This window comes from Pigmentiphaga daeguensis (assembly GCF_039523035.1).
GTDB classification, from domain to species: Bacteria; Pseudomonadota; Gammaproteobacteria; order Burkholderiales; family Burkholderiaceae_B; genus Pigmentiphaga; species Pigmentiphaga daeguensis.
On sequence record NZ_BAAAEN010000017.1, the window covers coordinates 54,209 to 135,000 of the forward strand.

The 80,792-nt window shown below is 68.2% G+C and carries 80 protein-coding genes, 1 tRNA gene, 2 pseudogenes and 1 riboswitch; of the genes and pseudogenes, 32 read left to right on the forward strand and 51 right to left on the reverse strand.

Translation table 11 applies throughout. The features are described from left to right. Nucleotides 1–28 precede the first annotated feature (28 nt). Genes ccoS through ABD104_RS19895 form a run of 4 tightly spaced genes read right to left on the reverse strand, consistent with a single transcriptional unit; the run spans nucleotide 29 to nucleotide 3,585 of the window. Nucleotides 29–223: a cbb3-type cytochrome oxidase assembly protein CcoS gene (gene ccoS / locus ABD104_RS19880; RefSeq protein WP_176400611.1), complete on the reverse strand. Its 195-nt coding sequence runs from the start codon at nucleotides 221–223 to the stop codon at nucleotides 29–31. Further along, nucleotides 223–2,721, reverse strand: a complete 2,499-nt coding sequence (locus ABD104_RS19885) for a heavy metal translocating P-type ATPase (RefSeq protein ID WP_343928072.1) — start codon at nucleotides 2,719–2,721, stop codon at nucleotides 223–225. Before ABD104_RS19885 ends, ccoS begins: the two co-directional genes overlap by 1 nt. A 50-nt stretch (nucleotides 2,722–2,771) precedes the next feature. After that, entirely contained in the window at nucleotides 2,772–3,029 is a 258-nt protein-coding gene (locus ABD104_RS19890; protein WP_087836538.1) for a YkgJ family cysteine cluster protein, read from the reverse strand. Nucleotides 3,030–3,033: 4 nt separating this feature from the next. Then, nucleotides 3,034–3,585, reverse strand: coding sequence for a hypothetical protein (locus tag ABD104_RS19895; RefSeq protein ID WP_343928073.1), 552 nt, complete (start codon nucleotides 3,583–3,585; stop codon nucleotides 3,034–3,036). A gap of 162 nt (nucleotides 3,586–3,747) precedes the next feature. Here ABD104_RS19895 and ABD104_RS19900 point away from each other — a divergent pair, with 162 nt between their 5' ends. The 4 genes from ABD104_RS19900 to ABD104_RS19915 all read left to right on the forward strand — a co-directional run bounded on the left by ABD104_RS19900 (nucleotide 3,748) and on the right by ABD104_RS19915 (nucleotide 8,411). Next, the gene (locus ABD104_RS19900; RefSeq protein WP_087836547.1) at nucleotides 3,748–4,575 is read left to right on the forward strand and encodes an alpha/beta hydrolase; all 828 of its coding nucleotides are present in this window, start codon (nucleotides 3,748–3,750) and stop codon (nucleotides 4,573–4,575) included. 273 nt (nucleotides 4,576–4,848) lie between these two features. Then, complete coding sequence (gene rnk, locus ABD104_RS19905) at nucleotides 4,849–5,262, forward strand: nucleoside diphosphate kinase regulator (RefSeq protein ID WP_132980761.1); 414 nt, start codon at nucleotides 4,849–4,851, stop codon at nucleotides 5,260–5,262. A 70-nt stretch (nucleotides 5,263–5,332) separates the two neighbouring features. After that, a riboswitch (cobalamin riboswitch) is annotated at nucleotides 5,333–5,573 on the forward strand. 80 nt (nucleotides 5,574–5,653) lie between these two features. After that, the gene (locus tag ABD104_RS19910) at nucleotides 5,654–7,504 is read left to right on the forward strand and encodes a TonB-dependent receptor plug domain-containing protein (protein ID WP_087836535.1); all 1,851 of its coding nucleotides are present in this window, start codon (nucleotides 5,654–5,656) and stop codon (nucleotides 7,502–7,504) included. Nucleotides 7,505–7,532: 28 nt separating this feature from the next. Further along, nucleotides 7,533–8,411, forward strand: coding sequence for a helical backbone metal receptor (locus ABD104_RS19915; RefSeq protein WP_343928074.1), 879 nt, complete (start codon nucleotides 7,533–7,535; stop codon nucleotides 8,409–8,411). A 59-nt stretch (nucleotides 8,412–8,470) separates the two neighbouring features. On the opposite strand, the gene ABD104_RS19920 is transcribed toward ABD104_RS19915, so the two are convergent. Next, nucleotides 8,471–8,546, reverse strand: a tRNA-Arg gene (locus ABD104_RS19920). A 252-nt stretch (nucleotides 8,547–8,798) separates the two neighbouring features. Between ABD104_RS19920 and ABD104_RS19925 the strand changes: the two genes are divergently transcribed. From ABD104_RS19925 to ABD104_RS19935, 3 genes and pseudogenes are all read left to right on the forward strand, one after another. Continuing rightward, nucleotides 8,799–9,698, forward strand: a complete 900-nt coding sequence (locus ABD104_RS19925; protein WP_343928075.1) for a c-type cytochrome — start codon at nucleotides 8,799–8,801, stop codon at nucleotides 9,696–9,698. A 121-nt stretch (nucleotides 9,699–9,819) separates the two neighbouring features. After that, a pseudogene (locus tag ABD104_RS19930) lies at nucleotides 9,820–10,116 on the forward strand (type II toxin-antitoxin system RelE/ParE family toxin); the annotation flags it as partial. Continuing rightward, nucleotides 10,117–10,314 (forward strand): annotated as a pseudogene (locus ABD104_RS19935) (helix-turn-helix domain-containing protein); the annotation flags it as partial. Nucleotide 10,315: 1 nt separating this feature from the next. Here the strand turns inward: ABD104_RS19935 and ABD104_RS19940 are convergent. Continuing rightward, nucleotides 10,316–11,545: a CaiB/BaiF CoA transferase family protein gene (locus tag ABD104_RS19940; RefSeq protein WP_132980122.1), complete on the reverse strand. Its 1,230-nt coding sequence runs from the start codon at nucleotides 11,543–11,545 to the stop codon at nucleotides 10,316–10,318. Between the two features lie 262 nt (nucleotides 11,546–11,807). On the opposite strand from ABD104_RS19940, the gene ABD104_RS19945 reads away from it, so the two are divergent. Together ABD104_RS19945 and ABD104_RS19950 are read left to right on the forward strand one after the other, a co-directional pair. After that, nucleotides 11,808–12,785: a Bug family tripartite tricarboxylate transporter substrate binding protein gene (locus ABD104_RS19945; protein ID WP_087840307.1), complete on the forward strand. Its 978-nt coding sequence runs from the start codon at nucleotides 11,808–11,810 to the stop codon at nucleotides 12,783–12,785. A gap of 172 nt (nucleotides 12,786–12,957) precedes the next feature. Then, nucleotides 12,958–13,932 carry a Bug family tripartite tricarboxylate transporter substrate binding protein gene (locus ABD104_RS19950; RefSeq protein ID WP_343928076.1) on the forward strand — a complete coding sequence of 325 codons (975 nt, stop codon included), beginning with the start codon at nucleotides 12,958–12,960 and terminating at the stop codon, nucleotides 13,930–13,932. Nucleotides 13,933–13,967: 35 nt separating this feature from the next. Here ABD104_RS19950 and ABD104_RS19955 read toward each other — a convergent pair whose 3' ends face one another. Further along, nucleotides 13,968–14,741 carry a GntR family transcriptional regulator gene (locus tag ABD104_RS19955; protein WP_087840309.1) on the reverse strand — a complete coding sequence of 258 codons (774 nt, stop codon included), beginning with the start codon at nucleotides 14,739–14,741 and terminating at the stop codon, nucleotides 13,968–13,970. 116 nt (nucleotides 14,742–14,857) lie between these two features. Here ABD104_RS19955 and ABD104_RS19960 point away from each other — a divergent pair, with 116 nt between their 5' ends. Next, a complete protein-coding gene (locus ABD104_RS19960) occupies nucleotides 14,858–15,325 on the forward strand; it encodes a YbaK/EbsC family protein (protein ID WP_087840310.1) in 468 nt (155 codons plus the stop codon). Nucleotides 15,326–15,350: 25 nt separating this feature from the next. Here ABD104_RS19960 and ABD104_RS19965 read toward each other — a convergent pair whose 3' ends face one another. The 13 genes from ABD104_RS19965 to ABD104_RS20025 form a co-directional block, all read right to left on the reverse strand. Further along, entirely contained in the window at nucleotides 15,351–16,124 is a 774-nt protein-coding gene (locus tag ABD104_RS19965; RefSeq protein WP_165963235.1) for a GntR family transcriptional regulator, read from the reverse strand. Between the two features lie 98 nt (nucleotides 16,125–16,222). Continuing rightward, nucleotides 16,223–16,618 carry a RidA family protein gene (locus ABD104_RS19970; RefSeq protein WP_279816889.1) on the reverse strand — a complete coding sequence of 132 codons (396 nt, stop codon included), beginning with the start codon at nucleotides 16,616–16,618 and terminating at the stop codon, nucleotides 16,223–16,225. Further along, nucleotides 16,611–17,474 carry an alpha/beta fold hydrolase gene (locus tag ABD104_RS19975; protein WP_343928077.1) on the reverse strand — a complete coding sequence of 288 codons (864 nt, stop codon included), beginning with the start codon at nucleotides 17,472–17,474 and terminating at the stop codon, nucleotides 16,611–16,613. The genes ABD104_RS19970 and ABD104_RS19975 overlap by 8 nt, the downstream gene beginning before the upstream one ends. Nucleotides 17,475–17,528: 54 nt before the next feature. Further along, a complete protein-coding gene (locus ABD104_RS19980) occupies nucleotides 17,529–18,668 on the reverse strand; it encodes a DODA-type extradiol aromatic ring-opening family dioxygenase (RefSeq protein ID WP_343928078.1) in 1,140 nt (379 codons plus the stop codon). Next, nucleotides 18,668–19,429 (reverse strand): dienelactone hydrolase family protein, encoded by a 762-nt coding sequence (locus ABD104_RS19985; protein ID WP_279816895.1) that lies wholly within the window; start codon nucleotides 19,427–19,429, stop codon nucleotides 18,668–18,670. Before ABD104_RS19985 ends, ABD104_RS19980 begins: the two co-directional genes overlap by 1 nt. An 11-nt stretch (nucleotides 19,430–19,440) precedes the next feature. Beyond that, nucleotides 19,441–21,627, reverse strand: a complete 2,187-nt coding sequence (locus ABD104_RS19990) for a hydantoinase B/oxoprolinase family protein (RefSeq protein WP_343928079.1) — start codon at nucleotides 21,625–21,627, stop codon at nucleotides 19,441–19,443. Between the two features lie 16 nt (nucleotides 21,628–21,643). Continuing rightward, complete coding sequence (locus ABD104_RS19995; protein ID WP_343928080.1) at nucleotides 21,644–23,737, reverse strand: hydantoinase/oxoprolinase family protein; 2,094 nt, start codon at nucleotides 23,735–23,737, stop codon at nucleotides 21,644–21,646. Nucleotides 23,738–23,926: 189 nt separating this feature from the next. Further along, nucleotides 23,927–25,951 carry a UvrD-helicase domain-containing protein gene (locus tag ABD104_RS20000; protein WP_132980258.1) on the reverse strand — a complete coding sequence of 675 codons (2,025 nt, stop codon included), beginning with the start codon at nucleotides 25,949–25,951 and terminating at the stop codon, nucleotides 23,927–23,929. 199 nt (nucleotides 25,952–26,150) lie between these two features. Next, entirely contained in the window at nucleotides 26,151–28,361 is a 2,211-nt protein-coding gene (locus ABD104_RS20005) for a primosomal protein N' (RefSeq protein WP_243724605.1), read from the reverse strand. A gap of 404 nt (nucleotides 28,362–28,765) precedes the next feature. Then, nucleotides 28,766–29,839 carry a uroporphyrinogen decarboxylase gene (gene hemE / locus ABD104_RS20010; protein ID WP_087840320.1) on the reverse strand — a complete coding sequence of 358 codons (1,074 nt, stop codon included), beginning with the start codon at nucleotides 29,837–29,839 and terminating at the stop codon, nucleotides 28,766–28,768. Between the two features lie 53 nt (nucleotides 29,840–29,892). Beyond that, a complete protein-coding gene (gene mdtI / locus ABD104_RS20015; RefSeq protein ID WP_087840321.1) occupies nucleotides 29,893–30,225 on the reverse strand; it encodes a multidrug/spermidine efflux SMR transporter subunit MdtI in 333 nt (110 codons plus the stop codon). Nucleotides 30,226–30,234: 9 nt separating this feature from the next. Continuing rightward, entirely contained in the window at nucleotides 30,235–30,600 is a 366-nt protein-coding gene (locus ABD104_RS20020) for an SMR family transporter (RefSeq protein WP_343928081.1), read from the reverse strand. A gap of 36 nt (nucleotides 30,601–30,636) precedes the next feature. Continuing rightward, a complete protein-coding gene (locus tag ABD104_RS20025) occupies nucleotides 30,637–30,792 on the reverse strand; it encodes a hypothetical protein (protein WP_165963236.1) in 156 nt (51 codons plus the stop codon). A gap of 396 nt (nucleotides 30,793–31,188) precedes the next feature. Between ABD104_RS20025 and ABD104_RS20030 the strand changes: the two genes are divergently transcribed. Continuing rightward, entirely contained in the window at nucleotides 31,189–32,088 is a 900-nt protein-coding gene (locus tag ABD104_RS20030) for a LysR family transcriptional regulator (protein ID WP_279816910.1), read from the forward strand. 19 nt (nucleotides 32,089–32,107) lie between these two features. Here ABD104_RS20030 and ABD104_RS20035 read toward each other — a convergent pair whose 3' ends face one another. The 3 genes from ABD104_RS20035 to ABD104_RS20045 all read right to left on the reverse strand — a co-directional run bounded on the left by ABD104_RS20035 (nucleotide 32,108) and on the right by ABD104_RS20045 (nucleotide 35,000). Next, the gene (locus ABD104_RS20035; protein WP_087840325.1) at nucleotides 32,108–33,088 is read right to left on the reverse strand and encodes a Bug family tripartite tricarboxylate transporter substrate binding protein; all 981 of its coding nucleotides are present in this window, start codon (nucleotides 33,086–33,088) and stop codon (nucleotides 32,108–32,110) included. A 166-nt stretch (nucleotides 33,089–33,254) separates the two neighbouring features. Continuing rightward, entirely contained in the window at nucleotides 33,255–33,998 is a 744-nt protein-coding gene (locus tag ABD104_RS20040) for an IclR family transcriptional regulator (RefSeq protein WP_087840327.1), read from the reverse strand. 36 nt (nucleotides 33,999–34,034) lie between these two features. Continuing rightward, entirely contained in the window at nucleotides 34,035–35,000 is a 966-nt protein-coding gene (locus ABD104_RS20045; RefSeq protein ID WP_087840328.1) for a VOC family protein, read from the reverse strand. Nucleotides 35,001–35,124: 124 nt separating this feature from the next. Between ABD104_RS20045 and ABD104_RS20050 the strand changes: the two genes are divergently transcribed. Genes ABD104_RS20050 through ABD104_RS20085 form a run of 8 tightly spaced genes read left to right on the forward strand, consistent with a single transcriptional unit; the run spans nucleotide 35,125 to nucleotide 41,409 of the window. Continuing rightward, a complete protein-coding gene (locus tag ABD104_RS20050; protein WP_087840330.1) occupies nucleotides 35,125–35,970 on the forward strand; it encodes an alpha/beta fold hydrolase in 846 nt (281 codons plus the stop codon). 11 nt (nucleotides 35,971–35,981) lie between these two features. Then, nucleotides 35,982–36,422 (forward strand): lipocalin-like domain-containing protein, encoded by a 441-nt coding sequence (locus tag ABD104_RS20055; protein WP_087840331.1) that lies wholly within the window; start codon nucleotides 35,982–35,984, stop codon nucleotides 36,420–36,422. Between the two features lie 10 nt (nucleotides 36,423–36,432). Continuing rightward, complete coding sequence (locus ABD104_RS20060) at nucleotides 36,433–37,680, forward strand: aromatic ring-hydroxylating oxygenase subunit alpha (RefSeq protein ID WP_087840332.1); 1,248 nt, start codon at nucleotides 36,433–36,435, stop codon at nucleotides 37,678–37,680. Between the two features lie 11 nt (nucleotides 37,681–37,691). Beyond that, nucleotides 37,692–38,198: an aromatic-ring-hydroxylating dioxygenase subunit beta gene (locus ABD104_RS20065; RefSeq protein WP_087840334.1), complete on the forward strand. Its 507-nt coding sequence runs from the start codon at nucleotides 37,692–37,694 to the stop codon at nucleotides 38,196–38,198. A 2-nt stretch (nucleotides 38,199–38,200) separates the two neighbouring features. Beyond that, nucleotides 38,201–39,376, forward strand: coding sequence for a thiolase C-terminal domain-containing protein (locus ABD104_RS20070; RefSeq protein ID WP_279816916.1), 1,176 nt, complete (start codon nucleotides 38,201–38,203; stop codon nucleotides 39,374–39,376). 8 nt (nucleotides 39,377–39,384) lie between these two features. Then, nucleotides 39,385–39,768, forward strand: a complete 384-nt coding sequence (locus tag ABD104_RS20075) for a Zn-ribbon domain-containing OB-fold protein (RefSeq protein WP_279816919.1) — start codon at nucleotides 39,385–39,387, stop codon at nucleotides 39,766–39,768. 26 nt (nucleotides 39,769–39,794) lie between these two features. Further along, nucleotides 39,795–41,042 (forward strand): CaiB/BaiF CoA transferase family protein, encoded by a 1,248-nt coding sequence (locus ABD104_RS20080; protein WP_087840479.1) that lies wholly within the window; start codon nucleotides 39,795–39,797, stop codon nucleotides 41,040–41,042. A 22-nt stretch (nucleotides 41,043–41,064) separates the two neighbouring features. Continuing rightward, nucleotides 41,065–41,409, forward strand: a complete 345-nt coding sequence (locus ABD104_RS20085; RefSeq protein ID WP_165963237.1) for a non-heme iron oxygenase ferredoxin subunit — start codon at nucleotides 41,065–41,067, stop codon at nucleotides 41,407–41,409. A gap of 7 nt (nucleotides 41,410–41,416) precedes the next feature. Here the strand turns inward: ABD104_RS20085 and ABD104_RS20090 are convergent, their stop codons facing one another. From ABD104_RS20090 to ABD104_RS20105, 4 genes are all read right to left on the reverse strand, one after another. Then, nucleotides 41,417–42,145, reverse strand: coding sequence for a hypothetical protein (locus ABD104_RS20090; RefSeq protein WP_132980130.1), 729 nt, complete (start codon nucleotides 42,143–42,145; stop codon nucleotides 41,417–41,419). 128 nt (nucleotides 42,146–42,273) lie between these two features. Next, nucleotides 42,274–44,547, reverse strand: coding sequence for a penicillin acylase family protein (locus tag ABD104_RS20095; RefSeq protein WP_279816926.1), 2,274 nt, complete (start codon nucleotides 44,545–44,547; stop codon nucleotides 42,274–42,276). Beyond that, entirely contained in the window at nucleotides 44,544–44,924 is a 381-nt protein-coding gene (locus ABD104_RS20100) for a RidA family protein (RefSeq protein ID WP_087840344.1), read from the reverse strand. Before ABD104_RS20100 ends, ABD104_RS20095 begins: the two co-directional genes overlap by 4 nt. A 30-nt stretch (nucleotides 44,925–44,954) precedes the next feature. Then, a complete protein-coding gene (locus ABD104_RS20105; RefSeq protein WP_132980132.1) occupies nucleotides 44,955–45,938 on the reverse strand; it encodes a Bug family tripartite tricarboxylate transporter substrate binding protein in 984 nt (327 codons plus the stop codon). A gap of 56 nt (nucleotides 45,939–45,994) precedes the next feature. Between ABD104_RS20105 and ABD104_RS20110 the strand changes: the two genes are divergently transcribed. Together ABD104_RS20110 and ABD104_RS20115 are read left to right on the forward strand one after the other, a co-directional pair. Continuing rightward, entirely contained in the window at nucleotides 45,995–47,053 is a 1,059-nt protein-coding gene (locus tag ABD104_RS20110) for a helix-turn-helix transcriptional regulator (RefSeq protein ID WP_343928082.1), read from the forward strand. 106 nt (nucleotides 47,054–47,159) lie between these two features. Next, complete coding sequence (locus ABD104_RS20115; protein ID WP_132980134.1) at nucleotides 47,160–47,477, forward strand: hypothetical protein; 318 nt, start codon at nucleotides 47,160–47,162, stop codon at nucleotides 47,475–47,477. 22 nt (nucleotides 47,478–47,499) lie between these two features. Here ABD104_RS20115 and ABD104_RS20120 read toward each other — a convergent pair whose 3' ends face one another. The 3 genes from ABD104_RS20120 to ABD104_RS20130 all read right to left on the reverse strand — a co-directional run bounded on the left by ABD104_RS20120 (nucleotide 47,500) and on the right by ABD104_RS20130 (nucleotide 50,817). Further along, the gene (locus tag ABD104_RS20120; RefSeq protein WP_087840349.1) at nucleotides 47,500–48,480 is read right to left on the reverse strand and encodes a fumarylacetoacetate hydrolase family protein; all 981 of its coding nucleotides are present in this window, start codon (nucleotides 48,478–48,480) and stop codon (nucleotides 47,500–47,502) included. A gap of 61 nt (nucleotides 48,481–48,541) precedes the next feature. Next, nucleotides 48,542–49,846 carry a homogentisate 1,2-dioxygenase gene (gene hmgA / locus ABD104_RS20125; RefSeq protein ID WP_132980135.1) on the reverse strand — a complete coding sequence of 435 codons (1,305 nt, stop codon included), beginning with the start codon at nucleotides 49,844–49,846 and terminating at the stop codon, nucleotides 48,542–48,544. A 17-nt stretch (nucleotides 49,847–49,863) separates the two neighbouring features. Next, nucleotides 49,864–50,817, reverse strand: coding sequence for a tripartite tricarboxylate transporter substrate binding protein (locus tag ABD104_RS20130; protein WP_343928083.1), 954 nt, complete (start codon nucleotides 50,815–50,817; stop codon nucleotides 49,864–49,866). Nucleotides 50,818–50,944: 127 nt separating this feature from the next. Here ABD104_RS20130 and ABD104_RS20135 point away from each other — a divergent pair, with 127 nt between their 5' ends. After that, nucleotides 50,945–51,727 (forward strand): IclR family transcriptional regulator, encoded by a 783-nt coding sequence (locus ABD104_RS20135; RefSeq protein WP_087840353.1) that lies wholly within the window; start codon nucleotides 50,945–50,947, stop codon nucleotides 51,725–51,727. An 18-nt stretch (nucleotides 51,728–51,745) separates the two neighbouring features. On the opposite strand, the gene ABD104_RS20140 is transcribed toward ABD104_RS20135, so the two are convergent. Beyond that, entirely contained in the window at nucleotides 51,746–52,846 is a 1,101-nt protein-coding gene (locus ABD104_RS20140) for a mechanosensitive ion channel family protein (protein ID WP_087840354.1), read from the reverse strand. Between the two features lie 91 nt (nucleotides 52,847–52,937). After that, nucleotides 52,938–54,179: an MFS transporter gene (locus ABD104_RS20145; RefSeq protein WP_087840355.1), complete on the reverse strand. Its 1,242-nt coding sequence runs from the start codon at nucleotides 54,177–54,179 to the stop codon at nucleotides 52,938–52,940. 88 nt (nucleotides 54,180–54,267) lie between these two features. Between ABD104_RS20145 and ABD104_RS20150 the strand changes: the two genes are divergently transcribed. Further along, on the forward strand, nucleotides 54,268–54,864 hold the full coding sequence (locus ABD104_RS20150) for a TetR/AcrR family transcriptional regulator (protein WP_132980137.1): 597 nt from the start codon (nucleotides 54,268–54,270) through the stop codon (nucleotides 54,862–54,864). 144 nt (nucleotides 54,865–55,008) lie between these two features. On the opposite strand, the gene ABD104_RS20155 is transcribed toward ABD104_RS20150, so the two are convergent. The 13 genes from ABD104_RS20155 to ABD104_RS20215 all read right to left on the reverse strand — a co-directional run bounded on the left by ABD104_RS20155 (nucleotide 55,009) and on the right by ABD104_RS20215 (nucleotide 66,280). Continuing rightward, nucleotides 55,009–55,431 carry a F0F1 ATP synthase subunit epsilon gene (locus ABD104_RS20155; RefSeq protein WP_087840362.1) on the reverse strand — a complete coding sequence of 141 codons (423 nt, stop codon included), beginning with the start codon at nucleotides 55,429–55,431 and terminating at the stop codon, nucleotides 55,009–55,011. 142 nt (nucleotides 55,432–55,573) lie between these two features. Continuing rightward, complete coding sequence (gene atpD / locus ABD104_RS20160) at nucleotides 55,574–56,992, reverse strand: F0F1 ATP synthase subunit beta (RefSeq protein ID WP_087840363.1); 1,419 nt, start codon at nucleotides 56,990–56,992, stop codon at nucleotides 55,574–55,576. Between the two features lie 42 nt (nucleotides 56,993–57,034). Then, nucleotides 57,035–57,913 carry a F0F1 ATP synthase subunit gamma gene (atpG, locus tag ABD104_RS20165; RefSeq protein WP_087840365.1) on the reverse strand — a complete coding sequence of 293 codons (879 nt, stop codon included), beginning with the start codon at nucleotides 57,911–57,913 and terminating at the stop codon, nucleotides 57,035–57,037. Nucleotides 57,914–57,972: 59 nt separating this feature from the next. Continuing rightward, complete coding sequence (atpA, locus tag ABD104_RS20170) at nucleotides 57,973–59,514, reverse strand: F0F1 ATP synthase subunit alpha (protein ID WP_087840367.1); 1,542 nt, start codon at nucleotides 59,512–59,514, stop codon at nucleotides 57,973–57,975. 53 nt (nucleotides 59,515–59,567) lie between these two features. After that, nucleotides 59,568–60,107 carry a F0F1 ATP synthase subunit delta gene (locus ABD104_RS20175; protein WP_087840369.1) on the reverse strand — a complete coding sequence of 180 codons (540 nt, stop codon included), beginning with the start codon at nucleotides 60,105–60,107 and terminating at the stop codon, nucleotides 59,568–59,570. A 90-nt stretch (nucleotides 60,108–60,197) separates the two neighbouring features. Continuing rightward, the gene (locus ABD104_RS20180) at nucleotides 60,198–60,668 is read right to left on the reverse strand and encodes a F0F1 ATP synthase subunit B (protein WP_087840371.1); all 471 of its coding nucleotides are present in this window, start codon (nucleotides 60,666–60,668) and stop codon (nucleotides 60,198–60,200) included. Nucleotides 60,669–60,750: 82 nt separating this feature from the next. After that, nucleotides 60,751–60,993: a F0F1 ATP synthase subunit C gene (gene atpE / locus ABD104_RS20185; RefSeq protein ID WP_087782618.1), complete on the reverse strand. Its 243-nt coding sequence runs from the start codon at nucleotides 60,991–60,993 to the stop codon at nucleotides 60,751–60,753. 124 nt (nucleotides 60,994–61,117) lie between these two features. Continuing rightward, complete coding sequence (gene atpB / locus ABD104_RS20190) at nucleotides 61,118–61,984, reverse strand: F0F1 ATP synthase subunit A (RefSeq protein ID WP_087840373.1); 867 nt, start codon at nucleotides 61,982–61,984, stop codon at nucleotides 61,118–61,120. A gap of 78 nt (nucleotides 61,985–62,062) precedes the next feature. Continuing rightward, nucleotides 62,063–62,662: an ATP synthase subunit I gene (locus ABD104_RS20195; protein ID WP_087840375.1), complete on the reverse strand. Its 600-nt coding sequence runs from the start codon at nucleotides 62,660–62,662 to the stop codon at nucleotides 62,063–62,065. Between the two features lie 162 nt (nucleotides 62,663–62,824). Then, nucleotides 62,825–63,586, reverse strand: coding sequence for a class II aldolase/adducin family protein (locus tag ABD104_RS20200; protein WP_343928084.1), 762 nt, complete (start codon nucleotides 63,584–63,586; stop codon nucleotides 62,825–62,827). Between the two features lie 43 nt (nucleotides 63,587–63,629). Beyond that, nucleotides 63,630–64,604: a Bug family tripartite tricarboxylate transporter substrate binding protein gene (locus ABD104_RS20205; protein ID WP_165963238.1), complete on the reverse strand. Its 975-nt coding sequence runs from the start codon at nucleotides 64,602–64,604 to the stop codon at nucleotides 63,630–63,632. 43 nt (nucleotides 64,605–64,647) lie between these two features. Continuing rightward, complete coding sequence (locus ABD104_RS20210; protein ID WP_165963239.1) at nucleotides 64,648–65,211, reverse strand: cupin domain-containing protein; 564 nt, start codon at nucleotides 65,209–65,211, stop codon at nucleotides 64,648–64,650. Nucleotides 65,212–65,332: 121 nt separating this feature from the next. Continuing rightward, the gene (locus ABD104_RS20215; protein WP_130356200.1) at nucleotides 65,333–66,280 is read right to left on the reverse strand and encodes a LysR family transcriptional regulator; all 948 of its coding nucleotides are present in this window, start codon (nucleotides 66,278–66,280) and stop codon (nucleotides 65,333–65,335) included. On the opposite strand from ABD104_RS20215, the gene ABD104_RS20220 reads away from it, so the two are divergent. The 4 genes from ABD104_RS20220 to ABD104_RS20235 all read left to right on the forward strand — a co-directional run bounded on the left by ABD104_RS20220 (nucleotide 66,279) and on the right by ABD104_RS20235 (nucleotide 70,577). Beyond that, nucleotides 66,279–67,358: an alpha/beta hydrolase gene (locus tag ABD104_RS20220; RefSeq protein ID WP_176400807.1), complete on the forward strand. Its 1,080-nt coding sequence runs from the start codon at nucleotides 66,279–66,281 to the stop codon at nucleotides 67,356–67,358. The genes ABD104_RS20215 and ABD104_RS20220 overlap by 2 nt on opposite strands. 67 nt (nucleotides 67,359–67,425) lie before the next feature. After that, nucleotides 67,426–68,337 carry a LysR family transcriptional regulator gene (locus ABD104_RS20225; RefSeq protein ID WP_087840382.1) on the forward strand — a complete coding sequence of 304 codons (912 nt, stop codon included), beginning with the start codon at nucleotides 67,426–67,428 and terminating at the stop codon, nucleotides 68,335–68,337. Between the two features lie 241 nt (nucleotides 68,338–68,578). Then, a complete protein-coding gene (locus ABD104_RS20230; RefSeq protein WP_176400808.1) occupies nucleotides 68,579–69,553 on the forward strand; it encodes a tripartite tricarboxylate transporter substrate binding protein in 975 nt (324 codons plus the stop codon). Between the two features lie 31 nt (nucleotides 69,554–69,584). Beyond that, nucleotides 69,585–70,577 carry a 4,5-dihydroxyphthalate decarboxylase gene (locus tag ABD104_RS20235; protein WP_087840384.1) on the forward strand — a complete coding sequence of 331 codons (993 nt, stop codon included), beginning with the start codon at nucleotides 69,585–69,587 and terminating at the stop codon, nucleotides 70,575–70,577. A gap of 45 nt (nucleotides 70,578–70,622) precedes the next feature. Here ABD104_RS20235 and ABD104_RS20240 read toward each other — a convergent pair whose 3' ends face one another. Further along, nucleotides 70,623–71,672 carry an NADP(H)-dependent aldo-keto reductase gene (locus ABD104_RS20240; protein ID WP_087840386.1) on the reverse strand — a complete coding sequence of 350 codons (1,050 nt, stop codon included), beginning with the start codon at nucleotides 71,670–71,672 and terminating at the stop codon, nucleotides 70,623–70,625. A gap of 126 nt (nucleotides 71,673–71,798) precedes the next feature. On the opposite strand from ABD104_RS20240, the gene ABD104_RS20245 reads away from it, so the two are divergent. Together ABD104_RS20245 and ABD104_RS20250 are read left to right on the forward strand one after the other, a co-directional pair. Next, nucleotides 71,799–72,140: a YidH family protein gene (locus tag ABD104_RS20245; protein WP_087840387.1), complete on the forward strand. Its 342-nt coding sequence runs from the start codon at nucleotides 71,799–71,801 to the stop codon at nucleotides 72,138–72,140. Continuing rightward, a complete protein-coding gene (locus ABD104_RS20250) occupies nucleotides 72,137–72,445 on the forward strand; it encodes a DUF202 domain-containing protein (protein WP_087840388.1) in 309 nt (102 codons plus the stop codon). Before ABD104_RS20245 ends, ABD104_RS20250 begins: the two co-directional genes overlap by 4 nt. 1 nt (nucleotide 72,446) lies before the next feature. On the opposite strand, the gene ABD104_RS20255 is transcribed toward ABD104_RS20250, so the two are convergent. Then, complete coding sequence (locus tag ABD104_RS20255) at nucleotides 72,447–73,091, reverse strand: cysteine hydrolase family protein (RefSeq protein WP_087840389.1); 645 nt, start codon at nucleotides 73,089–73,091, stop codon at nucleotides 72,447–72,449. 99 nt (nucleotides 73,092–73,190) lie between these two features. Between ABD104_RS20255 and ABD104_RS20260 the strand changes: the two genes are divergently transcribed. Further along, nucleotides 73,191–73,685, forward strand: coding sequence for a MarR family winged helix-turn-helix transcriptional regulator (locus ABD104_RS20260; RefSeq protein ID WP_087840391.1), 495 nt, complete (start codon nucleotides 73,191–73,193; stop codon nucleotides 73,683–73,685). Nucleotides 73,686–73,697: 12 nt separating this feature from the next. Here the strand turns inward: ABD104_RS20260 and ABD104_RS20265 are convergent, their stop codons facing one another. The 4 genes from ABD104_RS20265 to ABD104_RS20280 form a co-directional block, all read right to left on the reverse strand. Continuing rightward, a complete protein-coding gene (locus ABD104_RS20265) occupies nucleotides 73,698–74,675 on the reverse strand; it encodes a Bug family tripartite tricarboxylate transporter substrate binding protein (RefSeq protein WP_176400809.1) in 978 nt (325 codons plus the stop codon). Between the two features lie 20 nt (nucleotides 74,676–74,695). Next, nucleotides 74,696–76,042 (reverse strand): Rieske 2Fe-2S domain-containing protein, encoded by a 1,347-nt coding sequence (locus ABD104_RS20270; RefSeq protein WP_140416892.1) that lies wholly within the window; start codon nucleotides 76,040–76,042, stop codon nucleotides 74,696–74,698. Between the two features lie 168 nt (nucleotides 76,043–76,210). Further along, a complete protein-coding gene (locus ABD104_RS20275) occupies nucleotides 76,211–77,320 on the reverse strand; it encodes a zinc-dependent alcohol dehydrogenase (RefSeq protein ID WP_087840397.1) in 1,110 nt (369 codons plus the stop codon). 5 nt (nucleotides 77,321–77,325) lie between these two features. After that, the gene (locus tag ABD104_RS20280) at nucleotides 77,326–78,624 is read right to left on the reverse strand and encodes an aromatic ring-hydroxylating dioxygenase subunit alpha (protein ID WP_087840399.1); all 1,299 of its coding nucleotides are present in this window, start codon (nucleotides 78,622–78,624) and stop codon (nucleotides 77,326–77,328) included. 143 nt (nucleotides 78,625–78,767) lie between these two features. Here ABD104_RS20280 and ABD104_RS20285 point away from each other — a divergent pair, with 143 nt between their 5' ends. Both ABD104_RS20285 and ABD104_RS20290 read left to right on the forward strand, forming a co-directional pair. Further along, nucleotides 78,768–79,745 carry a tripartite tricarboxylate transporter substrate binding protein gene (locus ABD104_RS20285; protein ID WP_087840401.1) on the forward strand — a complete coding sequence of 326 codons (978 nt, stop codon included), beginning with the start codon at nucleotides 78,768–78,770 and terminating at the stop codon, nucleotides 79,743–79,745. Between the two features lie 177 nt (nucleotides 79,746–79,922). Then, on the forward strand, nucleotides 79,923–80,792 hold an 870-nt coding region (locus tag ABD104_RS20290), incomplete at its 3' end, for an IclR family transcriptional regulator (RefSeq protein WP_425543351.1).

An 80,792-nucleotide genomic window follows, 5' to 3' on the forward strand; every position in this document is an offset into this window, starting at 1 on the left:
TGTACAGGGGAACCCGCCTTGATGCAGATCAAGCCTCGCGAGAGGAGCGCGCGGACGGCGGCATTTCATCCACACCGGACGGCCTGTCGTCGTCCATCAGGATGGCGTAGTCGGCGCCTTCCATGTCTTCGAACTGGCCGTCCTGCACCGCCCACCACAGCACGACGACCACCGCCAGCACCAGCATCAGGCTGAGCGGAACCAGGAGATAGAGCGTTTCCATCAGCGGCGCAGCCTCCATGCGTTGCCCACTACCAGCAGCGAGGACAGCGACATGCCCAGCGCCGCCATCCACGCGGTGATCCAGCCCGACGCGGCCAGCGGGATGAAAGACAGGTTGTAGGCCAGGGCCCAGCCCAGGTTCTGGCGCATCACGCGACGCGCACGGCGCGCGGTGCGCAAGGCGTGCGCCACGCCCAGAATGCCGTGGCCGTTCAGGATCACGTCGGCGCTGGCGCGGGCCAGCGGGGTGCCGGCCGCGACGGCCATGGACACCTGGGCCAGGCCGAGCTGCGGCGCATCGTTGATGCCGTCGCCCACCGCCAGCACCACCGCGCCACCGGCCTGCAGGCGGGCGACGTAGTCCTTCTTGCCCTCGGGGCTGACGCCGCCCGCGTGGCTGCCGATGCCGAACTCGGTGGCCCAGGCCGCGACCGTGCGCGCATCGTCCCCCGACACCAGATGCACGCGTTTGCCCATGGCTTGCAGCGCCCGCACCATCTCGTGGCTGCCCTCGCGCGGCGCATCCCGCAGCACGAAGCGCGCGAGCGGCCCGGCATTGCCGGCCAGCCAGACCTGCGTGGCGATGGCGCCGGGCGCCGCATCCCGGCCATCGGCCACCGGCGGCAACGGCGCCGTGTCGCGCGCACCCGCCGCGAAACATTGGCTGCCCAGGCGTATCGCAACCCCGCCGAAGCAGGCTTGCACACCCTGCCCCGGCACATGGCGGACGTCCTGGACGTCCGGCGCGGGCAGGCCCGCCTCGCACGCCGCCGCGATCAGCGCCAGGCCCGCCGGGTGCGTGCTGCCTTCCTCCATGGCCGCCGCCAGCGCCAGGCACTGTCCCGCGCCCAACGCGCCGAATATCTCCACGCTGGCCACCGTGAACCGGCCCTGGGTCAGCGTCCCGGTCTTGTCCAGCACCACGTCGGTGACCTGCGCCAGCGTTTCCAGCGCATGCCCCTTCACCACCAGCACGCCCTTGCGGGCCAGGGCCGCCGTGGCGGCCGCCAGCGCGGCCGGCGTCGCCAACGACAGCGCGCAGGGGCAGCTGACCACCAGCACCGCGATCATGACGGGCAGCGCACGCGAGGGATCGATCCACCACCAGACCGCGCCGGTGGCCAGCGCCAGCGCGATCAGGGCCAGCACGAACGCCACCGCGATGCGATCGGCCAGCACCGCGATGCGCGGCTTTTCCTCCAGCGCCCGGTCCAGGGCCTGGATGATCCGCGCCAGCCGGGTCTCGCCGCCGATCTGCTCGACCCGCATCCATACCGGACTGCCGTTGTTGTGGCTGCCGGCGACCAGCCCATCGCCCGCCGCCTTGGCGATGGGCCGGCTTTCCCCGGTCAGCATGGCTTCGTCGACCTGCGTGGCGCCTTCGAGTACCCGGCCGTCGGCCGGCACGGCCTCGCCCGGGCCGATGCGCAGCACGTCGCCCGGACGCACCTGTTGCAAAGCGATGACGTCGGCCTCGCGGCTGGCCGGATAGTCCCGCAGCCGCGCGCAGGTGGCGGGCAGTTGGGCCGCCAGCGCGCGGCCGCCGTCCTGCGCCTCGTGGCGCACCACCAGTTCCAGGTAGCGCGCCGCCAGCAGCAGGGCCACGAACATGGTGACCGAATCGAAATAGACCTCGCCCCGGTTGGCCACCGTGGCGGCCACGCTGGCGCCGAAGGCGGCCAGGATGCCGATCACCACCGGCAGGTCCATGCCCGGGCGGCCATGGCGCAGCCCGCGCCAGGCGCCCCGCATCAGCGGCCACGCGCTGTACGCCACCACCGGCAGGGTCAGCGCCAGGCTGGCCCAGCGCAGCAACTGCCACTGGTCGGGCGCGATCGAGGCTTCATGCCGGTACAGCGGCCACGCATACATCATGACCTGCATCATGCACAGCAGCGCCACCGCCATGCGCAGCAGCAGGCCGCGCTTCTCGCGGCGCAGGCCGTCATTCGCGGCGCCCGGCTGGAAAGGCACGGCGCGGTAGCCGATGGCGGCGAACGCGTCCAGGACGCGGCCCAGCCCGGTCTGCGCCGTCTTCCAGCGCACCCGCGCCCGGCCGGTGGCATGGTTGACGTGCGCCGCCACCACCCCGGGCTGACGCTCCAGGTGCTGCTCGCACAGCCAGACGCAGGCGGCGCAGCGCAACTCGCCTATCGTCAGCCAGGCCTCGGCCGTGCCGGCGTCCACGGCGCGCACGTAAAGCGATTCGATGTCGGCCTGCCCGAACGCCGCGCGCAGGTCCGCCTGCCCGTCGGCATCGTCCAGCGGCCGGCCCAGGCCGTTGCGGAAGCGGTAGAAGCTCTCCAGGCCCGCGTCGTGGATGGTCTGGGCGACCGCCAGGCAGCCGGCGCAGCAGAACCAGTGCAGGTCCCCCGCGACCGACGCGCGCAGGCCGCCGCCCGCGGGCTGGCCGCAGTGATAACAGTCCGCGGACGGGGCGCTGGCGGCCGGCGCGTCCAGGGTGGCGCAAGGCAGCGAGGTCGTGTTCACGCCACGCATTCTGGCGGCAAGGCCGGCTGCGCGCATTGATCCAGGTCAAGCCGAAGGGTTCAGGCGGGCCGCGTCAGGTCTTCCAGGCGGCCCAGCCAGCGCATGGCATGCTCCCGGCCGTCCCCGCACATGTCGGGCGCGGGCATGAGCGAGGCACAGACGGCGGGGCGCCCGGGCCGGCCGAACAGTCTGCAGCGCTCGTGTTCGTCCAGCTGGACGCAGCGCACGCCGGCCGGCTTGCCGCCGGGCATGCCCGGGATCGGCGTGGTGATGGACGGCGCCGTGCAACAGGCGCCGCAGCCGGGGCGGCACTCCATGCCGTCAATCCGCCCGTACCGACTGCACGAAGGTCTGGGCCGAATCGCGGTCCAGTTCGTCCTCCCGGCCCAGGGCCACGACCTCGATCAACTGGTTGCCCAGCAGGTAGACCCGCCCCAGCAGCCAGGACGGCGTGTTCGCCACCATGCCGTGCACCTCCAGCTCCACCGCCCGGCCGAGCTTGCGCGTGTCGGCCGGCGCCTGCCGCAGCGTGATGTCCTTGCGGTAGGTCAGCGTGCCGCGCAGATTGGCCAGCAACACCTGTTCGAAGGCGTCCGCGACCTTGGCCAGTTCAGCCGGATCGGCCAGGATGGCCTCCGGCAGCGTCACCCGGCCGACGGCGAAGATGGAGGTGTCCACCGGCGAGATGTCGAAGGCCAGCGGCAGCGTATGGCCGGCGATGTCGACGTCGCGCTGGTCCGGCTTGGGACGGGCGGGGAAGGTGACGCGTATCGCGCCGTCGGCCGCCGGCATCTCGCGCCAGTTGTACTTGGGCGAGCAGGCGGCCAGCAGGGCCAGGAGCAGGACGAGGCAGGCGCGGATGGGTGAAGACATGGGCATTCCAGCGGCAGTGTGCGGCATCGTCGCCCGCCAGTCCGCGACAAAACGGTACAAGCTGTTACACGAGCCAGCCGGCCCGCTGGAAGTGGCTGAGCGACAATCCGCCTTTGAATCCATACACGATCGATACGGGACAACGAATTGTCGCTGATTTCCATGACGACCGCTCCGGACGGCACGCAGCTCGCGGCGTACCGCTGGGACGTGCCGCCCCGCCCGGAAGGCTACCGGCCGGCCTACCTGCTGCACGGCCTGGGAGAGCACGCCGGTCGCTACGAAGGACTGGTGCGCTGGTTCGCCGCCCGCGGCTGGTCGCTGGCGGCGCACGATCACCGGGGCCACGGTCGTTCCAGCGGCAAGCGGGGCGCCCTGCGCACCAGCGACGACCTGGTGGTGGATGCCGAGCACCGGCTGTCCGAATACGCACGCGAGACGGGTGCGCCGCCGCTGCTGATCGGCCATAGCCTGGGCGGCCTGGTGGCCGCGCGCGTGGCGCTGCGCGGCAACGTGCCGCTGGCGGGCCTGGTGCTGTCATCGCCCGCCTTCAGCGTGGAATTGTCCGCCCGCCAGCGCTGGCTGCTGGACATGCTGGGCGGCATCGCCCCCGATCTGCGGGTAGGCAGCGGCCTGAAGATCTCCCGGCTCTCGCACGAACAATCCGTCATCGACGCCTATGCCAACGACCCGCTGGTGCACGACCGGATCAGCGCGCGGCTGATGCGCTTCATCGCCGATGCCGGCGCGCAGTCGATCGCCGAAGCTTCCACCCTGAAGCCGCGCACGCTGTTGATGGTGGCCGGGGACGACGCCATCGTCTCGCCCTCGGGCAGCCGGCGTTTCGCCGACTCGGGCGCGCCCGGCAAGCTGGCGCTGCGCTGGTACCACCAGGCCTATCACGAGATCCTGAACGAGACGCCGGCCCTGGCCGCCCCGGTCTACGCCGACATGGAGACCTGGCTGGCCACCCTGACCGCCCCGGTTTGAACCGGTCGCCCAGAATGGGCTATCCTAGTCCCATGGAAACCATACGGCGTGCCCTCTTGGCACCCGCCTCCTCGCTCCGATCCCGGTCGACGCGCGCCGTTGCGCGTCGCGCGTCGTCGCGCCCGTCCATCCTGTTTCCGCTCATCCCGGCCTTCCACTCCTGAGCCCGGCGATCCCCCTCCCCTCTACCGCTTTCTCGCAATCGATCGCCGGGCTTCCCGAACAAACGTCTTGAACGCCGTTTTCCCGGCACCGTTTCTTCAGGAGACAGGCATGCAAACCAGCAGCCCCCCTTACATTACCGTCAGCGAACTCGACTACGTTCGCCTTACCAACCTTCTCGGCGACCGCGAGCCCGCGGCCGGCACGGCGCAGGCAGTCCTGGCCGAGGCCCTGGACCAGGCGGATCAGGCCGAGCCGCGCGAGATCCCCGCCGACATCGTCACCATGCATACCCGCGTGGAAGTCGAGGACGAAAGCGGCGTGCGGCTGATCACCCTGTGCTATCCCAAGGAAGCCGATGCCGCCAAGGGCATGGTGTCGGTGTTCTCGCCCATGGGCGCGGCCCTGCTGGGCGCGCGGGTGCCCGGGAAGATCGGCTGGACCCCTCCCGACGGCGAACCGCGCCAGATGCGCGTCGTTCGCATCGACTACCAGCCCGAAGCCAACGGCGACTACACCGCCTGATCCCCTCCTGCCACGCGGCGGCCGGACAACATCCCCGCCCCGTTTCCCGACTTCCGCCACCAGGCCGTGCTAGAGTAGCCGCCGAGTCGGTGCTTCACAGTTAAACGGGAAACAGGAGGGCCCCTTCGGGACCTAACCTGTGCTGCCCCCGCAACGGTAAGCATCCCGTCCCGCGTGGCCACGCCGCGCGCGACACGCCGCATCGAACCCACTGTGCCACGTCCCGCCGCATCCTCCGGCGCCGGCGCGCATGGGAAGGGGATGCGGCCACGGATGCCAGCCCGGATACCGGCCGGCTCGAAGGTCCCCAGGACCGAAAGGGGGAAGCGCAACGCTTCCCGATTCGCAAGCCGACGTGCGGGGATGCGCGTCACCGAAACCGCAGGTATCCATGTCATCCAGTTCCACCTCCTGGCGCCTGGCCGGCGCCACCGGCGCGCTGCTTTGCGCCGCCAACGTGCAGGCCCAGGCTCCTGCCGCCACCACCCTAGATCCGGTCACCGTCACGGCCTCGCGCGTCGAGCAGCCCCTGTCGCGCGCGCTGGGCGATGTCACCGTCATCGACGCCGAGACCATCCAGCGCGCCGGGCAGACCAGCCTGGCCGAGCTGCTGCAGCGCGAACACGCCATCGACATCGGCACCAACGGCGGCCCGCAGACCACGACCAGCGTCTTCATCCGCGGCGCCAACAGCCGCCATACCCTGGTACTGATCGATGGCCTGCGCGTGGGATCGGCCACCTCCGGCACCATGAGCCTGAACGGCATCGACCCGGCCAGCGTCGAACGCATCGAGATCCTGCGCGGCGCGGCCAGCAGCATCTATGGCGCGGACGCCATCGGCGGCGTCATCAACATCATCACCAAGCGCCAGGCCGACCGGCCGCTGGCCATCAGCGGATCGGTGGGCGCGGGCAGCCACGACACCTACAAGGCCCAGGTCAACCTGGACGGCGCGCAGGGCATGTGGACCTACGGCCTGCAGTACGGCAAATCCAAAAGCCGCGGCTTCAACGCCACCCTGCCCGGCAGCTTCGCCTACTACGGCGACCGCGACGGCTACGAGCAGGAAAACGCCGCCGCCCGCCTGGGCCTGGCCTGGGCCGCCGGCCACCGCGTCGAGGCCAGCGTCTACAACTCCCGCGTCAACGGCCAGTACGACAACAACGGCATCGCCTACGACTCGCGCGCCGTCACGCGCGTGCAGGCCTACTCGCTGTCCAGCGTGGACCGCATCACCGACGCCTGGACCAGCACGCTGCGCTTCGGGCGCACCGTGGACGACTACCGCGACTACGCCAGCGCCACGGCCCCGCGGGCGCAGGCGCGCACGCGCCAGGACCTGTTCACCTGGCAGAACGACCTGGCGCTGGCCGCCGGGCAGAACCTGTCGCTGATCGCCGAGCACCTGCGCGAAGACGTGCTGAGCACCTCGCTGACCGGCAGCTTCCCGACCCGGCGCCGGACCAACTCGGTGGCCGCGATCTACCGCGGCGACTTCGATCGGCACCACGTCCAGCTGAACCTGCGCCACGACAATAACTCCCAGTACGGCGGCAACACCTCTGGCGCGGTGTCATACGCCTACGACTTCGCGCCCGGATGGCAGGCCACGGCCGGCGCCGGCACCGGCTTCCGCTCCCCCACCTACAGCGACCTGTACGGCTTCGGCGGCAACCCCGACCTGAAGGCCGAGAAGTCGCGCAACGTGGAAGCGGGCCTGCGCTATCGCCAGGGCGGCACCACGGCCTCGATCACGGCCTTCCGCAACCGCGTCTCGAACCTGATCGTCTGGGTCGACGACGGCACCGGCAACTGGACCGGCAGCAACGCCAACGTCGACAAGGCCATCCTGAAGGGCGTGAACGTCAGCGTCGCCCAGCAGCTGGGCGCGACCACGCTGCGCGCCAGCGCCGACTGGCAGGACCCGCGCGATGCCCGGACCGGCGAACAACTGGCCCGGCGCGCCCGCGGCAGCCTGAAGCTGGCGGCCGACCACCGCCTGGGCCCCTGGCTGCTGGGCGCCGAGTGGCTGGCGACCACCCCGCGCGTGGACTACGCTGGCGCAGTGGGACGCCTGGGCGGCTACAGCCTGATGAACCTGATGGCGTCCTACGACATCAATCGCAACACGCAGGTGCAGGTACGCTGGAACAATGCGTTCAACAAGCACTATGAGCTGGCGGGCGGCTATGCGACCCCGGGTTCGACGGTCTTCGTCAACCTCAGCTATCGCCCCTGAGCGACGCCGCCCATGGGCGGCCGTGGCCGTGGCGCTGGTCCTGGTCCCGGCGGCCGCGCTGGCCCAGGCCATCCACGCGCGCGACGACGCGGGCCGCGACATCACCCTGCCCGCGCCCGCGCGGCGGGTGGTGTCGCTGGCGCCCCATGCCACCGAACTGCTGTACGCGGCCGGCGCGGGCGCGGCCATCGTGGGCGTGGACCGCTACAGCAACTACCCGCCCGAGGCCGTGAAGCTGCCCCGCGTGGGCGACGGACTGCACCCGAACGCCGAGCGCATCGTGGCGCTGGCGCCCGACCTGGTCGTGCTGTGGGCCTACGGCGACGGGCCGGCGCACGCCGGGCTGCCCGAATCCCTGCTGGCGCGGCTGGGCATCCGGCTTTACTACAGCAATCCCCGCAAGCTGGCAGACATTCCCGACGCGATCGAACGATTGGGCGAACTGACGGGCACCCGGACCACGGCCCGGGCCCATGCGGCGGACCTGCGGCGGCGCCTGGCCGCCCTGGCCGCGCGCCATGCGGGCCAACGGCCCGTGCGCGTGTTCTATCAGGTGGGTTCCCAGCCCATGTACACCGTGAACGATCGCGGCATCATCGGCGATGCCCTGCGAACCTGCGGCGCCGTCAACGTCTTCGGCGGCCTGCCCGCCGCCGCGCCCATGGTGGGCACGGAAGGGGTCCTGAAGGAGAATCCGCAGGCCATCATCGTGGGTCAGGCCGGCCCGGGCGCCGATGCCGCGCTGGCGGCCTGGAAGGCCTTCGGGCCGGCGCTGGCCGCGGCGCCGGACAACCTGTGGGCCATCGACCCCGATGCCATGCACCGGCCCACGCCGCGCATGATCGACGCCACGGAGCGCCTGTGCGGGATGATCGATGCCGCACGGCGGCGGGCGGCCGGACGATAAGCAGTACGGGGAGGAATGACGTGGCAGCGGCTGGCGGCTGCACGGGGGAAGGCAGGAAATGGCGCGCCCGGCTGGGATCGAACCAGCAACCCCTGCCTTCGGAGAGCAGTACTCTATCCATTGAGCTACGGGCGCGTAGCCGCCAATTGTACCCTGCCTGGAAGATTTCGTCTTTTGCCCCGCGCGCGGCCCCCAAAAACACCGATTGAGCCGAGCGGCGGGCCTGCCGCTATAATCAGGCGTTTATGTGCGGGAAAGCAGCCGGCCGGGAGGAGAAAGGCGGCAGCCCATCCGGCGCAATACAAGTATCAAAGCAAGCAGTCAGCAAAATCCCATAAACCGTCACGTGTCGGGCGTGCCCGGCCCATAGACTTGCAGGACTTGGCAATGAGCAACGCGCAGCATAATCACGAAGAAGCCCATGAATCGCCGATCAGGACGCCCCGCCAGCTGATCACGGTGGTCATACTGGCTTTCCTCGTCCCCATCATCACCATCCTGCTGCTCGTGAACTTCGTCGCCAGCGGCAACAAGTCCAACGCGGGCTCCGACGCGCAGACGCCCGAGGCCATCGAGGCCCGCATCAAGCCGGTGGCCGGCTTCGAACTGCGCGACGCCAACGCCCCGCGCGTGTTCCAGACCGGCGAAGCAGTCTACAAGGCGGTCTGCGCCACCTGTCACGCCGCCGGCGTGGCCGGCGCGCCCAAGTTCGGCGACAGCGGCTCATGGGCCAAGCACGTCTCCACCGGCTTCGACGCCATGCTGCAGGTCGCCCTGCACGGCAAGGGCGCCATGCCGGCCAAGGGCGGCAACCCCGACCTGGACGATTTCGAGGTCGCGCGCGCGGTGGTCTACATGGCCAACAACAGCGGCGCCAACTTCAAGGAGCCGGCCGAACCCGCGCCCGCCGCCCCGGCTGCCACCGCGGAAGCTCCGGCTGCCGCACCCGCCGCGCCTGCTGCCCCTGCCGCCGCGGCGCCGGCCGCGCCCGCGCCCCACGCCGCCGCGCCGGCCCCGCAAGCCGCGGCACCCGCGGCCGCTTCCACCGCCGACGGCAAGAAGCTGTACGACTCCACCTGTTTCGCCTGCCACGGCGCCGGCATCGCCGGCGCGCCCAAGTTCGGCGACAAGGCCGCCTGGGCGAAGTACATCGCCACCGGCGTGGATACGATGGTATCGGTTGCCATGCAGGGCAAGGGCGCGATGCCCCCGAAGGGCGGCGCCGCGAATGCGACCGAGGCCGACATCCGCGCGGCGGTGCAATACATGGTCGACGCGGCCAAGTAAGCCACCTCGCCCGTTTCGATCTAAAAAAACCCGGCTCACCGAAAGGGGGCTGGGTTTTTTATTCAGGCCGCGCCGCCGCATAGCGGCGCATTTTTGTCCTACGTCCCTCCTCTCCAGCCCGATACCTTGCTGGCCTGCGCCCGGATCAAGCGAGAAGCTGCCTGACGCCAGCCTCTGCGGAGCAGTCAAGGAAATGGAAAGCGGCTTGATCGACGCAGACTTGGGTGGCTTTCTCTACAAGAAACGGGTGGCCCGCCTTGGCAGCGGCAAGAGCGGCGGCTACCGCACACTGTTGTCAGCTCGCCTGGGTAGACGCTATGTGTTCCTGCACGGCTTTCCCAAGAGCGACAAGGCGGACATCACGCAGGGCGAAAAAAAGGCGCTGCAATTCGTCGGCAAGGTGTTTCTGGAACTGTCCCCCGTGCGCGAGTTCGAAGCCGCCGACATCAAACACCTGCGGGAAGCCCTGAAGTTCAGTCAGCCAGTGTTCGCGCTCCACCTGCACACTACCGCCTCGACGGTGCGCAAGTGGGAGCAGGGAGAAACCCGACCTGCCGGTCCGGCGCTCAAGCTGCTCAACATCATCGCCGACAAGGGCTTGCAGGCGATCCTCTGATCTACGCGGCGGGCGGCACGAGGCGCTGGATGGCTTCGTCGCTCAGGCCCAGGTAGTCACGCAGCACAGCTTCCGTGTCCTGCCCCAGCAGCGGCGGCGCGTGGCGGTACTGCACCGGCGTGTCCGACAGGCGCAGCGGGCTGGCGACGGAAGGCGCCGTGCCCGCCAGCGGATGCGGCAGGTCCAGGCGCAGGCCGCGGGCCTGGACCTGGGGATCGTCGAAGGCCTGCTCGATGGTGTTGATGGGGCCGCAGGGCACGCCCACGGCCTCGAGCCGCTGCAGCCAGTAGTCGCGCGGCTTCTTTTCCATGATCTCGGCCAGGATGGGCACGAGCCGGTCGCGGTTGATGACGCGGTTGCTGTTGATGCTGTAGTCGGGATGATCGGCCAGTTGCGGCGCCTCGAGCACGCCGCAATAGGCGCGGAACTGACCGTCGTTGCCCACGGCGACGATCAGGTGGCCGTCGGACGCGGCGAACACCTGATAGGGCACGATGTTCTGGTGGGCGTTGCCGGCCCGCCGGGGCGCGACGCCCGAGGTCAGGTAGTTCAGGGCCTGGTTGCCCAGCATGGCCACCACGGTGTCCAGCAGCGCGACGTCCAGGTGCTGTCCCAGGCCGCTGCGCTGGCGTTCCTGCAGCGCGGCCAGGATGCCCACCGTGGCGTACATGCCGGTCAGGATGTCGGCCACGGCCACGCCGGCCTTCTGCGGGCCGGCTCCCGGCAGGCCGTCGCGCTCGCCGGTGATGCTCATGAAGCCGCCCAATCCCTGGATCATGAAGTCGTAGCCGGGGCGGCTGGCGTACGGGCCGGTCTGGCCGAACCCGGTGACCGAGCAATAGATCAGGCGCGGATTCACTTCCTTCATCGAGGCGTAGTCCAGTCCGTACTTCGCCAGCCCGCCGACCTTGAAGTTTTCGATCAGGATGTCGCTTTGCGCGGCCAGCTCGCGCACCAGCCGCGCGCCTTCGGGCGTGGCGATGTCCAGCGCGACCGAGCGCTTGTTGCGGTTGACGCTGAGATAGTAGGCGGCCTCGGCCGTGTCCCGGCCCTGGCTGTCCTTCAGGAACGGCGGCCCCCAGCTGCGCGTGTCGTCGCCCGATCCCGGCCGCTCGATCTTGATCACCTCGGCGCCCAGGTCGGCCAGGTTCTGGGTACACCAGGGTCCGGCCAGGACGCGAGTCAGGTCGAGAACACGGATGCCGGCCAGGGGAGAAGTGCGTGCTGTCATGCTTTGCTCGAATTCGCGTGAAGGAAGAACAAAACCGCGGGACCGGCCGATGCCGGGCAATCCGTAAGCTTACCCCACGGGCCCGGCGGCTCCCCGAGAATCACCGGCCCGGCCGTCGACGCCCCACGCCTGGCGCGCGCGTCCCGTCACAAGTCGTGAAGCCCCCATTCATGTCCGGTGATTACCGGCACCGGCGAGGTGCCCGTATGCTGGCCCGATGCCGGGGACGTCCGATTCCCCGGACAACCAGAACGGAGGAGCCATGCATCGCCACCCGCTCATGCCGGCCGCGTGGATCGCGGCCGCGTTCGCCTGTGTCCTGCCGCCGCTGGCCTCGGCCCAGGACATTCCAAGAAAGTCGATCACCATGGTCGTCGGCTTCGCACCCGGGGGCGGCGCCGACACCGCGGCCCGCCTGATTGCCAGGAAGCTGGCGGACAACCTGGGCCGTCCGGTCGTGGTCGAGAACAAGGCCGGCGCGGGCGGCAACATCGCCCACGACCTGGTCGCGCGGGCCGAACCCGACGGCTCCACCATCCTGCTCGGTTCGATCGGTCCGCTGGCCATCGCGCCCCACCTGATGAAGCTGCCCTACGACCCGGTCAAGGACCTGGCGCCCATCACCATGGGCGTCAACTTCCCGAACGTGCTGGTGGCCTACGCCGGCCTGGGCGTCAAGACGCTGAACGACTACATCGAGATGGCCAGGAAGCATCCCGAGAAGATGAGCTACGCCTCGACCGGCGCCGGCTCCGCCTCGCACCTGGCGGGCGAACTGCTCAACCAGCGCGCCGGCGTGAACGTCGTCCACGTGCCCTACAAGGGCGGGGCGCCGGCCATGGTGGACCTGCTGTCGGGACGAGTCGCCTCGTACTACTCCACGCCGTCTTCGGCCCAGCCCCATATCGAGACCGGCAAGGTGGTCGCCATCGCCACGACGGGCTTGAAGCGCCCGGCCTTCATGCCCGACGTGCCGACCATCGCCGAGTCCGGCATTCCCGGCTTCAATGCCACCAACTGGTACGCCTTCGTCGCGCCGGGCAGGACGCCCGCCGGCATACTCGACCGCTGGAACGAGGAAATCGTGAAGGTGCTGAAGGATCCCGACGTGTCGGCCCAGTTGATCAAGCACGGACTGACGCCCGATCCGATGAGCCGCGAAGAACTCGCCAGGTTCATCGCCGACGAGTCGGCCACCTGGGGCGCGATCATCAAAGAGCGCCACATCACCGCGCAGTAGTCTTTTCCTCCCGCGCCGGCGGCCCCTCGCCTGCGCGGCACTCCCCGCTTGCCGTCGGCCCGCGCTCGGCTCATAATAGCTAGTAGTATAGTTTACTATCACATTGAACCGAGCGACCGGGCAGGCACCCGGACGCCCGCGCGTCCAGCGACGACGCATCGAGGAGACAAGCTTGAAACCCAGTCTATCGTGTGGCCTGGTTGCGGCGAGCCTGGCGCTTGCCGGCATCCAGGCCGCTTATGCCGACGACTTCCCCACGCGCCCCATCCGCCTCGTCACGCCCTACCCGGCCGGCCTGACGCCGGACGTCGCCACCCGCATCATGGCCGAGAAACTGGGCAAGCTGTGGGGCAAGCCCATCGTCATCGAGGCCAAGCCGGGCGCCAACGGCTTCCAGGCGCTGGGCGCCGCCAAGCAGGCCGCGCCCGACGGCTACACCCTGCTGGTCGTGGGCGACGCGCACATGACCACCAATCCCAAGCTGCTGGCCTCGGTCCCCTACGACCCGCAGAAGGACTACACGCCGGTGTCGCTGTTCTTCCGTGCGCCCTTCCTGTTCTACACGTCCGCCTCGGCTCCCTATGCATCGATGCGCGACCTGATCGAGGCGGCCCGCAAGGATCCGAAGAAAATCACCTACGGTACGCCCTACGTCGGCAGTCCCGCCCATTTCGGCGGTGCCATCCTGGCCCAGGCCACGCGCACCGAGATGATGCCGGTCCACTACAAGGAAGGCGCGCAGATCTACACGGCGGTCGCCAACGGCGACATCAGCTTCAGCGTGGCCACCATCGGCTCGGGGCTGCCGCTGGTCAAGGCCGGCAAGCTGAAGATGCTGGCCACCGCCTCGCCGCAGCGCCTGGCCGACTATCCGCAGGTTCCCACCGTCAAGGAATCCGGCGGTCCCGACCTGGCCATCGAGACCTGGGTGGGCCTGGTGGCGCCGGCGGGCACGCCCCCGGCCGTGGTGCAGAAGCTCAACGCCGGCATCGCGCAGGTGCTGAAGGATCCGGAACTGATCGAGAAGTTCGCGGCGCTGGGGATCGAGCCCCAGGGCAGCACGCCGGCCGAGCTGTCCACGCGCGTGCGCGACGAACTGGCCGAGGTGGAGACACGCATCAAGCGGCTGGGCATCAGCATCGAATAGCCGGACGCGAGCGGCCGGCACGCCAGGCGCCGGCGCTATTTCAGCCGCATGTGCACCCGCACGAAGTCGCTGCGGAACAGGCCCTGGGATTCGTACACCAGGACTTCGTCCTTGTCGAACACCGAGCGGGTGACCACCATGATGGCGGTGTTCACCGGCACGTCCAGCAACTGGGCCACCTCGAAGTCGGCGTTGCTGGCCTGGATGGTCTGCTCGGCCCGGCCGATGCGGTCGCCCGCGTGATTCTGTATCAGCTGCATGGGCACGGGCGAGTTGAACGCCCGCTTGCCGATGGCGCGAAAGATCGTGCGCTCGACGTACGAATCGCCGACGAAGTACGGGATCTGGTTGTGCTTCTGCAGGCGGCGCAGGTGCTGGTAGCCGTCGGACGACAGCGAGCCGCCGTGGTGGTTGATCGATTGGGGCCGCATGACAGTGCTGCTCTCCAGCCATTCGATCTGGATGTCGGGCACGTGGTTGACCAGCGTATCCCAGCTGGTCGGGATATCGTAGAACACCCCGCTTTGCGGGCGGCGCAGGACGAAGGTGCCACGGCCGCGGTAACGGCCGATCAGACCTTCGGACTCCAGGAAGCCGATGGCATGGCGGATGGTGGCGCGCGCCACGCCTTCTTCGCGGGCCAGTTCGTCCAGCGACGGGATTTGCTGGTCCACCGCCCACTCGCCCGTCTCGATGCGCTTCCTGAAGGACATGACCAGCTTGACGTAGATGGGCGTCCCCACCTGGGCCAGGTTCGCGATGGCGGTCGACGGTGTCGTGCGGGTGGCGCGGGGCGGAGGCAAAGTCATGAGGCGCGATGTGCTGGTTGACTAGCCTTTCATTCTATCAGTGGCCTGTCCCGCCATCGGCGGCGCGGACGGTAGGCTATAGTCGGTGCTCTTTCCGCAACACGCGCCGTCTTCGCATGAGCCTCGAATCCGTCCGCCATTTCCTGGCCACCCACGCACCCGACATCGCCATCATCGAACTCGAGCACAGCACCGCCACCGTCGAACTGGCCGCGCAGCACCATGGCGTCGCGCCGGGCCAGATCGCCAAGACGCTGTCGCTGCGGGCGGGCGACCGCGAGGTGCTGGTCGTGACACGCGGCGACGCCAGGCTGGACAACAAGAAGGCCAAGGCCGTGTTCGGCGGCCGCGTGAAAATGCTGCCGGCCGACGAAGTGGTGGCCGTGACCGGACACCCGGTGGGAGGCGTCTGCCCGTTCGGCCTGGCCACGCCGCTGCCCGTGTATTGCGATGTCTCGCTGCGGGCCTACGACGAAGTGCTGCCCGCCGCCGGTTCCACGCACAGCGCGGTGCGCATCGCGCCCCGGCGCCTGGCCGAGCTGGTCGGCGCGCAATGGGTGGATGTCAGCCAGGAAGCGGCCTGAGGCGCGTCTACGGCCTGAGGCGCGTCTATTTCAGGTCGGTGTGGATCTCGACGAAATCGCCGCGGAAGATGCCCAGCGATTCATAGACCAGGACGCCGTCGCGATCCAGCACCGACCGCGTCACCTGGATGACCGGCGCGCCCGAAGTCAGGTCGAGCAGGCGGGCGGTGTCCAGGTCGGCCACGCTGGCGCGCACGGTCTGCTCGGCATGGCCGACGCCGCCCGGCAGGCGAGCGTCCAGGATCTTCAGCGGGATGGGCTTGGCCAGCACGTCGGCGCCGAAGGCGGCGTAGACGTTCTTTTCGATGTAGGTATGGCCGATGCCGTAGGGAATGTGGTGGCGCAGCAGGCGCCGCTTGAGGGCCTGATAAGACTCGCCCAGCGCGGCGCCGGCGTGCACCGAGGCGGGCGGCTGCGCGCATTCGTGGCTTTCCAGCCACTCGACCTCGATGTCGGGCTGCGGCCCGGTAAGCTCGTCCCAGTTCATCGGGATGCGATACCAGATGTTGGACTGGGGACGCGCCGTGACGAAGGTGCCGCGGCCGCGGAAGCGGCCGATCAGCCCCTCGGCCTCGAGCATGCCCAGCGCATGCCGCACCGTGACCCGGCCCACGTCGAATTCCTCCATCAGCTCGTCCAGCGACGGAATGCACTCGTTCAGCGGCCAGACGCCGTTCTCGATGCGCTGGCGGAACAGCGCGAAGAGCTGCGCGTACATCGGCAGCCCGCCGCGCGGGCCGGTGTTGCCGGCACGCGCGGAAGTATCGGAAGCGTCGGTCGTGCGTCGTGCGGATGCCATGGAGCGAATCACCTGCGGCGGATGGCCAGTCTCGCGCCCCGGGGCGCAAACGCATATTGTGCCGGGGCGCGGCGGGCGCTGGCAATCGAGCCGGCCGGTCACGGCGCCAGCGCGATCACGTCCAGCGCGTAGTGGGCGTTGCCGCCGGGCGCGCCGTTGGCATCCGCGATGCCCACGGCGATGCGGGCGGGCGGATCCTGCGGAAAGAACTCCATCCATGCCTGGTGGAAGGCCTTGCGCTTGTCCAGGTCGTGCAGATAGAGCGTGACCTTCACCACGTGCCTGAGCGTCGCGCCGGACGCCGCCAGCACCGCCTGGACGTTGCGCAGCGCCTGGCAGGCCTGTTCGTAGGGATCGTCGGGCATGCGGTCGGTGGCCGGGTCGCGGCCGCGTATGGCCGACAGGAACAGGAAGCCCCCGGCCCGCACGCCGGGCACCATGCCCGGCATGCGATCGGGCGCGTCCGGCGACTGCGGCATGCTCGCCCTATCCATGCAGGAACTCCCGGATGATGGCGGCGGCGCGGTCCGGCGCGTCGGTCTGCACCTGGTGGCCGGCCCCGGGCACCCATTCGATGCGCGCGTCGGGCAGCATCTCGGCCAGCGCGCGGCCGGTGGCGGGCACGGCGAAGGTATCTTCCTCGCCCCACAGGACCAGGGTGGGAATGCGGCGCGTCAGCGCGGGCAGCGCTTCCTGCCATTGGGTCTGCAGCTTGAGCACCGGGTCGTTGCGCACGAAGTCTATGCCCTGCGCCATGCGCTGGAAGGCCTCGAACGCGCCGGGCCGCGTGGCGGCGCGCTGGCGATCGTCGATGAGCGCGTCGGTGATGCGCGACTTGTCGATGATCAGGGCCTCCAGCAGGCGCTTCATGCCCGCGCGCGAACCGTCATAGCCCATCAGCGCATGCATGGCCTCGTTCGGCGCCTGCTTGATGCCCATGGAGCCGGCAATGGTGAGCGAAGACACGATGACGAGTTTTTCGACCCGGTCCGGATGCAGCATGGCGTAGTACACGCCCGACCACGCGCCCTGCGAATTGCCCAGCACCGAGAACTTGTCCAGGCACAGCGCGTCGACGAAATCGGCGGTATGGGCTGCGCGGCTGATCAGCCCGTAGGGCGTGGGCGCCTGGGTATCGGTCAATCCGAAGCCGCCGATGGAATCGGGCGCGACCACGCGAAAGTCCTTGCCCAGCAGCGGCAGCACGAGCCCCATGCCCGATGCGCCGGACGAACCCGCGCCGCCGCCGTGCAACGCCACCAGCGTGGGCCCCTGGTCGCCGGCTTCCGCGTAGTGCGTGCGCACGCCGTTGGCCAGTACCCAGCGTGAACGAATTGCCGTGTCATTCATGATCGATGTCTCCAGTCGAAGAGGTGGACCCCGCCGGTCGCGGGGTCCGCTTGCTCAGTTGCCGTGCCGCGGCAGCAGGCCGCGGTCATGGTAGGCCTGCACGTAGCGCAGTCCCAGGGTGCCGGCGAAATTGCGGATCAACAGCGGATGCACGCCCCACTCGTACAAGGTCGCGAGATCGCGTTCGCGCAGGGCGCGCCGTTCCTCGTCGTCCAGCGCATGGCCATCGAAGGCGTGCTCGGCACCGGCCTTGAGCGCTTCCTGCAGCGCCGGCTCCTTGTCGAAGCGGAACAGGTAGCGCTCCAGCGCGTGCCTGTCGCGGCGCGCCCCGGCGGCCTGCGCAGGCAGGGTTTCACCCGCCTGCCCCGGAGGCAGCAGCAGTTCGGTCACGCCTATCCCGGTCACCCAGGCCTGCACCGGCTCGTAGGCCGCCACGCGCGCGCCCGTGGCCCGGGCCGCGCCGGCGGCCAGCAGCCAGTTGCGGATCTCGGCCGCGCCGTTGCCGGCGCTGCGCACCACCTCGGCCGCGTTCCAGCCGGCGATCTCGTCGAACCGACCGGCGGCGAAGCCTTCCAGGAAGCGTCGGTCGAAGTCGCGGTTGATGTGTCCGGTCTCGGGCATGCCGACCCAGTGGCTCAGGCCGCCGGTGCCCAGCACCGCCACGCGCGGCGCCAGGTCCTGCACGCGCAGCGCGTCGCCCAGCGCGCGGCCGAAGGCCAGGCAGCGGTCCAGGCGCGGCAGCGGTTCGATGGTGCAGTTCACGTACACCGGCAGCACCGGCGCGTCCCAGCCGGCCAGCAGCAATTGCAGCGGACACGAGAAGCTGTGGTCCAGCGGCAGGCCGCGCGCGCCGGCCGCGTCGAAGCCGGCGGCCACCATGCCCGCGTGCACCGCTTCGCCCAGGCCCGCCACGCCGGTGTAGTCCCGCCTGGGTACGCCGAACTCCCCATGCCCCGGGAAGGCCGCGCCGGTACCGATGGCGAACACCGGCAGCGCTGCCTGGTCGAAGGTCAGGAAATGGTCGGTGGCGACGACCACGAGCACGTCCGGGCGCGCCTCCTTGAGCGAGGCGGACAGGGCCGAGAAGGCCTGGAACACCCGGTCGGCGCGCGCCAGGTCGTCCGGGTCGCCCTTGGGCGCGCGCATCATGGCGCCGGTGTGGGCCGTGGCGGCGGCCCAGACGATCTCGCCCATCAGCTATCCCCGGCGTCCAGATGACGATGCAGGAAGCCCACGAAGCGCTCGTAGGTCAGCGCGGCGGCCTCGGGCGAATAGCGCTCCAGCGTGCTGTCCATGTACGCATGGCGCGCGCCGGGATAGACATGGAAATCGATGGGCGCGGGCGCCCGCGCTTCCAGCGCTTCCTTCAACGCCAGGGTCTGGTCCATGGGAATGGCTTCGTCGGCCTCGCCGAAGTGCAATTGCATGGGCGCCTGGATGCGCGGCGCCAGGGCGATGCGCGAACGATCCCGGCCGTCGGGCGAATAGGCGGCCGGCACCACCGGCAGCGCGTACAGCACCACCGAGCAGGCCAGGTCGCGCGTGCCGGCCGCCCAGGCCAGCACCGTGCCGCCGCCCAGGCAGTAGCCCAGGGCGCCGACGCACCCCACCCGGGGCTGCGCGCGCAGCCACTCCAGCGCCGCCTGGCAATCGGGCACCACGACCTCGTCGCGCGCGGCGATGAAAGCCTTGCTGCGCCGCTCCTCGGCGGTGGTGTAGTCCTGCGGCGGGCGGCCGCCGATACGGCTGTACGGATCCACGGTCAGGACGATGAAGCCCTCGGCCGCCAGGCGCCGCGTTTCCTCCTGGCGATGCTCGGTCACCCCCAGGTTCTCGGGCGCGCAGACCACCGCGCCCAGCACGTCGTCGCCGTCGGGCTCGGCCAGGTAGCCCCGCACCTCGTCGGCGCCGCTGGGAAAGGCCACCCAGCGGCCATGGCTGGTTCGCTTGTTCATGGATGCCTCCTTCAGGCCGCGACCTGGATGTCGAACAGGGATGCCTCGCCCTTGCGGCGCACCTCGACGTCGAGCAGCGTGGCGCAATGCGGGCAGGCGTGCTGGACGACCTCGAGGTCGTGGTGGATGCGCACGCGCGGGCCCAGGTCCTCGGGGGTGGCGAGGTGGTGGCGCGCGTAGTCCTTCCAGTTCTCCGCCGCCGGCGCGATGGCCGTGTCGCAACTGTTGCAGACCAGGTAGGGCGTGCCGGACGCGCGCACGATGCGCGCCACGTCGCCGACGATGGCCACCGGCTCGGCCTGCTCCGTGCGCGGTGCGGCGGCCAACGCCTTGCCGGCCGGCCACGCCAGCCTGCGCTGGCGGATCGCCGCGCGCGCGGCGGCGGTGGCGGCTTCGTCCAGGGCGCCGCCCTTCGTCACCACGCCGAAGATGCGTTCGGCCACCTGGGCCGAGAAGGCCCCGGCCGCGACATCGGCGGCCACGCTGCCGGCCGGCCGCCCCAGCGGATCGCCCCAGCCGCCGCCGGCGGTGGGATTGCACTCGTACACGTCATCCTTGCCGAACTCGAACTCGGGCGGCTTGGCGTTGAACTCGACCTCCTCGCCCTGCAGCCCGTCCATGCGGTCGGGGAACACGCCGTCGGCCAGCAACTGGCGGATGTTGCTGTGGCGCAGGAAGCGGCGATGATTGCAGCCGCTGGGATAGCCGCCGAACAGGCCACGCGAGGTGGGCGACTGGTAGCCGTGGCAGGCCACCAGCGATTCGACCTCGTCCACGCCGTGCAGCACGAAGGCCGCCCCGGCGGCCTGGCCGCCCACGTTGCGGCCGGCCCCCGAGCTGTCGGTGATGATGCGGCGGTACATGTACAGCACCGGCAGCTTCAGCTCGGTGGTCTCGACGTTGGGCGCGCGGCCGGCGGTGATGTTGCGCTGGCCCGAGACGCTCACGCCATCGCGGTGCGCATAGGCGCCGCCGCCCGACAGCATCACTTCCAGGATGGGCGCGGTGGCCGGTTCGCCGTACTGGTTGCGGCCGTGGATGTGGAACAGGTCCGGTCCGCTGGCCGGCGACGACTGCGCCTCGGCCAGGTAGTCCGGATGCGTGGCCATCAGCTTGGAGATGACCTCGGTGGTGGTGACCTCGACCAGCCACATCGCGCCCAGCGGCCCCTGGCTGCACGGCGCGGGGAACTTGCACGAGACGATGGAACCTTCGGTGGACAGCACCTCCAGCGGCCGCAGGAGGCCCTCGTTCCACGGCAGGTCGTAGGCGATGACCGGCAGGATGCCGGCGTAGACCCCGGCCAGGAGGCCCGTGCGCGTCGCGTTGACGAAGCCCGGCGCCTGCGGGTCGGACCCGGTGTAGTCGAACACGATGCGGTCGCCCTGCTTGCGCAGTTCGACGTGGATCTTGTAGATCCTGTTGTCGAAACCGTCGTGGTCCAGGAAGGCCTGGGCGCGGAACACGCCGTCGGGCAGCTCCTTCAGGCGCTTGCGCATCTTGGTCTCGGACAGGCTCATCATGCCGTCCATGACCGTCAGCACCGTGTCCACGCCGTACTTGGCGATGGTGTCGAGCAGGCTCTTCACGCCGATGTTGTTGGCCGCCATCAGCCCCTTCAGGTCCAGGCTGATGTTGGTGGGCAGGCGCGACATGCCGGTGATGAAATTCAACACGTCGCTGCGCAGCTCGCCGCGGTCGATGATCTTGACCGGCGGGATCAGCATGCCTTCCTGGCGGATGTCCTTGGCCATGGAGGCGAAGCTGCCCGGCACCATGCCGCCCACGTCCAGCTGGTGGGCGCAGGCGCCGGTCCAGCCGATGCGCTTGCCGTCGACGAAGATGGGCGCCAGCACGCCCACGTCCGGGCAGTGCAGCGCGCCCTTGTGCGGGTGGTTGACGATGAACATGTCGCCCGGATTGATGCCGACGGTGTCCTCGCAATCCTCGATCACGTGCTTGACCATCAGCGACAGCGAGGCCGCGTGGAAGGTCACCGTCTTGCCCATGGTGACCACTTCGCCGAAGGCGCGGTAGAGGCCGGTGTTGAAATCGGTCGCCTCGTTCACCAGCGCCGATCCCGACACCGAGGCCAGCGTGGCCGCCTGTTCGTCGGTGATCGACAGCAGCCGGTGGCGGATCACCTCGAAGGTGATCGGGTCGACCTCCTTGGCCGTGTATTCGTAGACCTGATGCATGCTCGTCTCGATAGCGTTATTGGTTGCGCGCGATGGAAATCACGAAGTTGCCGTAGGGCTCCATTTCGACCGACTGGTCCGGGCCGACGACGATGGTGGTGTCGGGCCGCTCGATGATGCAGGGGCCCGCGATGGCATGGCCGGGGCCCACGTCCTCGCTGCGGTAGATGTCGGCGCGGATGAAGCCGTGGCCGTAGAAATAGACCTGCCGGTCGGACACCGGCCGGTTCGAACGGCCGGCGCCGTCGACCTGGCGCGCTGCCGGCTTGATGACCGGGGACGTGCCCTCGACCCGCACCACGGTGAACTCCACGCCCGAGCTGCGCAGCGCGGTGTTCTTGCCGTAGATGCGCTCGTACTGCGCCTCGAAGGCATCCACCAGCGCATCCACGTCGGCGGCCTGGAGCTGGCCGGCCGGCACCTCGACGCCGATCTCGTGTACCTGCTGGCGGAAACGCATGCCGATGTAGCGGTGGATAGTGACGTCGTCGCCCAGCGCCTCGCGCGCGCGGGCCTCGATCTGGCCGAAGCCCTCGTTCAGGGCCGCGATGTCGATGTGCTCGGATGCCCGCTTGAAACGCGCCGGCGCGTGCTGGCCCACCGCCAGCGAGAACGAGCGGTGGCGGTCGCCCGTGACCGTGCCGTAGGCCGAATGCGCCGGCCCGGTGTTGGGTACGACCACCTTGCCGATGCCGGCCACCTCGGCGTACTGGTGCGCATGCGTGGCGCCCGCGCCGCCGTAGGCCATCAGCACGAAGTCGCGCGGATCGTAGCCCGCGCGCAGCGTGACCCGGCGCAGCAGGTCCGCCATCTGGTTGTTGGCGACCTCGCGGATGCCCGCGGCGGCCTCTTCCACGCTCATGCCCAGCGGCTCGGCCACGTACTTGCGCACGGCCTGGCGCGCGGCCTCGACGTCCAGCGCCATGCGACCGCCCAGGAAGTAGCGCGGATCGATGATGCCCAGCACCACGTCGGCGTCGGTGATGGTCGGCTCGACCCCGCCGCGGCCGTAGCACGCCGGCCCCGGCGTGGAGCCCGCGCTTTCCGGGCCCACCGTCAGGTGGCCGTCGCGCACGCGGGCGATCGAGCCCCCGCCCGCACCGATGGCCGTGACCTTGATCGACGGCAGCGCCACGTGGAATCGGCCCACTTCGCGCACCGTTTCCAGCAACGGCTGGCCATCCACGATCAGGCCCACGTCGAAGCTGGTGCCGCCCATGTCGGCCGTCAGCACGTTGCGATAGCCCAGCAGGTCGCCCAGCTTCTGCGAGGCCAGCACGCCGCCGGCCGGGCCCGAGGTCAGCAGGTTGGCCGCCTGGAACGCCGCCTCGGCCGCGGGCAGCACGCCGCCACCCGACTCCATGATGGAGATCGGTCCCTGGAAGCCGAAGCGCCGGATCGCCCCTTCCAGCCCGTTGATGTAGCGATGGATGACCGGGCCGAGGTAGGCGTTGATCGACGTGGTCGACGTGCGCTCGTATTCGCCGATGATGGGCACCAGCAGCGAGGACGTCGTCACGAACAGCCCCGGCGCCTCTTCTTCCACCAGTTCGGCCAGGCGCCGCTCGTGCGCCGGATTGCGGAACGACCACAGCAGGCTGATGGCGATGGCCTCGACGCCCGCGTCGCGCAGCTCGCGTATGGCCTGGCGCGCCGCCGCCTCGTCCAGCGGCACGATGACCTCGCCCTTGTAGTCCACGCGCTCGACCACGCCCTTGATCAGGTCCTGCGGCACGATGGGCTCGGGCACGCGGCGCTTGGAAAAGTGCGAGATCTCGTGCGTGGGCATGCCGATCCAGCCGCCCATGGCGCGCTGGATGCGCAGCGTGTCCTCGAAGCCGCGGGTGGTCAGCAGCCCCGTCTTCGCGCCCTTGCGTTCGATGAACGCGTTGGTCGCGGCGGTGGTGCCGTGCGAGAAGTATTTCAGTTCGGCCACCAGCCGATCGGCCGGGATGCCCAGTTCCTCGGCCGCCAGTTTCATGGCGTCCAGCACGCCGCGCGTGCGGTCGTCGGGCGTCGTCAGCGCCTTGAAGATGCGCACGTCGCCGTCGTCGGACAGAAGAACGAGGTCGGTGAACGTCCCTCCGATATCCGTACCTATGTAAGACACGAGTCTTTCCTCCAGATGCCGCCCCAGCGGGCGATCGTTCCCCGGCACACGGCCGCCGCGCGGCCGCGTCCGAATCTGGCGCTATTAGAACCCGAAAAACATTCTATGTATAGAACTATAGAATGTTAAAAGACTAGGTAATTACCCTTTTAGGGCGGCAAGCTGGCGCCGCTCGACGCCCTCGCCGGCTCAGCCTTTCTTCAGCAGCGACTTCAGCCGGTCCAGCCTTTCCTTGGCGCTGAGCCCGGGCGTGGCATCGGCCACTTCGTCGGTCTCGAGCCCCATTTCCTTGATGAAGCGCGAAGGTTCGCGCGCGATGTCCTCGCGGCCGCGCTTGCGCTTCTTGCACCAGGTGACGGTCAGCGTGCGGCGCGCGCGCGTGATGCCGACATACATCAGCCGGCGCTCTTCCTGCACCCGCGCTTCCAGCGATTCGGCCGCCTTGGCGGGGTCGCCTTCCTCGTCGTCCTTGCCCAGGTGGGGCAGCAGCCCTTCCTCGGTGCCGACCAGGAACACATGTGGATACTCCAGGCCCTTGGAAGCATGCAGCGTGGACATGCGCACCAGGTCGGGGTCCTCGTCGTCGCTTTTCTCGAGCATGGTGATGAGCGCGATGTGCTGGACCAGGTCCATCAGGCTCATCTTGTCTTCCTCGGCCTTGCGCTTGAGCCAGCCCAGGAGGTCCAGCACCGTCTGCCAGCGGTTCTGTGCGCCGCGCTCGTCGAAGTGGTCGTACAGGTAACGCTCGTACTGGATGGCGCGCACCAGGTCGTCCAGGATCTCGGAGGCCGTCTCGCCCGACGGGGCGGCATCGCCCTTGGCGGCGCCGGCGCGCCACTGCATGCGGTTGATGAACTCGCAGAACTCGCGCAGCGGGCCGAGCTGGCGCGGTTGCAGGCGCTGCTCCAGGCCGGTCTCGAACACGGCGGCGAACAGCGGGATCTCGCGTTCGCCCGCGTAGGTGCCCAGCACTTCCAGGGTCGACTGGCCCACGCCGCGCTTGGGCGTGGTGATGGCGCGGATGAAGGCCGGATCGTCCTCGTCGTTGGCGATCAGGCGCAGGTAGGCCATGATGTCGCGCACCTCGGCCTTGTCGAAGAAGCTCTGCCCGCCCGAGACCATGTACGGGATCTTCAGGTTGCGCAGGGCCTGCTCGAATATGCGCGCCTGGTGGTTGCTGCGGTAGAGGATGGCGAAGTCGCGCCAGTCGGCCTTCAGCTCGAAACGCGCGGCGGAGATGCGCATGGCCACGGATTCGGCCTCGGCCTCTTCATCGTCCATGGGAATGACGCCGATCGGATCGCCCACGCCCAGGTCCGACCACAGCTTCTTGTCGAACAGCTTGGGGTTGTGCCCGATGACGTTGTTGGCCGCCGCCAGGATGCGCTGCATGGAACGGTAGTTCTGCTCGAGCTTGATGACGCGCAGGTTGGGATAGTCGGTGGTGAGCTTGGCCAGGTTCTCGATGGTCGCGCCCCGCCACGCATAAATGGCCTGGTCGTCGTCGCCCACCGCGGTCAGCATCGCGCGCGGTCCGGTCAGCAACTGCACCAGCCGGTACTGGCAGGCGTTGGTGTCCTGGTACTCGTCCACCAGCAGGTAGCGGATGCGCGACTGCCAGCGCTCGCGCGCCTCGGCGTCGGATTCCAGCAGCCGGGCCGGCAGGCGGATCAGGTCGTCGAAATCGACGGACTGGTAGGAACGCAGGGTGGCGTTGTAGCTGCGGTAGACGCGCGCGGCATCGCGCTCGCTCTCGGTGGTGGCCAGGCGCTCGGCCTGGTCGGGCTCGACCAGCGCGTTCTTCCAGAGCGAGATGGCGGTCTGCACGGCACGGATCAGGCCCTTGTCGGTGGTGGCGACCAGTTCCTGCACGATGCCCATGGCGTCGTCCGCCGCCAGGATGGAGAACTGCGGCTTGAGCCCCACCTGCTTGGCTTCCTCGCGCAGCATCTTCACGCCCAGCGAGTGGAAGGTACTGATGGTCAGGCCCTTGATGGCATTGGGCGGCGCGACCGACCCGACCCGCTCGGCCATCTCGCGCGCGGCCTTGTTGGTGAAGGTGAGCGCGGCCACGTTGCGCGCCGAATAGCCGCAGTCGCGCAGCAGGTAGGCGATCTTCTGCGTGATGACGCGGGTCTTGCCGCTGCCGGCCCCGGCCAGCACCAGGCAGGGGCCGTCCAGGTAGCGGACGGCCTCGCGCTGCGCCGGGTTCATGCCGGCGTCGAGCGGGGGCAGCGCGGCCGATGCGCGTCCGTCGGGCTTGTTCAGCCGCGAGTCGGCGCGGTCCATGGCACGGGTCGCGGCGGAAGAGGAAGAGGCAGTCATACGCTAGCTTGGAAATCGATGGCGCGCGGCGGACGGCCGCGCGGACGGTACTCGGGGGCGGACATGGACGGCGGCCAGGGATCGCGCATCAGATCTCCAGCGGATCGACCTCGAGGTGCCAGCGCACCCGGGCGGCCGCCGCCAGGCCGGGCAGCACGCCGGCCCACGCGCGCAGGAAACCCTGCAATGCGGGACGGCTGTCGCTTTCCACCAGCAACTGGGCGCGTTCGACATTGGCCACGCGAACCACGCGCAGCGGTACAGGATCATAGAGCGTAATGCGCGACATATCCGCGGCCTGGGACGAATCGGTCCCATCGCCCCCCTCCGTCCAGGCCCGGGCCTGCGCCAGGAAGGCCTGGGCTTGCGCCAGTTCGCGCGCCTCGGCGGTCAGCAGGGCCTGGTAGGCGAAGGGCGGCAATCCCGCCGATTCCCGTTCGCGCAGCGCGTAGCGCGCGAAGCCCGCGTAATCGTGGCGCACCAGGGCCTGGTACAGCGGCTGCTCGGGATAGCCGGTCTGGATGTAGACCTCGGCGGGCGTGCCGGCGCGGCCGGCGCGGCCCGCCACCTGCATCAGTTGCGCGAACAGGCGCTCGGGCGCGCGGAAGTCGTGCGAGAACAGCATGGCGTCGGCATTGAGCACGCCGACGAAGCCCAGGTTCTGGAAGTCGTGCCCCTTGGCCACCATCTGCGTGCCGACCAGAATGTCGATGTCGCCCGCATGCATGCGGGCGAACAGCTCCTGGGCGCTGCCCTTGCGGCGCGTGCTGTCGGCGTCGATGCGCGCGATGCGCGCGCCGGGGAACAGCTCGCCCAGGTGTTCCTCCAGCCGCTGCGTGCCGCGGCCCATGGGCTGCAGGTCCTGGTTGCCGCAATCCGGGCAGGCCATCGGCACCCGCTGCTGCCAGCCGCAATGATGGCAGCGCAGCTCGTGGCGTCCCGGACCGCCCGGCACGCGCGGCGGCTGGCGGTGCAGCACCATGTAGGCCGAACAGCGCGGGCAGCCGCTGACCCAGCCGCATGCGTCGCAATGCAGGACGGGCGCATAGCCGCGCCGGTTCAGGAAGATCAGCGATTGCTCGCCTTTCTCCAGCCGCTGCGCCACGGCTTGCAGCAACGGCGGCGCCAGGCCCTGCTGGAGTTTCACGTTGCGGGTGTCGAGCAGCCGGATGCGCGGCGGTTCGGCCGCCAGGGCCCGCTGCGGCAGGGACAGCAGCAGGTAGCGGCCCGTCTGGGCGTGGTGCCAGGTCTCCAGCGATGGCGTGGCCGACCCCAGGATCACCGGCACGCCGCGGTCGCGGGCGCGCCAGATCGCCAGGTCGCGGGCGGAATAGCGCAGCCCTTCCTGCTGCTTGTAGGAAGGGTCGTGTTCTTCGTCGACCACGATCAGGCCCAGATCGGGCAATGGCGTGAACAGCGACAGCCGCGTTCCCAGCAGCACGCGGGCCTGTCCCCGCACCGCCCGCAGCCAGGCCTCCAGCCGCTCGCCGTCGGCCAGCCCGCTGTGCAGCACGGCCACCCCGCCCGGCCCGGCGATGGCCTCCAGGCGCCGGCGGAAGACCTGTTCCAGCTGCGGCGTCAGGTTGATCTCGGGCACCAGCAGCATCACCTGCCTGCCTTCGCGCAGGACGCGTTCGGCCACGCGCAGGTAGACCTCGGTCTTGCCACTGCCGGTCACGCCATGCAGCAGGACGGGCTTGAAGCCCGACAGGCCCGACAAGGCGTCCACCGCCTCCTGTTGAGCGGCGTTCAGGGCAGGCGGGGAAACCGGCGGCGCGCTGGGCGTTGCTTCCGGGCTGTCAGTCGTAGAAACGCTAAGGTCGGAAGTAAGCGCCCGCTCTTCATCCTCTGCCTGGCTCTTCTTGCGCCGCGTCCGCTTGGGCTTGGCCGCCCGCGCAGCCTTGGCGTCCAGCCGCGCCACCGGCCCGCCACCGGCCCGCAGCCCCTGGTAGGCCGCCGGCTTGCGCAGCGGCCCGGGCAGCGCGGGCAACATGACCTCGCCTAGCGGCCGCTGGTAATAGTCGGCCGCAAAAGCCGCCAACTTCAGCCAATCTTCGGGAAATGGCGGCAGATCGTCCAGCATCTGCACCACGTCCTTGACCTGCTCGACCGCAATCGCCGGCGCCGCGGGGATCTCGATCACGATACCTACCATCTCGCGGCGGCCGAAGGAAACGATCACGCGCTGCCCCACGCGCGCACCGGCCGGCGCTCGGTAGTCGAACAGCCCCGCCAGCGGCACGTCCAGCGCCACGCGTACCCAGGTCGTCCCTTCCTGCCCGCATGACGGCGAGACCAGAGATAGAGGGACGGACGGGGATGTGGACAACTGGTGAACTCCGCTTGAAGACTGCGGCATCCTGGCCGCGGGAACTTAAAGTAAAACCTCTGAATCTTTGCTAACCCCGCCGCTCGACAGGGAATTTTTAATCGGGCCGGAAGCTGTGGATAACTTTGGGGACAACCGGCGCACAATTAAGGTAATAGGACGTAGACGGAAAGTGCTTGCTTTGGGATCTAATGATACAGATCCACAAAAATCCATAAAAATCAAATGCTTACAGCCTACAACCGTGGCCCCGTCGAGCTTGCAAGATACGTTCCCGACAAAAGCCCGAATGTGCATAAGTTGAATCCGGGCTCTGGGCAATACGGGTTAGCACTGCCATTCGCCCCGCTCGGGGACTCGTCCACAAGGAGCGTCTAGGCGCCGGCGCGCTGCCTGCGGCTGTGCTGATGAACGGCCTCCACCAGCACGTCGACCGCCTCGGGCGGCGTGAACTGCGAGATGCCATGTCCCAGGTTGAAGACATGGCCCGGTCCCGGGCCGTAGCTGTCCAGCGTGCGCGCCACTTCGGCCCGGATGCGGTCCGGTCCGCCGAACAAGGTCATCGGGTCCAGGTTCCCCTGCAAGGCGACGCGATCCCCTACCGCGGCCCGCGCCTTGCCCAGGTTGACGGTCCAGTCCAGGCCGACCGCATCGCAGCCGGACGCGGCGATCTCTTCCAGCCACAGCCCTCCGCCCTTGGTGAACACGATGGCCGGCACCTGCCGGCCTTCATGCTGGCGGACCAGCCCGGCCAGGACCTGCCTGGTATAGGCCAGCGAGAACTCCTGGAACAGCCCGTCGGCCAGTACGCCCCCCCAGCTGTCGAAGATCATGACCGCCTGCGCGCCCGCCTCGATCTGGGCGTTCAGATAAACCGCGACCGCCTGGGCGTTCACCGCCAGGATCCGATGCATGAGGTCGGGCCGGCTGTACATCATGGTCTTGACCGTGCGGTAATCGCTGGACCCGGCGCCTTCCACCATGTAACAGGCCAGGGTCCACGGACTGCCGGAAAAGCCGATCAACGGCACGCGGCCGTGCAAATCCCGCCGGATCTGCCTGACGGCGGCGAACACATAATCCAGCTCGGCCATGTCGGGTACGGCCAGGTTGGCCACGTCGGCCTCGGTGCGCAGCGGACGCGCGAAGCGCGGTCCCTCGCCCGCGGCGAAGTCCAGGCCCAGTCCCATGGCGTCGGGCACGGTCAGGATGTCGGAAAACAGGATGGCCGCGTCCAGCGGAAAGCGCGCCAGCGGCTGGAGCGTGACTTCGGTCGCGTAGTCGGGGTTCTTGGCCAGCCCCAGGAAGGAACCGGCGCGCGCCCGGGTGGCGTTGTACTCGGGCAGGTAGCGGCCGGCCTGCCGCATCAGCCAGACCGGCGTGTATTCGGTTTCCTGGCGCGCGAGAGCCCGCAAAAAGACGTCATTCTGGAGTTTGGGCTCGGACACGGCAGACCTCGGCAAAGAGAAGCCTGGGATTTTACCTGGGTGGCGCTCGGGGCCTAGGCGAACTTCATCAGCAGCAGCCCCGCCACCAGCAGCCCCATGCCGGCCCAGCCGGCGGGCCGGATGTGCTGGCCGAACAGGGCCCGCCCGGCCAGCGCGGTCGCCAGGATGCCCAGCGCCCCCCAGGCGGCGTAGGCCACCGACAGCTCGATGCCCTGCACCGCCACGTACAGGCAGGCGAAGGCGCCGAAGACCAGGGCGATGGACAGCGCCCCGTACCGCTTGCGGGTGAAGCCCCGCGACAGTTTCAGGAAGATGTTGGCCGCCACTTCCAGGGCAGCCGCGATCAGCAGCATGGCCCCGTGGAACCAGGTGAAGGAATCCAGCATGACGCCCCCTTACCGCGAGGCGGCAAGCGCGGGGACGGTGTCCTCGTCCGGGGCGGGCGTCATGCCACGCTTGATCAGAAGGATGCCGCCCAGCACGGCGACAATGCCGGCCGCCTTGGCGGGGCCGATGCTTTCACCGAACCAGGCCAGGCTGACCAGCGTGATCGCCACCAGCCCCACGCCTTCCCAGACCGCGTAGGCCAGGCCCACCGGCACACGTGTCACGGCCAGCGACAACGCGTAGTACGACGCGCCCAGCAGGACGAACATCGCCGCCAGGCCGCCCAGGTGTCCGTGGACGCTGCTCCATTTCATGAAGCTGGTGCCCGCCACCTCGGCAGCGATGGCGATGGCAAGAAAAAACCAATGTCGCATGATGCGCTCCTCGTTTTCATGGTTGTTGCGGAATTGTTACCTTGCGAGCAACAATATTCCGGCCATGATGACGAAGGGCAACAGCACCTTGGCGGCAGCCACCAGAACCTCGGCCGGGCGGAACGCGAACGCGGGGTCCGGCATCGCCGGCGGGATCGGGTGATGGATTCGGGTGGTAATGGGCGTATTCATGATGCGCTTCCTTTGAGTGACGAGCGCGAGCAGCCATGCGGCTGGCGCGGCAGTCGTGGTAATGGCGAGGTCGGGGTGCGGCCGCCGGAGGCAACGATGGAGTGCGCGGCGGCGCGGGCGTCCGGACGACGCTAACGATCCGGTGCGGGCAGGACCGAGGAAGCGCGGAAGACACGGGCAGGATGACTGCGGGATGCCGGCCGCACGCCATGCGCGGCGTGGGCGGGAATTCCGGAATATCCTGCGGCGAACGTGGCAGGGCGCCTTGCGATCGGTCCGCGAAACAGCGGGCAGAACATGGGGTCGCTCCCTATGAAAAAGGATACTTATTGCGTATTCCAGTATAGGGCGTCATTGCTTCGATGCCTTGACCATATTGTTATCTATACTTGAACAATGGACCGCCTGACTCCCATACGCGCCTTCCTGGCCGTGGCCGACACCGGCAGCTTCACCGGCGCCGCGCGCAAGCTCGGCGTCTCGCGCTCGGCCATCACCGGCCACATCCAGGAACTCGAACGGCACCTGGGCACCCAATTGCTCAATCGCACCACGCGGCGCGTCTGGCTGACCCGCGAAGGCCGGCGCTACGCCGAGCGGGCGGGCATGCTGCTGGAAGGGCTGGCCGAGCTGGATGCGGAAATCCAGACGCGCAGCGGCCGCGCCGAAGGCCACCTGCACGTGGAAATGGCCGAATCGGTGGCCAACGCGCGCGTCATCCCGCGCCTGCCGGAATTCGTCCAGGCCTATCCGGACATCTCGCTGCGCATCTCGCTCAACGAAGGCGTGGTCGACCCCACCGTCTCGGGCGCCGACATCGGCCTGCGCGTGGGCCCGCTGCGCGATTCGCCGCTGCGCTTCAAGCTGCTGGGCCGGGGCAACTACATCATGGCGGCCAGCCCCGCCTACCTGAAGCTCTATCACGCGCCGCGGCATCCGGATGAACTTCGCCGGCACCGGCTGATCGAGTTCTGGGATCCGGACACCGGCCGCCCCTACGACTGGCAACTGGTCAAGGGCAAGCAGACCGTCAGCGTGGCCGCCGAGGGCCGCCTGATCGTGGACAACACGCGCGCGGGCCTGACCTGCGCGCTGGCGGGGCTGGGCATCTACGAAGACCTGGACTTCCTGCTGGCGCAATCGCTGGCGGAGAAGCGCCTGGTGCAGGTACTGCCCGACTGGAAGCGCCCGGGGCCGCCCATCGCGGTGCTGTACACGGCGCGTCGCCCGGTGCCGCCGCACATCAAGGCCTTTGTGGATTTCCTGGTATCGGTGTTCGGGTCGGGGCGCGGCTGAAACGCACCCGCGCCGCGGATCATTCCGGCACCAGGCCGATCTTCTGGGCCACCGCCTGCCACTGGACGAGATCGCTGCGCACCGTGGCGCCGAACTCCGCCGGCCCTTCGGGCAGGATCTCGAAACCGGAGGCCACCAGGCCCGGGCGCACGCCCGGCTTGTCCAACGCGCGCCGGATCGAGGCCGCCAGTTTGTCGATCACGGCCGGCGGCGTGCCGGCGGTGGTCATGACCCCGCCCCAGATGGTGGCCGAGTAGGTGGGGAAGCCCGATTCCTGAACGGTTGGCACGTCCTTGAGCAGGGACAGGCGGCGGCCTTCGGCCGTGGCGATGACGCGCACCCGGCCGCTCTGGATGAACGGCAGCGCCGAGATGATGGACGCGAACATGACCTGCACCTGGCCCGCGATGAGATCCGTCAGCGCCTGGCTGGCGCCCTTGTAGGGCACGTGGACCATCCGGATGCCCGAGACCTGCTTGAACAGTTCGGCCGCCATGTGGTGGGGCGTGCCGCTGCCCGGGGAGGCGTAGTTGAGGCGGTCGGGATGCTCGCCCGCATAGGCCACGAGCTCGCGCATGTTCTTCACCGGCAAGGCGTTGTTGACCACGATGACAATGGGCTGGTTGGCGATGCGCATGACAGGGGCCAGATCGCGGGCCACGTCGAAGGGGATGTTGCGCAGCACGAAGGGATTGATGGTCAGCGTGTTGGTGGCCAGCAGCAGCGTGTAGCCATCCGGCGCGGCCCGGGCCACGAGGTCGGCGCCGATGTTGCCGCCGGCCCCCGGCTTGTTGTCGACGATGATCGGCTGGCCCAGGATGTCCGCCAGCGGCTGCGCGATGTCGCGCGCCAGCACATCGTTGCCCCCGCCCGCCGTGAACGGCACGATGAAGCGCATTTGTCGGGTGGGATACGCGTTGCCCTGGGCGCGGGCACCGCCCGGCATCCCCCATGCCATCGCGGGCAGCGCGGCCAGGAGGGCACGCCTGTTGTGGTTCATAGCTGTCTCCTCTCGGACGGGACGTTCGTTTTATAGTCCCAATATACGAAATATACTGACACTAAAATCAAATTTTTCCTATTTATTTTTTCGTATTCTGGGATTTTTACGAAACAAGAGACGAAAAACGCCGCCACCCTGGATGCGGGCGGGCCCGCCCGAGAGGTCAGTCCGCCCCGGTCCGGGGGTCCGCGATCTGGCGTATGCCGGCTTTCAGGGATTGCAGCAGGCCGTCCTTGTCCAGCACCTCGTACCGCTCGGTGCGGAACACCATGACGAGGCCGGCGGGCATGTTCAGGGGATCCTGTTCGATGGGGGCCGCCACGCCCACGTTGCCCTGGTCGAGTTCGCTGAAGGACACCGCGTGGCCCGCCCGCTTGACGGCGGCCAGCAAGGCCCGAAACGCTTCCCACGACTCGCCCAGGCCGGCCTGGGCGATGGCCTGCGCGTGTGCGCCATAGAGTCGCTTCTGGCGGGCCGGCGGCAGGCAGGCCAGCAACACCTTGGAGCCCGCGCCTCGGAACAGCGGCATCTCCCGGCCCCGGCCGTAACTCATGACGAGTTCCTGGTCGCCGCTTTCGCGGTGCGTGACCACGACCTGGTCCTCGTAGAAGACCGTCAGCAGCACGTCGCACTCGTACCGCTTGCGCAGGGCCTGCATGACCGGCAGGCTGGCCATCAGGATCGGGTCCCTTTGCCGGATGCAGTAGTCGAGCTGGATGATGCGCGGCCCCAGCGCGTACCCGCCCGCCGCGCGCGTCAGGAAACCCGCGTCGCACAGTTCCTTGACGTAGCGATACGCGGTGCCGCGGCTGTAGCCCAGGGTCGACATGATCTCCTCGGCGGTCAGGACGGCATGTTCCGACGAGAAGGCGTCGAAGACGGCGAGCATACGTTTGAGACTGGACATGTCCGCGGATCCGGGGCGGTGGGGGATTGCGGAATGCTACCGCATGCCATCGGCGGCCAGCTGATGATGGCCGGGCAGCACCTGCACCGGCGCGCGCTGCCCCTGGGCCGCCGCGGCCAGGCGCAGGTCCAGCGCCAGCGCGCGCTTGTCGGCGGGCAGCCACTGGCGCTCGTGTCCCCACAGGCTGGCCCCGTGCGTGAGTTCGCACGGTTGCCAGTCCGGATCCACGCTGCGCCCGCCCCAGCCGTATTCGATCATCAGCGGAGACGGCGTGCGGACGTAGAACGAAGTCATGAAGTCGTTGATGTGCCGGCCGAGCGTCACCGCCACGCGGTCCTGCTCGCACGAGGCGATGTCGTAGCCCTGCCCCACGTCGTCCAGTGAACACAGCTCCACCATCAGGTGGTGGATGCCGTCGGTGTCGGCCTCGATCAGCGCCAGGCTGTGATGACGTGAATTCAGGTGGAAGAAGTAGGCCTTGAAGGGCTCGCGCATGTAGTCGCTCAGGCGGAATCCCAGCAGGTCGCGATAAAACGGCACCAATGCGTCGACATGGCGCGCGTTCAACACCACGTGCCCCAGGCCCAGGGGGCCGGTGCGAAAACCCGATATCGCGCGGCCCGGGCGGAACGGTTCACCGCCCCGGGCGGCGCCATGGAAGACCTCCAGCCGATTGCCCGCGGGGTCGGACAGGGACAGCAGCCCCGTAACCTCCCTGCGCCGCGCCAGCGCTTCCGGTGCACGGACGAACGGCACCCGCGCGTGCTCCAGCCGGGCGCCCAACGCGTCCAGCGCCCCGGCATTGGCGACTTCCCAGCCGAAGAAATGCGGCTGGGCGGCGTCCGCGTCGAGCAGCAGGCGCTGGCGCCAGTCGTCCATGCGCAGCGCCAGGGTGTGTCGGCTCCTGTCGCCGATCTGCATGCCCAGCAGCCGTTGAGCGAAATCTTCCCACTCCGCCAGCCGGGAAGTGCCCAGGCCCACGTATCCCAAAGATTGCAGCATTGCGCCGCTCCGTATCTTTAAAATCCCATAATACGTGAAAAACAAATCAATAAATCGGAAATTTTTTGCTCAGATTAACATCTGTACTGTATATTGAGAAAAAATACGAAACCAGGAGCAACCGATGGAGACACCTTCCGCCCCGGACGCGCGGCCGCCTGAAGTCGGCAGCAGCCTGCCGACCTGCGGCTTCAAGACCAACTATCACGACGCCGGCAACGGGCCTGGCGTCCTGCTGATACACGGATCGGGCCCCGGCGTGACGGCCTGGGCCAACTGGCGCCTGACCATCCCCGTCCTGGCCCGGCAGGCGCGCGTCGTCGCCCCCGACATGGTCGGCTTCGGCTATACGGAATCGCCGCCCGGGGTCCGCTACCACTGGTCCACCTGGGTGGACCAGCTCACCGCGCTGCTGGACGCGCTGCAGCTGGAACGGGTCTCGGTGGTGGGCAACTCGTTCGGCGGCGCACTGGCGCTCAAGCTGGCCGCCCGGCATCCCGGCCGCGTCGACCGCCTGGTGCTGATGGGACCGGTGGGCCTGCGGTTTCCCATCACCGACGGACTGGAGAAGGTGTGGGGGTATCAACCCTCGCCCGCCGCGATGCGCGAACTGCTGGACGTCTTCGTCCACGATCCGTCCTTCATCGACGACGAGCTGGCGGCCATGCGCTACCGGGCCAGCATCCGCGACGACGTGCAGGCCCGGTTCGGCAGCATGTTCCCGCCTCCCCGGCAGCGGATCCTGGACGACATGGCCACGGACGAGGCCGTCCTGCGCACCATCCCGCACGAGACGCTCATCGTCCACGGGCGCGGCGACAAGGTGATCCCGATCGAGGCCTCGCGCCGACTGGCCCAGGCCATGCCGCGCGCGCGCCTGGCCGAGATCGACCGCTGCGGCCACTGGGTGCAGATCGAACAGCCGGCGGCGTTCACCGCGCTGGTCGGGGAATTCCTGGCGCCACGCTGAAAGGAGACACCATGCGCAAACAGGATCTGCTGGGCCGCTGGACCCTCAGACAATGGACGCAGGCCTATGACGACGGCCGCGTGACCCACCCCATGGGGCAGGCGCCCCGGGGCTTCATCCAATATGACGACGACCGCATGTTCTGCATGATCGAGCGGGCGGACCGCCGGGCTTTCGCCACCGGCGGGCAGTGGAACGCCAGCGCCGAGGAAAAGGCGCGGGCCTACGAGAGCTTCATGAGTTATGCCGGCACCTACGAACTGGCCGGGGACGAAGTCCGGCAGCACGTCGACATGAGCCTGTTCCCGAACTGGGAGGGCGGCGTGCAGCGCCGCAAGGCGGCGATCGTCGACGGCCTGCTGCACCTGTCCGCGCGGCTGGAGGACGGCACGCCCGAGGCCCGCACCGCCAGCCTGGTGTGGGAACGCGCCAGCCGCGCCATCACTTCCTGAGGGATGCTTCATGAAAGACATTGCCAGCCTGATCCGCGACGCCTCGGTCCACAGCAGCCTGTACGCCGACCCGGCCATCTTCGACCGAGAGATGGAGACCATCTTCGGCCAGGGATGGGTCTATGTCGGCCACGCCTCCGAGATTCCGCGGCGGGGCGACTATGTACGGCGCACCATGGGACTCGAACCCGTGCTGTTGATCCGCGGCGCCGACGGCATCCACGTCGTGGCCAACCGCTGCGCCCATCGCGGCAACCTGCTCTGCCAGCCCGAGCGCGGCAACCGCCGCACGCTGGCCTGCCAGTACCACGGCTGGATCTTCTCGCCCGACGGCGCGCTGCTCGACATGCCGCTGTCCAGTATCGAGCCGGACGAATCGCTGCACCTGAAGCGCGCGCGCGTCGACAGCTACAACGGCTTCGTCTTCGCGACCTTCAACCCTTCGCCCATCCCCCTGCTGGAGCATCTCGGCCACGCCGCGCGCGCGCTGGACCGGCAGGTGAACCTGTCGCCCGAAGGCGAGATCGAACTGCGCGGCCCGTGGATCAAGCACCTGTTCCGCGCCAACTGGAAGATGCTGTCCGAAAACGAGGCCGACGGCTATCACGTGGGCTTCGTGCACGACTCCTTCACCAAAAGCGTGGGTACCCCCGGCAAGTACGGCAACATCCTGTCCGGCGAAGAGGACCGCATCACGGCGGTGGTCCGCTACCTGGGCAACGGCCACACCGAGCTCGACTACGGCCCGACCTACGACCGGCCCATGACCTGGCTGGGCGTGGACGAGACGCGCTATCCGGACTACACGCGCGACATGGTCGGCCGGCACGGCGAATCGGCCGCGCGGGAAATCATGCGGGCCGGGCCGCCCCACACCTTCATCTTCCCCAACCTGTTCCTGGCCGAAACCTGTCTGGTCATGATCCAGCCCCTGGGCGTGGGCGAGACCGTCAACTGGCACACCCCGCTCTACCTGAAGGGCGCGCCCGAGGAACTGAACCGACGCATCATGCGCCAGGGCGAAGTCGCGTTGGGGCCGTCATCGTTCCTGACGGCCGACGACGCCATCATCGCGGAACGCCAGTGGCGCGCGCTGAAAGGTTCGCCGGCCTGGCTGGACCTGAGCCGCGGCCAGTCCCGCGAAACGACAACCGACGGCGGCGTAGTGGTGTCCCACTACACCGACGAGACTCCCAACCGGGGCTTCTGGCGATGCTACCGGGACACCATGGCGCAAACCGCCCAGCCCACGCTCTAGAAGGACATGCCATGCAGACCCCCTTGTTGCCGATCGACGAACACCGGATGCTGGAGCGCTTCGTCCACGAGGAAGCCCGGTTAGCGGACGAATCGCGCTTCGACGAATGGGAGGCGCTCTGGGACGAGAACGTCCGCTACTGGGTGCCCGTCGTCATCGACGGCGAGGAGCCGGATCCGGACCGCGACGTCTCCATCATCAACGACAACCGCTCCCGGCTGGCGACCCGCCTGCGGCAACTGCGCACCGGCACCCGGCACAGCCAGGCGCCGCGCTCCATCCTGCGCAGGATGCTGTCCAACCTGACGGCCGACAAGGACGGGAACGGCGACTATCGCGTCGCGGCCAACTTCGCCATCTACGAGTACCAGGTGCAGTCAGTCAACCAGTTGAACGTCTGGCCGGGCCGAGTCGAATATGGTCTGCGGCAGGTCGACGGCCAGCTCAGGATGTTCCTGAAGAAGGTATCCCTGGTCCACGCTTCGGGCCCGCTGCCCAGCCTTTCCTTCCTGGTCTGACCATGGCCCGCGCTCCGCTCTCGGCCATCATCGGCCTGGGCTTCAGCCCCCTTTCGCGCGAACCCGTCGGTTCCGTGCGCGCCCTGGCCGCCGCAGCCGTGCGGGCCGCCATGGCCGACGCCGGCGTCGGCCCCGACCTGGTGGACGGTCTGCTGCTCAATCCCAGCGCCCTTGCCGATCCCGGGGTCCTTCCGCCCAAAGTGCAGGACGACATGGGTCTGCGCACGCTGGGAATGCTGACCACCATCGAAGCCAAGGGCTCATCCGTCCTCCAGATGGTGCAATACGCCACGGCCGCCATCCGCGCCGGCATGGCGTCGGTGGTCGCCTGCGTGTTCGCCGATGCGCCCATCGGCCCGGCGCGCGGCGGCGGCGCCTCCTTCAGCAACGAAGGCTCGCTGACCGGCATCGCGGGTTGGGACGCATCGTACGGCCTGTTCGGTCCGGTCGGGTCCTACGCGCTGGCCGCAAGCCGGTACATGGCCCTGCATGGCGCCGGCCCGGATCACCTGGGTGCCTACGTCCTGGCCTGCCGCCAGTGGGCTGCAGGCAATCCGCTCGCCTTCCAGCGCGCGCCGCTCACGCTGGCCCAATACCATGCCTCGCGCATGATCGTCGAACCCTTCCACGTGCTGGATTGCGCCTATCCAGTCAACGGCGCGGTGGCCGTGATCGTGGCCGGTGCCGATCGCGCCGCCAACACCGGCCAGCGGCCGGTGTACGTCCATGGCATGGGACAGGGCCATGCCAGCGCCGACACGCCGCAGGGGCCGCACGACCTGGTCACCGCCGGACGGCTTGCCGGTCGCAAGGCCTATGCGATGGCCGGGGTCGGGCCGAAGGACGTCTCGATGTGCCAGTTCTACGATGCGTTCTCATACTGCGCCCTGGCCGCGCTCGAAGACTACGGACTGTGCGGCCGGGGCGAAGCTGCCGGAATGGTGCAGGAAGGCGCGACCGCGCCCGGCGGCACGCTGCCGGTCAACACCGGCGGCGGCCAGCTGTCGAGCTACTACCTGCAAGGCATGACCCCGCTCAGCGAGGCCGTCATCCAGTGCCGCGGCGACGGCGGCGAGCGGCAGTGCGCGGCCAACGATATCGTTCTGGTCAACGGCTCGGGCGGCCGGCTGGAGTATCACGCCGCGCTGATACTGAGCCCTCATCGCTTGCTCGCCTAGGACCCGCCATGCTGCTTGCTTCCGATCACTTCGAACGCCGCTTCCTCGACTTCGTCGCCAAGCGCGAGCTGCGCGTACCGCGCCTGCGCGCCAGCGGCGAGATCCTGGGCTACGCATCGCACAGCTACGGGGCGAACCCGGACGACATCGAATGGATACCCGCCAGCGGCAAGGCGACGCTCCATGCCTATGCCGTCTACCGGCAGCAGTACCACCCGGACTTTCCGCCTCCCTACAACGTGGCGCAGGTCGCGCTCGTCGAAGGCCCACGCCTGGTCAGCCGGATCGTCGCGGACGACGGCATCGCCATCGCGATCGGCATGCCGCTGCGCGCGCGCTTCGACCCGGCCGGAAGCCTGGTGTTCGTCCCCGACTCTCTCCCAGCGGCATGACCGCCCCTTTTCCGGAACCCCTGCTCATGACCGAGCCTGCATCCCACGCCTGCCCGCCTCCTACTCCCCCTACCGGCGCGCTGGACGGCGTGCGCATCCTGGACCTGAGCCGAGTGCTGGGCGGCCCCTACTGCACGATGATCCTGGGCGACCACGGCGCGGAGATCATCAAGGTGGAACCGCCGCAGGGCGACGACACGCGCGGCTGGGGCCCGCCCTTCGCCGGCACGGACGCCGAACGCGGGGACGCCAGCTATTTCATCGGCGTCAACCGCAACAAACGGTCGATGGTGCTGGACCTGTCGCGCGAATCGGGGCGGGCCGTGCTGCTGCGCCTGCTGGAGGAAGCCGACGTCCTGGTCGAGAACTTCAAGCCCGGCACCATGGAAGCATGGGGCCTGGGCTATGAACGGGATCTCGCTCCGCGCTTTCCGCGCCTGATCCATTGCAGGGTGTCCGGCTTCGGCGGCCATGGCCCCCTGGGCAACCTGCCGGGCTACGACGCGGTGCTGCAGGCCATGAGCGGATTGATGAGCGTGAACGGCACGCCCGAGACCGGCCCGCTGCGTATAGGCACGCCCATCGTCGACCTCGCCACCGGCCTCTACGCGACGATAGGCATCCTGATGGCCTTGCACGAACGCCGCCGCTCGGGCCTGGGCCAGTACGTGGACATGGCGCTGTACGACTGCGCCATGTCGCTGCTCCATCCCCACGCGGCCAACTATTTCCTGGACGGCAGCCGCCCGCGCCTGACGGGCAACACGCATCCGAACGTCACGCCCTGCGACAAATTCGCCACCCGCAGCGGCGAGATCTTCGTGGTCATCGGCACCGACCGGCAATTCCGCCGCCTGGTGGAGCTGCTGGGCATCCCGAACCTCGCAGCCGACCCGCGGTTCGCCACCAACAGCGACCGGTCGCGCAACCGTGCCGCGCTCTACCCCCTGCTTGCCGAGGCCTTGTCCCAGCATGACGGCGTGGCTTTGAGCCGGACGCTGCTGGCCGAGGGCCTGCCCATCGGCCCCGTCATGAGCATGGACGAAGCCCTGGGCGCGGACCACACGCACGCCCGCTCCATGGTCTACGAACACCACGGCTACAAGGGCCTGGGCACGCCCATCAAGCTGTCGCGCACGCCCGGCGGCCTGCGCCGAACGCCTCCCAGGCTGGCCGAACATGCGCGGGATATCCTGCGCGAAGCTGGCTTCACGGACGCCGACATGGACGAATTGGAACACATCGGGGCGACGGCGCCCCGGCGCGCGCGCTGAACCCTTTTCCCTGGAGCATCGCATGACCTTACCGGACGACTGGCGCGAGGCCTGTCTTTCCAACGATCTTCCCGAAGCCGGCACGCTGGCCGTGACCCTGGACGGGCAGGTCTTCTGCCTGTACCGGGTCGAAGGCGCTACCTACGCCACCGCCGACCGTTGCAGCCACGGCCGCGGTAGCCTGTCCGAAGGCGTCCTGGAAGCGCACACCATCGAATGCCCGTTCCATCAGGGCTGCTTCGATATCCGCACCGGCGCTCCCACGGCGCTGCCCTGCAACCGGCCCGTCAAGACCTACGCGACCCGCGAGACCGACGGCATCGTCTGGGTGAACACCCGTCCGCGCGACATGGCCGGCCAGCACTAGCACCGCTTCACCGCGCCGGCGGCTGGCATGGCGCCGCACGGTGCCTGCGGCGGTACGGATCCGCCGCGATCTCGTGCTTGCGCATCAACTGCCAGAACGCGCGGCGGTTCTTGTGCGCCGCGCGGGCCGCCTGCGAGATGTTGCCGTGGTAGCGCAGCAGCATGTCGGAAATGTAGTGGCGCTCGAACTCCGTCACGATCCTGGCCTTGGCGGACTGGAACGGTTCGCGCGACACGAAGCCGGAATTGCCGTCCCGGCATCCGGATTCGGCTTCATGCTCGTCTTCCGGCTCGGCCTCGGCCGGCGGCGCGTCGCTGGATGCGCAGGCCTCCTGGGGCTTGCCCGGCCCCGCGAGCAATACCAGGCGTGTCTTGAATTCTTCCCCGCACATCGGGTAGCGCATGAAATCGTCCAGCCCGAGCGACAGCAAATCCTGCAGCCCGGCGGCGCTCATTTCGCGCGCGAGCGCCAGGACGGGCGTCTGCAACGCCTCGCCGGCCACGGCCATCGCGGTGCGTGTCCATCCCAGGGTGGACAGGGTGACCGGCAGCAGGCAGACGTCGTAGCGCTTGAGCGCCAGCGCCTGGCGCCGCAGCGCGTCGGCCGATGGCGCGTCCAGCTGCACGCCATGCAATGCGATGCGTTCGCGCGCATCCTTCCAATCTTCCATCAGTTCGCGCATCCAGCCCGCATGCTCGGGCACCATCAATACGCCGCAATCGATCATTCCCCTCATGTCACTGCCCTCAGGTTGTCCGAGCCGCCAGACTAGGGGCGTGTGGCGAAGGCCTCAATCAGAGAAACCAACAAGCGCGATTTTGCGTATCCAGTTATCACGAGTGCGGTCGTTAATGACCGGCCGGACTACTCCGCCAGGCGCAGGCTCTCGACCGTCGCGGCCGCGATCTGCTGGTCGGTGAAGGGCGCATCGACCAGTTGCTTGCGCGAAAACAAACCGACCTGGTCGTCATGATGGGGCGAGGCGGCGTCGGCCGACTGCCCATTGGCCGCCATCACCTTGGCCACGAGCTTGCCGCTCGTCCAGGTCACCGCATGCATGTAGGCCGTTCCCGCGACGATGTCGCCGTAGCCTTCGGCACCGAGCGGCGCGCCTTCCAGCGCATTCAGTATCCCCTGATCTCCCGATCCGCCATGGAGCGGAACGCGGCCGGCGGCGGTGGGGCGCGCCAGCATCCGTCCCCATGCTTCGTCGCCCTTCAGACCATGGGTGCCGAGGTCGGCAATGGTGGCGGCCAGCGCAGCGCGCACGGCGGCCTGGACCGGCGCGCTGCCGGAAAGCATGCGCACGCGCAGCGGGTGGGCCGGATCGTACGGCTGGGCGTACAGGTTCTCGACGGCGGCGAGCCGGGGCCAGAGCTCGCCGAACAGCAAGGCGCCACGGCTGTCGGCATTGTTGCGGCGGTCCCAGCGCGATAGTACGCCGCAGGCCGTGGCAGCCCCGCCCGTGGCCGAGGCGCACGCGTCCTGGATACCGTCCATGAGGGTTTCGGCTGCGTAGTTGCGGTTGCCGAAGACCACGTCCACGGCCTTGTCCACCGTCACCTTGCCCGCTGCCAGCATTTCGGCCACCAGCCGGTGGGACATCCTGGTCCGGGCATTGGGCTCGGCATCCGGGCTGCCGAACAGGATCGAGTAGCGATCGTGCCGCTCGCCATGGATGGACAGGCTGTAGCTGTCGTTGGCGTTGTAGGCGACCCCGCGCGTGGACAGGGCGGGAATCCGGTCAGCCGGCGCCAGCCGGGGGCGGCCCTGTTCGTCGCGCAGCAGGCATGCGCCGCGTGATCCGTCCAGCGCGGCGGGCACGCGGCCCGATGGCGTGGCCTCGACGGCACAGGCGGCCAGGCCGGCATCGTCGATGTCCAGGATGGGCCCCGCTTCGATGAACAAGGCATTGCCCGCGCTGTCGCCCGCCACGAGGTGGGCGGCGATGCCGCGTTGTCCGGCCACGGCACGCTGGAAGTCGGCCACGTCACGCGCCTTCGCGGCGTCCAGCATCTGGTCCAGGCCCCTCGCGTCGCCCGCGGCGGCATCGGTGACGGCGTACCAGCCGGCCGGCCTGCCGGGCGCGGCGGGCAACCGGTACAGCGGGCCCAGCGCGGTGTACGGCACCGCGTAGGCTTGGGTGCGCGTGGATCCGTCGGCCTGGCGGACCCCGATTTCCACCACGCGCCGCTCGATGGCGCGGGACACGCCGTCGACCACATAGGCGGGAGTCGCGCCGGCGCGCAGGTCGAGCCGCAGCGGCAGTCCGTAGGTCACCGTTGACGGCGCCTCGATGCTCCATGCGACGGAATCGTTGAAGCCCGACAGCGGCAGCGGCACGCCCAGGAAATCCGCCCCCATGACGTCCAGCTCACCGGGAATGGTCAGGTGCATCTGGTGCATCAACAGCCAGTGGTCCTGCCAGTACGTATGGGGATTGGCCACCACGATGGCGGCGCCCGTACCGGTGGCATCGGCGCCATAGGCCCAGGTATTGCTGGCCATGCCCAGGCGGGGCGGAGCAGGCGCCGCGGCGGCCCGCTCCGGCTGGTCCAGGTCGTCCCACAGCGAAGCCGACGCGAAGGGCGCCGCCAGGAAGGTCCGGTTCAAGGTGCCGATCTGCATGACGGCGCGCAGCACGTCGGTGGCGGCCATCGTCGGCGGACGCAACCCGCCGCACGCGGCCGGCGCCGCGTGGTCGCGGACGTAGCGGTTGAAGCCCGCGGCATAGCCCTCGGCCAGCGCGCGGGCCTGCGGCGACAGCGCCTTCCACGCCGCGTCCACGTCGTCCGCCGACAACTGCATGCGGTAGAAAAGGTCGCTGTCCAGGTTGGGCAGCGGCAAGAAGCCGACCAGCGCCTTGCCATCCGGGCCGAAGTGGGCCGACCGCTCGCCGCGCAGGGTGATGATGCGATCGGCCAGCGCGCATAGCTGGTCGCGCGCCACGGCATAGCCGTAGCCATACCCCAGCCCGCCGTGGTCGCTCGCCCTGACGTGCGGCACGCCGTACGTCGTCCAGCGCACGTGCGCGTCGAAACGCGCCGCCGGTTGCGACGGCGGCGGATCGTCGCCGCCTCCGCATCCGGCGACCAGGCATGCCGCCACCCCGGCCCGCACCCACCGTGCCGGGGTCATGGCCGCCTTTCCTGCTTGCGGGCGATGACCTGCATCTCGACGTGCGCCCCGGGATAGGCGATGCCGGCGATCATGGCCGTGCCCGTGGGCTTGCAGGGCAGATGGTCGGCCAGCACACCGATGACCGGCTGCACGTGCTCCATGGCATCGATGATCAGCGTGTAATTGACGATGTCCTCGAGCCGCGCGCCCGCCGCCTTCAGATAGGAAGCGATGTTGCGCAGCATCAGGCGCGTCTGTTCCTCGACCGTCGGCGCCAGCTTCTGCGCGGTGTAGTCCATGCCTATGGTGCCCGACACGAAGACCCAGTCGTGGTCGAACATGGCGCGGCTATAGGGTGCGCGCGGGAAAGGCAGGGGAAAGTCCGCGATCTGCATGGTGGCTTGCTCCGTGGATGCCGTGATTGTTCAGTCGAGCTTGAAGCCCAGCTTGCGAATGATGGGACCGTAGCGGTCCAGGTCGGTCGAGATCTGCCGGCGCAAGGTCTCGGGATCGTTGCGCGGGGCCGGCTCGAAGCCGAACGCCAGCAGCTTGTCGACCACGTCGGGCTGCCTGACCGCCCACTCCACCGCGCCGGCCACGCGCTGCGCGATGCCGGCCGGCAGGCCCGAGGGCCCGACGATGGCGAACCAGACCGACATATCGATGCCCTTGAACCCCAGTTCATCCAGGGTGGGCACATCGGGCAGTCCCGAGAAGCGCCGCGCCGAACTCACCGCAAGGAAACGCGCGCGCCCGGATTTCACGAACTGCGCGTAGGGCGCGATCCCGTCGAAGGCCGCGTCGACGGTGCCCGCCATCAGCGCCTGAGCCACTTCCGCGCTGCCCTTGAACGGCACGCGCCGGGCCTGCGTGCCGGCCGCGTCGTTGAACGTGTCCACCAGGATCTGCGAGACGATGGCCGCGGCGCCGATATTCAGGCCGGCGCCGCCCGACTTGCCTCGCTCGACCAGGTCCGCCACGCTGGCCGGGTCCTTGGGCTGGCTGCGCGCCACCACCGCGTTGGGACCGACCACGGCCAGCGAGATCGGCGTGAAATCCTTCTTCGGATCGTAGGGAAGCTTTTCGTACAGCGCCGGATTGAGCACGAAGGTCTGGTCGATGGACCACAGCAGCGTGTAACCGTCGGGCGGCGCGCGCAGCACTTCCTGCACGCCGATCAGCGTATTGCCGCCCGCCTTGTTCTCGACGATGATGGGCTGCCCCAGCCGTTCCTGCACCTTGAGCGCGATCAGGCGGGCCGCGACGTCCGCGCCGCCGCCGGCCACGAAGGGCACCACCAGCCGCACCGGACGGACCGGCCAATCGGCCGCCGCGGCGGCCGATGCCGCCAGTGCGCACCCCAGCGCGAAGCAGGCCCGCAGCAGGCGGCTGACATGCCGGACGTTCATCATTACACTCCGTCGGAAAGTTGCAGTGATGCTAACGTTCCGGCTCGAGGCCATGTATGCAGATCGAATCGCAAACTGTGCCGATCCCCATCGCGGGGCCGGTGATGCGGGAAGACGACCTCAACGCCATCCTGGCCCCCTCGGCGCCGGAGCCGGCCGGCCTGACCCTGACCGATATCCTGAGCGAATCGCGCCGCAACGTTCCCTGGCCCAGCGGCGGCCACGTCACGCGGCTACATACGCTGCCGTGGGAAGGCGCCAGCGCCCGGTATTTCGACTTCAGCCTGAACGACCGCCTGCGGGTGCGGCTGGACCCCGACCGGGAGCTGCTGCTGACCTTCTTCCTGGAGGGCCATGTCAGCGGACACGTCGGCGACGAACACGGCCCCGAACTCGACTTCCGCCTGAACCGCATGCTGCTGCGCACGCCCAATCGCAACGGCGGCTACCTCATCGACATCCCCGGGGCCCGCACCCACCGCTTCGTGCAGTTCCGGCTACGCCGCGACCTCTTGCCGCGCTGGCTCAAGGCCCTGGGCGTGCGCCTCCCCGCCGCCCAGCTCGACGAGATGGTCGACCGCGACGATGGCCGCATTCTGTGCAACGCCGCCATCACGCCGCAATTGCAGGGCTGCCTGGAACGCATACGCGGCGAACGCAGCGACCAGCCCGCCTTCGTGCCCCTCTTCCACGCGCGCGCCACCGAGCTGCTGCTGTGCGCGCTGCAAGGATTCGACGACCTGCTGCGCCCTGCCCGCTCGCCCGGCGCCGATGCCGCCGCCGTCCTGGCACGATTGCGCGAAACCATCGCCGAGGCGCCGGCCCATCCATGGACGATCACCGAACTGGCGCGCCGCGTCGGCTGCACGAGCGCGCGCCTGCAGCAGCACGTGCGCGATGTCACCGGCCTTTCGGTCTACAACCTGCTGGTCGCCCAGCGGCTGGAGCTTGCCGCCACACTGCTGCGCGAGACCCGCCTGGGGGTGCAGGCGATCGCGGCCGAAGCGGGCTGGCAATGCCACTCGCGCTTCGCGGCCGTGTTCCGGGCGCACTACGGCAGCACGCCGCGGGCTTACCGGCTGCGCCACCGCAACTCGGCGACCAGGCTTTCATAGCCGCCCGCCGGCTCATATCCTGCTACAAATTCGTTGTTACTTGGCCGGTCCTGGACCCGATTCTGCGGCAAACTGCATGACCAGCAGTCTGGAGTTGGAGTCCAGCATGACCAAGCCAAGCCTACGTTCCACCGCATCGCTGATCCTCGTGACCACCGCCCTGTCATGGGGGCTTCCGGTGCGCGCCGACGATCTGCGCGAATCCGGCGGCCGCGAGAGTTCCATCGATACGTCGTCCCGCTCCTATGGCGGCAACGGCCTGCGCCTGGGCTCGCGCACGCCGGCGTCCATGGGCCTGGGGGGCAGCGGCCTGCATGCCTCGCTGGATGCGTCGGCCGCGAGCGGCCCGCAGGCCGAGGCCGGCAAGGCCGCCACGCCGCAACCGGCCGCCGGCACCCGCTTGAAGAAGAAGGACGGGCGCTGACCGGCGCCCGCCCGCGGCAGGACTAGACCCGCGGCGCGACGCGCTGCTCGATCGCGCCGAAGACGCTGTTGCCGGAGCGGTCGAAGTGCTCGATGCGCACCATGTCGCCGAATTTCAGGAACGGGGTCCGGGCCGCACCGTGCCGGATGGTCTCCAGCGCGCGGCGTTCACCCAGGCACCCCACGCCCACGGACTCATCCTCGTTCGATACCGTACCCAGGCCCACCAGCGTTCCCGCCTCGAAGGCACGCGTCTGCGCCACGTGGGCGATCAGGTCCCCATAGTGGAAGGCGACGTCGATGCCGGTCTCGATGCTGCCCAGCTCCTCGCCGCGCACCCAGCATTTCATGGTGCCCGACACCAGGCCGCCCTGCCATAGCTCGCCCAGCTCGTCCGGCGTCACCGCGATGGGGCCCAGGCTGGACGCGGGCTTGCCGACCAGGAAGCCGAAGGTGCGCTTGAGTTCGCCGGGAATGATGGCGCGCAGCGATATGTCGTTGAGCAGCACGAACAAACGGATGTGCTCGCACGCGCGTCCGGCGTCCACGCCCAGCGGCACGTCGCCGGTAATGGCGGCGATCTCGGCCTCGAAATCGATGCCGTCGTCTTCCGAAGGCAGGCGCACGTCCTCGTTCCAGGCCATGAAACCGTGCGAGATACCCTGGTACATCAGCGGCTTCTGGAAGAAATCGTCGGGCACCGATTCCCCGCGCGCCTGCCGATTGCGCTGGATGTGGCTGGGATACGCCGCGCCGTCCAGGTACTGGTAGGCGCGCGGCAGCGGCGCGGCCAGCGTGCCCAGGTCCAGCGCGAAGGCGCCGGCGGCGCGGCCGGCGTTCAGGTCGTCGTACAGGGCCTGCAGGCGTGGGCGGGCGCGCTCCCAGTCGTCCAGCGCCGATTGCAGCGTGGGCGCGATGCCGGCCGCGCTCACCGCCGTGGCGAGATCGCGGCTGACCACGAGCAATGCGCCGTCGCGCCCCGCGCGTTGCGATGCCAATTTCATTCCAGCTTCTCCAAGAGTGCGGCGCGCGGCCCCTTGCCGGCGCCAAGATGATGAACAGGCGCTAGGCGGGATTGCCGGACTGGAATCCGCGCCAGACCTCGTCATAGTCCGGTTGCAGGTTGGGCGCGGCCAGCGCCTGCGCCGTCGGGCGGAACACGTGGCGGCTCTCGAACATGAAAGCCATGGTGTCTTCCAGACGACGCGGCGCCAGCGCTTCCGTGCTGGCCCGTTCGAAGGTGGCGGCATCGGGGCCGTGCGGCAGCATGCAGTTGTGCAGGCTGATCCCGCCCGGCACGAAGCCCTCGGCCTTGGCATCGTAGACGCCGCGTACCAGTCCCATCAGCTCGCTCATCACGTTGCGGTGGAACCAGGGTGGGCGAAAGGTGTCCTCCATGACCAGCCAGCGCGGCGGAAAGATCACGAAGTCGCAATTGGCGGTGCCGCCGATTTCCGACGGCGAGGTCAGCACGGTATTGATGGACGGATCGGGGTGGTCGAAAGTGATGCTGCCCATGGCCATGAAATGCGCCAGGTCGTACTTGTAGGGCGCCAGGTTGCCGTGCCAGGCCACCACGTCCAGCGGCGACGAAGCGCGCTCCAGCTCCCAGAAGCCGCCCAGGAACTTGCGCAGGATGCGCACCGGCCCTGTCGCGGATTCGCAGGCGGCGACCGGCGCCAGAAAATCGCGCGGATTGGCCAGGCCGTTGGAACCCAGGGGCCCCAGTTCGGGCAGCCTGAACGGCGCGCCGTAGTTCTCGCACAGGTAGCCGCGCGCGGCGCCGTCGGGCACGTCGATGCGGCAATGCACGCCGCGCGGCAGCAGCAGGATCTCGCCGGGCGCCACCCGCAGGCGGCCCATTTCGGTATGGACGTCGAGCGCACCCGACTGCGGAACCACCAGCATTTCGCCATCGGCGTTCATCAGGTAGCGGTCGCGCATGGACGCATTGGCGCGATAGACGTGGACGGCGGTGCCGCTCTGGGTCTCGGCGCTGCCGTTGCCCGCCACGGTCACGATGCCGTCGACGAAGTCCGTGCCGGGCGCCGGCTCCGGCCAGGCGTTCCACCGCAGCCGGTTGGCTGGCGCGGCCACCTCGGTGAAGGGAGCGGTCAGCCAGCACGGATGCGCTACCGCATGGGCCTTGCCGTGCGCGGCGGAGGGCCGCAGCCGGTAGGTCCAGGTACGCAGGTTCACGGCGCGCGGCGCCGTGAAAGCCGTGCCCGAGATCAGTTCCGCGTACAGGCCATGCGCCACCCGTTGCGGCGAGTTGCGGCCCACGGGCAGCACGCCCGGGCTGGCCTCGGTCGCGAACTCATTGCCGAATCCGCTCTGGTACTGCGGCTCCGCCGCGGCTGCCCTGTCCATCCTTGCCTGCTCCCTGTTCAATTCGCGGCGATGTTCGCTTGCTGGACGACCTTCTTCCAGCGCGTGATTTCCGACTCGATCATGGTCCGCATCTGGGCCGGGCTGCTGCCGCTGGGCTCGCTGCCTATGTCGTTGACGGCCTTGCGGAACGCGGGGTCCTGCAGCATGGCCGCCAGCGCGGCGTGCAGCCGGTCGACGACGGGTCCGGGGGTCCCGGCCGGCGCCGCGATGCCCAGCCACGAATACACCTGGAACCCCGGCACGGTGTCGGCCGCGACGGGCACGCCAGGCAGCAACGGCCACGGCCTGGAGCTGGTGATGGCCAGCGCGCGCATCGTGCCCGCCTTGAGCTGCGGCGCGGCCACCGTGGCGGTATTCACCAGCACGTCCACGTCGCCGGCCAGCACGGCTTGCACGGGCGCCGCGCCGCCGCGATACGGCACGTGCAGCATCTGCACGCCCGCCGTGGCGGCCAGCAATTCGCCGGTCAGGTGCTGGGTCGAGCCCACGCCCACCGAGGAGAAAGACACCGTGCCCGGCTTGGCGCGTGCCGTCCCCAGCAGGTCGGCCAGCGTGCGCGCCGGGTTGTCGGCCTTGACGCTGACCACGAACGGAAACGCGGTCACGGTGGAAATCGGCTGGAAATCCGCGACCGGATCGTAGGGCAGCGACTTGTTCACCGCGGCCGAAACCGTATGGCCGCCGGTCAGCATTACCAGCGTGTAGCCGTCGGGTTCGGCCTTGGCCACGTAGCTGGACGCGACCACGCCGCCGGCGCCGCTCTTGATTTCCACCACCACCGGCTGGCCCAGCGCCGCCTGCAGGTGGCGAGCCACCAGCCGCGACACGGTGTCGGCATTGCCGCCCGCGCCGAAGCCGTGAATGAGTTGTATGGGCCGCTCCGGATAGGCCGCGCCCGCCGCGCCGGCCAATGCGGCCGCGCAAACCGCGCCGATGATCCGTCCGTACATGATGGGGTCTCCTCCTTGTTCTTGCAGTGCTTTCCGTTGGCCGGAAAATCCCGGTTGCACCGTGAAGGGCAATATATGATTGGCCAGATCGGCGGGTACCCGCATTTCCACTGAATGGACACGACTTATGGCCAGCGGCAGCACCACGGCGGAACCCGGCGGCATCGAACGCGCAGTGCAGTTGTTGAAGCTGCTGGCCACGGCCGGCAAGCGGGGCCGGGCCCTCACGCAACTGGCCGAAGCCACGGCCCTGCCGCATTCCACCGTGCATCGCTTGCTGCGCCGCCTCATGCACGAGCGCCTGGTCGTCCAGAAGGAATCCGACAAGTGGTACGCGCTGGGCCCGCTGGCCTTCGAGCTGGGACTCGCCGCCATGGCCGCCTACGACCTGCGCGAGCATTGCCGCGCCAGCCTGTCCAGGCTGGCCGAAGAAGTCGGCGACACGGTCTATCTGTCGGTGCGCAGCGGCAGCGAATCCGTGTGCGAGGCGCGGCATGAAGGACCGTCGCCGATCCGGGTCAACACCCTGTCCATAGGCAGCCGCCGGCCGCTGGGGCTGGGCGCGGGCGGACTGGCCATCCTGGCTTTCCTGCCCGACGCCGAGCGCGAGGACATCATCGCCACCGATGGCCGCCGCATCTGCGAGGAAGGCCGCTTGACCGAGGCCGACCTGCGTGCCGCCATCGACGCGTGCCGGCGCCAGGGCCACTCGCTGATCCGCAACCGCGTCACCCTGGGCGTCACCGCGGCCGGCGTGCCCATACGCGACACGCTCGGCCGGCCCATCGCCGCCATCAGCGTGGCCGCCATCGACGACCGCATGCGGGAAGAACGCGTGGCCTCGCTGGCCCGCAGCCTGCACGAGCACGCGCGGGAAATCGAAGGCTCGCTGCGGGGCCGGCCGGCCTGAAACCGGGCGAGCCGGGCGTCAGACCGGCACCACGCGCGGGGGCGGCGGATCCGTGGTTTCGCCCTCGACGTTCGCGCGTATGCGCGGCAAACCCTCCGCATGATGCGCGGCGATGAAGGCGATCAGGCCTTCGCGCACCAGGCAGCGCAGCTCGAACGCATTGCCCGAGTTGGCGGCGCTGACCAGGAAGCGGACCTGCATGGCGCGATCACTGGTATCGGTGACCTGCACCGCCGCCACCCGCGTATCCCACAGCGGCGAAGCCTTGCACAGCCGCTCGAACTCCTTGCGTATCGGCTCCAGCGGCACCGAGAAATCCAGCCACAGGAACACCGTGCCCAGCAGCGACGCGGTACGGTGTGTCCAGTTCTCGAAGGGATTCTCGATGAACCATTGCAGGGGCACGATCATGCGCCGCTCGTCCCAGATGCGCACCACGACGAAAGTGCCGGTGATCTCCTCGACCCGGCCCCATTCGCCATTGACGATCAGCACGTCGTCGATGCGTATCGGCTGGGTGAAGGCGATCTGCAGGCCGGCAATGAAATTGCCCAGCACCGGCCGCGCCGCGATACCGGCGACCAGGCCGGCCACCCCGGCCGAGGCCAGCAGGCTCGCGCCCAACTGGCGCGCGCCCGGCAGCGTCAGCAGCACGAACGAGAGCCCCAGCAGCAACACGATGGCGTGGGCGCTGCGGGCCAGCACGCGGGTCTGCGTCAGCTTGCGGCGCGCGAGCAGGTTGTCGGCCACGTCATAGGGATTGAGGCGAATGGCCGTGTCGCTCAGCGACTTGATGCAGCTGTTGGCCAGCCAGGTCACGCATACGATCAGCATGACGGTGACGACGTAGGAAATGCCTCGGGTATAGGGCATGTCCTCCGGAGTCCCGGTCAGCACCACCCGCAGCGCCAGCAGCGCCGCCACGAACTGGCTGGCGGTGCACGCACCGACCACCATCGCGTGAAGATAGGGACGCGGCGCGGTGATGCGCCGCAGGATCAGGAAGCCTATCCGGTGGATGACCAGCGCGACGGCGACGGCCAGCACCATCGCGACCGTCAGCACGAACCAGGGGCGCAGCGCTTCGGGCAGGAAGTCCAGGGGTAGGGATGCCAGCATGGAGGCCTCTTCTTGGTCGAGTCGGGCGCCATGCCAGCAAGTAGTGTGCCGTGCGTCGCTTCTCGGCACGCAGCGAATGCGTGCCGATTTTTCATGCCCTTGCGCGCGCAGGCTGCGCCTTCCCCGTACCCAGCCAGGCCAGCGCCGCCAGCAGCAGGACGGCCGCGCCGAACTCGCGCGAGGTGGAGACGATGTCTCCGCGCAGCGCCACGTCGTAGCCGGCCAGGATGGCGGGTACGCCCATGGCCAGATACGACACCACGAACAGGACCGACAGCACGCCCGCGCGGCCGGTGGGCGGCAGCGGCGCGATCACGTTGCGCAGTGCGCCCTGGAAACCCGTGCCGAAGCCCATGCCGGCGATCGCGGTGCCCACCATGAACAGCGCCACCGAATGCAGCGACAGCGCGGCCAGCACGAGGGCCATGCCGGCCATCAGGGCCAGCGCGCCCAGGCGCGACAGGAAGCGGGCGGAGCGATCGCGCAGCAGGACCACCGCGACGACGCCGCCACCGGCCATGATGAACAGGGCCAGCCCACCCAGCAGGCTGGATCCCGACCCCACCAGGCTGCGCAACAGCGTGGGCCCGAGCGACGCATAGAAGCCGCCCAGGCCCCACACGGCCACCACGGCGGGCGCCGCCAGCAGCAGCGGCATCCGCACTTCCGGCGGCAGCGCGAAACTGGGCTTGAGCGAGGCCCAGGCGCCCGGCCGCCGCCGCGCGGTCTCGGCAATGAAGTAGACGCCCACGCCCTGCAGCACGAAGATCACGCCCAAGACCACATAGACGAGATGCGTGGGGGCGGGCAGGTACTGCACCATCAGCCCGGCGACGATGCCCCCCGTACCCGTGCCCAGCATGGGCGCCAGCGCATTGGCCAATGCGCCGCGCGTCTTGTCGATGTCCAGCATGCCGGCGCCCACGGCCGCGATGGCGGCACCGGCCGAGAGCCCCTGGACGATGCGGCCCGCCAGCAGGTCGGACAGCCCGCCGGCGGTGGCGAAGACCACCATGGCCGCGGCCTGCGCGACGGCGGCGGCCATGAGCACGGGCCGCCGGCCGATGTGGTCCGACAGGCGTCCCGCCACCAGCAGCGCCGCCAGCACGGCCAGGGCGTAGCTGCCGAACACCACGGTCAGCATGGTGGTGGAGAAGCCCCATTGCTGCTGATAGATCGCGTATAGCGGGGTCGGCGCCGCCGACCCCGCCAGGAACGCCAATGTGATCGATGCCAGCAGATGGAAACTGAAGCGCGGCGACAGGCGCCCGGCAACCTGGGGGCAGGCGGAAACAGGGGCGGGGACGGCCTTGGCGGGGGAAGCGCAGGTCATGGGGCGGGATCCGGGGAACATTAAACAGACAGGTCTGTCTGATTTGCTTGAAGTGTACAGACCTGTCTGGTAATGTCAAGACATGACCATGAATACGACAAAAAGCCCCGAAGCGCGCCGTTCCGCGCGTCAACGCCTGCTCGACGCCGCGGACGAGCTGTTCTATGAAGGGAGCATCCACACGGTCGGCATCGACCGGGTCATCGAGCGCGCCGGCGTGGCCAAGGCCTCGCTGTACGACACCTTCGGCAGCAAGGAGGCCCTGATCCAGGCCTACCTGCTGGCCCGCCACGAGGCGCGCAAGCTGCGTATCGCCGACCGCCTGGCCACCTATGCCGGCCCGCGCGAGCGCCTGTTGGGCGTCTTCGACATCATGCGGGAAGCCGCGTCGGGCCCCCGCTTCCGGGGCTGTCCGTTCAGCCGCGCGGCCGCCGAAGCGGCGCCCAGCGCCGGCATCCGGGAAGCCTGTGACACCGCTCGAAGCTGGCTGCGCGACCTGTTTGTCAGCCTGGCCCGCGAAGCCGGCGCAGCCGATCCCGAAGCGCTGGCCTGTCAGTTGATGCTGCTTTACGACGGCGCCACGGTCTCGAGCCACGTCGACGCGAACGTCAAAGCGGCCGACGCCGCCCGCGCCACCGCCGAACAACTGCTGAACGCCGCCCTGCCCGCCAACGCCCGCCCATAAAAAAATCGCGGTGCCCTCAGGACACCGCGACTCACATCCAACACCACACCCTGGCCTAGACCCAGGATGCGGCGGATCCGGCTTCGCCGGTCCACCCGCATCGCCCCCTTGCGGGGCGCGCGTCAGCGCGCAGGGGGGACCCGTTTAACTCCGGCCACCCCGCAGCTTGCGGATGGCGGCCAGCTGCGCCGCCAGCATCGCCAGTTCGGCCTCGACCACGGCCACTTCGGCCTTGTCCTTGGCATTGCGCAGCGCTTCTTCCGCCGCCTTGCGCGCCTGCTCGGCCTTGGCCTCGTCCAGGTCGTGGCTGCGGATGGCCGTATCGGCCAGCACCGTCACGGTACCCGGCTGGATCTCGAGCAGACCGCCGGCCACGAAGATGTGCTCTTCCTCGCCGTTGTCCGCGCGCGAGATCTTCACCGTACCCGGACGGATACGCGAGATCAGCGGCGTGTGCCCGGGCAGTATGCCCAGCTCGCCCGACTCGCCAGGCAGCGCAACGAACTTCGCCTCACCGGCGAAGATCGACGCCTCAGCACTGACGACATCCACATGAATAGTTGCCATACTCAATTCTCCTGTGCTGCGCTTCGCGCAGCCCCAGCGCCCCTACCCAAAATAACTGCCCCGAACCCAGGGCACAGCGGATCCGGCTTTGCCGGTCCGCCAGTGCCGCCCCCTGGGGGGCGCGCGTAAGCGCGTAGGGGGGTTACAGTTTTTTTGCTTTCTCGAACGCTTCGTCGATCGTGCCGACCATGTAGAAGGCCTGCTCGGGCAGCGCGTCGCACTCGCCTTCGACGATCATCTTGAAGCCACGGATGGTTTCCTTCAGCGGCACGTACTTGCCGGGCGAACCCGTGAACACTTCGGCCACGTGGAAGGGCTGCGACAGGAAGCGCTGGATCTTGCGGGCGCGGCCCACGGCCTGCTTGTCTTCCGGCGACAGTTCGTCCATGCCCAGGATCGCGATGATGTCGCGCAGTTCCTTGTAGCGCTGCAGCGTCTGCTGCACGCCACGGGCGACGGCGTAGTGCTCTTCGCCCACGATCTGCGGGTCGAGCTGGCGGCTGGTGGAGTCGAGCGGGTCGACGGCGGGGTAGATACCCAGCGCGGCGATGTCACGCGACAGCACGACGGTCGAGTCCAGGTGCAGGAAGGTCGTGGCGGGCGACGGGTCGGTCAAGTCATCCGCAGGCACGTACACGGCCTGGATCGACGTGATCGAGCCGGTCTTGGTCGAGGTGATGCGCTCTTGCAGCTTGCCCATTTCCTCGGCCAGCGTCGGCTGGTAGCCCACGGCGGAGGGCATGCGGCCCAGCAGCGCGGACACTTCGGTACCGGCCAGCGTGTAGCGGTAGATGTTGTCGACGAAGAACAGGATGTCGCGGCCTTCGTCGCGGAACTTCTCGGCCATCGTCAGGCCCGACAGCGCCACGCGCAGACGGTTGCCCGGGGGCTCGTTCATCTGGCCGAACACCATCGCCACCTTGGACTCTTCGATCTTGTCCAGGTTGATGACGCCCGCTTCCGCCATTTCGTGGTAGAAGTCGTTGCCTTCGCGAGTCCGCTCGCCCACGCCCGCGAACACCGACAGGCCGCTGTGCTGCTTGGCGATGTTGTTGATGAGCTCGAGCATGTTCACGGTCTTGCCCACGCCGGCGCCGCCGAACAGGCCGACCTTGCCGCCCTTGGCGAACGGGCACACCAGGTCGATAACCTTGATGCCGGTCTCGAGCAGTTCCACGGAGGGCGACAGCTCGTCGAACTTGGGCGCGTCCTGGTGGATGGCGCGGCGCTCTTCCGACTTGATCGGGCCGGCTTCGTCGATGGGACGACCCAGCACGTCCATGATGCGGCCCAGCGTGCCGGTGCCCACGGGCACCGAGATGGGCGCGCCGCTGGCGGCCACGGCCATGCCGCGGCGCAGGCCGTCGGACGAGCCCATGGCGATGGTACGGACGACGCCGTCACCGAGCTGCTGCTGCACTTCGAACGTCAGGCCCTTCTCGGCAAAAGCCGAGCTCTCGTCGGCCAGCGTAAGGGCCTCGTAGATCTTGGGCATGCTGTCGCGGGGGAACTGAATGTCCACCACGGCACCGATGCACTGAACGATGGTTCCGTTGCTCATATCGATTCCTCGATTCCTGATTCTTTAAGGCGTCGCGCCGGCTTACACCGCCGCCGCACCGCCCACGATTTCCGAAATTTCCTTGGTGATGGCTGCCTGGCGGGTCTTGTTGTAGACCAGCTGCAGATCGCCGATCACCTTCTTGGCGTTGTCCGATGCAGCCTTCATGGCCACCATCCGGGCGGACTGCTCGGACGCCATGTTTTCGGCAACGGCTTGGTACACCAGCGCTTCGACGTAGCGCAGCAGGAGTTCATCGACGACCGACTTGGCATCGGGTTCGTAGATGTAGTCCCACGAGTAGGCCTTCTTCTCTTCCTCGGTCTGCGCGAAACGCTCGGCCGACAGCGGCAGCAGCTGCTCGATCACGGGCTCCTGCTTCATCGTGTTGATGAAGCGGTTGTACGCGAGGTACACCACGTCGACCTTGCCTTCGGCATACGCGTCCAGCTGAACCTTGATCGCGCCGATCAGGCGTTCGAGGTTGGGCGCGTCGCCCAGTTGCACCGCCTGGGACACGACGTTGGCATCCAGACGGGTCAGGAAGCCCAGACCCTTGTTGCCAATGGCCGTGGTCTGGACCTTGATGCCCTTCGCTTCCGAGTCCTTCAGGCGATTGAGCACCGCGCGCAGGATGTTGGTGTTCAGCGCGCCGCACAGGCCCTTGTCGGTCGTGACCACGATCAAGCCGGCGGCCTTGATGTCGTCGCGCTTGGCCAGGTAGGCGTGTTCGTAGTCGGGATTGGCTTGCGCCATGTGCGCGGCAATGTTGCGCACCTTGTCGGCATACGGACGGGCCGTGCGCATCCGGTCCTGCGCCTTGCGCATCTTGGACGCGGCGACCATTTCCATCGCCTTGGTGATCTTGCGCGTGTTTTGCACGCTCTTGATCTTGGTTCGGATTTCCTTGATTCCGGGCATCTATCTTCCCCTGTCAGTGTTCACAGAGAGGCGCCGAGCGGCGCCCCGTGTACCCTGCTTCAGAAGGCTCCGTTCTTCTTGAAATCCTTCACTGCTTCGTGCAGCGCGGCTTCGTCGTCCTTGGACAGTTCCTTGGTGTCCTCGATACGGCCGACCAGCGCGTCGTACTTGGACTTCAGGTATTCCTTCAGCGCCTTTTCGAACGCCAGGACGTCCTTGACCTCGACGTCGTCGATGTAGCCGTTGTTGGCGGCGAACAGCGAGACGGCCAGTTCCCAGACCTGCAGCGGCTGGTACTGGGGCTGCTTGAGCAGTTCCACCACGCGGCGGCCGCGCTCGAGCTGGCGACGGGTCGATTCGTCCAGGTCGGAAGCGAACTGCGCGAAGGCAGCCAGTTCACGGTACTGGGCCAGGTCGGTACGGATACCGCCGGACAGCTTCTTGATGACCTTGGTCTGGGCGGCGCCACCCACGCGCGACACCGAGATACCGGCGTTGATGGCGGGGCGGATACCGGCGTTGAACAGGTCCGATTCCAGGAAGATCTGGCCGTCGGTGATCGAGATCACGTTGGTCGGAACGAAGGCGGACACGTCGCCGGCCTGCGTTTCGATGATGGGCAGCGCGGTCAGCGAACCGGTCTTGCCCTTCACGGCGCCGTTGGTGAACTTCTCGACGTACTCTTCGTTGACGCGAGCGGCACGTTCCAGCAGGCGCGAGTGCAGGTAGAACACGTCGCCGGGGTAGGCTTCGCGGCCGGGCGGGCGGCGCAGCAGCAGCGAGACCTGGCGATAGGCCCAGGCTTGCTTGGTCAGGTCGTCATAGATGATCAGGGCGTCTTCGCCGCGATCACGGAAGTATTCGCCCATCGTGCAGCCGGAGTAGGCGGCGATGTACTGCATCGCGGCCGATTCCGAGGCCGAGGCGGCCACGACGATGGTGTACTCCAGCGCGCCGTGCTCTTCGAGCTTGCGGACCACGTTGTTGATGGTCGAGGCCTTCTGGCCGATCGCCACGTACACGCAGGTCAGGCCCTTGCCCTTCTGGCTGATGATGGTATCGACGGCGACGGCGGTCTTGCCGGTCTGGCGGTCGCCGATGATCAGCTCGCGCTGGCCGCGGCCGATGGGCACCATGGCGTCGATAGCCTTCAGGCCGGTCTGCACCGGCTGCGACACCGACTTGCGCGCGATCACGCCCGGGGCGACCTTCTCGATCACGTCGGTGGCCTTGGCGTTGACCGGACCCTTGCCGTCGATCGGCTGGCCCAGCGCGTCGACCACGCGGCCCTTCAGTTCCGGACCGACCGGCACTTCCAGGATGCGGCCGGTCGACTTGACCGTATCGCCTTCCGAGATGTGGGTGTAGTCGCCGAGAATCACGGCGCCGACGGAGTCGCGCTCGAGGTTGAGCGCCATGCCGAAGGTGTTGTTGGGAAACTCGAGCATTTCGCCCTGCATCACGTCCGACAGGCCGTGGATGCGGGTGATACCGTCGGTCACGGACACGACCGTGCCTTGGGTACGGATGTCAGCAGAGTTGCTCAGGCCTTCGATGCGGCTCTTGAGCAATTCGCTGATCTCAGACGGATTGAGTTGCATGGTTGACTCCTGGAATCCTTTCTCTCGGTGCCGATGTGTGCGCAGCGACCGAACTATGCGACGAGCGCGTCGCGCATGCGATCAAGCTGCGCACGCACGGAGGTATCGAGCACCTGATCCCCGACGGCCACTCGCACGCCGCCGATCAGCGAAGCGTCGACCCGGACGGTGGGCTTGATCTTCACGCCGAATTTCTTTTCCAGCCCGGCGACCAGGTCGGCAACCTGGGCATCGGTCAACGCGAAGGCGCTGGCGATATCGGCATCGGCGCTACCTTCGTGGCGGTTCTTGAGCCACAGGAATTGCGATGCGATCTCGGGCAGCAGCAGCAGACGGCCGTTTTCGACCAACAGCGTCACGAAATTGCGCGCGGCGGACGAAAGCGGCGTCTTCAGCGTGGCCGTGAACAATTCGACTCGCTGTGCGTTGTCGAGCTTGGGATCGGCGATGGCGCTGCGCACCTCGGGGTGCGCGGCCGCCTGCGCCATTTCGGCGACAAGCTCGGCCCAGGCGGCAAGGCCTGCGCTATCTGCACGGGCGACGCCGAACAGCGCTTCAGCGTATGGCCGGGCGATGGTGGACAGTTCAGCCATGGTGGCTCTCGATGCCTGATACGGTTGGCGAGGTGATTCGCAAACGCGTGAGCGGCACGCGTTGCTCGTGCCACCCGCGCGGGTTCTTCATTACAACTGCGCCTTCAGCTGGCCGAGCAGCTCGGCATGCACCTGGGCGTTGACTTCGCGCTTGAGGATTTCCTCGGCGCCCTTCACGGCCAGTTGCGCCACGGCGTCGCGCAAACCTTCACGGGCGCGCTGGGCTTCCTGCTGCGCTTCCTGGCGGGCTTGCTCGAGAATGCGGGCGCGTTCGGCCTCGGCGTCCTTGCGGGCTTGCTCGATCAAGGCAGCGGCCTGCTTCTCGGCCTGAGCCAGGCGAGCCTGGTTCTCGGACTTGGCAGCGGCTTCGATCTGACCGATGCGGGCCTCGGCCTGCACCAGTTCTGCCTTGCCTTTCTCGGCCGAGGCAAGGCCTTCGGCGATCTTCAGACGGCGCTCTTCGATGGACTTCATCAGAGGCGGCCACACGAACTTCATCGTGAACCACGCCAGAATGAAGAACACGAGCATCTGGAAGACGAGTGTCGCGTTCAGATTCACGGTGTTTCCTTATTCGGAAAAGAACATCATCCGTGACGAGGGCTGTGGCCGCGTCACGGAGCGGTCATGTCGAATAGAGGTCTTAGCCGACGAACGGGTTCGCGAAGGCGAACAGCATGGCGATACCCACGCCGATCAGGAAGGCCGCGTCGATCAGGCCGGCCAGCAGGAACAGCTTGGTTTGCAGGGGGTTCATCAGCTCGGGCTGGCGAGCCGAGGCTTCGATGTACTTGCCACCGACGATCGCGATTCCCAGGCAAGCGCCGATGGCACCCAGACCGATGATCAGACCGCAAGCGAGAGCGACGAGAGCGACGTTGGTCATGACAACTCCTTGATATGAATCGTAAAACGACTAGTTATGTTGATAATTGAACGACGGATACTGCAAACCTGCTACGGATCGCGGCAGTACCGACCGCGCCCGGTATTCCCAAGAACCCTCGAGATCAGTGGCCTTCGTGGGCCTGGCCGATGTACACCAGGGTCAGCATCATGAAGATGAAAGCCTGGAGCACGACGATCAGGATGTGGAAGATGGCCCAGACCGATCCGGCGAGGATGTGGCCGACACCCAGCGCCACGCTGGTGGCGTTCAGGCCGGCCCACGCGCCGCCCAGCATGGCGATCAGCATGAAGATCAGTTCGCCGGCGAACATGTTGCCGAACAGCCGCATGCCCAGCGAAACCATCTTGGCGGCGTATTCGATGATGTTCAGCAGGAAGTTGAAGGGGGCCAGCAGCAGCGCGCCGATGCCATGGGCATGGAAAGGCGCGGTGAACAGTTCCTTGACGAAACCGCCGGGCGACTTGATCTTGATGCCGTAGTAGAACATCAGCAGCAGCACGCCCATGGACATGCCGATAGGCGCGTTCAGGTCGGCCGTGGGCACGATGCGGTGGTAGTGGATGACGTCGTCCAGCCCGACCAGGCTGAACAGGTAATGGGGCAGGTCGACCGGCAGCAGGTCGAGGGCGTTCATGAAGACGATCCACATGAACACGGTCAGCGCCAGCGGCGCGACGAACAGGCGGGACTTGGCGTTGTGGACGATGCCCTTGGCTTCCTCGTCCACCCACTCGACCAGGATCTCGACGAAGGCCTGCATCTTGCCCGGCACGCCGGCGGTGGCGCGGCGGGCGCCCAGCCACATCAGGAACACGACCACGAGGCCCATGGAGATGGACCAGAAAAGCGTGTCGTAGTTGACGACCGAGAAGTCGGCGATGAGGGACTGCTTGTGTCCGGTGTTGTTCAGGTGTCCCAGGTGATGGACGATGTACTCGGACGCGGTCGGCGCTGTGGTGGAAGCCATATCGGGGGTTTCTATCCTACGACCTGATTTTGAAATTCTCGCGATGCCGGCCGGGGTTTCCCGCACGCGCCGCCATCTTCAATCCATTTTCTTGCCGAAAGCCAGTACCAGCCACTGGCTTTTGAGCGCACACACCAAGCCCGCCAGGAAGGCGGGCCACACGAGCCATTCACGACCGAACTTCGCCGCTGCGACGATGAACACGACAGCGACGGCGATCTTGAAGAACTCGCCGAAGAAAAACGTTGCGGGGTTTGCTCCCCCCGGCTTCTGCACACTCAGAATCAGCCTGAATGCGAACAAGGCGTTGGGAATGACGTATGCCGCGGCACCGGCCAGCGCCGACAGCCCTGCGGCGCTCCCTGACACCACATAGGCCAGCACGGCGACCACGATGCTGACAGCAACCTGAACAATTATCGCATGCAGCAAGTCCCGCACGGCCTGCCGACGCAATATCGTCCGTTCTGCCTCGGTAAGCCGAAGCGGTTCTACCTGTTCATTGGAACGCAGACGCTCGGCGTCGCGGGCTTCCCAACCCCATGGATCGGGTTCGCCGGCCTCCCTGTGGTCGCGCGCGCTGGATGTCTCCTGCTGCGCAGTCCCCTTGGCTCCGCTTTTGCTGGCCGCTTTTCCGTATGCATCTGAAGGGCGCGGATCGTCTTCGACCGTCTTCATCGGACGACTTGCACCTTTTCAAGACCTGCTTTCCGACAAACCATACGAGTATAGCGGGTTTACCCGAAAGGTTCAAACTTGCCTTGATCCAGGGCACCGCGGATCCGGCTTCGCCGGTCCGCCAGGCCGCCCCCTGGGGCGCCCGTAAGGACTTAAGGGGGTCTACAACCGATAGGAATCGTCGCGGCGGTCCAACAGGCGCAGCAGGGCGGGCCATTCCAGCAGGCCGAAGGGACGGCGGGTGGTGGGTTTGTAGAGGTGGTTGGTCAGCTCGACCACGGCCGGGGCGGGCAGGTGCAGCGGGGCGTTGCAGGCCATGGCCATCGCCTGGGCCTGGCAGGCGCGTTCCAGCCAGTACATGGCGGTGAAGGCCTCGGCGATGGACGGTCCGACGGTCAGGAGGCCGTGGTTGCGCAGGATCATCGCCTGGCTGTCGCCCAGGTCGGCGACCAGGCGCTGCTGTTCGCCCAGGTCCACCACCACGCCCTCGTATTCGTGCATGGCCACCTTGCCGAAGAACATCGCGGTCTGGGACAGCGGCAGGAGGCCGCATTCCAGCGCCGAGACGGCCATGCCGGCGGGCGTGTGGGTATGGATCACGCAATCGACCTCGGGCCGGGCGCGGTGCACGGCCGAATGGATCACGAAGCCGGCATGGTTCACGCCGTAGTCCTGGCCGCCGTCGTCCACCACGTTGCCGTCCAGGTCGATCTTGATCAGGCTGGACGCCGTGATCTCCTCGTAGGCCATGCCATAGGGATTGATCAGGAAATGCCCGTGCGCGCCCGGCACGCGGGCCGAGATGTGGTTGTAGATCAGGTCGTCCATCCTGAAGTGCGCCACCAGCCGGTAGCACGCGGCCAGGTCCACCCGCGTCGCCCATTCGGCCTCGTCCATGCCGGCACGTCCCGCCGCCTTCTCCATATCCGCTCCATCCTGGTGAAAAGTCCCCTGCGCGCACAGAGGGTCAATCGATGCCGGCGCGGCGGATGACGCCGCCCCACTTGTCGATATCGGCGGCGATGATCCGCCCCATCTCCGCCGGCGTGGTGGGCCAGGCCTGGATGCCCAGCGCGTCGAACCGGCCCGCGGTCTCGGGCAGCGCCAGCACCGCCGCGATCTCCTTGTTCAGGCGCTCGATCACCGCGGGCGGCGTGCCCGCCGGCGCCTCCACGCCTTGCCAGCCGTCGGCCTCGAAGCCGGGCACCACCTCGGCGATGGCCGGCGTGTCGGGCAGCGCCGGCAGGCGCTTCTTGCCGGTCGTGCCCAGCGGGATCACCGTCCCGGCCTTGACCTGCTCGATCGCGGTGGTGGTGGGCTGGAAGATCAGCGGCACCTGCCCGCCGATCACGTCGACCAGCGCGCCGCTCTTGTAGGGCACGTGCGTCAGCCGCACCCCCGCCAGCGAGGTCATCAGTTCCATGATGACGTGGCCGGCGCCGCCCACGCCCATCGAGGCGTAGTTGATGGACGCCGGCCTGGCGCGCGCCGCCGCGATCAGGTCGGCCAGCGTGCGCTGCGGGAAATCCTTGTTGGCGATGAGCACGTAGGGCACGGCCGCGACGATGCTGACCGGCGCGAAATCCTTGACCGGTTCGTAGGGCAGTTTCTTGTAGATGAACTGGTTCATGGTCACGATGGAATTGACCATGAAGAAAATGGTGTGGCCGTCGGGCGCGGCCTTGGCCACGGCCTCGGCGCCCAGCATGCCGCCCGCGCCCGCGCGGTTGTCCACCACGAAGGGCTGGCCCATGCGCTCGGCCAGCTTGCCCGACAGGTAGCGCGCCACGATGTCGGGCGAACTGCCGGCCGGGAACGGCACGATGACGCGCACCGGCTTGGACGGATAGCTTTCCGCCGCGCCGGCGGCCATCGAGGCACAGGCCAGCAGGACGGCGGCAGGCCAGGTCGCGGCCGCAACGAACAGCGCTTTCTTTTTCATGATCGTCTCCCCTCTCCGCCGCGCGGCGGACATGGCGGCGATGTCAGAGGACGGAGCCTTCCACGTCCTCGGGCATCTTGAAATTGGGCAGCCGCTTCAGGTTGCCTTGCTCGTCCACCGCCAGGCCCGACTCGGCCGCGGCCCGGCTCAGCACCTCGTCGTGCCAGGTGACCGAACCGCCGCCGGTATGGCCGCCCACCAGCGCGAGCATGGTCAGTTCGCGCTCGCCGTAGTTGCGAAAGCCGCGCATCACGCCGGTCGGCACCGAGATCACGTCCAGCGGCTGCAGCACCAGCTCTTCCTTGTCGTCGCCGATCAGCACGTGCACGGGACCGGAGATGGGGATGAATACCTCGGCGGTCTTGTGCGCGTGCAGGCCCGCGCCGCCGCCGGGCGGCACGACGATGTAGGAGATGGTGAAGCCGTGGTCCTCGGTGATGGGCGGCTGCATGTCGGCGTTCTCGACCACGCCGCGGCCGATCACCTTGAGATTCTTCTTGCGCCCTTCGGGCAGCAGCGAATCGACGAACGCCAGGCTGAAAGGCTTGAGCTCGGAGAAGCGCGCGACTCGCGTGCGGGCAATGGTTTCTAACAATGGGCTGGCCATGGATGCTCCTTCACGGTCGTGGCCGGAAGGCCGCGATGCACACATCATGGCCGCGCCCGCGGCGGCGATAAATTATCGATTTGCTATGCCCGCCATGCCGGCGCGGCATGGCGGATCCGGTTCAGCCGCGCGGCCGCCTGCGGCCCACGGCCCGGGCGCCCTGCCATTGCCCTTGTTCGACTTGCGCCATGATCAGCTCGCGCACCATGGGCAGCACTTCGCTGGCCACGCGCGACAACGGGCGCGAGACCGGCCAGGCCAGGCTGCGCTGCAGCCATAGCCCGGCGATGGGCACCGCCGCCAGGCCGGACTCGAGCGCGACGCTGGAGGGCAGGTAGACGGTGTAGCCCATGCCGCGGCGCACCAGTTGCGCGGCCAGCGCGAACGCGCCGACTTCCGCCTCGATGCGCAGCGGCACGCGCTGGCGCGCGGCCAGCGCCTCGATCTCGTTGCGTATGCCGGCGCGCGACACGCCCGTCAGGATCAGCGGCAGGCCGCGCAACTGGCGCACCGGGATCTCGCTGCGCGCGAGCAGCGGGTCCCCCGCGCGCCCCACCAGGCACAGGCGGTCCTCGAACAGGGGCTCGACCGCCAGCATGTGCGCCGGCGGCGGGGCCGGCGTGGCGCCGCTCAGCAGCGCGATGTCGACCGCGTTGTCGCGCAGCATGTCGTGCATGGCCGGGCTGAAGGCCTGCACGATGTGCGGCTGCGCATCGGGAAAGCGCTGCTTGATCGCGATCGTGAGCGCGGCGCCGATCACGGTCACGTAGTTGGGCGTCATGCCGATGATGACCGGGCCGGACGGCGGCCCCTGCGTGTCGTGCACGTCGCTCTTGAGCTGGTCGAAGCTGCGCAGCAGGTATTGCGCGCGGTCCAGCAGGCGGCGTCCCTCGGGCGTAAGCGTGGCGCCGCGCAGGTGGCGCTCGAACAGCCGCACGCCCAGTTCGTCCTCCAGCATGCGTATGCGCCGGCTCAGGGCCGGCTGGGCGATGAAGAGCTGCTGCGCCGCCTTGGAGAAATTCTCGTGCGCGGCGACGGTCACGAAGTACTTCAGTTGACGAATGTCCATGGCCCCGCCGTTCCCCCCTGTCGTGCGCCATACCCTGGCGGCATGGCCCCTGGACCGCGGAAATATGGCGCGGCCGAGCGAGACCGGCCCTATCATAGCTACGCTGCCCACCCCCGTCACCGCCGCCTTGCCCATGAAGCCCGACAACGCCCTGCTTGCCCGGCTGGACCCCGACATCGCGCCCCGCGTGCTGCGCCTGGTCGAGGCCGAGACCACGCCCTCGCACCTGCTGGAGCCGGCCCAGGTGCGCGCCGCCTTCCTGCGCGCGCGCCAGCCGCTGCGGCGCCCGCCGGTGCCGCTGGACATCGAGGACGCCGGCATCGCCGTCGACGGGGCGCCGCTGGCGCTGCGCCTGTACCGCCCGCGCCGGCCGCGGCCGCCCGCCCTGCTTTACCTGCACGGCGGCGCCTTCACCAACGGCGACCTCGACAGCCACGACGCCACCTGCTGCCTGCTGGCGATGGAAGCCGGCGTGATGGTGGCCAGCGTCGACTATCGCGTGCTGCCCGAGCATCGCTTCCCCGCCGCGTTCAATGACACCGTGGGCGCGCTGCGATGGCTGCATGAACGGGCCGCGGCGCTGGGCGCCGACCCCGCGCGCCTGGCCGTGGGCGGCGACAGCTCCGGCGCGAACCTGGCCCTGGCGGCGGCGCTGGAGACGCGCGGCCAGGTCCCGCTGCGGGCCATGTGGCTGGCCTACCCCATCATCGGCATCGATTTCGACACCCCCTCGTACCGCGAGAACGCCAACGCCCCGCTGCTGACCCGCGCCCGCTGCCGGCGGATCCTGCGCGACTACCTGGGGCGCGAACCGGGCCCGGACGACAGCCGGGTGGCGCCGCTGCTGGCGCCGGACTTCGCCGGCCTGCCGCCGGCGGTGGCGGTGGCCGCCGAACTGGACCCGCTGCGCAGCGACGCCGAGATCCTGGCCGACCGCCTGCGGGAAGCCGGCGCGGCCTGCGAACTGGTGCGCGCGGCCGGCATGCCGCACGGGTTCCTGCGCTGGGTGGCCGACAGCGCCGCGAGCCGGCGCATCGCCGTCCGGAGCGCGCAGGCGCTGGCCGCGCTGCTGGCCTGACGCGGGCGGCCCTTCCGGGGCGCCGGTACCGATAAAATCGGACATACCGCAGCCCGGGACCACCGCCTTGGAACTTCGCCAGATCCAGTACTTCATCTGCCTTTTCGAGGAAGGCACCGTCACGGGCGCGGCGCGCCGGGTGAACGTCGTGCAGCCGGCCCTGAGCGCGCAGATCGTCAAGCTGGAAGAGGAACTGGGCCAGAAGCTGTTCATCCGCAGCGCGCGGGGCATGGAGCCTACCGAGGCGGGGCGGCGCATGTACCAGCTGTACCTGCCCATCCTGCGGGACCTGTCGCAGGCACGCGAGCAGATGACGCTGCGCAGCGGCGAAGTCGGCGGCGAGGTGGTGGTCGGCATGATCTCGTCGCTGGCCGAAAGCGTGCTGAGCGAGGCGCTGACCGATTTCGCCCGCGCCTATCCCAAGGTGAACGTTACCGTCACCAACGGACCGCTGCTCGACTGGGTGGCGTCCGGCAAGATCGACGCCGCGATCGTGGACAAGCCGCGCCGGCCATTCTCGCTCAACGTCGAACCCATCATCGACGACGAACTCGTGCTGGTCGGCCCCGACGACAGCACGGTACCCGCGTCCCTGCCGCTGTCGGCCGCGGCCGCCCTGCCGCTGCTGTTCACCCCGCGCGAGCACAACCTGCGCGAAATCCTGGAAGACTACGCGCGCCAGGAAAACGTGGTGTTCAAGCCCGTGTTCGAGATCTATTCGATGACCGCGCTGCTGAGCCTGGCCGAGGACGCGGCCCTCTACGCCATCCTGCCCCGCACCGTGGTGCGCCGCCATGCGCGCCGCTCGCCGCTGCGCGTACGCACCATCGAGTCGCCCGCCATGGCGCGGCAGATCATCTGCGTCACGCATCCGCGCCGGCCGTTGACCACCGCCTCCGCGCTGTTCCTGGACGTGCTGCGCACGCACATACGCGGGCTGACGGACGGCGCCCCGCCTGCCGCCGATACCGATCGATGATGGCTGCGATCAGTATTAATCATGGCCCGCAACCGGTTCCCGCCGCCCTTCCCGACTTAGAATTTCCGCAGCGCCGCGAGCCGCCCCGGCGGGGCCGCTAGCAACACCCGGCGCCTCCAGGACGCACCGGGCGTGGTGACCCACGCGCCGGCGCGCACATTCCCCATCCCGCAAGCGACCGTGTCCGGCGTGGCATGGGGATCGGTACGAATCATTGAAAAAGCACAAGATGGAGAACTGCATGAAAACCTCGGCACGCGCCCTGTTCGCCGCCCTGGCGGTGGCCGCGGCCGCCGCCTCGCCCCTGGCGATGGCGGACAACTACCCCTCCAAGCCCGTGCGCGTCATCGTGCCCGTGACCGCCGGCGGCGGCGTGGACACGGCCGCGCGCCTGATCGCCACGCACCTGCGCGCCGAGCTGGGCCAGACCTTCGTGGTCGAGAACAAGCCCGGGGCCGGCGGCAACATCGGGCTGGACCTGCTGGCCAAGGCGCCGGCCGACGGCTACACGCTGGCCATCATTCCCAACACGATGACCATCAACCACACGTTGATGAACAAGCTGCCCTTCGACACGCTCAAGAGCTTCGCGCCGGTGGTGCAGATCGGCACCACGCCGGCGGTGCTGGGCGCGCGCGCCGATCTCGCGCCCAAGTCGCTCAAGGACCTCGTGGCCTACGCCAAGGGCAACCCGGGCAAGCTGTCCTACGCCGGTTGCGACACCGGCTCGGCGCTGCACCTGGCCGGCGAGATGTTCAAGCAGCAGGCCAACGTGGACATCACGCACGTGCCGTACAAGGGCTGCTCGGACTCGGTGCCCAACGTGCTGGGTGGGCAGGTGGACCTGATCTTCATCACGCTGACCAACATCGCGGGCTACCTCAAGGACGGCCGCATGCGCGTCTACGCCGTCGCGGCGGACCAGCGCACGCCCTATGCGCCCGACCTGCCCACCGGCGCCGAACAAGGCTTCCCCGGTTTCAACATCGACATCTGGTATGGCATGCTGGCCCCCGCGGGCACGCCGCGCGAGATCGTCGCCAGGCTGAATTCGGCCGTGAACGCCATCCTGAAGAAGCCCGAAGTGCAATCGACGCTGGCCACCAGCTACCTGACGCCGGTGGGCGGCACGCCCGAACAGTTCGGGCAGAAGATCCGTTCCGACATCGACCGCTACGGCGCCGTCATCCGGAAGGCCAACATCCGCATCGAATGACCGTCCAACTTTCTCTTTATCGAGGCCGCTTATGTCCAAACTGAGACTTTCCCTGGGCTGCTGGGACTACGACCGCACCCGCGCGCTGATGGACGGTACCGTCGTTCCCGACGGCATCGACCTGAACTACCTGAACATGCCGGTCGAGGAAACCTTCTTCCGCATGCTGCGGCATCGCGAGTTCGACGTGGCCGAGATGTCGCTGTCGTCCTACACCGTGTCGCTGTTCAAGCCCGAGCGGCCCTTCATCGCGATCCCGATCTTCCCCTCGCGCTTCTTCCGCCACTCGTGCATCTACGTGAACGCGGATGCGGGCATCCGCGAGCCCAAGGACCTGATCGGCAAGCGCATCGGCACGCCCGAGTACCAGATGACCGCGCCGGTGTGGATCCGCGGCATCCTGGACGAACACTACGGCGTGCCCGTCGACAGCGTGACCTACGTCACCGGCGGCGAAGAAGAGCCAGGCCGTCCCGAGAAGCTCAAGATCGACCTGCCCCCCAACATCAAGGTCGAGCAGATCGGCCCCACGCAGACCCTGTCGCAGATGCTGCTGGACGGCGAGATCGACGCCCTGCACACCGCGCGCATGCCGTCCACCTTCCTGACCGGCAAGGGCAAGGTCACGCGGCTGTTCCCCGATTTCGAAGCGGTCGAGCGCGAGTACTTCCGCAACACGGGGATCTTCCCCATCATGCATACGCTGGTCATCCGCCGCGAAATCTACGAGGCCAACCGCTGGGTCGCGCAGTCGCTGTACAAGGCCTTCGTGCAGGCGCAGCAGGTGGCCTACCAGAACCTGCGCGAGACCGCCGCGCTCAAGATCATGCATCCCTGGCTGCTGGGCAACATGGAAGCCGTGATCAAGGAAATGGGCGAAGACTTCTGGGCCTACGGCTTCGAGAACAACCGCAAGACGCTGGAGACCTTCCTGCGCTACCACCACCAGGGTGGGCTGTCGAAGAAGCTGCTGACGCCGGAAGACCTGTTCGCGCCGGAGACCTTCGAGGCGTTCAAGATCTGAACGCCGTAGCCGGGCAGGCCGCGCGCACGCGGCCTGCCCGCCGGCTCAGGGGCAGGGATTGGGCTGGCTGCGATGGATGCGCTCGATGCCCTCCAGCACTTCGGGGGCAAGCGTGACCTGCGCGCTGGCGATGTTCTCCTGCAGTTGCGCCATGGTGGTCGCGCCGATCAGGTTGCTGGCCACGAACGGCCTGCTGTTCACCCAGGCCAGCGCCATCTGCGCCGGCACGAGGCCATGGTCGCGCGCGAGCTCCACGTACTGGCGCGCGGCCGATTCGGCCTGGGGCCCGTCATAGCGGGTGAAGCGCGAGAACAGCGTCAGGCGCGCGCCCTCGGGCCGCGCGCCGCCCAGGTACTTGCCCGACAGCACGCCCATGCCCAGCGGCGAATAGGCCAGCAAGCTGACCTGCTCGAACTGCGTGAACTCGGACAGGCCGATTTCGTACACGCGGTTGAGCAGGCTGTAGGGATTCTGGATGGACGCGATGCGCGGCAGGCCGCGCGTCTCGGACAGTTTCAGGAACTGCGCCACGCCCCACGGCGTTTCATTCGAGACGCCGATGTGCCGCACCTTGCCCTCGCGCACGAAGTCCTGCAGCACCGACAGCGTTTCCTCGATGGGCACGGTGTAGTCGTCCTTCACCCAGGGATAGGCGAGCTGGCCGAAGGTGGCCGTGGTGCGGTCGGGCCAGTGCAGCTGGTAGAGATCGAGGTAGTCCGTCTGCAGGCGCTTGAGGCTGTCGTGCAGCGCGGCAGTCAGGTTCTTGCGGTCCAGGAAGGGCTTGCCGTCGCGGATGTGGCCGGGACGCTTGGCATCGCGCAAGGGGCCGGCGACCTTGCTGGTCAGCACGATGTCCTGGCGGCGGCCGGTGCGGGCCAGCCAGGTGCCGATGTAGGCCTCGGTGCGGCCCTGGGTCTCGGCCTTGGGCGGCACCGGATACATCTCGGCGGCATCCACCAGGTTCACGCCCTGCGCCAGCGCGTAATCCAGTTGCTCGTGGGCCTCGGCTTCGCTGTTCTGCTCCCCCCAGGTCATGGTTCCCAGCCCGATCACGCTGACTTCGAGATCGGTGCGTCCCAGTTTGCGGTATTCCACGTCTGTGCTCCGGTTGCGGGTTGGTCCGTCCAAGGTTACTGCATGGCCGCTGTCGACTGCATGAAAGCCCTGCGCGACAGCCTAAAATAGCGGCACCCGAACCAAACCCCGCAGGAGAGCCCCCGCATGCAAGAGGATGACGGCCGCGAACCCGACTATCGCTTCACGCTGGCCAACGAACGCACCTTCCTCGCCTGGATACGCACCGCGCTTGCCGTGCTGGCCGGCGCCATCCTGCTGCACCAGTTCGGCGGCGTGGTCCAGCCGCATTGGCCGCTGCTGGCGCTGAGCGTGGCGATGACCGTCGCCGGCCTGGTCTTCTGCTGCGGCGCCTATTTCCAGTGGAAGGCCAACCAGCAGGCCATGCGGCACTCGCGGCCCCTGCCGCGTTCGACCTTGATTCCGCTGGCCGCGGGCGTGACCCTGCTGGTCGCCGTGGTGGCCGGCCTGTTCGTGCTATTCCGATGAGTTCGCAGCTTGACCCGGGGCTGCAACCCCAGCGCACCGCGCTGTCCTGGGGCCGGACCGGCCTGTCGATGACGGCCGTTGCGCTGCTGGTGCTGCGCGCGGGCGTGCAGGAACACCAGCCGATGTTCCTGATCGTGGGCGCGCTGGACATGCTGTGCGCCATCCTGTTCTTCGCGACCGCGTCATGGCGCCGGTCGGCCCTGGCCCTGGACAAGATCCACGCCGCCTCGTCGGCGTGGATGGCTGGCATCACCGCGTTGGTGGCCATCACGAGCCTGGCCGGGACCTGGCTCGTGCTGAGCTAGTTCAGCCCCTGCCCTTGGCCACCAGCGACCTGAACTCGTCCACGTTCATCACGTGCGCGGTCGAGAACGCGAGGATGGTCAGCGTCGCCTTGTGCACCTCGGCCGCGCTCATCGCGCCCCAGCCCACGTCGGGATAGTCGAAGGTGCCGGTGGCATCGGCCAGGAACGCCACCTTGTAGTTGTGGAACATCGCGTCGCGCGCCGTGGCGTGGCAGCAGTTCTCGGTGGTGGTGCCCGAGATCACGACGTTCCGTATGCCCCATTCGCGCAGGATGATGTCCAGGTCGGTGCCGTAGAAACCGCTGTAGCGGTGCTTTTTGATGACATGCTCGCCCGGGGCCGGAGCGAGTTCGGGATAGATGTCGGCGCCCTTGGTGCCGTCCACCAGGGACGAGTGGTCGGCGATGGGTCCGTACAGGTCGCGAAACAGCCCCATGTCGCAGCCGTCGTCACGATGCACGTGCGCGGTATAGAGCACGCGTATCCCCTGCTCGCGGCAAAAGCGCAGGGTCTCGGCCAGCTTGCCGACCATGTCCCTGGCCTGCCGGGACTGGAGCTTGGCGCCGTCGGCGACGAAGTCGTTCTGCATGTCCACCACGACCATGGCGGTCTGGCGGGGATCGATGCGGTCGAAGCGGTAGGGCATGGCTGTCTCCTTTGATCATCGACGAGCGGTGACACACTGCATAATATATCCACCTCCGCCGTGCGCCCGGCTACCATCGCCGCGGCGCCTCAATCGACCATGCCGAAGAAGACTCCGCCCGACCCGACCGTCCCGCTCGAGCACCGCATCGCCTATCAGGCGCTGATGATCGCGACACGCATCTCGCAGTTCCTGGCCCCCATGTGGGAAGAAAAGTACGGCCTGACGACCATCACGTGGCGCGTAATGGCAGTGGTCGGACGCTTCGGCCCACTGTCGGCCAAGGAAGTAGCTGAACATACGAGCACGGACGCTTTCTTCGTCTCGCGCGCCATCGTGCAGCTGACCAGGCAGGGCTATATGACCAAGGGCGTCGATCCGCGCGATCGCCGGCGTTCCGTGCTGCAGTTGACCGAGGCAGGCGAGCGGGCGCGCATGGACGTGGAGCGCGTGATGAGCGCACTGGAACATGACGTGCTGGGTGCGATGGGCCAGGGAGAAGAGCGCCACATCCGGGAGACGCTGAGCAAGCTGGCGGCCACGGCTTCGGATCGGCTGAAGTCTCCCCGGACCTGGAAAGACTTCGCCGATTGACCTTACCGCAGGTCAGGAAGCCGACTGTATGCCGGCCTTACGGATGATCGTGCCCCAGCGCGCATATTCCTTGTCCATGTAGCTTTGCAGATCGTCCGGCGTCGAGCCTACGATGTCCAGGCCCATGTCGTGGAAGCGCGTGGCGATGTCGGGCTTGGCCAGGATCTCCTTGACCGTGGCCGAGAGCTTGTCTCGCACCGACTTGGACGTGCCCGTTGGGGCCAGCAAGGCGAACCACGGACCCGCCACGATCTCGGGATAGCCTTTTTCCGCGAAGGTCGGAACCTCGGGCAGCACCGAACTGCGTCGAGGCGAGGCCACTGCAACGGCAGCCAACTGGCCCGTCCGGACTCGCTCACCCACATTCACGGTGTCCGCGATCATCAGATCGACGCGACCCTGCATGACATCGGTCAATATGGGAGGAAAACCGTTGTAGGGCACATGCGTTAGCGAAATGCCCAGCGCCTGGTCCAGCAGCGCGCCGGTGACGTGGCCCGTGGTGCCCACGCCCTGGGTGGCGTAAGTCAGCGGCGCGCCGCCCGACCGAGCCCGCTGCAGGAAAGCCTCGAACGTCGGCAGTCCTGCCTTGGGCGAGGCCACCAGCACGTTGGGCGCATCGACAACCCGCGACACCGGAGCAAACGCATGCTGCGCATCGTAGGGCAGCTTGGACATGATGAACGGGTTGATCACCAGCGGTCCCTGGGCCGTAAGCAGCAGCGTGTAGCCATCCGCCGCGCTCTTGGCCACGAGATCCGTGCCGATGGTGCCACCGGCGCCTGCCTTGTTTTCCACCACGAACTGTTGGTGATAGCGGGCCGAAAGCTCGGCCGCCAGCGTGCGGGCGACGACGTCGATCGATCCTCCAGCCAGGAAAGGCACAATCACCCGGACGGAACGAGTGGGCCAGGAAGCTCCCTGCGCGAAAACCCCATGCGGGAACAGGCTGGTGGCGCCGAGGGCGGCTGCCAGGGCGAGATGTCTCATGATATTTGTCATCGTAAGCCTCATTTCATCTTCTCCCGGGTCCCCTGGACTGGCGGCAACTGCGCCAGCGCCGCTGCTTCGTCGAAAGTTCGGGTTCGGTTCAGCGTGATGGCGATGGCACGGATGCGGTATTGCGAGGCAGCGAGCGCTTCCGGTGGCATCCGCCCTTCCTCGAGTGCCTGGGCGGCATTGATCAGCCTGCGCCGGGTCTGGGCGATGGCGGTATCGGACGTCCCGAGGTGCTCGATGCTGCGGTCCGCGATTTCGCCCTGGCTTTCCTGCACGGCGATGTCCTGCAATTGGGCGCTGGGGATGCCGGTAAAGGATTCGGCGCGCTGCTTGCCGCGATCGATCAGATAGTCGTTCTCCTTGTTGCCTATCGATTCATAGGTGCCCGGCACGCGGCGCGAATAATCCAGATCGCCGGTGTCGTACTCCTCGATTTCCTCCTGTTCCAGCGGCCGCTCCGGCTGGTAGCGGATCCTGTACCACCAGCAGTTCCGGTCGTCGATCGGGACGAAGAAATTGGCCCGGCACACGCTTCCCGGCGCGGTCGGGACCAGCACGCCGACCGGCATCAGCCACTGCGTGACGCGCCAGTAGTAGGTATCGTCGTCGCCGTCTCGGCGCGCGGAAATGGACATGCCGTAAGGGGTATCCGCACAGAAGAACCGCGGAGCGCCATCGGCGTCGGAGAAGCGCTGAAAGTCCCCCACGCCGAACACGTCCTTGGACATGAGGTTCATCTGGTGCAGAAAGGTCAGATGAGACGTATCCAGGCTGCCTTCCAGCGCCTGCATGAAGTTGCAACGCATCAGCCGCTTCGACGCGTAAACGTGGCTTTCCGGCAGCGACATGAATTCGATGTCGGGCGCGGCGGGGGCCTGGCCAGGGCCCAGATAGGCCCAGACGATGCCACCGGATTCATGCACGGGGTATGCCCGCGCGCGCACCTTGGCCTTCATCGGGCTGGTCGAAGGTTCGCTGGGCATGTCGACGCAGGCGCCGTCCACGCCAAACTTCCAACCGTGGTAGACGCAGCGTAATCCACCCTGTTCATTGCGGCCGAAGAACAGGTCGACCGAGCGATGCGGGCAGCGCGCGTCCAGCAGTCCGACCCTGCCCTCCGAGTCGCGAAACGCCACCAGGCGGTGGCCGAGCAGGCCGACACGCACTGGCGGGCAGTCCGGCTCGGCGATTTCTTCCGACAACAATGCCGGTATCCAGAATCGACCAATGAGATTTCCCATGGGCGCGCCGTTCTCCACCCGGGTAAGCATGCGATTCATTTCGGGGCTGAGCATCGATCCTCCTGTCTCCTGTTCCATGACTGCGCTCCGCCCTCGCGGATGGTCGCGGCCCTGCACTGATCAAATACTAGCGAATCGCTAGCATTTGATCAGTATAGGATTCGCATGGCCGGGTGTCAAGAAGGAGAAAACGGCAACAGCCATGGCCCTCTGGCGCGGCGCGACCGCGTCAAAGGGCCATGGCTGCCCGATAAGAAAGGACCGGAAACGACCGGCCGGGTAGGTTCAGCTCCAGGGATCGATGGTCATGTGGATGGCCCCCTGCACGCCCTGGCCCGCCAGGCTGCGCAGCGCGAGGTCGGTATCCTCGAGCCCGAAGGCATGCGTGCTCATCTTCTTCACCCCATGGCGATCGCCCGCGATCAGTTGCAGCGCCAGCTCGACCGATTCGTAGCTGTGGCCGCGCATGCCCTTGACGGTCAGGAAGCGCGCGATGATGCGATCGCTGTCGAATTCGGGAATGCGGCGGCGCTTCTGCCCGCCCAGGATGACCCGTCCGCGCTTGCGCGCAAGCTGGACCGCGGTGACGACCGAATCGGTGCCGCCCGCGGCGCAGTCGATGACCAGGTCCGCCATCAGGCCACCGGTCAGGTCGGCGACGGTCTCGAGCAGGTCCTGCGACTCGATGTCGATGGTGTGGTGCGCGCCCAGTTCGCGCGCCAGTGCCAGGCGGCGCGCATCCGTCTCGTTCGAGAGCCCGGTGATGATGATGCGTTCGGCCCCCGCTTCGCGCGCGGCCACGACGCATGCCAGGCCCTGTTGGCCGGGCCCTTGTATCACCACGGTCTGGCCCGGCCCCGCGCCGCCTTGCAGGTAGGTCCATTCGATGCCGTTGGCCAGGGGCAGCGCCAGCGCCGCATGGCGGGGCGAGACGCCGGCGGGCACGCGATGGAACACCGTGTTCAGGTGCAGGAACTGGTACTGGCTGAACCCGCCCCACAGCCCCGGTTCCACCGACAGCCCGGTGGCGCCGTAGCGCAGTCCGCCCAGGCGCCAGTCGGTGGCGTCGCACAGCCGGAATTCGCCGCTGCGGCAGAACTCGCAATGGCCGCAGGGCAGGTATTCCTCCAGCGCGACCAGGTCGCCTTCCTTCACCCCCCACCTGGCGCGCGCCACGTCGCCCAGTTCGGCCACGTGGCCCACGGTTTCGTGGCCGAGCACGAGCGGGCCGCGGCTGGCCGGCAGTTGCTGGTAGTAGGGCCAGTCGCTGCCGCACACGCCGGTGACGGCGACCTTGAGCAGGCCGCTGGTGGCGGAGGTGGCCGGCGCGGCCAGTTCGCGCAGTTCGGTCCTGCCGGCCTCGACGGCGACCGCGGCTCGTACGTTAAGCGCCATGGCCGCTACACCGACGCGTGCGGCCGGCCGGGCTGCGCCGTGAGCGCCTCGGCGGCGGCGTCCTTGAAGTGCTGGTCGCGCGGCAGGATCACCGCCGCCGAGCGGACGTGGTGCGCCGACGGATGCGTTCCCGGAGGCGCCGCGCCTTCCTCGGCCAGCGCCTTCACGGCCTTCATCAACGCGCGGCGCATCTTGACGATGCCGTTGTCGGTGGACGTCAGGTGCTCCTTGGTACGGTCCTGGATCGGGCCCATGCTTTCCTGCAGCGATGCATCCTGCATGCCGATGCCTTCGATGCCGCTGAACGTTCTGCCCGCCTTCTGGGCCTCGCGGTCCATCAGGTAGTCGTTGTCCTTGTTCTGCAGCGGGCGGAACGTGCCCGGCACGTAGCGCACGTGGATGCCCTTGCCGTCTTCCATCGCCTGCACCTCGGCCTCGGTCAGCGCGCGGCCGGCATGGTAGTCGAAGCTCCACGCCCAGCAATTCTCGTCGTCGATGGGAACCCAGAAGTGCCCGTGCACCGGATGATCGCCGCGCGGAGGAACCATGGTGAAGCAGGGCATCAGCCACGGGGTGATGCGCCAGTAGTAGGAATCGTCATCGGCGTTGCGGCGCACGCCCACCAGCAGGCCGGTATCGGTGTCGACCACCTCGAACACCGGGCGCAGGTCCTTGAGGTTGTACTGGTTGCCCGCCGCACCCTTGAACAGCGGATCGGACTTGAGGCTGTCGCGATGCAGCCACGAGACGTGGCTGGAATCGATGCCGCCCTCCAGCGCCTGCAGCCAGTTGTTTTCCTGGATGCGCTTGGACACGAAGCGCTGCTCGGCGGGCACCATCGCGAACTCGTACTCGGGCAGCGGTGGCTGGTGCTCGGGCGGGCCCATGTAGGTCCACAGGATGCCGCCGCGCTCGACCAGCGGATACGAGGTGAGCTTGATACGGCTGCGAAAACCGCTGTCTTCCGCTTCGGACGGCACGTCCAGGCATTGGCCGTCGGCGGCGTATTTCCAGCCATGGTACGGACAGCGGATGCCGCCGCCCTGGCCCTTCTCGTCGTAGCGGCCGAACCAAAGCGACACGCCGCGATGCGCACAGAACTCGTCGATGAGGCCGATGTTGTCTTCCTCGTCGCGTATGGCCAGCAGCCGCTCGGACAGCAGCTTGACGCGCACCGGCTCGCAGCCGGGCCCGGGCAGCTCGCGGCTCAGCATCACCGGCAGCCAGTAGCGGCGGAACAGCTCGCCCAGGGGCGTTCCCGGCCCCGTCTGGGTAAGCAGGTCGTTCTGTTCCTTCTTCAACATCTTGAGTCCCCTCGCTTGAGATACGTTCCGTATAAAGGAACACTGTTCCTCGATAGGAAACAAAGTTATCATTCGCTCGATCCCGATGTCAATGCGGCCCGTGCCGCGGCGACCATCGGAACTTCAAGAAAGGAGACACGCCGATGACGATTCATCGCCATTTCCTCGCGCGCCTTCTGTGCGCGAGCCTTGCAGCCGGCGCCCTTGCGGCGCCTGCCTGTGCGCAGGATCCGTGGCCCAACCGGCCGGTCAAGATCGTGGTGCCCTACGCGCCCGGCGGCAGCGCCGACACGCTGGGCCGGCTGATCGCGCGCCATCTTGCCGAGACGTTCAAGCAGAGCTTCGTGGTGGACAACCGCGGCGGCGCGGGCGGCGTCATCGGTTCGCAAATGGTCGCGCGCGCCGAGCCCGACGGCTACACGCTGGTGGTGTCGGGCATCGGCTCGCACGTCGTCGCCCCGTTGACCAACGCGACCAGCTTCGACCCGATCAAGGACTTCACCCACATCGCGCTGCTGGGCGGACCGCCCACCGTGCTGGCGGTCAACGTGGCGCAGCCCATCAAGGACGTGCCCGGCTTCATCAAACAGGTCAAGTCCATGCCCCAGGGCCTGAGCTGGGCCTCGCCCGGGCAGGGCACGCATGGCGCCCTGATCGGCGAAGCCTTCCGCCAGATCACCAAGCTGAACCTGGTGCACATCAGCTACAAGGGCGCGGGTCCGGCCGTGGCCGACGTCGCGGCCAACCAGGTACCGGCCGCCTTCATCACGCTCAGCACCGCCGCTGGCAACATCAAGGCCGGCAAGCTGCGCCCGCTGGCCGTGACCTCGGCGCAGCGCGTGGCCGACTTCCCCGATATCCCGACCTTCAAGGAACTGGGCTATCCGCAGCTGACCGGCACCACCTGGTTCTCGCTGTCGGGCCCCGCCGGCATGGCGCCCGAGCTGGTCACCAAGCTCAACCTCGCGGTGCGCAAGGCCCTGCAATCGTCGGAAGGGCAGGCCGAACTGCGGGCCCAGAACATGGAAACCTTCGACTGGGATGCGCCCACGTTCAACGATTTCGTGAAGAAGGAAATCGTGCACTGGAAGCAATATATAGAGCCCCCCCCTACGCGCTGACGCGCGCAAGGAAAGCCCACCCCCTACGCCCTTCGGGCGCCCCCTCAAGGGGGCGAAACCGGCGGACTGGCAAAGCCAGATCCGCGGTTTCCTGGGACCGGTGGGACTTTCCTGGTTTGTCGCTTCCGTGCTTTGCTGGCTGCCAGCACTTGTTATAAAGGTGGGTTGACACAAACATTGTCCATCATCATGCAAGACACTCAGGACGGAGGCGAAGGGCGGCTGTCCTCGGTCGCTTCGGCCATTCGTGTGCTCAAGGCGTTTTCCGAGACGGAAGTCGAGATCGGGATCAGCACGCTTGCCAAGCGGCTGGGGCTGGCCAAGAGCACGGTGCACCGGCTGGCCAGCACGCTGACGGCCGAGGGGCTGTTGGAGCAGAATCCGGAGAATGGCCGGTATCGGCTGGGGCTGGGGCTGTTCGCGCTGGGCGCGCTGGTGCGGCGACGCATGGATATTTCGACGCAGGCCCTGCCCTACCTGCACGAGTTGCGCGAGATCACCGGCGAGACCGTGCATCTGGCCACGCTCGAGCAGAGCAACATCATCTATCTCTTCAACCTCGAAAGCCATCAGGCGATCCGCATGCGTTCGTACGTGGGCGCGCGCAAGCCCGCCTTTTGCACCAGCGAGGGCCGTGCCCTGCTGGCCTTCCAGAGCGCCGAGGTACTGGCGCGCGTGGTCAAGGACGGCCTGGCGCCGCGCACGCCGAACACACAGACCGATCCTGCCCTGTTGCGCGGCACGCTGGAACAGGTGCGCCGCGACGGCTATGCGCAGGACGACGAGGAAAGCGAGGTCGGCATGCGGGGCCTTGCGGCGCCGGTGCGCGACCACACCGGGCAGGTCATCGCCGCGATCGGCATCGCCGGTCCCACCCAGCGACTGACCAAGAAAGCGATGCGCGGGTTCGTCGCGCCCGTGCTCCAGGCCGCCGACGGCGTGTCGGCGCGGCTAGGGCCTGTTAACACAACGCAGCCCATCTGCAATCAGGGCGAAATTGATGAACCCGGTAAACATGACGTCGAGTTTGTCGAAGCGGGAGAAGAT

Bases quoted from the DNA above. Each gene is read 5' to 3' on its own strand.
- ccoS (WP_176400611.1), bottom strand. From the start codon at position 223: ATGGAAACGCTCTATCTCCTGGTTCCGCTCAGCCTGATGCTGGTGCTG.
- ABD104_RS19885 (WP_343928072.1), bottom strand. From the start codon at position 2,721: ATGCGTGGCGTGAACACGACCTCGCTGCCTTGCGCCACCCTGGACGCG.
- ABD104_RS19890 (WP_087836538.1), bottom strand. From the start codon at position 3,029: ATGGAGTGCCGCCCCGGCTGCGGCGCCTGTTGCACGGCGCCGTCCATC.
- ABD104_RS19895 (WP_343928073.1), bottom strand. From the start codon at position 3,585: ATGTCTTCACCCATCCGCGCCTGCCTCGTCCTGCTCCTGGCCCTGCTG.
- ABD104_RS19900 (WP_087836547.1), top strand. From the start codon at position 3,748: ATGACGACCGCTCCGGACGGCACGCAGCTCGCGGCGTACCGCTGGGAC.
- rnk (WP_132980761.1), top strand. From the start codon at position 4,849: ATGCAAACCAGCAGCCCCCCTTACATTACCGTCAGCGAACTCGACTAC.
- ABD104_RS19910 (WP_087836535.1), top strand. From the start codon at position 5,654: ATGTCATCCAGTTCCACCTCCTGGCGCCTGGCCGGCGCCACCGGCGCG.
- ABD104_RS19925 (WP_343928075.1), top strand. From the start codon at position 8,799: ATGAGCAACGCGCAGCATAATCACGAAGAAGCCCATGAATCGCCGATC.
- ABD104_RS19940 (WP_132980122.1), bottom strand. From the start codon at position 11,545: ATGACAGCACGCACTTCTCCCCTGGCCGGCATCCGTGTTCTCGACCTG.
- ABD104_RS19945 (WP_087840307.1), top strand. From the start codon at position 11,808: ATGCATCGCCACCCGCTCATGCCGGCCGCGTGGATCGCGGCCGCGTTC.
- ABD104_RS19955 (WP_087840309.1), bottom strand. From the start codon at position 14,741: ATGACTTTGCCTCCGCCCCGCGCCACCCGCACGACACCGTCGACCGCC.
- ABD104_RS19960 (WP_087840310.1), top strand. From the start codon at position 14,858: ATGAGCCTCGAATCCGTCCGCCATTTCCTGGCCACCCACGCACCCGAC.
- ABD104_RS19965 (WP_165963235.1), bottom strand. From the start codon at position 16,124: ATGGCATCCGCACGACGCACGACCGACGCTTCCGATACTTCCGCGCGT.
- ABD104_RS19970 (WP_279816889.1), bottom strand. From the start codon at position 16,618: ATGGATAGGGCGAGCATGCCGCAGTCGCCGGACGCGCCCGATCGCATG.
- ABD104_RS19975 (WP_343928077.1), bottom strand. From the start codon at position 17,474: ATGAATGACACGGCAATTCGTTCACGCTGGGTACTGGCCAACGGCGTG.
- ABD104_RS19980 (WP_343928078.1), bottom strand. From the start codon at position 18,668: ATGGGCGAGATCGTCTGGGCCGCCGCCACGGCCCACACCGGCGCCATG.
- ABD104_RS19985 (WP_279816895.1), bottom strand. From the start codon at position 19,429: ATGAACAAGCGAACCAGCCATGGCCGCTGGGTGGCCTTTCCCAGCGGC.
- ABD104_RS19990 (WP_343928079.1), bottom strand. From the start codon at position 21,627: ATGCATCAGGTCTACGAATACACGGCCAAGGAGGTCGACCCGATCACC.
- ABD104_RS20000 (WP_132980258.1), bottom strand. From the start codon at position 25,951: ATGAACCCGGCGCAGCGCGAGGCCGTCCGCTACCTGGACGGCCCCTGC.
- mdtI (WP_087840321.1), bottom strand. From the start codon at position 30,225: ATGCTGGATTCCTTCACCTGGTTCCACGGGGCCATGCTGCTGATCGCG.
- ABD104_RS20020 (WP_343928081.1), bottom strand. From the start codon at position 30,600: ATGCGACATTGGTTTTTTCTTGCCATCGCCATCGCTGCCGAGGTGGCG.
- ABD104_RS20025 (WP_165963236.1), bottom strand. From the start codon at position 30,792: ATGAATACGCCCATTACCACCCGAATCCATCACCCGATCCCGCCGGCG.
- ABD104_RS20030 (WP_279816910.1), top strand. From the start codon at position 31,189: ATGGACCGCCTGACTCCCATACGCGCCTTCCTGGCCGTGGCCGACACC.
- ABD104_RS20035 (WP_087840325.1), bottom strand. From the start codon at position 33,088: ATGAACCACAACAGGCGTGCCCTCCTGGCCGCGCTGCCCGCGATGGCA.
- ABD104_RS20040 (WP_087840327.1), bottom strand. From the start codon at position 33,998: ATGTCCAGTCTCAAACGTATGCTCGCCGTCTTCGACGCCTTCTCGTCG.
- ABD104_RS20045 (WP_087840328.1), bottom strand. From the start codon at position 35,000: ATGCTGCAATCTTTGGGATACGTGGGCCTGGGCACTTCCCGGCTGGCG.
- ABD104_RS20050 (WP_087840330.1), top strand. From the start codon at position 35,125: ATGGAGACACCTTCCGCCCCGGACGCGCGGCCGCCTGAAGTCGGCAGC.
- ABD104_RS20055 (WP_087840331.1), top strand. From the start codon at position 35,982: ATGCGCAAACAGGATCTGCTGGGCCGCTGGACCCTCAGACAATGGACG.
- ABD104_RS20060 (WP_087840332.1), top strand. From the start codon at position 36,433: ATGAAAGACATTGCCAGCCTGATCCGCGACGCCTCGGTCCACAGCAGC.
- ABD104_RS20065 (WP_087840334.1), top strand. From the start codon at position 37,692: ATGCAGACCCCCTTGTTGCCGATCGACGAACACCGGATGCTGGAGCGC.
- ABD104_RS20070 (WP_279816916.1), top strand. From the start codon at position 38,201: ATGGCCCGCGCTCCGCTCTCGGCCATCATCGGCCTGGGCTTCAGCCCC.
- ABD104_RS20075 (WP_279816919.1), top strand. From the start codon at position 39,385: ATGCTGCTTGCTTCCGATCACTTCGAACGCCGCTTCCTCGACTTCGTC.
- ABD104_RS20080 (WP_087840479.1), top strand. From the start codon at position 39,795: ATGACCGAGCCTGCATCCCACGCCTGCCCGCCTCCTACTCCCCCTACC.
- ABD104_RS20085 (WP_165963237.1), top strand. From the start codon at position 41,065: ATGACCTTACCGGACGACTGGCGCGAGGCCTGTCTTTCCAACGATCTT.
- ABD104_RS20090 (WP_132980130.1), bottom strand. From the start codon at position 42,145: ATGAGGGGAATGATCGATTGCGGCGTATTGATGGTGCCCGAGCATGCG.
- ABD104_RS20095 (WP_279816926.1), bottom strand. From the start codon at position 44,547: ATGACCCCGGCACGGTGGGTGCGGGCCGGGGTGGCGGCATGCCTGGTC.
- ABD104_RS20100 (WP_087840344.1), bottom strand. From the start codon at position 44,924: ATGCAGATCGCGGACTTTCCCCTGCCTTTCCCGCGCGCACCCTATAGC.
- ABD104_RS20105 (WP_132980132.1), bottom strand. From the start codon at position 45,938: ATGAACGTCCGGCATGTCAGCCGCCTGCTGCGGGCCTGCTTCGCGCTG.
- ABD104_RS20110 (WP_343928082.1), top strand. From the start codon at position 45,995: ATGCAGATCGAATCGCAAACTGTGCCGATCCCCATCGCGGGGCCGGTG.
- ABD104_RS20115 (WP_132980134.1), top strand. From the start codon at position 47,160: ATGACCAAGCCAAGCCTACGTTCCACCGCATCGCTGATCCTCGTGACC.
- ABD104_RS20120 (WP_087840349.1), bottom strand. From the start codon at position 48,480: ATGAAATTGGCATCGCAACGCGCGGGGCGCGACGGCGCATTGCTCGTG.
- hmgA (WP_132980135.1), bottom strand. From the start codon at position 49,846: ATGGACAGGGCAGCCGCGGCGGAGCCGCAGTACCAGAGCGGATTCGGC.
- ABD104_RS20130 (WP_343928083.1), bottom strand. From the start codon at position 50,817: ATGTACGGACGGATCATCGGCGCGGTTTGCGCGGCCGCATTGGCCGGC.
- ABD104_RS20135 (WP_087840353.1), top strand. From the start codon at position 50,945: ATGGCCAGCGGCAGCACCACGGCGGAACCCGGCGGCATCGAACGCGCA.
- ABD104_RS20140 (WP_087840354.1), bottom strand. From the start codon at position 52,846: ATGCTGGCATCCCTACCCCTGGACTTCCTGCCCGAAGCGCTGCGCCCC.
- ABD104_RS20145 (WP_087840355.1), bottom strand. From the start codon at position 54,179: ATGACCTGCGCTTCCCCCGCCAAGGCCGTCCCCGCCCCTGTTTCCGCC.
- ABD104_RS20150 (WP_132980137.1), top strand. From the start codon at position 54,268: ATGAATACGACAAAAAGCCCCGAAGCGCGCCGTTCCGCGCGTCAACGC.
- ABD104_RS20155 (WP_087840362.1), bottom strand. From the start codon at position 55,431: ATGGCAACTATTCATGTGGATGTCGTCAGTGCTGAGGCGTCGATCTTC.
- atpD (WP_087840363.1), bottom strand. From the start codon at position 56,992: ATGAGCAACGGAACCATCGTTCAGTGCATCGGTGCCGTGGTGGACATT.
- atpG (WP_087840365.1), bottom strand. From the start codon at position 57,913: ATGCCCGGAATCAAGGAAATCCGAACCAAGATCAAGAGCGTGCAAAAC.
- atpA (WP_087840367.1), bottom strand. From the start codon at position 59,514: ATGCAACTCAATCCGTCTGAGATCAGCGAATTGCTCAAGAGCCGCATC.
- ABD104_RS20175 (WP_087840369.1), bottom strand. From the start codon at position 60,107: ATGGCTGAACTGTCCACCATCGCCCGGCCATACGCTGAAGCGCTGTTC.
- atpE (WP_087782618.1), bottom strand. From the start codon at position 60,993: ATGACCAACGTCGCTCTCGTCGCTCTCGCTTGCGGTCTGATCATCGGT.
- atpB (WP_087840373.1), bottom strand. From the start codon at position 61,984: ATGGCTTCCACCACAGCGCCGACCGCGTCCGAGTACATCGTCCATCAC.
- ABD104_RS20195 (WP_087840375.1), bottom strand. From the start codon at position 62,662: ATGAAGACGGTCGAAGACGATCCGCGCCCTTCAGATGCATACGGAAAA.
- ABD104_RS20200 (WP_343928084.1), bottom strand. From the start codon at position 63,586: ATGGAGAAGGCGGCGGGACGTGCCGGCATGGACGAGGCCGAATGGGCG.
- ABD104_RS20205 (WP_165963238.1), bottom strand. From the start codon at position 64,604: ATGAAAAAGAAAGCGCTGTTCGTTGCGGCCGCGACCTGGCCTGCCGCC.
- ABD104_RS20210 (WP_165963239.1), bottom strand. From the start codon at position 65,211: ATGGCCAGCCCATTGTTAGAAACCATTGCCCGCACGCGAGTCGCGCGC.
- ABD104_RS20220 (WP_176400807.1), top strand. From the start codon at position 66,279: ATGGCCCCGCCGTTCCCCCCTGTCGTGCGCCATACCCTGGCGGCATGG.
- ABD104_RS20215 (WP_130356200.1), bottom strand. From the start codon at position 66,280: ATGGACATTCGTCAACTGAAGTACTTCGTGACCGTCGCCGCGCACGAG.
- ABD104_RS20230 (WP_176400808.1), top strand. From the start codon at position 68,579: ATGAAAACCTCGGCACGCGCCCTGTTCGCCGCCCTGGCGGTGGCCGCG.
- ABD104_RS20235 (WP_087840384.1), top strand. From the start codon at position 69,585: ATGTCCAAACTGAGACTTTCCCTGGGCTGCTGGGACTACGACCGCACC.
- ABD104_RS20245 (WP_087840387.1), top strand. From the start codon at position 71,799: ATGCAAGAGGATGACGGCCGCGAACCCGACTATCGCTTCACGCTGGCC.
- ABD104_RS20250 (WP_087840388.1), top strand. From the start codon at position 72,137: ATGAGTTCGCAGCTTGACCCGGGGCTGCAACCCCAGCGCACCGCGCTG.
- ABD104_RS20255 (WP_087840389.1), bottom strand. From the start codon at position 73,091: ATGCCCTACCGCTTCGACCGCATCGATCCCCGCCAGACCGCCATGGTC.
- ABD104_RS20260 (WP_087840391.1), top strand. From the start codon at position 73,191: ATGCCGAAGAAGACTCCGCCCGACCCGACCGTCCCGCTCGAGCACCGC.
- ABD104_RS20265 (WP_176400809.1), bottom strand. From the start codon at position 74,675: ATGAGACATCTCGCCCTGGCAGCCGCCCTCGGCGCCACCAGCCTGTTC.
- ABD104_RS20275 (WP_087840397.1), bottom strand. From the start codon at position 77,320: ATGGCGCTTAACGTACGAGCCGCGGTCGCCGTCGAGGCCGGCAGGACC.
- ABD104_RS20280 (WP_087840399.1), bottom strand. From the start codon at position 78,624: ATGTTGAAGAAGGAACAGAACGACCTGCTTACCCAGACGGGGCCGGGA.
- ABD104_RS20285 (WP_087840401.1), top strand. From the start codon at position 78,768: ATGACGATTCATCGCCATTTCCTCGCGCGCCTTCTGTGCGCGAGCCTT.